Genomic DNA, 115,343 nt, shown 5'->3' on the forward strand with positions numbered 1-115,343 from the left:
GCCATCTTTGCCGATGTGATTGCCCCCTATGACCCGCTGCTCGGTGGCGATCTGCGCACCGCGCGGCTGCTGCCGCCGTCGATGGACCACTGGATGGGCACCGATGACCTTGCCCGCGATATCTTCAGCCGTGTCGTTCACGGCGCAAGGCTGACGCTGATGGTGGTGGCGCTGGTGGCGATCATCGCCACGCCGATCGGGCTGCTGGTCGGCACCGTGTCGGGCTATTTCGGCGGCTGGGTCGATGTCGTGCTGATGCGGATCACCGACATATTCCTGGCCTTTCCCCGGCTGATCCTGGCGCTGGCCTTTGTCGCCGCCCTCGGGCCGGGCATCGAGAACGCCATCATCGCCATCGCCATCACCTCCTGGCCGCCCTATGCCCGCCTGGCCCGCGCCGAGACGTTGACCATCCGCAATGCCGAGCATATCGACGCCATCCGCCTGCAGGGCGCTTCGTCATCGCGAATCATCTGGGGCCATGTCACGCCGCTGTGCCTGTCCTCGGTGATCATAAGGGTGACGCTCGACATGGCCGGCATCATCCTCACTGCCGCTGGTCTTGGCTTTCTTGGTCTGGGCGCGCAGCCGCCGCAGCCCGAATGGGGCGCGATGATTGCCGGCGGGCGCCGCTTCATCATCGATTACTGGTGGGTCGCCACCATGCCGGGTGCTGCAATTTTCCTGGTCTCGCTGGGCTTCAACCTGCTTGGTGATGGCTTGCGCGACGTGCTCGACCCGAAGGCCGTGAAATGAACCCGCTGTTGTCGGTCGAGAATCTGCGCATCTCCTTCCCCTCCCGGCAGGGACCGGTGGAAGTGGTGCGCGGTGTCAGTTTCAGCCTCGGCCGCGAGCGGCTGGGGATCGTCGGCGAGAGCGGCTCGGGCAAATCCCAGACCGGCCGCGCCATACTCGGCCTGACGCCGGTAACCGGCACGGCCACGGCCGACAGGCTGGAATTTGACGGCATCGATCTGCGCAATGCAACGCCGAAGAAATGGCGGACCCTGCGCGGCGCACGCATGTCGATGGTGATGCAGGATCCGAAATTCTCGCTCAACCCGGTCATGACCATCGGCAGGCAGCTGATGGAGGCGGTCAAGCTGCACGGCGGCAAGTCCGAGGCCCGCGACAAATCCATCGCCATGCTGGAGGCGGTGCAGATCCGCGATCCGGAACGGGTGATGGGCGCCTATCCGCATGAATTGTCCGGCGGCATGGGCCAGCGGGCGATGATCGCCATGATGCTGGTGACCGAACCTGACCTGCTGATTGCCGATGAACCGACCTCGGCGCTGGACGTGACCGTGCAGATCGAAGTTCTGCGCATTCTCGACAATCTCGTGTCCCGGCGCGGCATGGGCCTGATCTTCATCAGCCATGATCTCAAGCTGGTCTCGACCTTCTGCGACCGTGTGCTGGTGATGTATGCCGGGCAGGTGGTGGAAGAGCTCGATGCCGGCAAGATGAACGAGGCACAGCATCCCTATACACGCGGCTTGCTCAACTGCTTGCCAAAGATAGCCAGCAATGTCCGCCCCTTGCCGGTCCTGGCGCGGGAGGACGCATGGCTGGAGTAAGGACACGGATGCCGTTCATCGACATTGAAAACCTAGAGGTCACCTTCGGAAGCAGCGACCGTCTGGTGCATGCGCTCAGGGGCGTGTCGCTCGCTGTCGAGGAAGAGGAAAGCTTCGGCATTGTCGGGGAAAGCGGATCCGGCAAATCCACGGTGCTGCGTGCGATCTGCGGCCTGGCCCCGGTCACCGGCGGCACCATCGCAATCGATGGAGACCCGGTGTCGACGCCGCGCGACGCGGCCTTCTACCGCCGTGTCCAGATGGTGTTTCAGGACCCCTATGCCTCGCTGCACCCGCGTCACACGGTGGACAGGGTGTTGTCCGAGCCGCTCGCCATTCACGGCTTCGACCAGCGCGAGAAGCGTGTTGCCCGGGCGCTCGACGAGGTCGGGCTCGGATCGGGATTCCGGTTTCGCTACCCGCATCAATTGTCGGGCGGGCAGCGCCAGCGTGTCGCCATCGCGCGCGCCCTGATTCTCGAGCCGAAAATCATCCTGCTCGACGAGCCGACCTCGGCGCTCGACGCCTCGATCCAGGCTGAAGTGCTCAATCTGCTCGACCGGCTGCGCGATGAGCTCGGCCTGACCTATGTGCTCGTCAGCCATGATCTCGCGGTGGTGTCGCACATGTGCGACCGGCTGGTGGTGATGCAGAACGGCCAGGTGGTGGAGCAATTGACCCGCACCGATCTGCAGAATCATGCCACACGGGAAGACTACACACGCAACCTGCTGACAGCGAGCGAGGGTTTCACCCGCGATCCTGCCTTTCAGCGCTGATGGAGCCAGCCATGGCAGACATGCCATTTTTCGACGGCCACAATGATTTCCTGCTGCGCCTGTTGCGGGCGCCCGAGCGCCGCGAGGCGATGTGGCTTGAAGCCGGCGAGGAGGGGCATCTCGATCTGCCGCGGATGCAGAAGGCCGGTTTCGCCGGCGGGTTCTTCGCCATCTACATTCCCTCGCCGCATACGGATGATGAACCCGACTACCAGGCGATGATGGACGCGCCGCCCTATGATCTGCCGCTGCCGGACCTGATGAGTGCCGACCAGACCCAGGCCACCGCCCTGCAGATGGCTGCCCATTTGATGTGGATGGAACGGGCCTCGAAAGGCGCGCTCATGATCTGCCGCAGCGCAGCCGACCTGCGCGCCTGCATGGCAGACGGCACCATCGCCGCGATCATGCATATGGAGGGTGCTGAAGCCATCGGTCCCGATCTCGATGCACTCTACGCCTTCCACGCCATGGGCCTGCGCTCGCTCGGCCCGGTCTGGAGCCGCCCGACCGTGTTCGGCCACGGTGTACCGTTCCGCTTCCCGGGCGATCCCGACACCGGTCCGGGCCTCACCGACGCCGGCAAGGATCTGGTCAAGGCCTGCAACGAGCTCAGGATCATGATCGACCTGTCGCATCTCAACGAGAAAGGCTTCAATGATGTTGCCAACCTCTCGGATGCACCGCTGGTCGCCACCCATTCCAACGCCCATGCGGTCACCCCCTCGACCCGCAACCTGACCGGCCGGCAACTGGCCATGATCAAGGAAACCGGCGGCATGGTCGGCCTCAACTACGCCACCGTGTTCCTGCGCGACGACGGTCGCAAGGCCACCGATTGCGGCTGGGATCCAGTCATGCGCCACCTCGATCACCTGGTCGAAAAGCTCGGCGAAGACCATGTCGGCTTCGGCTCCGATTTCGACGGCGCCGAACTGCCGGATGTCATCGGCGATGTCACCGGGGTGCAGGCTTTGATCGAGCAGATGCGCGAGCGGCAGTATGGCGAGGCGCTGATTGAGAAGATTGCCCGTAAGAACTGGGTGGCGCTGCTGGAGCGGACCTGGGGTCACTGAATCAGCCTTTGCGTCCGTCCCCTCATCCGTCTCCGGTCGTTCACGGAACGCCCGTTGTCCCTTCTCCCCTGGTGGGACAAGGTGTCAGCGAAGCTGACGGATGAGGGGGCGCTTGCGGGGGCTCACACGTTCCGTCTCACGCCCGAAATCCGTGCCAGCACCGCATTCGCTGCATCCAGCACATTCGAGCCCGGGCCAAAAATCTCGGCCACGCCGGCTTCGCGCAGAAACGCGTAATCCTGTTCCGGGATGACGCCGCCGACGACGACCTGGATGTCGGCGCGGTCCTTGTCTTTCAGGCGGTTGATCAGTTCCGGCACCAGCGATTTGTGGCCCGCCGCCAGCGATGAGACACCGACCACGTCGACGCCGAGCGCAATCGCCTTGTCGGTGACTTCCGCCGGTGTCTCGAACATGTCGGTGAGATCGACCTTGAAGCCCATATCGGCGAATGCCGTGGCAATCACCTTGGCGCCGCGGTCGTGGCCGTCCTGTCCCATCTTGGCCACCAGCACATGCGGTGCCCGGCCCTTGTCTGTTGTGTAGTCGGTAATGCGCGACCGGATGGCCTGATATTCCGGATCGTCGTGATAGACGTCCTCGTAGACTCCGCCGATCACCTTGGTCACCGCATGGTGGCGGCCGCCGAAGCCGCGCTCCATCGCGTCGGAAATCTCGCCCAGCGAAGCCCGCGCCCGGGCCGCATCGACGGCGGCAGACAGCAGATTGCCCTTGCCCGATTTTGCCACCTGCTCCAGCGCTGCAATGGCGGCTTCGTGGGCCTTGGGATCGCGGCTGGCGCGCATCTTGTTCAGTCGCGCCACCTGGCCGGCGCGCACCTTGTCGGTGTCGATATTGAGAATGTCCACCTGCGGCTCGTCGGCCAGCCGGAAGCGATTGACCCCGACGATGACGTCCTCGCCCCGGTCGATCCGCGCCTGCCGCCGGGCTGCGGCTTCCTCGATGCGCATTTTCGGCAGGCCCTGTTCCACCGCCTTGGTCATGCCGCCAAGCGCCTCGACCTCGGCAATCAGCTCCCAGGCCTTTTCGGCCAGATCGGCGGTGAGTTTTTCAACGTAGTAAGAACCGCCAAGCGGATCGACGACATTGGTGATACCGGTCTCATGCGCCAGAATGAGCTGGGTGTTGCGCGCAATGCGGGCCGAGAATTCCGTCGGCAACGCGATTGCCTCATCAAACGAATTTGTGTGCAGCGACTGGGTGCCGCCAAGTACCGCGGCCATGGCTTCAAATGCGGTGCGGACCACATTGTTGTAGGGATCCTGCTCTGTCAGCGACACGCCCGATGTCTGGCAATGGGTGCGCAGCATCTTCGAGCGGTCCGACTTGGCGCCGAAGTCGGTCATGATTTTCGACCACATCGCCCGCGCCGCGCGCAGCTTCGCCGCTTCCATGAACACATTCATGCCGATGCAGAAGAAGAACGACAACCTGCCCGCAAAGGCATCGACATCGAGCCCCTTGCTCTGCGCTGCGCGGACATATTCCATGCCGTCAGCGAGCGTATAGGCCAGCTCCTGCGCCAGCGTCGCGCCGGCTTCCTGCATGTGGTAGCCGGAAATCGAGATCGAGTTGAACTTCGGCATTTCCTGCGAGGTGAACTCGATGATGTCGGCAACGATCCGCATCGAGGGTTCGGGCGAATAGATATAGGTGTTGCGGACCATGAACTCCTTGAGGATGTCGTTCTGCACCGTGCCGGTGAGTGCGGACCGCTCGACACCCTGTTCTTCGCCGGCGACGATGAACATCGCCAGCACCGGGATGATGGCGCCATTCATGGTCATCGACACGCTCATTTCGCCGAGCGGTATGCCGTCGAACAGGATCTTCATGTCCTCGACCGAATCGATCGCCACACCGGCCTTGCCGACATCGCCGGTGACCCGCGGATGATCGGAATCATAGCCCCGGTGGGTGGCGAGATCGAAGGCGACCGACAGGCCTTTCTGCCCGGCGGCGAGGTTCTTGCGGTAAAACGCGTTGGAGTCCTCGGCCGTCGAGAAACCCGCATATTGCCGGATCGTCCAGGGCTGGCCGGTATACATCGTGGCCCGCACACCGCGGGTGAACGGAGCGAAGCCCGGCAACTCGGACGCCGCGTGCTCGGGCAGGTCCTCTGCCGTGTAGAGCGGCTTCAGCGTGATGCCTTCCGGCGTCTCGGTGTTGAGGCTCTCGATCGGCTTGCCCTTGAGGTCCCCGGTGGCGAGATCGAGCCAGTCGCGGGTGGTCTTGGTCATTGTCCTGATCCTTTCACCTCCCCCTCGAGGGGAGGTCGGCGACTGGTGCGCGCAGCGCGACAGAGCCGGGTGGGGGTGGAAGAAATCTTGATCCGTGAACGACCCCCACCCGGATCGCCCGCGCTGTCGCCTTGCTGCCAGCTTGCCTCTCCGAACTCCCCTCAAGGGGGAGGTTCGAGATCAAGCAGCCGTCACTTGGCAAACTCCATGATGATCTCGTCGACGGCGAGGCTGTCGCCGGCTTTGACCGGGATGCGCGAGACCACGCCCTTGCGCTCGGCCTTGAGCACATTTTCCATCTTCATCGCCTCGACAATCGCCAGGGTCTGGCCTTCCTGCACCTCGTCGCCTTCATTGACGGCAATCGAGACGATCAGGCCGGGCATCGGGCAAAGCAGCAGGCTCGACGTATCGGGCGCGATCTTTTCCTTCATCAACCGGGCAAGCTCCGCCACTCGGGGAGAATACACCTGCACCCGGACATCGACGCCCAGTTGCCGCAAGCGCCATCCGGCGTCCGCCGGTTCGACCTTGATCGCGTGGCGGTCGCCGTCGATCTCGAAGATCGCCAGCCTGGCGCCCGGCGTCCAGTCGGTGGTCACCGCCAGCGGCTCGCGGCCGGGCAGGCGCACCAGGAAGACATCGTCGGTGTCGTCGATATGGCCGGTGATCTCCTGGCCGGCGATGCGGACCACCTTGTCCTCATGCGCCCGCTTTTCCGCCTGGCTGAAACGCGCGCCGGAAATCTGCGCATTGCGCGCGCCATGAATATGGCTGAGCAGCAGGGCTGCGATGGCGATGCGCTCGACAGTCGCATCATTCGGCGGTACCGGCCCGAAGCCGTCGGGATACTCCTCGGCGATAAAGCCGGTCGACAGCCGGCCCTCGCGCCAGCGCGGGTGCTGCATCAGCGCCGACAGGAACGGCAGATTGTGGCCGATGCCTTCGACCTCGAACCGGTCCAGCGCGTCGGCCATGGCGTCCACCGCCTCGAGCCGCGTCGGCGCGTGGGTGCAGAGCTTGGCCACCATCGGGTCGTAGAACATCGAGATCTCGGAGCCTTCGGTGACACCGGTGTCGTTGCGGATGGTGATGCCTTCCTCGCTGGTGCCTTCCTGCGGCGGCCGGTAGCGCGTCAGCCGGCCGATCGAGGGCAGAAAATTGCGGTAGGGGTCTTCAGCATAGAGACGGCTTTCGACCGCCCAGCCTGTGAGCTTCACATCGGCTTGCGAGAAGGCGAGCTTTTCGCCGGCAGCAACGCGGATCATCTGTTCGACCAGATCAACGCCAGTGATCAGCTCGGTCACCGGATGCTCGACCTGCAGCCGTGTGTTCATCTCGAGGAAATAGAATTTCCGGTTCTTGTCGACGATGAATTCCACCGTGCCGGCCGACTGGTAATCCACCGCCTTGGCCAGCGCCACTGATTGTTCGCCCATGGCCTTGCGGGTTTCGGCGTCGAGGAAAGGCGATGGCGCCTCTTCCACCACCTTCTGGTTCCGCCGCTGGATCGAGCATTCGCGTTCGCCCAGATAGATGACATTGCCGTGGCTGTCGCCGATCAGCTGGATCTCGATATGGCGGGGTTCCTCGATGAATTTCTCGATGAAGATGCGGTCGTCGCCAAACGAGCTCGCCGCTTCGGATTTCGAGCGGGAAAACCCTTCGCGCGCTTCGGCATCGTTCCAGGCAATCCGCATGCCCTTGCCGCCGCCGCCGGCCGACGCCTTGATCATCACCGGATAGCCGATTTCGGCGGCGATCTCGGCCGCGTGCGCCTCGTCGTCGATCAGGCCCATATGTCCGGGCACCGTCGACACGCCGGCTTCGGCGGCAATCTTCTTCGAGGTGATCTTGTCGCCCATCGCCTCGATGGCCTTGACCTTCGGGCCGATGAAGGCGATGCCCTCGGCTTCCAGCGCCTCGCAGAACGAGGCCCGCTCGGACAAGAACCCGTAGCCCGGATGCACGGCCTGCGCCCCGGTCTGTTTGCAGGCTGCAATGATTTTTTTCGGGATCAGATAGGACTGGTTGGCTGGCGGGGGGCCGATGTGCACGGCCTCGTCGGCCATCGCCACATGCACCGCATCGCGGTCGGCGTCGGAATAGACGGCCACCGTCGCAATGCCCATGGCGCGCGCCGACTTGATCACCCGGCAGGCAATTTCACCGCGATTGGCGATCAGGATCTTGGAAAACATGCACTTCTACCCCCGCTGATGGGCCTGCGGCCCATTGCTAACCGTCGTCATCCTTGGGCTTGACCCGAGGACCCATTGTTATGGTACCGAGAGGTACCTAATGCCTGCATCCCCGTCCGGCTCTGGATCCTCGGGTCAAGCCCGAGGATGACGAGGTGATTGAGGCTTTACTCACACCACCAGCACGTCTTCGAAGGCGGCCGGGTAATTTGCACGTCCGACGCGCTCGTCGATCTGCAGCATCGCCGTGTAGGACTGCGCATCGAACGGGTCCTCTGCGGCGACGATCTCGCGTCCGAACAGCCAGCTGATCCGGCCCGCATCAAGATTGCCGCGCTCGAACGGTTCGTCGCCGAACTTGTGCCACAGCGCGTGCAGAAACGCGGTATCGGCCAGCTTTTCCGTGGGTGTCCGGTCGGCCATGCGGCGCCGGCTGATGATCGCCGTCACGCCGCGCGGATTGGCGCGGCGGATGGTGAACTGGAACCCCGTGCCGGGCAGGCCGGACGGGATTCCGCGATGTTTTGTCATTTCCGGCAGTTTTGCCATCAGCTCTTGCCTTCCTGGGCATCGAGCTTGTCCTGGGTCCTGAGCTCGAAATCGCTGGCGTCATGGCGCTCGCGCAATTGCTCCGACGGATCACCGAAGCTGCGATTGACCATGCGGCCGCGCTTGACCGCGGGACGGGCGGCAATCTGGTCGGTCCAGCGCTTCAGATTGGTATAGCTCTCGGTTTCGAGATAGGTTGCGGCATCGCCATAGACATTGCCCTGCAGCAGCGTGCCGTACCAGGGCCAGATCGCCATGTCGGCAATCGAATACTCGCTTCCTGCCATGAATTCATTGTCGGCCAGCCGCTTGTCGAGCACGTCGAGCTGGCGCTTGACCTCCATGGCGAAGCGGTCGATGGCATATTCGATCTTCATCGGCGCATAGGCATAGAAATGCCCGAAGCCGCCACCCAGGAACGGGCCCGATCCCATCTGCCAGAACAGCCAGTTCAGCGCCTCGGTGCGGGCATGATGCTCCTTGGGCAGGAAGGCGCCGAATTTTTCGGCGAGATATAAGAGGATCGAGCCGCTTTCGAACAGGCGCGTCGGTTCCGGCGTCGAATGATCGACCATCGCCGGGATCTTCGAGTTGGGATTGACCTCGACAAAGCCGGAGCCGAACTGGTCGCCTTCGCCGATATTGATCAGCCAGGCATCATATTCCGCGCCCTTGTGTCCGGCAGCGAGCAGCTCCTCAAGCATCACCGTCACCTTGACACCATTCGGTGTCGCCAGCGAGTAGAGCTGCAGCGGATGCTTGCCCACCTGCAGCTCCTTGTCATGGGTGGGACCCGAGATCGGCCGGTTGATATTGGCAAACTGTCCACCATTGCCCTTTTTCCATTCCCAGACCCGGGCAGGCTGATATCCGGCGGGCAGGTTGTTTTCGGGCGGGAACTTGTTTTCGTCAGTCATCAAATCTGATCCTTGTTGGCGAGAATTGTCTCACCGGGGATATAGTCCCAAAGTCGGAAAATTGCAGTAGCTGATTGCCCACCTCCCCCTTGAGGGGAGGTCGGCGATTGGCGAGCAAAGCGCGACAGAGCCGGGTGGGGGTACCTTGGGATGCCACCTCATTCGCGACCCCCACCCGGATCAGCTGCGCCGTCCGCTTCGCTACCGCCTTGCTTCTCCGACCTCCCCTCAAGGGGGAGGTGGGCAGGCAGCCGAAACGGCCGGACAAAATCCACTTATGTTTGGCCGAATTCGTCACTCTGCGGCTTCCGCGGGCGGAGTTGCGCCGGGGGCTTTTCGGCCCTCGATCAGGCCGGTGATGCTGAGATCTTCGTCGATGGTTGGCCAATGGATGCCGAAGGGAGACAGCTCCACCTGGGCCAGATCTTCAGGTGTGGCTGCCAGCAGCCGAGGATACCACCACAGCGGCGTTGTGATGATGACGCCGTCGCCGAGGGTCACATGCAGATAGGATGCATCACACCGCACGCTCACCGGCTCCAGCCGCTCCAGATCAATTTCCAAAGTGTTCATGCCATTTCTCCAGAAACGCCATCCTGTTGTCTTCGGTCACCCGCAGCAAGGCCGCCAGTTCCTGATCGGTGCAGCGACGGTTGCGGGCGACCTCTACGCGATTGAGCCATATCTTAGCTTCTTTCCGGTCTTTTCGCACATGCACATGCGGCGGTTCGGCGTAATCGAGGCTGTAAAACAGAAATTTCCAGCCTTTCCACTCGAACACGGTCGGCACCGACTTGGCTCCTCACAACGGAATGTTGTCGTGCTTGCGCAAAGGCTGCGTCACCTTCTTGGTCTTTAGCATTTCAAACGCCCGCACCACGCGGCGGCGCGTCGAATGCGGCATGATCACCTCGTCGATGAAGCCGCGCTGGGCGGCAACGAAGGGGTTGGCGAAGCGGTCTTCGTAATCCGCCGTGCGCCGCGCGATCTTGTCGGGGTCGCCGAGTTCGGAGCGGTAGAGGATCTCGGTTGCGCCCTTGGCGCCCATCACCGCGATCTGCGCCGTCGGCCAGGCATAATTGACGTCGGCGCGGATGTGCTTGGATGCCATCACGTCATAGGCGCCGCCATAGGCCTTGCGGGTGATCACGGTCACCTTCGGCACGGTGGCCTCTGCATAGGCGAACAGCAGCTTGGCGCCATGCTTGATGATGCCGTTATATTCCTGGCTGACGCCCGGCAAGAAGCCCGGCACGTCGACCAGCGTCAGGATAGGAATGTTGAAGGCGTCGCAGAAACGCACGAAACGCGCGGCCTTCTTCGACGAATCGATGTCGAGGCAACCCGCCAGCACAATCGGCTGGTTGGCGACCACGCCGACGGTCGAGCCGTTGAGACGGATGAAACCGCACAAAATGTTCTTGGCGTGGTTACCCTGGATTTCGAAGAAGTCACCTTCGTCGCCGACCCGTGCAATGACTTCGCGCATGTCGTAAGGCTTGTTCGGATTGTCCGGGATCAGCGTATCGAGCGCATTCTCGATCCGGTCGGGCGCATCCGCCGTCGGGATCACCGGCGGGGTCTCGCGGCTCGACAGCGGCAGGAAATCAAACATCCGGCGGATCTCGATCAGCGCTTCGACATCATTGTCGTAGGCGCCATCGGCAACCGAGGATTTCTTGGTGTGGGTCGAGGCTCCACCGAGTTCTTCCGCGGTGACGATCTCGTTGGTCACGGTTTTCACCACGTCCGGGCCGGTCACGAACATGTAGCTCGTGTCTTTCACCATGAAGATGAAGTCGGTCATCGCCGGCGAATAGACAGCGCCGCCCGCGCAGGGTCCCATGATCACCGAGATCTGCGGGATCACGCCCGAGGCCTGCACGTTGCGCCAGAACACTTCGGCATAGCCGCCGAGCGAGGCCACGCCTTCCTGAATGCGGGCGCCGCCGGAATCATTCAATCCGATCAGCGGTGCGCCGTTCTGCACCGCCAGATCCATCACCTTGCAGATCTTCTCCGCGTGCGTCTCCGACAGCGATCCGCCGAACACGGTGAAATCCTGGGAAAACACATAGACCGGGCGGCCATTGATGGTGCCCCAGCCGGTGATAACCCCGTCGCCGGGAAACACCTGGGCTTCCATGCCGAAATCGGTACAGCGGTGGGTCTTGTACATGTCGTATTCTTCGAACGATCCCTCGTCGAGAAGCACGTCGAGCCGTTCGCGCGCCGTCAGCTTGCCCTTGGCGTGCTGCGCATCGATCCGGTGCTGGCCGCCGCCAAGCCGGGCCTGTTCGCGCCGGTGTTCGACCTCTTCGATAATTTCCCGCATCACAGGCCTCCTTTGTCGCACCACTTGCCCATGTTGCCGGAAACACGGCCACTGCCAATGCTGCTTTGGTCACATCGCACGCAGTGAACTCTGTTGGTCCCCGGGCGTTGAATGCATGGTGATAGCGCTTAAGACCGGATGGCAACAGGGTTGAAAAGGTAAGCATGTTGCACTAGCAATGTTTGCAACTGCATATTTGCAAAGTTGCGAACGCCCATGCGAGCACGGAAACTCTTTGTAGGCGGAAAGATCCGAGCCATCCGAGGCGAACACGGGCTGACCCAGGCCGGCTTTGCCCAGAAACTTGGCATCTCGACCAGCTATCTTAACCAGATCGAGAACAACCAGCGCCATGTCAGCGCATCGGTGCTCTTGGCGCTTGCCGAAGCCTTCTCGGTCGACATCACCACGCTGTCGGATCAGGACACCGACCGGCTGCTTGCCGATGTCGCCGAAGCACTTGCCGATCCGGTCTCGGGCGGGGCGCAGCCATCGCTCACCGACGTCAAGCTGGTGGTCCAGAACGCTCCGTCTTTTGCCCGCGCCTTCCTCTCGCTGCATCAGGCGATGCGCCGTTCCGGTGATCAGCTGGCCGAGCTCGACGAGACGCTGGAACGCTCCGGCGCGCTCACCGACCCCACGCCCTATGAAGAGGTCCGCGATTTCTTTCATTATGTCGACAACTACATCCACGAGCTCGATCTCGCCGGCGAGGCGCTGAGCCGGGATTTGGCCAAGAGCCGCGGCGTCAGCCTCAAGGCGCTGGCCGACCACATCGAGCGCCGCCATAGGGTGCGGGTGGTGATCGGTTCGGGCGGGGAGCCGGGGGAGGGGCGAAGGACGCCGACGCCGGCGGCCTGCGCCGTTTCGATCCGGTCTCCCGCGTGCTCTGGCTCAACCCACGCACGCCCGCCTCGACCCAGGCCTTCCAGGTGGCCTGCCAGATTGCGCTGATTGAGCACGATGCAGCGATGACCCGGATCATCGAGGAAGCCCGCTTCCGCTCAGCTGACGCCGCCGGTATCTGCCGCATCGGACTGGCCAATTATTTCGCAGGTGCAGCACTCCTGCCCTATGGCGCCTTCAGCGCCGCCGCGCGTGAATTGCGCCATGATCTGGTGCTCCTGGCTGACCGGTTCTCGACCAGCCTCGAGCAGGTGGCGCACCGGCTCTCGACCCTGCAGCGCCCCGGCCACAAGGGTGTGCCGTTCTTCTTTGCCCGCGTCGACAAGGCCGGCAACATCACCAAGCGTCACTCCGCCACCAAGCTGCAATTTGCCCGCTTCGGCTCGGCCTGTCCCTTGTGGAACGCCCACAGTGCCTTCGAGACGCCCAACCGCATCATCAGGCAATTGGCTGAAACACCCGACGGCGTGCGCTATCTCTGCCTTGCCACCGCCGTCTCCAAACCGTCGGGCGGCTGGCGCGATCCGGTGCAGTCCTATGCCCTGGCGCTTGGCTGCGAAGTGGCGCACGCCGGCGAGCTGGTCTATGCCGATGATCTCGATGTCGGCCGCGCCGAGGCTTTTGAGCCGATTGGCGTCTCCTGCCGGATCTGCGAACGCCGCAACTGCCACCAGCGCGCCGTGCCGCCGCTCAAGCGCCGGCTGATTGTCGATCCCAATACCCGCAGAACCGTGCCCTACGGTCTGGAGTGATCCGCGCCGCTGCGGCAGGGCAATGCGGCAAGACTTGCCGCAGGCATCGTCTCAGGCTAGGAATTTGCACCACCCGAAATGGGCGTCAATCGAAAGGCAGACCCGGTGACAGGCACGATCTATGTCCTCAACGGACCGAATCTCAATCTCCTGGGCAAGCGCCAGCCGGAAATCTACGGCAGCGAGACCCTCGCCGATGTCGAAGCCGCAGCCAAAGCCCAGGCCGGAGCCCATGGTCTGACGATCCGTTTTCTGCAGTCCAATGCCGAGCATCAGCTGATCGACTGGATCCATGAAGCCCGCGACAACGCCGCAGCCATCGTCATCAACCCTGCCGCCTATACCCATACCTCGGTGGCGATCCTCGATGCGCTCAACACCTTCGACGGCCCGGTGATCGAGGTGCATATCTCCAACGTGCACAAGCGCGAGGAATTCCGTCACCACTCCTTTGTCTCGCTGCGCGCCGATGGCGTCATCGCCGGTTGCGGAACCCAAGGCTACCTGCTGGCGATCGACCGCGTCGCCCGACTGATTGCCGCCGCCGACTGATCAGACTGGTACCGCAGCGCGAGCCTGAAGTAAGAATTCGTCTCTTTTTCTGGAGCACTCACTTGCGAATTTCGATGATCTCCGCGGCGCTGGTTGCCGCTCTGGTCGGATACGGCTCGACCATCGCGCTGGTGCTTGCCGCGGCTGCCGCCGTGGGGGCTGACGCCGGCCAGACCGCCTCCTGGGTGGCGGCGATCTGCTTTTCCAAGGCCATAGGCTCGGCGCTGCTGAGCAGCTGGAAGAGGGTACCGATCGTTCTGGCCTGGTCAACGCCGGGCGCGGCGCTGATTGCCGCATCCACCGGGGTCGATATCCACCAGGCGGTGGGCGCCTTCGTGTTTGCCGGCTTGCTGATTGCGCTCACCGCCGCCATCCGTCCGCTCAACCGTGCCGTCAACGCCATTCCCACCGGCGTTGCCTCCGGCATGCTGGCGGGTGTGCTCTTGCCCTTTGCCATGGCGGTGGCTCTCCACGCGGCCAGTGAGGCACTGCTGGTGCTCCCCTTGATTGCGGTGTTCCTGCTGGTCCGCCTGTTCAATCCGCTGCTGGCGGTGCTCGCTGCGCTGCTTGTCGGTTTTGTTCTGGCCTTCACCCTTGGCGGCGCCGTGCTTCCCCTGGAAACAGCAAGCTGGACCCTGCTCGGCTTCATCATGCCGGAATTCGATCCCGCCGTGCTGTTGGGTCTCGGCCTGCCGCTCTATCTGGTCACCATGGCATCGCAGAACCTGCCGGGCTTTGCCGTGCTGCGCGCCAATGGCTACGAGCCGCCGGTGACCGAAGCGCTTGGAGTGACAGGAATCCTGTCTGCATTCTTTGCGCTGTTTGGCGCTCACACCATCTCGATGGCGGCGATCACCGCAGCCATCTGCATCGGCGACGACGTCCATCCCGACCGCAATCAGCGCTGGAAAGTCGGGCTGGTCTATTCGGCCGTCTGGGTCGCGCTTGGCCTCTCCGGACCGGTCATTGTTCCGGCCATTCTGGCCATGCCGCCCGCCATCATCGCCGTGGTGGCCGGCCTGGCGCTGATCTCGCCGCTGATCGGCGCCATCGTTTCCGCTTTCGATGTGCCCGCGTCCCGCTTTGCCGCCGCGGCCACTTTCGCCGTCACCGCTTCGGGCGTTGCAGCCTTCGGCATCGGAGCCGCCTTCTGGGGATTGATGGCCGGTCTTGCCGTGCATTTGCTCGATCACTTGAAGCGTCCCTGACAAAGTCCGTTTGCGCCCAGCCATGCACTCCAAATTTGCGGGGTTTGACACGAGTCAAGGCGAGCGCGCCGGTTTGGGTGCATTCTGCCCTTTCAAATGAAGGGGAGCAGAATGATCAAAAGCAACACTGCACAGACTGCAAAGCCCAATGGCAAGACCGATATGGCAAGCGATGAACCGATGCCCGACAAGGCAGGTCTTGAGGACACGGCTACGACCGAGGTCGCGCCCGAAACGCCGCGCAAACTGACCGCCGCGGAAATCCGCAAGGACAAGGCGGCCATCGCGCAATTGTTCGAGCAGGGGGTGTATCCCTACAAGACCAGGATGCGCCGTCTGGCCTATGAGCACGAAAAATCGCTGCTGCAGGTGGAGCTGCTCAAGGCCCAGCGCTGGATCGAGGACACCGGCCAGAAGGTGGTGGTGTTGTTTGAAGGCCGTGATGCGGCTGGCAAGGGCGGCACCATCAAGCGCTTCATGGAACATCTCAACCCGCGCATGGCCCGTGTGGTCGCGCTGTCCAAGCCGACCGATCGCGAGCGCTCGCAATGGTATTTCCAGCGCTATGTCGAGCATCTGCCGGCATCGGGCGAAATGGTGCTGTTTGATCGCTCCTGGTACAACAGGGCCGGTGTCGAGCGGGTGATGGGATTTTGTTCCCCGGGCGAATATCTCGAATTCATGCGCGAGGCGCCGGAAATCGAGCGGATGCTGACCCGGTCGGGGATCCTGCTGTTCAAATACTGGTTCTCGGTCACGCAAGGCGAGCAGCTACGCCGCTTCGGCCAGCGCGAAAAAGATCCGCTCAAGCAGTGGAAGCTGTCGCCGATCGACAAGGCCTCGCTCGACAAGTGGGATGAATATACCGAAGCCAAGGAGGCGATGTTCTTCTACACCGACACCGCCGACGCGCCCTGGACCATTGTCAAATCCGACTGCAAGAAGCGCGCCCGGCTCAATTGCATGCGCCATTTCCTCTCCAGCCTGCCCTATCCCAACAAGGACAATCTGGTGGTGCATCATCCCGACCGGCTGATTGTCGGCACCAGCAGCCATGTGATTTCCAGCGATGATCATATCCTGGGCAAGGCGCTGCACCCCGATATCCGCAAGCTCAGGCCGGAGGGGGCATGAGCGGAAATCCGACCGGACGCGCATTCAATACATGTAATCTCTTGAATATAGAGCTTCGCTTATATATATGAGGGGAACAGGACGGGGAGGCGCGGTGCACCGCCGCAGCCTGCCCGCCAAAGCTTGTTCAAGAGGGACGCATGATGGAGACAGAATTCACGCCATGGATGTCGCTGGGCGGCGGAATCCTGATCGGCATCTCCGCGGTCTTGCTGATGGCATTCAATGGCCGTATCGCCGGAATGACCGGAATCATCTCCGGCATCGTTCCGCCGGTCTCGTCCGATTGGGCATGGCGTGTTGCCTTTCTGGCCGGCGCGATCCTCGCTCCGGTGCTGTTTCTGACCGCCGGCGGTGCGATCGATTATGCCGTTCCGGTGTCGCTGCCCCTGCTGGCGCTGGGCGGACTGATCGTCGGCGTCGGTGTCTATTATGGCGCCGGCTGCACGTCGGGCCATGGGGTCTGCGGCATGGCACGGCTGTCGCCGCGGTCCATCGTGGCCACCATCACCTTCATGATAGCGACCGGAGTGACGGTCTATGTCATTCGCCACATTGTGGAGATCTGAGAAATGCAGAAACTGATTTTTTCCGCTCTGGCCGGTGCCATTTTCGGTCTCGGCATCGCCATTTCCGGCATGGCCAATCCGGCCAAGGTGCTCAATTTCTTCGATGTCGCCGGCAGCTGGGATCCGAGCCTGATCTTTGTCATGGGTGGCGCGCTGATCACCACAGCGATCGGCTACCTGGTGGTGTTTGGCGCCCGCAAGACGCCGGTGTTTGACGCCGAATTCCATCTTCCGGTCAACAGGACCATCGATGCGCGGCTGGTCGGCGGATCCGCTTTGTTCGGAATAGGCTGGGGCATAGCCGGCTTCTGCCCGGGCGGCGCCATCCCGGCGCTCGGCTTTGGCGGAGCCTCCGTGATCGCCTTTACCGGCGCCATGGTCATCGGCATCGTGCTGGCCCGGTCTGTGGACGGGCTGCGCCACAAACCCGCCAGGGCGTTCTGAACGCTGCTTGCAATTGCGCCGCGTCACGCGGCAAGACAGACGGACGATAAGAACCAAGGAGAAGCTGCAATGTCGAATTATCCAGTGGACATGACGGTCACGCCCGACGTGAAAGCCTTTTTCGACCCCGACACCAACACCATCAGCTATGTGGTCAAGGATCCGGCGTCGACCTCCTGTGCGGTCGTCGATTCCGTGATGGACATCGACTATGCGGCGGGCCGGATCACCTATGGTCATGCCGACAAGATGATCAATTACATCAAGGACAACGGCCTCAAGCTCGAATGGATCATCGAGACCCATGTCCATGCCGACCATCTCTCCGCGGCACCCTATATCCAGCAGCAACTCGGCGGCAAGATCGGCATCGGTGACAAGATCATGGTGGTGCAGGACACCTTCGGCAAGATCTTCAATGAGGGCACCGAGTTTCAGCGCGACGGCTCGCAATTCGATGCCCTGTTCAAGGATGGCGACACCTACCAGATCGGTACGATGCAGGCATTCGCCATGTACACGCCGGGCCATACGCCCGCTTGCATGGTGCATGTGACGGGCAATGCAGCGTTTACCGGCGACACGCTGTTCATGCCCGATGGCGGTTCGGCCCGCGCCGATTTCCCCGGCGGTGACGCCGGCGTGCTCTATGATTCGATCCAGAAGGTATTGTCGCTGCCCGACGACATGCGCCTGTTCATGTGTCACGATTACGGCCCCAATGGTCGCGACATCCAGTGGGAAACCACGGTCGGCGACGAGAAGGCCCACAACATCCATGTTGGCGGCGGCAAGAGCCGTGAGGATTTCATCAAGTTCCGCACCGAGCGCGATGCGCAACTGGCGATGCCAAGGCTGATCATCCCGTCGCTGCAGGTCAATATGCGTGCCGGCGACATCCCGACCGACAAGGACGGGCGTGCGATGCTCAAGGTGCCTGTCAACGGACTTTGAGCGAAGCCGGTCCAGACCGGCAACCCTGACACCGTTCTGTTTCGGGGCCGCCCTGCGGCGGTCCCTGTTCGAACCGCGACCGCTGGCTGCCAGCAAGGAAATTCATCGTGGACAAGACCGTCATATTCGATCGCCTGGCGCGCTTCATGCCGGTCTTCGACTGGGGCCGAAGCTACAATAGGGATGCGCTGGGCAACGATCTTGTCGCCGCAGTGATCGTCACCATAATGCTGATCCCGCAGTCGCTGGCCTATGCGCTGCTTGCCGGTCTGCCGGCCGAGACCGGGATCTATGCCTCGATCGCCCCGATCGTCCTCTATGCCATCTTCGGTACAAGCCGGGCATTGGCGGTCGGGCCGGTGGCGGTGGTGTCATTGATGACGGCGGCGGCAATCGGCAATCTGGCCGAACCCGGTTCGGCTGAACTGCTTGTTGCTGCGGTCACGCTCGCCTTCCTGTCCGGCGTGTTCCTGATCCTGCTCGGCATCTTCCGGCTCGGCTTTCTCGCCAATTTCCTGTCGCATCCGGTCATTGCCGGTTTCATCACCGCGTCGGGCATTCTCATCGCCACCAGCCAGTTGCGCCACATCCTCGGGATTTCCTCCGGTGGCGCAAATCTGCCGGAACTGCTGCGGTCTCTGTATGAGCATCTGGGCGAGGTCAACTGGACCACCTTCGCCATCGGCGCCAGCGCCACCGCATTTCTGTTCTGGGTGCGCAAGGGGCTGAAGCCGGCATTGCTGGCGGCCGGGGTGAAGCCGAAACTGGCCGGCGTTTTGGCCAAGGCCGGGCCGGTGGCAGCCGTGGCCGTCACCATCTTTGTCACCTGGGTCTTCAACCTCAGCGAAACCGCAGGGGTGCGGGTTGTCGGCGACGTGCCGCAGGGCCTGCCGCCACTGACCATGCCGTCCTTCTCGCCCGATCTGTGGGGCACGCTGATCGGCTCGGCCGTGCTGATCTCGATCATCGGCTTTGTTGAATCGGTGTCGGTCGCCCAGACCCTGGCCGCGCGCAAACGCCAGCGCATTGTGCCCGACCAGGAGCTGATCGGTCTGGGCGCTGCCAATGTCGGCGCAGCCTTTACCGGCGGCTACCCGGTCACCGGCGGTTTTGCCCGTTCGGTGGTCAATTTTGATGCCGGCGCGGAAACCCCGGCCGCAGGCGCCTACACCGCAGTCGGCCTGATGCTAGCGGCGATGTTGCTGACGCCGTTGATCTACCATCTGCCCCAGGCCACTCTTGCTGCCACCATCATTGTCGCGGTGCTGTCGCTGGTGGATTTCTCGATCCTGAAAAAGACCTGGGTCTATTCCCGCGCCGATTTCATCGCCGTCAGCACCACCATTGTGCTGACGCTGGTCTTCGGCGTCGAGGTCGGTGTCACCGCCGGTGTGCTGATCTCGATCCTGATCCATCTCTACAAATCCTCCCGCCCGCACATGGCGGTGGTCGGTCGGGTGCCGGGCACCGAGCATTTCCGCAACGTCAAACGCCACAAGGTCGAGATCGACGAAACGGTGCTGACCCTGCGTGTCGACGAGAGCCTCTATTTCGCCAATGCGCGCTATCTTGAGGACAGCCTCTACGACATGGTTGCCGCCCGGCCGCAGCTCAGACACGTGATTTTGATGTGTCCGGCGGTCAACGAGATCGACATGAGCGCGCTGGAATCGCTCGAGGCGATCAATGAGCGGCTCAAGGCGCTCGGCGTCACATTCAACCTCAGCGAGGTCAAGGGTCCGGTAATGGACAGGCTTCGCCGCGGCGATTTTCTCAGCCATCTCAGCGGCAAGGTTTTTCTCAGCCAGCACCAGGCCGCCGTTGAACTCAACGGAGAAAATCCACAGCTGAAAGTTTCAAGTTCACAACCCCAAGAAAGGACGTCCCCATGAGCGTACGCATCGGCGATACCGCCCCGAATTTCAAAGCCGACACAACCAATGGACCGATCGATTTCCATGAGTGGATCGGTTCGTCGTGGGCATTCTTCTTCAGCCACCCGGCCGATTTCACCCCGGTCTGCACCACCGAGATGGGCCGCACATCGCAGCTCTCCGAACAGTTTGCCGCCCGCAACGTCAAGCCGATCGGCCTGTCGACCGACGGCGTCGAGGAGCACATGGCCTGGATCAAGGATGTCAACGACACCCAGCACACCACGCTGACCTTCCCGATCGTCGCCGACAAGGGCCTCAAGGTGGCTCAGCTTTATGACATGATCCATCCCAATGAGAGCACCACTGCTGCGGTGCGCTCGGTGTTCATCATTGATCCCGACAAGAAGGTCCGGCTGACGCTGACCTACCCGATGAATGTGGGTCGGAATTTTGACGAGATCCTGCGCGTCATCGATGCCTTGCAGCTGGCCGATGCCAAGAAGGTCGCGACCCCGGCTGACTGGCGTCCGGGCGGCAAGGTGATCATCCCGCCGTCGATCTCCAATGAGGATGCCAAGGGCATCTTCCCGCAGGGCTGGGAAGAAATCCGGCCCTATTTGCGCGTCACCGACGTCAACTGACGGATCTGACCTTGAGAAGCCGCCCGCTACCTTGCGGGCGGCTTTTCGCTGTCGGGGCGCCCTGAAGGCGGCTCATCCGCGATCGTTCAAAGCTGAACCGCGGCAATTTCCGCGTCGGCCTGTTGCGTTGCGATCTCGCCGGTTGCGGGTTCTGGCTCTTGCGATTGGCGGTATCCGCGGCACCGCACCGGATAGGTCATCTTGAAGACGGCAAAGTCATAGACGCCGGAGGGATCAAAACAGGTCACCCGGCCGACGCCGTCCGCCCAGAACAAATGCGGATCGGCCGAGACCGCGCCCTGTCCTGCAGCCCCGTGGAAGAGCTCGAAATGCAGATGCGGAATGCCGCCGCCAAGCAGACCGGTGGTGCCGAGGGTGCCGATCTGCTGACCGCGCGCCACAATCGTGCCCTCGGAGACAAGGCGATCGTCGAGATGCTTGTAAATGCTGATGGCGCGTTTGCCATTGGCGTCGGGCCCGTGATCGATCACCACGCGATCGCCATACATCGGCTCCGAATAGGAGCCCGTCACCAGCCCGCCGGCGACGGCGATGACCGGATCCCCGACCTTGCCGATGACATCGATGCCGATGTGCTTGGCCTCATGGGTGGTGAACAGGAATTCCTGCGAGATCGAGGGCGCATCCGCCGGCATCGCGACCCTGATCTTGGGATGCTGGGAAGGCTTGTAGACTGAGGCCCATCCATGCGTCTGCGGCACGCAGCCCGAGGCCAGCAGAGCTGAGATCAGCAATGCGAAAAACGCCAGATTGCGTTCGGGATGGTTCATGCGCGCGCCCGTGCCCCTGCACCGGCGCCGCAATACAGGCGCCGGCCACGATTCGCTCGTAGCATGAAGCGGGGCACCGTCTCAAGTTGGCATCGAGTTCTGCAGCTGTGTGTCCGACCCGATCCTGCCGGCGCCGGTTACACCACCAGGATCGGGGTGCGTGTCGGCACGCGGTCGTAAAGGTCGCAGATATCCTGGTTGAGCAGCCGCACGCAGCCCGATGACACGGCCTTGCCGATCGACAGATATTCGGGGCTGCCGTGCAGGCGGTACAATGTGTCCTCGCCGTTCTGGAAAATATAAAGGGCACGCGCGCCGAGCGGGTTGTCCAGGCCCGGAGGCATGCCGCCATTGGCGGCGGAATAGCGCTCGAGCTCAGGCTGACGGGCGATCATCTCGGTCGGCGGTGTCCATTTCGGCCATTTCTGCTTCCATTGCACAACCGCGCGACCCGACCAGGAAAACCCGTCGCGGCCGATGCCGACGCCGTAGCGCATGGCCCGGCCGTTTTCACGAACCAGATAGAGGAACCGGTCGGCGGTATCGACAACCAGGGTTCCCGGCCGCTCGCCGGTCGGATCGGCAACTTCCTGGCGCAGAAATGTCGGGTCGATTTCCTGATAGGGGATGGCAGGCAGCGGGAACGGTTCGTCCAGCTTGGGGCCGTACATGGTGTCGTAATAGCTCGACCTTCCGGTCAGCCCCGACTGCGGCGCGCCCGTCGACCGGAATCTCGGCCTTGTCTCTTCGTTGAATCGCGTGGTCGTGGTCCCGGTGCAGCCGGCAAGTGCTGCGGTTGCGCCCAGGCCCAGTCCGAGAAATCCGCGGCGCGAGGTGGCACGGAGGATGACCTGCGTTCCGCTGCCGTCGGGCATCGTCGCATCTTTGGTGTTCGGTCCGGTCATGTCGCGGATAGTCCTTCGGTGTCAGAGTATGGGTTGGTCATCAAAATCCGGCAGGAGGCAAGCCTCAGCCATCTTAACGCGCTCGAACACATTTGAGTTCCAATTGTGACCATCCAACGCCAGGCTTGTGGCGAACTTGCCACAGCGCGCTATGTTGGACTGACAATCCCGTGATGGCGCCCCGCCGATTGGGGATCAACCGACCTGTGCCCACGGTTCCAGCCCCGGAAAACGCGCCACGCCATCCACATCGAGACGCTCGACGGAAACCAGCCGCTTCAGGAAGGCGGCGCACCAGTGATCGACGTCATGATCCTGCAGGTGACTGTAGAGCGCGTCATGACGTTCGATGCGTTCGCCCAGCGGCATTTCTAGAGCCGTGCTGATTGCCTGAGCGATGTCCTGCGGGTCGTGCGGATTGACGATCAGCGCCTCGGGCATTTCCTCTGCGGCACCTGCAAATTGAGACAGCACCAGCACCCCGGGATCGGCGGCATCCTGGGCGGCGACATATTCCTTGGCGACAAGGTTCATGCCGTCAAACAACGGTGTGACCAGGCCGACCCGGGACAGGCGGAACAGCACCGCCAGCTCGTCGCGCGGCAGGGCCCGGTGGATATATTGCACCGGCGTCCAGTCGACCGTGCCGAAGCGTCCGTTGATATGGCCGGCAAGATGCTCCAGTTCGGTCCGGATCGCCTTGTAGGCATCGACATCGTCCCGCGTCGGCGGCGCGATCTGCAACAGCGACACCTTGCCGTGAAACGCGGCATGGGATTCGAGGAATTTCTGATAGCCGACAAGCCGCTGCGGCAGGCCCTTGGAATAGTCCAGCCGGTCAACGCCGATCAGCCTCGGCAGGGACGGCGCCGGCGTGTTGACCGCGCCTTCTGCCGCCAGGCGCCGGAACCCGTCCACATTGATCGAGATCGGGAAACAGCCCAGCGCCACCTCGCGCCCGGCAATCCCCATATTGCCATTGCTGCGCAGTTCACCCCGCAGCGTGTGCCGGAAGATGTTGATCATGTGGCCGAGATCACGCCGGGTCTGAAACCCGATCAGATCGTAATCGGCCAGCCATCGGGCCAGGTCGCGCCAGTCGGGAATGGCCTTGAAGGTCTGCAGGTCGGGAAGCGGGATATGCAGGAAGAAGCCGATCCGGCTCTTGACGCCGAGCGCCTTGAGTTCATGCGCCAGCGGGATCAGCTGGTAGTCGTGCACCCAGATCAGATCGTCGTCGCGCACGGTCTCCGCGATCAGCCGGGCCAGCCGCCCGGCAACCTCGCGATAGGCGGCGGCATAGCAGGGCTGAACGTCGATGAGATCGACCCGTCCATGCAGTGCCGGCCACAGCACGGAATTGGAGTAACCGAGATAGTAATCGCGATAGAGCTTGGGCTCCAGTTCGAACAGGCCGATGTCGAAGTCCTGACGGTGGTGAAAGATCAGCGACGGTGAAGGGGCGTCGGTCTGCTTGGGTGCACCGCCGATCCAGAGCCCGCCGTCCTTGGCCAGCGCGTCCTTGAGCGCCACCACCAGCCCGCCCGAGTCTCCTGACCCGTCCACCGAAGGTGCCCGGTTAGATATGATGACCAGCCGCCCCACCGTCAGCTCCTGGCCGTGCCGGACTGTGCCTTCAGCCAGCTCTTGAAGCTGTCCGGGCTCTGGGTTCGGTACTGCGCGCGGGTGGGGCCTTCGCCGATCTTGATGGAAATCCCGCCCTGCTCGTTGACCCAGGAAAATGCGCTCTCATCGGTGGCGTCATCGCCTGCAAACAGGATGTCGCGTCCGTCGAACTCCTCGAACTGCATGATGCGTTCGATCGCTCCGGCCTTGGAGATGCCTTTCGGCTTGACCTCGATTGCCATCTTGGCCGACTGGAGCTCGAATTCCTCGTCGCCATCGATCAGGCTCTTGAGAAAGTCGCGCACCTTGCATTCGAGCTCGGGGTGCTGGCGGTAATGCAGCACGATCCCGTATCTCTTGTCCTCGGCGAGCACCCGGGGATCGATGATGGCAAATTCCATCACTGCGTTCTTGATGTGCTCGAGCCGTGCCAGATCACAGCTCACGCCGGAGAGAAGCTGTGAGGCGTGGCGCATTTCAGCGCCGTGACCACCGGAGATGGTGCCGCAAAAACCTCCCAGATACTGGTCGAGATCAATGAGATTGCGTCCTGAAACGATTGCCACAGCGCCATTGTGACGCCGATGCAATTCATCAAGCAGAGATTTTTCGGGGGAGCCGACCCGAATCGAGTCCGGGGTAGGGGCGATATCGACAAGGGTTCCGTCAAAATCCAGGAAGAGTGCGGTGTCATCTGCCGGGATCGCAAGCAGCCCCAGATCTTCCGGCGATGTGGTCTCGGGTGCAAACCCGACAAGACAATAATAATCCAATCGTTGTTCCATGATCGAAAAGCTCGCGTTGACGTGCCTTTCAACTTTTTAGGGATGAAAATGTTCCGAAATATGGCAATTTTTTGTAGCCCGGGCTGCAGCCGGAACTGGACCGCCGGCCGGTAGCCTTGAGCCGTCAGGCGACGCCGTTGAGATCGGGCAGGATCAGCGATGGCGATAGGTCGCGATACTCATCGGGCATCCTGGCGCGGTTGATCCAGACAGTGCGAAATCCGAACTTCGTGGCCCCGGCCACGTCCCACCGGTTGGATGACTGGAACGACACCGCGTCGGGGTAAAGCCGGTAGGCGGTGGTGACCATGTCATAGACCGCCGGAGCGGTCTTGAAGGTCTGAAGCGGATCGACCGAGAAGACATCGTCGATGACGGTGTCGAGGGCTGCGTTGCTGACGGCTGATTCAAGCATCGGCACCGAGCCGTTGGACAGGATCGCCACTCGCGCGCCGGTAGCTTTCAGTGCCTTGAGGACGGCCGGGACTTCCGGATAGCAGTCGAGCTTGAAATAGGCGTCCATCAATTCCCCGCGCAGGCCCTTGTCGGCACTGGGAACTCGTTCGAAGGCGTGGTCGAGCGCTTCGCCGGTGAGCGTCCAGAAGTCACGCCATTCGCCCATCAGCGCGCGCGTCCAGGAATATTCGAGCTGCTTGGCGCGCCAGATTTCCGACAGCAATTGCCCGTCGGGCCCGATGGCTTCGGCGTGGCGGCGAACCGCCGCGTGCACGTCGAACAGGGTTCCATAGGCGTCAAAGACATATGCGGCGTAAGCCATCGATCCATCCTCGTGTTGTGGCGTGACGATGCCCCTGTTGCACTGCAACAGTCAAGCTGCGCTGCGGGAACGGGCGGGGAAATCCCGGCCTAAATGCCCGGCACGCCGGAAAACCGGTCTCGCGATGCCGCGTCAAAATCTGTCCTGAACCGGAGCAATTGCGCAAGGATCATGCGATTGACCTGATTCTGCGGCGCCACCGGCGGTGCATGGCTTGACGGCGATGGCGGGGCCGTCCGATTGTCGGTTGGTGAAATTCGGTATCCGCAGGAGGACAGCATGGCCGTCAATGCACAAGCCCGCACCAGGACCTGGACCTATGTCGACGGCGAATGGCTCGAAGGCAATCCGCCGCTGATCGGCCCTGTCAGCCACGCCATGTGGCTGGGCTCGACGGTGTTTGACGGCGCGCGCTGGTTTGACGGGGTGGCGCCGGATCTCGATCTGCATTGCCAGCGGGTCAACCGCTCGGCCAACGCGCTCGGACTGCAGGCCACCATGGAGGCGACAGCCATCGAGGCGCTGGCGCAGGAGGGGCTGAAGAAATTCGACGGCAAGACCGCTGTCTATATCAAGCCGATGTACTGGGCCGAGCATGGCGGCTACATGTCGGTGCCGGCCGATCCGGAATCGACCCGGTTCTGCCTGTGCCTGTTTGAAAGCCCGATGATCGCCTCTTCCGGGTTTTCCGTCAGCGTTTCGCCGTTCCGCCGCCCGAGCTATGAAACTGCGCCGACCAATGCCAAGGCCGGCTGCCTCTATCCCAACAATGGCCGCGCGGTGATGGAAGCCAAGTCCCGCGGCTTCGACAATGCACTGGTGCTCGACATGCTCGGCAATGTCGCCGAAACCGCGACCTCCAACATCTTCATGGTCAAGGACGGCGTGGTGTTCACGCCGGCGCCCAACGGCACCTTCCTCTCCGGCATCACCCGCTCACGGACGATGCGGCTATTGCGCGAATCCGGCACCGAGGTGATTGAGAAATCGCTCTCCGTCGCCGATTTCATGGATGCCGACGAGATTTTTTCGACCGGCAATCACTCCAAGGTGGTGCCGATCATCCGTATCGAGGACCGTGAATTGCAGGCCGGGCCAACCGCCCGCAATGCCCGCCAGCTCTACATGGACTGGGCCCACGGCTGAGCGACAGGACTGTTACGATGAACGACAGACGCAAACATTCCACCGGCTCGCCGTTCGAGACGGCGGCGGCCTATTCCCGCGCGGTGCGCCAGGGGCCTTTCGTGCATGTGTCGGGCACCACCGGCTATGACTACACGGCCATGGAAATGCCGACCCATGTTGCCGACCAGGCGCGCAATTGCTTCACCACGATCGCCGCCTCGCTGGCAGCCCTTGATGCCAGCCTGAGCGACATTGTCCGGGTGAGATATTACGTCACAAAGCCGGAATATTTCGAGACGGTCGCGCCGGTGTTGGCCGAGCATCTGGGCGGCATCGACCCGGCGGCGACGATGATCGTCTGCCAGTTGATCCGCCCGGAAATGCTGATCGAGATCGAGGTCACCGCGCAGGTGGGGTAGGGACCGCGGCGTTCGCTCAGAGCTTGCCGCCCATCTCGTCGTCGATGTGAATGCGGATGATCTCGTCAAACGAGCTCTCGGCCCTGAAGCCAAGCGCAAGTGCGCGCTCTGTGGCAAAGCCCCTGGGCCAGTTTGAAACGATGCGGATGATGTCCGGATCGGGTTCCTGCCGGATCAGCGCCACGGCCTTGTCCCCGGCGATCTGGCGAAGCGCCTCGATCTGCTCGGCGACGGTGGCCAGAATGCCCGGCATGGTCAATGCCCGCCGATGCCCGACCGGGCCGGTGTCCATGGTCGCTGCATGGGTCAGAAACCCGACCGCGGCGCGCGGGCTGGCATGCCAGTGGCTCACCGTGTCCGGCACAGGCAGGATTGCCTCCTTGCCGGCCAGCGGCTCCCGCAGGATGCCGGAGAAAAATCCCGATGCCGCCTTGTTGGGCAGGCCGGGACGGATGCAGATCGTCGGCAGCCGGATCGCCATGCCGTCGAAAAAGCCGCGGCGGGTATAATCCTGCAGCAGCAATTCGCAAATGGCCTTCTGGGTGCCGTAGCTGGTCATCGGCGCCCTGACGAAAATGTCATCGATCTCGTCGGGCATCGGGGAGCCGAAGACCGCGATCGAGGAGGCAAACACCAGGCGCGGACAATAGCCGTGCTGAAGGGAGATCTGCCGCACCGCATCGAACAGATAGCGGGTGCCGTCCAGGTTGATGCTGTAGCCCTTGTCGAAATCCTGCTCCGCCTCGCCCGACACGATGGCTGCCAGATGCACGATCACATCCGGCCGGTCAGCGAGCAGTTGCGGCGCCGTGCTCGGCTCCGAAATGTCCAGCGCCAGCCGGGTGACGGCGCCTTCGAACCCGGCAGGAACCTGCGGCTCGACGGCATCGACCAAGGTTAGCTTTTCGACCGACTGCGTGCCCAGCATGCCGCAACGTGAAATCGCACCAACAAATTTGCGTCCGACCATGCCGGCTGCCCCGATAATCAACACATGCATTGCAAGTTCCCTCCCGGTTGGCGGCGATCCTAGATGCATGCCCGGTGGCGCGCAAACAAACAGTGCATGAATAGTGCGGATCCGGCATCCATGCCATCAGCGGGCCCGCGTCACTCGAATGCTGATGCTCGGGTGACGGACGCAAAGGTCAGATCCAGGTTTTATGGCCATGTCTATCGTGTTCTCTTGAGGAAAATTCCCGTTATCCGCACACTTGTTCAGTGTAAATAAAATTTGAGACAGAAATATAAAATCTAATCTAAATAAAAATGCAATATTACTGTGAGTTTAGTTTGTATTGAATTGATAAACAAGGGAAATATGAAAGATGATACGTCATCAATTGTGAGATTTATTTTCCAGTGCGTGTTACAAATGCTTTCTCGCATGCGGTTCTGCATGCGGTGACACAACTTTGATTGGACACAAATATGCAGATTCCGAAATGGACACAGCCGGCCTTGTTGGGCGCATGCGCAGGCGCTGTTGCACTGGCTATCGTAGGATTCAACTGGGGCGGCTGGATGACCAGTACCTCTGCTGCAGACATGTCGAACGATGAATCCAAGGCTGCCGTCGCCATGGTCCTGACACCCTATTGCGTACAGAAATCTGAAAACGACCCGCTCGCGGCCGGCGTGCTGGCGGAACTCAAGGATGCCAACGGCTACAAGCGGCGCGGCATTGTCGAAAAAGCCGGCTGGGCGACTCCGCTGGGTGCCGACAAGCCGGATCGTGACCTTGCCGAGGCGTGTCAGATCGCACTGGACGACGCCTAAACACCTCACACCCCGACCGGATGCAAGTGGCATGCAACCTGTTGCAGCCCGGTCGGGGTGACTTCTGCCGCTACAAGGGCAGCGGCTGTCCGGCCTTGCAGCCCGGGCCGCGGATCTTGCCGCATCAGCAAATCCGCAGATTCTTCCGTCTAAGCACGCCTGCAACCTGCGGAGGCAATGATCCGCAGGTGGACAATTGCTTTGTGGCCTCGAATCCAGTTGATTGGCATTTGGACAGAGCGTGATTCTGCGCAGGATGACGCCGTCCCCGATCGCCATCTGAAAACGCTTTATGCAGATCTCGTGCTGCGGAAGCCGTGGAGACTGCACTCATGCCTCAAACCTTCCGGCCGGCCAGGGCGGCACTGTGGATGTGCGGATCGATCGTGTCGTTCTCGATGATGGCGGTGGCCGGTCGCTACGTGTCGGACATTCACAACACCTTCGAGATCATGACATTCCGCTCGCTTGTCGGCCTTGTCATCGTGCTGTCTCTGGCCTTCGCCAATCGCAGGCTGGCCGAGATCCGCCGCGACCGGCTGAAGCAGCATTTCTTCAGGAACCTGTTTCATTTCACCGGGCAGAATCTCTGGTTCTTTGCCCTGGCGTCGATTCCGCTGGCACAGGTGTTCGCCCTGGAATTCACCTCACCGATCTGGGTGATCGTGTTGAGCTTCCTGTTTCTCGGTGAACGTCTGACGGGCGCCAGAATGCTTGCCGCCCTGCTGGGATTTGTCGGCATTCTGGTGGTGGCAAGGCCGGATTTCGGTGCAATGGAACCCGGAACCGTCACGGCAGCCCTGTCGGCGATCTTCTTTGCTGCCACCATCATCATGACCAAGGCTCTGACCCGGCATGAGAGCATCGTCTCGATCCTGTTCTGGCTCACCGGATTTCAGCTTTGCTTCGGCCTTGCCGCACTGGTGATGCATGACTCAGTCACCTGGCCAACGATTACGACACTGCCCTGGCTTTTCGTGATTGGTGCGGCTGGTCTGCTGGCGCATTACTGCCTGACCACCGCCCTGTCGCTGGCACCTGCGAGCTTCCTGATGCCGATCGATTTCGCCCGGCTGCCGCTGGTCGTGGTCATCGGCATGGTGCTGTTTGACGAGCAGGCCGACGTGCTGGTGCTGCTTGGCGGCGGCATCATCCTGCTAGCCAACTGGATCAATCTGCGCGGCGGAAAGCGGCCGGCAAGTCTCCCCGCCGTCTGAACCGTCGCCGATCGTCATGATATAAGGGAAGTGGTGCCGCTTGCAGGACTCGAACCTGCGACCCCATCATTACGAATGATGTGCTCTACCACCTGAGCTAAAGCGGCGGACCGGTGGGTGGCTCAAGCCACCCGACCGGTTGAGGCGCAAATACCGTGATTGGGCCTCGAATTCAAGCGGCCATGCGCGAGCGCCGCGTTTTTTGGTCCCGGGCCGAGCCGCAGCAAGCCGAGGCACCGAAGCCCGGTCCGGGACGGACGCGGCTTTACAGCGCCAGGCGCTGGCGCGTGGACTTGTATTCGCTTTCGAGCCGGTCGACGAGATCGGCGACGGGGCCGACCTTCTTGACCGCACCGATGCCCTGGCCGCAGCCCCAGATTTCCTTCCAGGCTTTCGGCCCGGATGTTGCGCTGTCGAAATCCATCTTGGTCGGGTCGGCTTCGGGCAGATTGTCCGGATCCATTCCGGAGGCGGCAATCGAGGGCTTGAGATAATTGCCCGGAATGCCGGTGAAATAGTTGGAATAGACAATGTCCTTGGCGACGCTGTCGACGATCATCTGCTTGTATTCATCCACCGCGCGGGCTTCGTCCGTGGCAATGAAGGGCGAGCCGATATAGGCCATGTCGGCGCCCATTGCCTGGGCGGCAAGCACGGCGCCGCCGGTGGAGATTGCGCCAGAGAGCAGCAGCGGGCCGTCAAACCATTCGCGGATCTCCTGGATCAGCGCGAAGGGGGAGAGCGGACCGGCATGGCCACCGGCGCCGGCTGCAACGGCGATCAGGCCGTCGGCGCCTTTCTTGATGGCCGAGTGGGCATGGCGGTTGTTGATGATGTCATGCAGCACGATGCCGCCATAGGAATGGATCGCCGCATTGACCTCGGGCACCGCGCCGAGTGAGGAAATCACAACCGGCACCTTGTATTTGACGCACATGGTCAGATCGTGCTCGAGCCGTGTGTTGGAGCGGTGGACGATCTGGTTGACGGCAAAGGGGCCGCCGGGCGGTCCGGGTTCTTGGCGTTGTGGTCGGCAAGGCCTTCGGTGATTTCGGCCAGCCACTCATCGAGCTGGGCTTCGGGACGGGCATTGAGCGCGGGAAACGAGCCCATCACGCCGGCCTTGCACTGGGCCATGACCAGCGGCGGATGCGAAATGATGAACAGAGGCGCGGCAACCACGGGCAGCCGGAAATTGTCTTTGAGGATGGCGGGAAGTGTCATGGAGCCTCGCAAATTGCTGTGACGTTTACGCAAACGTCAATTTTCATAGCAGAGCCGGGCGGTGCTGAAAAGCCGCTTGCCAACGGCACCGGGTCCACAACTCGATGGTCCCCGAAGCCGCTGCGTGCTTGAGTTTTGCGGGGTTAGCGGATACGCACAAGAAAAATGGCACGCGTCGACCGCCGGCGACTGCCGGGCCTCGGCCAATTTTCAAGCCCCTGGCGATGGCCAGACCACGCGGCACGGAGACAGACCATTGAGCGGCATGGAATCGGCAATTCGCGAAGCATTGGACAAGGCGGGAATTCCTGGCGCACAGGCGCGCCAGCGGATTTACGAAGCCGCCCGTGCCGCACTTGATCGAAGCCTCGATCGTCAGGACATCACCGATGCGGCGCGGATTCACGAGCACCGGCAGCGGCTGGAAAGCCTGATCGCCGACATCGAGGCCGAATGGACGCCGCCGGGCGGCGATGCCGCTGCACCCCCGGTCTCCAATCCGCAACACCCGGCGCCTGACCCGGCCGAGGCGGCCTGGCCCGCCCCCGAACGCCCCGTATATGACACTTCCGAAGCGCTGGGACCGGAGCAGGACGGCATTGACCAGTACCGCCCGGGAAACGTCGCTGGACTGGCAGGTCAGACCCCGCCGGCAGCCGGGTCGCACGCCGCGGCCCCTGTTGTTTCGCCCGTGTCGCAAAAACCGCGGAGCGCGGCAGCACCCGGTGGTGAAGCAGCTCTGGATTTTGTCCCCGACGCAGGCAGCCATGCCGCCGCGGCCGAGCCGGTGGCCGTGCCGGATGCCGAGCGCCCGCCCCACATTGAGGCTCCTGCGCCGGCCGCTGCAAAGCCCGCCAGGAAGGTCAAGCTTCCCAAGGAACGCAAGCCGAAGCGCCGACGGGGCGCCTTCGCATCGATATTCTCTGCAGCGGTGATGCTGTCATTTCTGGGCATTGGTGTCTGGTGGCTGATCGAGGTTGGCGCGCTGAAGTCTGCGTCAGAGCGTGACACCGGCGTGCCCAACCCGCCGCCGTCCCTGAGCCGCGACGATTTTGCAGGCGGGCCACAGCAATTCAACCCCGGCGCCGGCTTTTCCGGCGAATGGGCCAATGTCTTCACACCCGGCCGCGACGGTGCGCCCCAGATCCGCGGCAATGCCAGCGCCGAGGTGATCGAGCAGGCCGATGGCAATGTGCTCAGGATCATCTCGGGCAGCGGTGATGCCAGTGGCGAGGTGCTGGTGCCGCTCGGAGCGGACGTGATGCAGGCCATGGCCGGGCGTCAGTCGGTGCTGGCGCTGACCGTGCGGTCGGCGTCTCCCGATACCACGCAGATCTATGTCAAATGCGAGTTTTCCGTTCTGGGCGATTGCGGTCGCCGTCGCTTCGACGTGACCTATGAGACCACGGATATCCTGTTCAGCCTGGATTACGACCGGGCGCTGGCCCCCAATGAGGGCGGCAATCTGGTGATCAACAGCGATATCTCCGGGGAAAGCAAGGGCATTGACCTCTTGGCGGTGCGGATCCGGCCGCTGAACTAGACGCCTGCGCACCCGTCCGCGGTTCGGCTGAATGGCCGCGTCACAACCATCCCGACCGCTGGCAAAGATTGCCGCCAGCGGTCGGGATTTAGACTTGGAGCCTATTCGCAGACCTGCAGCGGGCCGAACTGGATGCAGGTTCCGCTGCGTCCGAAACTCCGGCCGCTCACGCGCCTGCAAAGCTCGCGATTGTCGCGCCGGAACCGGTTGGACTGCCGGCACTGCCGTTCCAGATCTCGGCGGCTGGTGCGTCTGCCGCCCCGATCATCCCGCCCGCGGCCCCGGTCGTCGCGACCGCCCCTGTCATTCCGTCGGTTTCTTTCGTCCCGGAACTGGGCGAGGTTAATGAGGTCATCATCGAGCTCAACCCCGGTAGAGCCGGCAGCGGGTGAAGCCTGGACGTGGCTGACGCCAAGCTGGCTCGCGATATACACTGACCCGAAGGCGGCACCGGCGCCAAGAATAAATTTTCGTCGCGACAGGGCAGCCTGCGCGGTGGTTTTGCTTTCGGATGAAGCCATGAGCTTTTTCAGGAATGTGACGAGCATGATACGATGTCCTCTCCAGGTCAAAAGGGACACCAGAGGCCCCTTGGGAAACGAGGACGGGAGCATCCCGGTGCGCCGTATGTGCACAGCAGGATTACGCCGTCTTCAGCCTGTGATAACTCGGTGACGCGCATAAGGTTGCATGGCAACCGGCGCCATCGCGCCGGCCGCGTTCCCGCCACCAGCCGACAGCCCCTGATGAGCTTGGGCAGATAGAATCAGCTGCGGGACCGGACCGCACGGTTGGCGGTTCAGAAGCCCTTTTTCAGGGATCCGAGTATGCCTCGCACCAGCGCGCGACCGAGCGATGTGGCCGCTGATCGCGCCACCGATTTGATCACCGTCTCGGTGACCGTCTGGCGCCGGTAACCAGGCCGTTTCGTGCTCTTCCGCCGGCGCGGGGACTGGCTGCGGCCGCGGTCGTCCTCATCGTTTTCGTCGCCATAGCCGGGGAGAGTCCAGCGCCGGCTTTCGGGCCGTTCCTGTTCCTTTTCCTCCTCGCGCTTGCGCTCGTCTTCCTCCGCCTTGGCGGCTTCCTCGGCGCGCCGCTGCAGCATTTCAAAGGCACTGTCGCGGTCCAGATCAACATCATACTGTCCTGCCACCGGGCTGACCGCCATCACTTTCACCCGTTCGGGTTCGGTGATCGGGCCGAGCCGCGAGGACGGCGGCCTGACCAGGGTGCGCTCCACCATCGAGGGCACGCCCTTGGCGCCAAGCGTGGAGACAAGGGCTTCGCCGACGCCCAGTTGCGTGATCGCCTCGAAGCAATCAAAGGCCGGATTGGGCCGGAAGGTTTCGGCCGCCACCTTGACGGCCTTCTGCTCGCGCGGCGTATAGGCCCGGAGCGCATGCTGGATGCGGTTGCCGAGCTGGGAGAGAACGGTTTCGGGAACATCGAGCGGGTTCTGGGTGACGAAATAGACGCCGACGCCCTTGGACCGTATCAGCCGGACCACCTGCTCGACCCGGTCGATCAGGATCTTTGGCGCCTCGTCGAACAACAGATGTGCCTCGTCGAAAAAGAACACCAGCCGCGGCTTGTCGGAATCGCCGATTTCAGGCAGTTCCTCGAACAGTTCCGACAACAGCCACAGCAGGAAGGTGCCGTAAAGCCGCGGATTCATCATCAGCTTGTCGGCAGCCAGCACCGAGATCGCGCCGCGCCCGTCATTGGTGGTGCGCATGATGTCGGAAATTTTCAGCGCCGGTTCACCGAAGAAGTTTTCGGCCCCCTGCTGCTCCAGCACCAGCAATCCGCGCTGGATCGTCGACAGCGACTGCTTGGTGATGTTGCCATACATGGCCGAGAGGCTCTCGGTCTCGCTCGCCATATAGGCCAGCAGCGATCGCAGGTCCTTGAGGTCGAGAAGCGGCAATCCGTTTTCGTCAGCCAGCTTGAAGGCGATGTTGAGCACGCCCTCCTGCGCATCCGACATGTCCATCAGCCGCGCCAGCAGCAGCGGTCCCATCTCGGAGATCGTGGTGCGGACGCGGTGCCCTTTGTCCCCGAACAGATCCCAGAAGATCACCGGGAATTCCTGGAATTCGTACGGATCAAGCCCAATGGTCGTGGCGCGCTTTTCCAGGAAATCCTTGTATTCGCCGATCTGGGCAATGCCTGACAGGTCGCCTTTGACATCGGCGCAGAACACCGGCACGCCGGCATTGGAAAAGCTTTCGGCCAGGATCTGCAGGGTCACGGTCTTGCCGGTGCCGGTGGCGCCGGTGATCAGCCCGTGCCGGTTGGCATATTTGAGGTCGAGATATTCGCCCTTGTTGATGCTGTCGTCGGGGTTGCGGCTGGTGCCGACATAGAGCTTGCCGTCTTCGAGCATGGTGTCCTCGCGCTGTGCCATATCGGGCGGGTGGGCTTTTGCATGCGCCGCGCGCAGGCTTCACCGTCACTTATAGGCAAGCCATGCCGCCGGAACAATGGTTGATGCCGCCGTCGCCGGCTCCGTCCCCGCCAGCCTCGGAACAGCTTGATCGCCTATGCTTGCAAGGCTTGAAGCCAGGGGAATATCGGGCGCCATGGACCATGGGCCAACAACCGAGCCTGAAAACACCGGCCGGCCATCCGGCCCTGCCGGTGGGCGCAGCCATGTCCCGCGCTGTCGTGACTGGCGCATTCGGGGAGCCACATCATGAAGGTTGTCATCCTGGCCGGCGGCCTCGGCTCACGGCTGTCGGAAGAAACCCATCTCAAGCCGAAACCGATGGTGGAGATCGGCGGGCGGCCGATCCTGTGGCACATCATGAAGCTCTATCACGCCCATGGCTTGAGCGATTTCATCATCTGCTGCGGCTTTCGCGGCTATGTGATCAAGGAATATTTCGCCAATTATGCGCTGCACATGTCGGACATGACCTTCAACATGTCCGACAACACCGTGCATTTCCATCGCCAGAGCGCCGAGGACTGGCGGGTCACGCTGGTCGACACCGGCGAAACCACGCTCACCGGCGGCCGTCTCAAGCGGGTGGCCTCCTATCTCGAAGGCGAAGACAGCTTCTGCTTCACCTATGGCGACGGCCTGTCCGATGTCGACATTTCCGCAACGCTGACCTTTCACAAGGACCATGGCCGACTGGCCACGGTGACAGCGGTGCGCCCGCCGGCCCGGTTCGGGGCGCTCAAGCTCGATGGCGATTCGGTTCAGGGTTTCATCGAGAAACCCGAGGGCGAGGGCGGTTTCATCAATGGCGGCTTCTTCGTCCTGTCCACCCCGGTGCTCGATCGCATTGAGGGCGATCGCACGAGTTTCGAGGGCGAGCCCCTGGCCGCACTGGCCCGGGACGGCGAGCTGCGGGCCCATTTCCATCGCGGCTTCTGGCAACCCATGGACACCATGCGTGACAAGAACATGCTCGAGGCGCTGTGGAGCGAGGGGAAAGCGCCTTGGAAAAGCTGGTAGGCGGCGAAAAGCTGGTAGGCACGGACAAGCCAGCACGCCACGCTTTGCCTGATCCGGATTTCTGGCGCGGGCGCAAGGTGCTCCTGACCGGCCATACCGGCTTCAAGGGTGCCTGGCTGTTGCACTGGCTCGAGGCCATGGGCGCGGATGTCACCGGCTGCTCGCTGCCGCCGGAGCAGCCCGCGGCGCTGTTTCCGCTGCTGCATTCGGACAACCGCCTGGCCGGCGAGATTGCCGATATCCGGGATGCGCATGAATTGAACAATCTGGTCGAACGGGCACGGCCAGACATTGTATTCCACCTTGCCGCCCAGTCGCTGGTCCGGCGCGGCTATGCCGATCCGGGAAGCACATTCGCCACCAATGTGGCAGGCACCAACAATCTGTTGCAGGCGCTGGCTGAGGTGGGGACGGCACGCGCCATCGTCGTCACCACGACCGACAAGGTCTACCGCAATTCAGGCGACGGCCACCGCTTTCGCGAGACCGATCCGCTGGGCGGCCATGATCCCTATTCCGCCAGCAAGGCGGCTTGCGAGATGGTCGTGGCCGGCTGGCGCGGTCGCTTCGAGGCAGCCGGATGCGGCGTTGCCACGGCGCGGGCCGGCAATGTGATCGGCGGCGGCGACTGGGCCGAGGACCGGCTGTTTCCCGATGCGATACGGGCTTGGTCGAGGGGCGAGGCGATCGCTGTGCGCCGCCCGCTCGCCACCCGGCCCTGGCAACATGTGCTCGAGCCCCTGCGGGGCTATCTGGTGCTGGCCGAAAGGCTCGCATCCGGCGCGGCCCTCGCTCCGGCCTATAATTTCGGTCCCACGGAGGACAGCGCCACGGTGCGTGACGTGCTCGCTCTGGCGGCATCGCATTTCGACGGCGCCGGGATCGACTGGGCCGAGAGCCCGGACGGTCCGGCGGAGGCCGAGGCACTGGCGCTCGACCCATCGCTGGCAGCAAGCGATCTGGCCGTTTCCGGCCTCTGGGGGCTGGAGCAGACGGTATCGCTGACCGCGCGCTGGTATCGCGCTCTGCTGAATGGCGGGGCCGCACGAAACTTGTGCGAGGCCGATTGCAACGCCTATGTCGAAGCCGCGAGCGGGGCGGATCGATGAGCACGTCTCCCTTTGTCATCACGCCGCTCTTGCCCGGGGCGGGCGCTGCCACGGGTCCCGCGCTGGTCCGCCGCACGCCGCTGGTTGACGACCGCGGCGCCTTTGCCCGGATCTTTTGCGCCGAGGCTCTGGCTGAGATCGGTTGGCCCGGCCCTGTGGCCCAGATCAATCACAGCCGCACCGCCGGGCGCGGAACGGTGCGCGGGCTGCATTTCCAGCGTCCGCCCCATGCCGAAGCCAAGCTGGTCATCTGCATTCGCGGCGCGGTCCATGATGTGGCCGTCGATATCCGCGCCGGCAGTCCGACGCGCTATGCCCATGTGGCTGCCGAGCTGTCCGCCGAAACTGCAACAGCAATGTATGTGCCCGAAGGGTTTGCGCACGGGTTCCAGGCCCTCAGCGACGATATCGAGCTGATCTATGTTCATTCAGCACCCTACACCGCGGCCGCCGAATCAGGCCTTCGCCATGATGATCCGGGACTGGCGATTGCCTGGCCTTTGCCGGTTGCCGGGATCTCGGCACGAGACGCGTCGTTTCCGTTGATTACGGATGCGGAGCCGGGATCATGATGCGCTGTCGGCATTGCAATGGCGCCGATTTCATCCCGTTTCTCGACCTCGGGCTGGCGCCGCCATCCAATTCCTACCTCGATGCCGCCGCGCTCTCCCGCCCGGAAAAACGATATCCGCTTGTCATCCGCACCTGCACCGGATGCTGGTTGACCCAGACTGAGGATTTTGCCGACCGGGAGGAATTCTTTTCCGGCGACTATGCCTATTTCTCGTCATTTTCCCGCACCTGGCTTGATCATGCCAAAACCTATGTTGCGGAGATGCAAGATCGCTTCGGGCTTGGCGCACACAGCCTTGTCGCAGAGATCGCAGCCAATGACGGCTATCTGCTGCAATATGTCAAAGCTCACGGCATCCCCTGCTATGGCGTTGAACCGACGCACAACACCGCCGAAGCTGCGCGCGCCAGGGGCATCGAGATCGTCGAGGATTTCTTCGGAGCGAAGCTGGCCGAACGGCTGGCAGGCGAGGGCCGCCAGGCCGATCTGATCGCCGCCAACAATGTGCTGGCGCATGTGCCCGACATCAATGATTTCGTGGCGGGCTTTGCAGGATTGCTCAAGCCGGCGGGCGTGGCGACGTTCGAATTTCCGAATATTCTGGAAATGGTCCGCGGCAACCAGTTCGACACTGCCTATCACGAACATTATTCCTATCTGTCGCTGCTCTCGGTCGAGCGGATTTTTGCGGCAAACGGGCTCACGGTGTTTGATGTCGGCGTCACGCCGCATCATGGCGGCAGCCTCAGGGTCTATGCCTGCCGGTCCGACCATCGCGCCCATGCGGTAAGGCCGGCGGTCGCGGCGATGATCGGCGTTGAACGTGAGGCCGGGCTAGGCGGCTCGGCATTTTATGCCGGCTTCCAGGCAAGCGCTGAAGCCGCCCGCGATGCCTTTCGCAGCTTTCTCGCAGACGCACATGCCGCCGGACTGAAGGTGGCGGCCTATGGGGCTGCCGCCAAGGGCAATACGCTGTTGAATTTCGCCGGCAGCACCGCCGATGACATCGCCTTTGTCGTCGACCGGAATCCGGCAAAGCAGGGACGCTTCATGCCCGGCTCGCGGATTCCGATTGTCGACGAGGCGCATCTCCTCTCAGAGCAACCGGACAGGGTGGTGATACTGCCATGGAACATCGAGACCGAAATCAGGACCCAGCTTTCCTGTATCGGCGATTGGGGTGGGCAGTTCGTGACCGCGATTCCGAAGCTGGCGATCCGGAGCTGAGCGGGACGGGCATGGTTGAACGAAGCGGCAATGCCGAACCCGGCAAAGTCCTGCAGCCTCGCAACCGCCCTCTGATCCGCGCCGCAAAAGGCCTGTCTATCCCGAAAGCAGGCCGGTAATCACCGCGGCGACACGCGCTTGCGCCGCCTCATCCATGTCGTGATAGCTCGGCAGGTTGATGGCGCGCGAGGAGATGTCATGGGCCGTGGTATTGCCCGGACAGCTCTCGAACATCGGCAGCTCCGACAGCGGCCAGAAGAACACCCGCGCATCGATATCGGCCGCCTGAAAGGCGCTGATCAGCGTCTCGCGGGTGACGCCGGTGTCGCGGTCAAACACAACCGTCGGCATCCAGTAGCCGTTGACGGTGCCGTCCGGTTCGGCATTGAGCGAAAGCCCGTCCACGCCCGACAGCAGTGCACGGTAGAGCTCCATGATGCGGCGCTTGCCGGCGATAAGCTCGTCGATGCGCTCGACCTGGGCGCAGCCGATCGCGGCCGACACATTGGCCATCTTGAACTTGTAGCCGGTCACGGTCGGAAAGAACTGGCGCGGTTCGTTCGGATCGCGGCCATGATTGGAAAGCGTCGTCACCCGCGCAAATAGTGCTGCGTCATTGGTCACAAACATACCGCCTTCGCCGGTGGTCATGGTCTTGGTACCGTGAAACGAGAATGTGCCGAAAGCGCCCATCGATCCGGCACGCCGGCCCTGCCAGCTCGAGCCGATGGCTTCTGCCGCATCCTCGATCACCGCCACACCGTGGCGGGCGCCGATTTCCAAAAGCCGATCCATGTCGCACATCGATCCATAGAGGTGAACCGCGATGATCGCCTTTGTCCTGGGCGTGATCGCAGCCTCGACCAGCGCCGGATCAAGACACCAGGTGTCCTCGAGAATATCGACCAGCACCGCTGTCGCGCCCAGATGCACCACCGGTGCCACCGAGGCGATCCAGTTTGTGTCAGCCAGAATCACCTCATCTCCGGGTCCTATGCCAAGGGCCGCCAGGCCCAGATGCATCGCGCCGGTGCAGCTCGATGTGGCCACCGCATGGGCAATGCCGAGATGGCCGGCGAAATCTCGCTCAAGCCGGTGGATGTAATCGTAGCACTGCGCCCCCCAGCCGTTGCGCGCCGCATCGGTCGCATACTCGACCTCGAGTTCGGTGATCGATGGTTTGGTATAGGCGATGCGGTGGGTCATGGGCGGGTTCCGGCAATCAGGAGGCCCCGGTCTAGCCTTTCGAACCTGCGCGGAGATTGCGCCGGATTATTTTGAAAAACCGGTTGGCGGCGGGCCGGAAATTCTGGCAAGACAGGACGCTGAAACAGTCAAGGGGATCGAGATGCGCACAGTGTATGTCAACGGAGCCTATGTGCCCGAGAACGAGGCCAAGGTCTCCGTGTTTGACCGCGGTTTCCTGTTTGGCGACGGCATCTATGAAGTGGCAGCCGTGCTCGGCTCGAAGCTCATCGATTTCCCGGCACATATGGCGCGCCTGCACCGCTCCGCCGATGAACTCGGCATGCGCTTTACCGTCAGCGATGATGAATTGCTGGCAATCCATCGCGAGCTGGTCAGCCGCAACAATGTCGACGAAGGCATGGTCTATCTGCAGATGACCCGTGGCGCCATTGACCGCGATTTCCTGTTCGACACCGAAAAGCTGACGCCGACGCTGGTTCTGTTTACCCAGAGCCGGCCGTTGATCGACACGGCGACGGCCAAAAACGGCTTGAAAATCATCTCGATCCCGGATCTGCGCTGGGGTCGCTGCGACATCAAGACCGTGCAGTTGCTCTATCCCTCGCTGGGCAAGATGGAAGCCAAGTCCCGCGGCGCCGACGACGCGTGGATGGTCCGCGACGGGATGGTCACCGAGGGCACATCGAACAATGCCTTCATCGTCACCCGCGAAGGCTCGATCGTCACCCGGCCGCTGTCCAATTCGATCCTGCCCGGCATCACCCGCGCGGCCCTGATGACCTATGCCGCCAAGAGCGGCACCAAGATCGAGGAACGCGAATTCAGCATTGAGGAAGCCAGGGATGCGGCCGAGGCATTCATCACCTCGGCGTCCGTCTTTGTCGGCCCGGTGATCTCGATTGACGGCGTCGAACTCTCGGGCGGCAAACCCGGTCCGGTGACGCTTGCTCTGCGCAAAACCTATATCGAGGAAAGCCTCACGCGCGCGGTCTGAGCCGAGCAAGAGGAGAAACAACCGGGCGCCATGGCCCGGTTGTTGCGTCGGATCAGACCGACTTGATCGCGCCGCCGTCACAGCGGATCATCGACCCGTTGATGTAGCTTGCCCGTTCGCTCACCAGGAACGCGGCGGTGGACCCGAACTCTTCCACAGCGCCGTAGCGGCCGACCGGGATCTGGCTCTGCGCAGCCTGTGCCACATCTTCGATGCTCTTGCCCGAACGCTTGGCATTTGCAGCGTCGAGCTCTTTCAGGCGCGCAGTGTCGATGCGCCCGGGCAGAAGCATGTTGAAGGTCACGCCATCACCGGCTGTCTCATTGGCCATGGATTTCGACCAGCCCACCAGAGTTGCCCTGAGCGCATTGGACAGGCCAAGATTGGTGATCGGCTGGATCACGCCGGACGAGGCGACGCTCAGCACGCGTCCCCAGCCCTGCGCCCGCATGCCGGGCAGGAACCGGGCGGTGATGTCCATCACGCTCAGCACCATGATTTCGAACTGCCGGTGCACCACCGAAAGATCCGCATCGCTCATGGAGCCGGGAGGCGGGCCGCCGGTGTTGTTGACCAGGATGTCGAGCCCGCCGAATTCCTTGCCGACCGCCTCTTCCAGCAGGGCCGGTGTGGCCTTGTCGGAGAGGTCGGAGACGACAAACCGGGCGGTCCCCGCGCCGCGCGCATTGATCGCATCGACGGCGGCTCCCAGCCGGGCGGCATCGCGGCCGGTAATCATCACATTGGCGCCTTCCGCCGCGAGCGCCTCGGCGATGCCGAGCCCCAGCCCGCGTGACGAGGCCAGCACCAAGGCCCGTTTTCCTGTCAATCCAAGATCCATGTTCTCTTTCCCTGCTTGCCTGTTGCCTGCTAAAGGCTTGGGTTATATGTCCCCGCCGGGGCATGAAAGGTCAACCCGCCTCACATGCATTTGACGCGGCGATGAAGGAAACCGAACTCATGGACGAAATCACCATCCCCAGGCCTGATGACTGGCACCTGCATTTGCGTGACGGCGCCATGATGGAAGGCGTGCTGCCCTATTCGGCCCGCGATTTCGCACGTGCCATCATCATGCCCAACCTGATGCCGCCGGTGGTGACCAGCGCCGATGCGCAGGCCTATCGGGACCGCATCCTGGCTGCCTTGCCGAAGGGGATGGATTTCACCCCGCTGATGACGCTTTATCTGACCGAGGGCACCGATGCCGCCGATGTCGCAAGCGCCCATGCCTCGGGCCTTGTGACCGCCGTCAAGCTCTATCCTGCGGGCGCGACCACCAATTCCAGTTCCGGTGTGCGGGATCTCGACAAGGTCATGCCGGTGCTTGAGAAGATGGCTGAAATCGGCATGCCGCTGTGCATCCATGGCGAAGTGACGGATCCATCGGTCGATATATTTGACCGCGAGGCCGTCTTCATCGAAACCGTGCTTGATCCGCTGCGCCGCAGGCTTCCCGGCCTGAAAATCACGCTTGAACATGTGACCACGTCCAATGGTGTCGACTATGTGATGGCAGCGGACGCCAATCTCGCCGCCAGCATCACCACCCATCATCTGATGATCAACCGCAACGCCATCCTGGCCGGCGGCATCAAGCCGCATTACTATTGCCTGCCGGTGGCCAAGCGCGAGAGCCACCGTCTGGCGCTGCGCAAGGCTGCCACCTCGGGCGACAAGCGGTTCTTCCTCGGTACCGATTCGGCCCCGCATGTCGATCCGCTGAAGGAATGCGCCTGTGGCTGCGCCGGCATCTTCACCTCGATCAACACGCTGTCCTGCCTTGCCCATGTGTTCGAAGAGGACAATGCGCTCGACAAGCTGGCCGCATTTGCGAGTCTGAACGGCCCTGTCTGGTATTGCCTTCCGGTCAATCAGGAGATGGTTCGGCTGGTGCGGCGCGCGGCGCCGGTGGTCTGGCCGGACAAGATTGAAACCGGCGACGGGCCGGTCACGGTCTTCGATCCGCTTTTGCCCATCCACTGGGAAGTTGCCTAAAATGCTTTCATCGGCTTCACTGAACTGATATTTGCAGCGCCAGCATCGACCGGAGACCTGCCGGTGGACAGTGGCGCTCATGAACTGGGATGATACCGATGTTTTCCAATACATTTCCCGACAAGGCCAAGATCGCTGACCTCGTCGCCCGTCAATTGCTGGAAATCGGCGCGGTGCATTTCAATGCAACCGAGCCCTACACGCTCGCCTCAGGGATGAAGAGCCCGGTCTATATCGATTGCCGCAAGCTGATTTCCTATCCGCGCATCCGCTCGGCGGTGATGGATTTCGCCGCGGCGACGGTCCTGTCGGAAGCGGGTTTTGAACAGTTCGACTGCATCGCCGGCGGCGAGACGGCCGGCATTCCCTTCGCGGCCTTCCTGGCCGAGCGCCTGGGGCTGCCGATGATCTATGTCCGCAAGAAGCCCAAGGGTCATGGCCGCAATGCCCAGATCGAGGGCGAATTGCGGGAGGGCTCGCGGGTGCTGGTGATCGAGGATCTGACCACGGCCGGCGGTTCGATGTTCACCTTCATCGACGCCATCCGCGAGGCCGGCTGCACTGTCGATCATGGCATTGCGCTGTTCTATTATGGAATTTTCGCCGAAGCCGAGCAGCGCTTTGACGCCGGCAAGGTCAAGCTGCATTACCTGGCCACCTGGCGCGACGTGCTTGCCGCGGCGACGCAACAGCAGGCCTTCGACGAGGCGACGCTGGCCTCGGTCGGCGCCTTTCTCGATGCGCCGCTCGACTGGTCGGGCAAGCATGGCGGCGTTTCGGAATTGCCGGGACAGTGACTGGAACAGACCGCACGGACCGGTCAGGGGAGTGAATCGATGATCATTTGCTGTGGTGAGGCTCTCATCGACATGCTGCCGCGGACCACGACTGCAGGCGAAAACGCGTTCTCGCCCTATGCCGGCGGCGCGGTGTTCAACACGGCGCTGGCGCTTGGCCGTCTCGGTCTGGAAACCGGCTTTTTCACCGGGCTTTCGAGCGACATGTTCGGCGATATCCTGCGCGAAGCGCTGACCGCAAGCGGTGTTGATCACAGCCCTTGCGTGACGCTGGACCTGCACACGACGCTGGCCTTCGTGCGGCTCGTCAACGGCCAGGCAAGCTATGCATTCTTCGACGAGAACACGGCCGGCCGGATGATCACCGAAGCGCATCTGCCGACATTTGGCGACGATGTGGAAGCCCTGCATTTCGGCGCGATCAGCCTGATTCCCGATCCGTGCGGCTCCACCTATGAAAGTCTGATGCGGCGCGAGCATGAATCGCGGGTGATTTCGCTCGATCCCAATATCCGTCCCGGCTTCATCACCGATCCCGAAAAACACCGTGCCCGGATCGACCGGATGATGGCAATGAGCGACATCGTCAAGATGTCGGATGAGGACCTCGAATGGTTCGGCCAGCCCGACATGGAAACCGCAGCCCGTGCCTGGCTGGCGCAGGGTCCGAGCCTGGTGGTCTTCACCCGCGGTCCCGACGGCGCCATCGGCTTTACCAATGACCATACGGTCGAAGTTGATGGGGTGCCTGTCACCGTCGCCGATACGGTGGGCGCCGGCGACACCTTCAATGCCGGCATTCTGGCGTCATTGAAGCGGGACAAACTGCTGACCAAACAGGCGATCAAAACGCTGCCCGCCGAGGCCATCAAAAACGCGCTCAGCCTCGGTGCCAAGGCCGCCGCCGTCACGGTCTCGCGGCCAGGCGCCAATCCGCCCTGGGCCAGCGAAATCGGCTTCTGACCTGACTATTCGCGCATCTTGCGGATGGTCTCCGCCAGCATCAGCGTCGAGGCGTCATGGCCTTCGCCGGCGCTCTCGCCCTTGACCACTGGCAGCAGCCCTGTCGCCAGTTCCTTGCCCAGTTCCACACCCCACTGGTCGAACGCGTTGATGCCGAAGATCTGTGCCTCGACAAACACCCGGTGCTCATAAAGTGCGATCAGCCTGCCCAGCGAATAGGGCGTGAGCTGGTCATGCACCAGCGTGATCGAAGGCCGGTTGCCCGGAAACGTCTTGTGCGGTGCAAGCCGGTCGGCCTCGGTTTCCGACACACCGCCGGCGATCAGCTGGCTGCGGGCTTCCTCGCGCGTCCGGCCGCGCATCAGCGCTTCCGATTGCGCCAGGCAATTGGCGATCAGCAATTCGTGCTGGTGCCTGAGCTGCGGCTCATGGCCATTGGCGGCAATCATGAACTCCACCGGAATGACGTCGGTGCCCTGATGCAGAAGCTGGAAAAACGCGTGCTGGCCATTGGTGCCGGGCTCGCCCCAGACCGTTGGTCCGGAAGCCGTCTCCAGCGGTTCGCCGTCAATGCCCACGGACTTGCCGTTTGATTCCATGTCGAGCTGTTGCAGATAGGCCGGAAAGCGTGACAGCCGCTGCTCATAGGGAATGATTGCCCGGCTGGGATACTGGCAGGCGAGCCGGTGCCAGACGCCGAGCACGCCCAGAAGCATAGGCAGGTTCTCGCCCAAAGGCGCGGTCTTGAAATGCTGGTCCATGGTCCGGGCGCCGGCCAGAAAGGCGGTGAAATCATCACGGCCGATGGCAAGCATCAGCGGCAGGCCGATGGCCGACCACAGCGAATAGCGGCCGCCGACCCAATCCCAGAAACCGAAAACCCGGGTCTCATCGAGACCGAATTTGGCCACCTTGTCGAGCGCCGTGGAAACCGCGGCGAAATGATGCGCTACGGCGCTTTCACCGAGCTTTTCGACAATGAACTGCCTCGCGGTGGCGGCATTGGTCATGGTCTCTACGGTGGTGAAGGTCTTGGAGGCGACGATGACCAGCGTGGTTTCCGGGTCGAGGCCGGCCAGCGTGTCGGCGATATGGGCGCCGTCGACATTGGAGACGAAATGCACGGGCGGTCCGTCGTGACAGGGCGAAAGCGCCAGCGTCGCCATCACCGGGCCGAGATCGGAGCCGCCGATGCCGATATTGACCACATCGGTGAAGGCCTTGCCGGTCGCGCCGCAGATCTTTCCGCTGCGAACCCCGTCGGTGAAATCCCCCATCGCGCGGAGCACCGCGTGGACCTGGGGTACGACGTTCTCGCCGTCGACCCGGATGTCCTCGTCCGCACCGGCGCGCAAGGCGGTGTGCAGCACGGCGCGGCCTTCGGTCAGGTTGATCGCCTCGCCCGCAAACATCCGGTCGCGCTGGGCTTCGACATCCGCTGCACGGGCGAGGTCGCCCAGCAATGCCAGCGTGGTGTCATCGACGGCACATTTGGAAAAATCCATCCGCAGATCATCAAGCCCGACGGTATATCTACGGGCGCGATCCGGATCGGCCGAAAAGACGGCCCGCATATCCGTGACAGCGCCGCTGTCGCGATGGGACTTGAGGTGAGACAGAGCCAGGGAAATGTTTCGCGTCACAGAAAGGACCTCCAGTTGGATCGCCCACCTATGCGGCGAGGCCCGCTGAAAATCAAGTTTCCAGCGGGCCTCGCGAGGTCTTTTCAGGTTCCCGGCGATGCGAAGGCGATGCCTCGGCAATCGCGCACCGACCTAGTCGCGCAGCTCGCGGCGCAGGATCTTGCCGACATTGGTCTTCGGCAACTCGTCCTTGAACACCACGACCTTGGGCCGCTTGTAATTTGTCAGCCCGGTGGCGCAATGAGCTTTGACATCGGCTTCGGTAAGGCTTGCATCCTTGCGCACGATGAACAGCTTCACCGCCTCGCCGGAATGTTCATCCGGCACGGCGATCGCCGCAGCCTCGAGAATGCCGGGATGCGAGACCGCGAATTCCTCGATTTCATTGGGATAGACATTGAAACCCGAGACCAGGATCATGTCCTTCTTGCGGTCGACGATCTTGGTGAAGCCGGCCTCGTCCATGATGCCCATGTCTCCGGACCGGAAATAGCCGTCGGCAGTCATGACCTTTTCGGTCTCGTCGGGGCGGTTCCAGTAGCCGGCCATCACCTGCGGGCCCTTGATGCAGATCTCGCCGACCTCTCCGAGCGTGACGGCTTTGCCGTCCTCGTCGCGGATATCGATATAGGTCGACGGAAGAGGCAGACCAATTGTGCCGGAGAACCGGTCCGCGTCAAAGCGGTTGGCAGTGGCGACCGGCGAGGTTTCGGACAAGCCGTAGCCTTCCGCAATCACGCAGCCGGTCAATTCCTGCCAGCGATCGGCAACGGGACGCTGCACCGCCATTCCGCCGCCAAGCGTCAGCTGCAGCGATTTGAAATCGAGTTTCTGAAAATCGTCATTGTTGAGCAGCGCGTTGAACAGCGTGTTGAGGCCGGGAAACACGTTGAACTCGTATTTGCCCAGTTCCTTGACGAAGCCCGGAATGTCCCGCGGATTGGGGATCAGGATGTTGTGTGCGCCTTGCGCCATGCCCATCAGCGCATTCACCGTCAGCGCGAAGATGTGATAGAGCGGCAAGGCGCAGACAAAGACCAGAGTGTCCGGTTTCGGCTTCTTGATGAAGGCGGCAGGCAGCCACAGGTCGTTTTGCGCTGCATTCGACAGAACGTTGGAATGCAGAAGCGTCGCGCCCTTCGACACGCCCGTGGTGCCGCCGGTATATTGCAGGAAAGCCACGTCAGTGGGTTTTGAATCGGCGGGTCTGAACTGTTTTCCCTGGCCCGCCTGCAGTGCCGCCTTGAAGCCGACATGGCCGGGAAGTGACCAGGCCGGAACCAGTTTCTTGACCTTGCGAACAACGAAATTGACCAGGTGCCCCTTCAGCCCGAGCAGATCGCCCATCGTCGCCACGCAGACATGCTTGACGCCGGTGCGCGCGATCACCTGCTGCAGGGTGATGGCGAAGTTTTCAAGGATGATGATCGCCTTGGCGCCGGAATCCTTGAGCTGGTGCTCGAGTTCGCGCGGGGTGTAGAGCGGATTGACATTGACCACCGTATAGCCGGCGCGCAGCACCGCTGCCATCGCCACCGGCATCTGCAGCACATTGGGCATCATCAAGGCAACCCGGTCGCCCTTTTCAAGCCCGAGCGATTGCAGCCAGGCGCCCAGCGATGTCGAGAGCTTTTCCATCTGCGAATAGGTGATGGTCTTGCCCATGCAGCTATAGGCTGGACGGTCGGCGAAGCGCTTGAAGGAATCCTCGATCAGCGCGGCGACCGACGCATGGGCCAGCGGCGTGATATCGGCAGGCGTGTTGGGCGGATAGGATGGAAGCCAAATACGGTCGGCGGCAGCAGTGTTTGTCATGTCTCTCACTCCCTCATCTGGTGGATGCGCGTCCTTATGGCTCGCTATAGGGCCCCCACCCTGCATCCGTCTTGACTGAAAGATTTAGAGTGGTGCTGCGTTGGTTGCAATGCCTTCCCTTGACGTAAACGTCACTATTTTGCGGAATATTCCACGGGTTGAATGCAAAACCATGCGGTTTCGAAACGATCGGCCGCCCCGGAGGCGTGTTTGCGGTCCGTTTCGCCGCCCAAATTCCCCAGGGCCGCCGTTTCCCTCCGCGGCTCACTGAGGCAAGCCCCCATGGCCAGCCTTGTGGTTCAGCCCTTGACCGCGTCGACGCCGTGCCCGACGATCTTTTCATCAATCTCGCCGATTGCATCCTTGTCCTTGCCGGTATAGGGCAGCTCCTTCAGAATCGTGCGGATGATGTTGATGCGGGCGCGGCGTTTGTCATTGGCCCGCACCACCGTCCAGGGTGCATGGTCGGAATGGGTCTCGCGCAGCATGAGGTCGCGCATTTCGGTGTAATCTTCCCACTTGTTCAGGCTGGCAATGTCCATAGGCGACAGCTTCCACGCCTTGAGCCTGTTGTGGCGGCGGTCGTGGAACCGCTTGAGCTGCATTTCGCGTCCGATATTGAGCCAGAACTTGAACAGGTGGATGCCGGCCTTCACCGGCATGCGTTCGAAATGCGGGGTTTCCTCGAGAAAATGCGCGTGTTCCGCGGGCGTGCAGAACCCCATCACCGGTTCAACGCCGGCCCGATTGTACCAGGAGCGGTCGAACATCACGAATTCGCCGGAGGTGGGGAAGTGGTCGACATAGCGCTGGTAATACCATTGCCCGCGCTCGGTCTCGGTCGGCTTGGGCAGCGCCACGATGCGCGCCGAGCGCGGATTCATATAGGCCCGTGTCGCCCCGATCGATCCGCCCTTGCCGGCGGCATCCCGGCCCTCGAACACCGAGATCACCCGGTTGCCGGTCTCGCCGAGCCAGGTCTGCACCTTGACCAGCTCGACCTGCAGCGCTTCCAGCGTGTCCTCATAGTCGTGCCGTTTCAGCTTCTTGTCATAGGGATAATTGTCCGAGGAGAACGCGTTGTCCTCGACCCAGTCGGGAAGCTTCGGATCGTCGATGTCGAAAACCCGCGTCTTGCCGTCAATCTCAAGCTCGACAGCCCGGCTGGTTTTATCGGTGCCCATCATCTGTTCCTCTGGATATTGTCGTCATGCACATAACGCGCGGAGTGGCGAAAATCGGTCAACCCGGATGGGTCATGTCTTCAGGACGGACAATACGGTCGTAATCCTCGGCTGTCACGAGGCCGGTCTTGAGAGCCTCTTCCCGCAGGGTGGTTCCGTTGGTGTGGGCCGATTTGGCGATCTTGGCCGCATTGTCATAGCCGATGGTCGGCGCCAGCGCGGTAACAAGCATCAGCGACCGGTCGAGCGCCGCCTTGATGTTGTCCTCGCGGGCTTCGATGCCGGTGACGCAATTGTCGGTGAAGGAGACCGAGGCGTCCGCCAGCAATTGCACCGATTGCAGGAAATTATAGGCCATCACCGGATTGTAGACATTGAGCTCGAAATGGCCCTGGCTGCCGGCGAAGGTCAGCGCCGCATTGTTGCCGAACACCTGCACGCAGACCTGCGTCATTGCCTCGCACTGGGTCGGATTGACCTTGCCCGGCATGATCGAGGAGCCGGGCTCGTTTTCCGGCAGCGACAATTCACCCAGTCCCGACCGGGGGCCTGATCCCAGAAAGCGGATGTCGTTGGCAATCTTGAACAAGGCTGCGGCTGCCGCATTGATTGCGCCATGCGAAAACACCATCGCATCATGCGCCGCCAGCGCCTCGAACTTGTTGGGTGCGGTCACGAACGGGAGGCCGGTGATGCTGGCAATGCGCTCGGCCACCTTTTCGGCAAAGCCGACCGGCGCATTCAGCCCGGTGCCGACCGCGGTGCCGCCCTGGGCCAGTTCCTGCAGGCCGGGCAGTGTCGTCTCGATGCGCCTGATCGAGGACGTCACCTGCGCGGCATAGCCGCCGAATTCCTGACCCAGTGTCAGCGGCGTCGCATCCTGCGTATGGGTCCGGCCGATCTTGATGATCCCGGAGAATGATTTTGCCTTTGCCTCGAGCGCCGTGTGCAGGTGCTTGAGGGCCGGCAGCAGCACGTGAACGATCTGCTCGGCGCAGGCGATGTGCATCGCTGTCGGATAGGTGTCGTTGGAGGACTGGCTCATATTGACGTGGTCATTGGGGTGGACCGGCTTCTTCGAGCCCATCTCGCCGCCCATCATCTCGATGGCGCGGTTGGAGATCACCTCATTGGCATTCATGTTCGACTGGGTGCCCGACCCGGTCTGCCAGACCACCAGCGGGAAATGCGCGTCGAGCTTGCCGTCGATCACCTCCTGGGCGGCGCCGACTATTGCCGCGCCGAGCTTCGGATCCAGCCGTTCGAGATCCATGTTGGCTTCCGCCGCGGCGCGCTTGACGATGCCGAGCGCCCGCACGATCGACAGCGGCTGCTTCTCCCAGCCGATCTTGAAATTGCCAAGCGAGCGTTGCGCCTGAGCGCCCCAATATTTGTCGGATGACACTTCGATCGGGCCAAAGCTGTCGGTTTCTGTGCGCGTGTTGGACATCATCATTACCCTGGTTTGGTCAATCTTGGGCGCAAGCCCTCATGCATGAAAGGCCACATCGTCATTGTGATTTCAAGCAGTGCAGGTAAACAAGTGGACGAATCGGCCATTTTGAACTGCGGGAGCCCATGGCACATGGTTGACACCAGGCGGGACGCGACGAACGAAACTGGGACGGCCACCAGGCTGAGCGCCCGGGTCAGGGAGCTTGGGCGGCCTCTGGCCGTCGGGTCGGTGATCGCGGTTGCCGCGGTTCCCGCCGGACTGGAGCCCTGGCAGGCGATTATCGGCTATGGCGTCTTCGCCGCCGGCCTTCTGGTCTGGCCCACGGGCAGGGCGGCAAGGCAGTTGCAGGCTGCCGGCCAGGCCAAGACTGCTTCATTGACCGATTTTGCCGTGGTCGAAGCGCTGGATCTGCCGACCATCGTCTTTGATGCCGACACACAGGTTGTGCGCCAGAACGCCGCCGCCCGCACGCTTGTCGGCGCCTATCCCGACCGCGCATCGCTGTCGGCGCGCATCCGCTCGCCGGCGATCCTCGATCTGGTTGCCCGGGTGGTGAACCGCAGGGTGCCCGAAAGCGTCGAACACGCCGAGCGGGTGCCGTCCGAACGCTGGCATGAAGTCAGGGTCGCCCCTGTTGCCGGTGATCGGGATAGCGGCGGCGGGCTTTTCGTGCTGACCTTTCGCGACCTCACCGAAGCCCGGCGGATGGATCGGATGCGGACCGATTTTGTCGCCAATGCCAGTCATGAACTCAGAACGCCGCTCGCCTCGCTGATGGGGTTCATCGAGACCATGCAGGGTCCGGCACGCGATGACGAAGCCGCGCGGATCCGTTTCTTCGCGATCATGCTGGATCAGGCGCAGCGCATGGCCCGCCTGATCGATGATCTGCTGTCGCTGTCACGGCTGGAGATGCGCGCCCATGTGGCGCCCGAAGGCCAGGTCGATCTCGGCCGCACCGTCACCCATGTGGTCGACAGCCTGCGGCCGATGGCAAACGAGCTCGGCGTCGAGATCGAACTGAGCTTGCCGGATCATACCGTGATGATCAGCGGCGACGTGGACGAACTGATCCAGGTGTTTTCCAACCTGGTCGAGAATGCCTGCAAATACGGCCAGACCGGCAAGCGCGTCGAGGTGACTGTCACCGACATGGACAAGGAAGGCCCGCAGGTCACCATTCAGGATTTCGGCCCGGGAATAGCCAAGGAACATGTGCCCCGTCTCACCGAGCGGTTCTACCGGGTCGATGTCGAGACCAGCAGGACCAAGAAGGGCACCGGCCTGGGCCTGGCGATCGTCAAGCATATTCTCACACGGCACCGCGCCCGGCTCATCATCCGCTCCACACCGGGCGAAGGATCGACCTTCTGTGTCAAATTCAACCCGGCCGACCAGGGGGAAGCGGTCGCATCCAAGGAAATATACAAGTAAAATCAAGCAGGTAGATTGTCATAAAACGGTGATGCAAGTGTCATAAAACGGAATCCCGGAGGGCCTAGAAAGGGCCAGCCTTAGATGGCTGACAAACGGCTCCAGCAAAGAGCCTCGCCACTTTTACCCACGACGGGAGATTCTTATGAACGCACTCAAATTCGCCGCTGCCGCACTTGTAGCCTCCACGGCTTTCGCCGGCGCCGCTGTCGCCCGCGACCAGATCCAGATCGCCGGTTCCTCCACTGTCCTGCCTTACGCTTCGATCGTTGCCGAAGCCTTCGGTGAAAATTTCAGCTTCCCGACACCGGTTGTCGAATCCGGCGGTTCGGGCGCAGGCCGCAAGAAGCTCTGCGAAGGCGTTGGCGAAAACACCATCGACATTGCCAATTCGTCTTCGCGCATCAAGCAGTCCGATATCGATCTCTGCGCCTCCAACGGTGTGACCGATATCCAGGAAGTCCGCATCGGTTATGACGGCATCGTCTTCGCCTCCGACATCAACGGCGCCGGCTTCGCTTTCACTCCGGCCGATTGGTACAACGCTCTCGCCGCCAAGGTGATGAAGGACGGCGCACTGGTCGACAACACCGCCAAGACATGGGCTGACGTCAATCCCGACCTGCCGGCCCAGGACATCCTTGCCTTCATCCCGGGCACCAAGCACGGCACCCGCGAAGTCTTCGACGTCAAGGTTCTCGAAGCCGGCTGCGAAGCAACCGGTGCCGAAGAAGCCTTCAAGGCCGCAGGCGACGAAAAGGCCAAGGGCTGCACCGCGCTGCGCACCGACGGCGCATCGGTCGATATCGATGGCGACTACACCGAAACCCTGTCGCGCATCGACGCCAACAAGAACGCCATCGGTGTGTTCGGTCTGTCGTTTTATGAAAACAACACCGACAAGCTTCAGGTTGCCACCATGTCGGGCGTCAACCCTTCGACCGAAACCATTGCCTCGGGCGAGTATCCGGTTTCACGGCCGCTCTATTTCTACGTCAAGAACGCGCATCTCGACGTGATCCCCGGCCTGCAGGAATATATCGAATTCTTCCTGTCTGACGAGATTGCCGGTCCCGACGGCCCGCTGGCTGCCTATGGACTGGTCTCCGATCCTGAACTGGCCAAGACCCAGGAAATGATCCAGAATCGCACCCCGATGGCTGCGCTCAACTGATCCCTATGACGCCTAAAGGGGCGGCGCGTCCAGCGCCGCCCTTTCCTCGCAAACAGGGCAGCCTGACATGACATCCAGTGTTCTCGTTCTCATCGTGCTCGGATTGGCGATCATCGCCTATTTTGCCGGCCGGCAGCGCGCGCTGAGCCTGGCCAAACGCGATGGCGCGAAGCTCCATTCGCTGCCCGTCTATTACGGCCAGTCTGTCGCCCTGTTTCTGGCCGTGCCCGCGCTTTTCCTGCTCGGCGCATGGTTGTTCTTGCAGCCGGTTCTCATCGAAAGCAGCATCAGCGGCAAGATTCCCGACAGCGCCATCCCCGATGGCGGCGCCAAGAGCCTGGTCATGGTCGATGTGCGCCGCATCGCCGGCGGCCTGAGCGATCTCGTGACCCAGGGCGAATTGTCGGAAGACGATCTCACTTTGATGCGCGCCGATGCCACCGATATTCGCGCACGTCTCGCCACCGTCGGCGTGGCGCTGGGCTCCGATGTCTCGCCGGCCGTCTTTGAAGTGGCCAAGGAGTATCGCGACATCGAGCTCACCGCCGATTTGGTGCGCAACACTGCGGTTCTGGTCGTGGCGCTCGGCTTTGGCTACTGGGCCTGGGCCCGGATCCAGCCGAAATTGCGGGCACGCAATATCAGCGAGACCTTCGTCAAGGCGCTGCTGATGGGCTCATCGCTGGTCGCCATCCTGACCACGGTCGGCATCGTTGGCTCGCTGCTGTTTGAATCCATCTCGTTTTTCAAAATGTATCCGGCCGAGGATTTCTTCTTGTCGACGACCTGGAACCCGCAGTTCCGCGGCGGGTCAGACCTTGGCTTCCTGCCGCTGCTCTGGGGCACGCTCTATGTCTCGTTTATCGCCCTGGTGTTTGCTGTTCCGATCGGCCTGATGATCGCGATCTACCTGGCCGAATATGCCGGCCCTTCGCTGCGCAGTTTCGCCAAGCCCGCCATCGAGGTGCTGGCCGGGATCCCCACCATCGTGTACGGCCTGTTTGCGCTGATCACGGTGGGACCGTTCCTGCGTGACTGGATATCCCAGCCGCTGGGCCTGGGGACCTCGTCCTCGTCGGTGATGACGGCCGGTCTGGTGATGGGCATCATGCTGATTCCGTTCATCTCGTCGCTATCGGACGACATCATCAACGCCGTGCCGCAGGCGATGCGCGACGGCTCCTACGGTCTGGGCGCGACAAAGTCGGAAACCATCAAGCAGGTGATCCTGCCCGCGGCACTTCCGGGAATTGTCGGCGCCTTCCTTCTCGCTGCCAGCCGTGCCATCGGTGAAACCATGATCGTCGTCATGGGGGCAGGCGCCTCGGCCCGCCTCGATCTCAATCCCTTCGAGGCCATGACCACGATCACCGTCAAGATCGTCAGCCAGCTCACCGGCGATACCGAATTTGCAAGCCCGGAAACGCTGGTCGCCTTTGCGCTCGGCCTGACCCTGTTTGTCTTCACCCTCTGCCTGAACATTCTGGCGCTGTACATCGTGCGCACATACCGGGAGCAGTACGAATGACCGAAGTCACAGCCAATACGCAGGCGGCACTCCGCGGCGGCAAAGGCGGATCGCTGCTCGAAGTCGGGGCGCGGACCCGCAAACGCCACCGCACGGAACGCCGTTTCCGGCTGATGGGTCTGGCGGCTGTCGTGTTCGGCCTGCTGGCGCTGGTCGGCCTGATGACGTCGATCCTCTCGAACGGCCTGTCGTCGTTCCGCCAGACCTATGTGACCATGGATGTCTATCTCGACCCGGCCAAGCTCGACAAGAAGGGCAATCTTGATCCGGCGGATCTGCAGAAGATTACCACATTCACCATCCAGCCGCTGATCCAGGCATCGCTCAAGACGATGATGGACGAGCGCGGCATTGCGGTGGAAGGGGTTGATGCCAAAGAAGCCTTCGCGCTGATTTCCAAGGAGGCGCCTGCACAATTGCGCCATTTCGTTCTGGCTGACCCGACGCAGATCGGCAAGACGGTGTCCTTCAACATGCTCGCGTCAGGCCGCATCGATGGCTACTACAAGGGCCGCGTAAGCATGGAATCGGCGGCGCTTGACCGCAATATCTCGCCCGCGCAACTGCAGCTGGCCGACGAGCTCAAACAGGCCGGCATTCTGGAATCGCGCTTCAACTGGTCTTTCTTCACCGCACCCGATGCCTCCGACACGCGGCCGGAAGCAGCCGGTCTGGGCGTTGCCATTCTCGGCTCGGCCTATATGATGCTGATCGTGCTGGTGCTGGCATTGCCGATCGGCGTCGCCGCCTCGATCTATCTTGAGGAATTCGCGCCTCAAAACCGCTGGACCGACCTGATCGAGGTCAATATTGCCAATCTGGCTGCGGTTCCCTCCATTGTCTTCGGCATTCTCGGCCTGGCGATCTTCATCAATTTTGTCGGCCTGCCACAGTCCGCACCGATTGTTGGCGGTCTTGTGCTGACGCTGATGACGCTGCCGACCATCATCATCGCCACCCGCGCCGCGCTCAAGGCGGTGCCGCCCTCGATCAACGATGCCGCGCTTGGCATCGGCGCATCGAAAATGCAGGCAATCTTTCACCACGTCCTGCCGCTCGCAGCACCTGGCATTCTCACCGGCACGATCCTCGGGCTTGCTCAGGCGCTGGGTGAAACAGCACCTCTGCTCTTGATCGGCATGGTGGCCTTCGTGCGCGAATATCCAGGCGCGCCGCCGGAAGGCTTCTTTGATCCCGCATCGGCGCTTCCGGTCCAGGTCTACAACTGGACCCAGCGCGGCGATCCGGCCTTTGTCGAGCGGGCATCGGGCGCCATCATTGTGCTGCTGGTGTTTCTCCTGATCATGAACGCCATAGCCATTCTGCTGCGCCGCCGCTTTGAACGCCGCTGGTAGATGCCAAAGATGCAATCGCACAAACGACCAAGCCCTGAGTATACTGAAATTGTTGAAGGGAAGACGGAGATGAACATCATGTCGGAAGCGGCTACGGAAAGAGCGGTCACCGCAGCGGTTGACCAGTTCGAGATCAAGATGCGCGGCACCGATGTCTGCGTCTACTACGGTGAGAAACAGGCGCTGTTCGACGTCAATCTCGAGGTCCGCAAGAACAGCGTGACCGCGCTGATCGGCCCGTCGGGCTGCGGCAAGTCGACATTCCTGCGCTGCCTCAACCGGATGAACGACACCATCGACATCTGCCGCATCACCGGCGAGATCACATTCGATGGCGAGAACATCTATGCCCCGATGATCGATGTCGTCGAACTGCGCGCCCGCGTCGGCATGGTGTTTCAAAAGCCCAATCCGTTCCCCAAATCGATCTATGAAAATGTCGTCTATGGTCCGCGCATTCATGGCCAGGTCACCACCCGCGCCGAGATGGACGAGATCGTCGAGCGCAGCCTGATCAAGGCCGGCCTGTTCAACGAGGTCAAGGACCGCCTGCATGAGCCGGGAACCGGCCTGTCGGGCGGCCAGCAGCAGCGGCTTTGCATCGCCCGCGCCATCGCCGTCAGCCCCGAAGTGATCCTGATGGACGAGCCCTGCTCGGCGCTCGACCCGATCGCCACGGCCAAGGTCGAGGAGCTGATCGATGAATTGCGCGAAAACTACACCATCGTCATCGTCACCCATTCCATGCAGCAGGCAGCCCGTGTGTCGCAACGCACGGCCATGTTCCACCTCGGCAAACTTGTCGAGGAAGGCCCGACCGACAAGATGTTCACCAATCCGGACACCAAGCTGACCCAGGATTACATCACCGGCCGCTTCGGCTAAGGCGACTGCCGCGCATGTCACGAATACAGGATTGAAGGATCACACAATGCCCGAAGCTCACACCGTCACAGCCTATGATGACGAACTCCGCTTCCTTGTGCGCCGCTTGTCGGAAATGGGCGGCATCGCCGAGCGCATGGTCGCAGACGCAGTCGCGGCGCTGGTCAATGCCGACACGGCGTCGGCGCAACGGGTCATCTCCGAAGACCTGCTGCTGGATGAGGGGGAGCGCGAGATCTACGACAAGGCAGTCCTGATCATCGCCAAGCGCCAGCCGATGGCGTCGGATCTGCGCGAAATCATCGGCTCGATCCGCATCGCCTCCGATCTCGAGCGCGTCGGCGATCTCGGCAAGAACATCGCCAAGCGGGTGATCGCGGTCCACACCATGGCGCAGCCGCGCAAGCTGGTGCGCGGGCTCGAGCACCTGGCCGAACTGGCGCTGACCCAGCTCAAGGAAGTGCTTGATGCCTTTGCCACCCGCTCGCCGGAACTTGCGCACAGCATCCGCGAGCGTGACGAGGAAATCGACGCCATCTACACTTCGCTGTTTCGCGAATTGCTGACCTACATGATGGAAGATCCGCGCAACATCACCGCCTGCACCCATCTGCTGTTCTGCGCCAAGAACATCGAGCGGATCGGCGATCACGCCACCAACATTGCCGAAACGGTCTATTATGTTGCCACCGGCGAGCAGCTGTCCGCTGACCGTCCCAAGGACGATGACACCGCCAGCATGATCGCGCCCGGTCCGGGCGCGTCGTGATACTGCGGGGAGTAAGCTGATCATGGCCATGAGCCCACGCATTACCGTTGTCGAGGACGAGGAAGCACTCTCGGTGCTGCTTCGCTACAATCTGGAATCCGAAGGGTATGAGGTTGATACCGTCTTGCGCGGTGACGAAGCTGAAATCCGGCTGCAGGAACGGGTGCCGGATCTCCTGATCCTGGACTGGATGCTGCCGGGGATTTCCGGCATCGAACTGTGCCGGCGTTTGCGCGCCCGGCCTGAAACCGAACGCCTGCCGATCATCATGCTGACCGCCCGCGGCGAGGAAAGCGAACGGGTCCGCGGACTTGCAACCGGCGCCGACGATTTCGTCGTCAAGCCGTTCTCCACCCCCGAATTGCTGGCCCGGGTCCGGGCCATGCTGCGCCGGGCGCGGCCCGAAAGCATCTCGACGCAGCTCAAGGTCGGTGACATCGAGCTGGACCGCGAAACCCACCGGGTGCGCCGTCGCGGCCGTGACGTCAAGCTGGGGCCGACCGAGTTCAAGCTTCTGGAATATCTGATGAGCTCGCCGGGCCGGGTCTATTCGCGGGCGCAACTGCTCGATGGCGTCTGGGGCCATGATGTCTATGTCGACGAACGCACGGTCGATGTCCATGTCGGCCGGTTGCGCAAGGCGGTCAATCTGTCGGGCATGCGCGACACCATCCGCACCGTGCGCGGCGCCGGCTATTCGATCGAGGCCTGACGCAAGGCGTCAGCCGATGATGGTATCACCAGCGCGGCCGGCATCTTGCGCCAGCCGTGATCTCCGCGTCAGCGGGTCTGATCGCTGGCGTCACCGGTCCCCAAACGTACAAAGCCCGGATCGATGCGATCCGGGCTTTGCAAATCCTCGATACAGCGCGGTTCAGCGGGCGCGCTTGCGCTCGCTGGAAGGCTGGAACGCCAGCTTGGCGTGGTAGCCGCAATAGGGCGACGCTTCACCGGAATCATTGCCGCAAAAGTGAAAGCCGTCCTGCAACGGATCGCCGAGCGGCCATTTGCAGGTCCGCTCGGAAAGTTCGATCAGCGTCAGGCGACGCGAGATCGGCACCACGACATCGTCGATCGGCCGTGTGTCGACATCTTCCACGGCGACGACGTCAAGCTCTTCCTTCAGGGCCGCGCCACCGCTTGAGCGGCTGACGGTGCGGGTTGTCTGTGTGGCCGTGCGTCCGGCGTAATTCGGTGCGCGCGGTGCTGCGGTTGTGCGCTTGGTGCGCACTGCCGACTGACCACCGCTTTTGGCCCGGCCGGGAAGGTTGAGGCGGTGCACCTTGCCGATCACCGCATTGCGGCTGACGCCGCCAAGCTGTGCCGCGATCTGACTGGCGCTCAGCCCGTCTGCCCAGAGTTTCTTGAGTCTCTCAACCCGTTCATCAGTCCAGTTCATGCCTTGGTCTCCGTATATCCCGTGTTCCGGGATGGCAGAATCCCTCACCGCAGCTCCGGATGTCCGGAGCTCATACGCTCGGTTGCTGTGAGGTGAATAGGGTCCGCCGCGAACGTCTAATTCATGTTTTCAACTTAGTGGTCGCATGACTTTATGACAAGAGTCAGGCGAATCATGGTGATTCCTTTTTGCGGTTTTCCCCAACTTACCGAAAAAGCAAGTCCCCCGGCCTTGCCACGCTTCTCAAGCCGCCGCGCAATCGGCCCGGGCCATGGTATGATGCAGAACGCGGCGGGTGTTGCGGGGGCGGAGCCCCGGCTCATTGACAGTCCAGACCGAAATGTAAATAGTGCCCACGCCGCCCCGGAATGGGCGGCATTTTTGGTTTTCCGGCACTGGGTGACTGGGCGGAACGCAACAACCTCCGCCAAGCGTCGGTCAAAGCACCGATGCCCGGTGTCCAATGGGAGATGAGCGCCATGGCTGATGTCAAGCCGCTTTATGATACGTACAACCGGGTTCCGCTGGTGTTCGAACGCGGGCATGGCGTCTGGCTGGAGACAGATACCGGTGAGCGCTATCTCGATTTTGCCGCAGGCATCGCCGTCAATTCGCTCGGCCATACTCACCCGCATCTTGTCGAAGCGCTGAAGGCGCAGGCCGACAAGCTGTGGCATCTCTCCAATGTCCACGAAATTCCTGGCCAGACCCGCATGGCCGAACGGCTCACCCGGGTGACCTTCGCCGACAAGGTGTTCTTCACCAATTCAGGCGCGGAAGCACTCGAATGCGCCATCAAGACCGCGCGCCGACATTTCTATGTCAACGGCCAGCCGGAGCGCTACCGCATCATCACCATGGAAGGCGCGTTTCATGGTCGCACACTGGCAACCATCGCCGCCGGCGGCCAGGCCAAGTATCTTGAGGGCTTCGGCCCGAAGGTCGAGGGTTTCGATCAGGTGCCGTTTGATGATCTCGACGCCGTCAAGGCGGCCGTCACCGAACACACCGCAGCCATTCTTGTCGAGCCGGTGCAGGGCGAGGGCGGTGTCCGCCCGCTGTCGAGCGAGACCCTGCGGGCGCTGCGCGAGCTCTGCGACGAACAGGGGATCCTGCTGGTTCTGGACGAGGTCCAGTCCGGTGTCGGACGCACCGGCAAGCTGTTCGCCCATGAATGGGCCGGGATCGAGCCCGACATCATGGCGATTGCCAAGGGCATCGGCGGCGGTTTCCCGTTCGGCGCCTGCCTGGCCACCGCCGAGGCCGCCGACGGCATGACCTTTGGCACCCATGGCACCACCTATGGCGGCAATCCGCTCGCCATGGCGGTCGGCAACGCCGTGCTCGATGTCATCCTCGACGAGGGTTTTCTCCCGCATGTCAACGACATTGCGCTGCTGTTGCGGCAGGGACTGGCCTCGCTCAAGGACCGCTATCCGGATCTGATCAAGGACGTGCGCGGAACAGGCCTGCTGCTCGGCATCCAGTGCGCCAAATCCAATGCCGATCTGGTGATGGCCATGCGCAACGAAAACCTGCTCGGCGTGCCCGCCGGCGACAATGTCGTCCGCTTGCTGCCGCCCCTGATCGTGACCGCCGAAGAGGCCCGAGAAGCCCTTTCCAGAATAGAGGCGGCGCTCGACATGCTGTCTCACAAATCCCCTTAACCGGACTGGATCCCATGACGCAGACCAAATCCGACGGAACCCGCCACTTTCTTGACCTCTCCGCTGTCAGCGCGGCCGATCTGCGCGCCATGCTTGATGCGGCGCGCGCCGCCAAGGCAGACGCTGAGAGCGATCGCCCGCTCGCCGGCAAGATGCTGGCGATGATCTTCGAAAAGCCCTCGACCCGCACCCGGGTGTCGTTCGATGTCGGCATGCGCCAGCTCGGCGGCGAGACCCTGTTTCTCTCGGGCACAGAGATGCAGCTGGGCCGCGCCGAGACCATTGCCGACACCGCCAAGGTGCTGTCGCGCTATGTCGACATGATCATGATCCGCACGCTTGACCATTCGCGCATGCTGGAACTGGCCGAGCACGCCACCGTACCGGTGATCAACGCGCTGACCGATGACACCCATCCCTGCCAGATCATGGCCGATATTCTCACCTTCGAGGAGCATCGCGGCCCGGTGAAAGGCAAGACCCTGGCCTGGACCGGTGACGGCAACAATGTGCTTCATTCGCTGATCGAGGGCGCCGGCCAGTTCGGCTACCGGATGCAGATTGCCACACCGGCAGGTTCCGAGCCCGATGCACGATATGTCGACTATGCCCGCAAGCTCGGTGCCGAGATCGACCTTAGCGCCGATCCGGAGCGTGCCATCAAGGGCGCCGACTGCGTCATCACCGACACCTGGGTGTCGATGAACCAGGAACACAAGGCCCGCGGCCACAATGTCTTCCTGCCCTATCAGGTCAATGAGAGCCTGATGGCGAAAGCCAATCCGGACGCTTTGTTCATGCATTGCCTGCCGGCCCATCGTGGCGAGGAGGTCACCGACGGGGTGATGGATGGACCGCAATCGGTGGTGTTTGACGAAGCCGAAAACCGGCTTCATGCGCAAAAGGCGGTGATGCGCTGGTGCATGGGCGTCCTTTAGCCCTCTGGCGCTTTTGCCGGACAGTACCTATATGCGCCGTTTGTAATGTGAACGCGGATCATGCCTGGACAATCAGGGCAGGACGCAACACGCTCAACAATCGGGAATGATGATGGAAACCGATATCCAAACCCTCGGCGAGCCTGGCTTCGCCGGAGACGACAGTGTTCTGCCCTTCGATGTGGACGGTCTGGATGTGCGCGGACGCACCGTGCAGCTTGGACCGATGATCGATGCAATCCTTGCGCGGCATTCCTATCCGGAGCCCGTGGCGCGGCTGCTTGCCGAAGCCATCGCGCTGACGGTGCTGCTCGGGACCTCGCTCAAATTCGAGGGCAAGCTGATTGTCCAGACCAAGGGCGATGGCCCCGTGGATCTTCTCGTGGCGGACTTCACCACGCCGGGAAACCTGCGAGCCTACGCCCGTTTTGACGAAGAGCGCCTTGCCGCAGCCCAGGCCGCGGGGATGACCAGCCCTGCCGAGTTGCTCGGCACCGGGGTGCTCGCCTTCACCATCGACCAGGGCGAGTACATGCAGCGCTATCAGGGCATTGTCGAAATGAAGGGCGAAACGCTGGAAGCCATGGCGGAGACCTATTTCCGCCAGTCCGAGCAGATCCCGACGCTCGTGCGGCTGGCCGTGGGGGAACTGTTTGACCGCGACAGCGACGGCAACCCGCGCCAGAGCTGGCGCGCCGGCGGCATCGTCGTGCAGTTCCTGCCGCAGTCACCCGAGCGGATGCGCCAGCCCGACCTTCCCGGCGGCGATGCGCCCGAGGGCATTGAGGAACCGTTCCACAATGATGATGACGGCTGGGCCGAGGCCAAGGCGCTTGTCGGCACCGTGCAGCCCGGTGAACTGACCGATCCGGAAGTCGGCGCCGAACGCCTGCTCTACCGGCTGTTTCATGAACGCGGCGCCAAGGTCTATCCGCCTGTTAAGGTGTTCGACCGGTGCAGCTGCTCGCGCGAGCGGCTGGGCGAGGTTCTCAGCGGCTTTTCCGCCGAGGAAATCTCCGACAGCGTTGAGGATGGCGAAATCACGGTGCAGTGCGAGTTCTGCTCGACAGCCTACAAGTTCGATCCGGCCGAGTTTGGCGGGTGAGCCAGCTTTGCCCTAACATGACAAAACTTTAATTTGCCATGTTGGGGCATTGCGTTACCTGTTGAACGATAACGGAGGAGATCCATGCTCGACAGGCCCCTGTCCGAAAGGACAGAGACGCGCGCGACCCTGCCAGCTGGTGGGGATGCGAAGAAAGCCGGGTCAGCCCGTTTCCGGTTCTTGCGGCCTGTGGCGCAATTTGCGCTGATGGCGCTGGTTCTCGCCGGCGGGTGGGTGGTCATGGAGCGCATGGCCGCATCCAGGCCGGAGCGGACGCCGCGCGCGTTCACGCCTCTGGTCTACACCGTCGACACCATGCCCGCCGCGCGCGCTGACAATCGCCCCGAGATCCGGCTTTACGGCCAGGTCGATGCCGGCCGCGATGTCGAACTGCGCACCGCAGTCAGCGGCGACGTGGTCGAGATCCATCCTGATCTGGTCGCCGGCCGCCGCGTCGCCAAGGGCACGGTGTTGCTGCGTGTTGATGCCTTTGCCTATGAAGGCGCCTTGCTCGAAGCCCGCACCAATCTTGCCTCCGTCCGCGCGGCCATCGCCGAGATCGACGCGCGGCTGGCTGCGGAGCGCGAGCAGCTGGAGGCGGCCGACGCGCAGCTGGAGCTGGGCCGCGCCGATCTCGAACGGGCCTTGTCGCTGGCCGATTCCGGCGCCCTGACCGACAAGGAAGTCGATGCGCGGCGGCTTATCCTGTCACAGCGCGAACAGGCTTCTGGCCAGCGCCGCAGCAATATCCTGATCGCCGAGGCGCAGCGCACCCAGCAGGAGGCAAATGCCGAGCGGCTGGAATGGAAAGTCCGCGAAGCGGAGCGCAAGCTGGCGGAAACCGCGCTGATTGCGCCGTTTGACGGCATCATTTCCGAAGAATCCGTCGAGACCGGCCGGTCAGTGAATGCCAACGAGGCCCTGGTTTCGATCTATGATGACACAGCGCTTGATGTGCGGTTTACCCTGACCAATGCCCAATATGGCCGCATGGCGACCGATGCCGACCCGTTGATCGGCCGCAAGGTCGAGGTCAACTGGAGTGTCGGCGGCACCGATTACACCTGGCCGGCCGTGATCGACCGCATCGGTGCGCGGGTTGCGGCCGAGCGCGGCGGCGTCGAGGTGTTTGCCCGCATCTCCCAGGTCGACAATCCCGTCAAACTGCGTCCGGGTGCCTTTGTCTCGCTGGTGGTGCCCGATCGCATCTGGCCGCAAACCTTCCGGCTGCCCGAAACCGCGCTGCGCAATTCCGACCACGTCTTCATCGTCAAGGACGGCAAGCTGCAGCGCCGCGACGTCCGGCTGATTGCCTGGGACGGCGAGGATGCCATTGTCGATGGCGAGCTCGAGGACGGCGACACCGTGCTGGTCACGCGCCTGACCGAGGCCACCGAGGGCGTGCGCGTGCGTGAACCCTCCGCAGGCAGCCCGCCGGTGCAAGCCGCGCCGTCGCCCGAGGCGGACACGGACAGCGGCCAATGAGCGCCGGCGGCACCTCCGGCCGCGGGCGGGCTGGCGGTCGCGGCTTGGTCAGCACGTTCATCCGGCACCCCAATGCGGCCAATCTGCTGATGGTGCTGATGATCCTGTTCGGCGCTTTCTCGATTGCCCGCATCAACACGCAGTTTTTCCCCACCATCGACAGGCCGACCATCAGCATCGGCGTCGCCTGGTCTGGCGCCAGCGCCGAGGATGTCGAGACCAACATCCTGGCCCTGATCGAGCCGGAAGTGCGCTATGTCTCCGGCGTTGACCGGATGACCTCCACTGCCGCCGAGGGCTCCGCCACGGTGCGGCTCGAGTTCACCGAATCCACCGACATGACCCAGGCGATGACCGACGTCGAAACAGCGGTCAAGGCGGTGGGCAATCTGCCCGAGGATTCCGAGGAGCCGACGATATCAAGGTCGGTGTTCTTCGACAGTGTCGCCAAGCTTGCCGTGTTTGGCGCCGCCGACGAGGTGGTCAAGCGCACCTGGGCCAAGCGCATCCGCGATGACCTGATTGATCGCGGCATCGACAAGATCAATTTCACCGGCCTGCGCAGCGCCGAGATCCGCATCGAGGTGCCGGAGATCGAACTCCGGCGGCTGGACATGAAGATCTCCGATGTCTCGACCGCGATTGCCGCCAACAGCCGTGACCTCCCCTCGGGAACGGTGGAAGGCGCCGTCGACCGTCAGTTGCGGACCCTGGCGGATGCCCAGGGCGCGCGCGAACTCGCCGATGTCGAGGTCAAATCCTTCACCGGCGGCGAAAAGGTGCTGCTCGGCGACATCGCCACCATCACCGACGGTTTCGATGCCGACGACACCCGCGGCCTGGCGGGTGGATCGCCGGCGATCGAGCTCGATGTCCGGCGTGCGCCCACCGCCGACACGCTCAAGACCGCGGCGATCCTGTCGGGCTATATCGAGGAGATCACGCCGCAACTGCCGCCCGGCGTCGAGCTGGCTACCTATGAGGTTGCCTCCGACGCGCTCGCCGCGCGGATCTGGCTGCTGGTCAAGAACGGGCTCGGCGGGTTGCTGGTGGTGGTGGCGATCCTGTTCGTCTTCCTCAATGCCCGCATTGCCTTCTGGGTCGCCGCCGGCATTCCGGTGGCGATGCTCGCAACGATCGGCTTCATGTATGCCTCCGGCCAGACCATCAACATGATGTCGCTGTTCTCGCTGATCATGATGCTCGGCATCATTGTCGATGACGCCATTGTCGTGGGCGAACACACCGCGACCCGGCTGGAGCTGGGCGACGATCCGCAAACGGCGGCGGAGAACGGCGTCAGCATGATGTTCACCCCGGTGATCGCGGCGATGTCGACAACGCTGGCCGCCTTTGCCCCGATCCTGCTGATCGGCGACACCATCGGCCAGATGATGGCGGTGCTGCCGATGGTGGTGATCGCAGTTCTGGTCGCAAGCCTGCTTGAGTGCTTTCTGATCCTGCCAGGGCATCTGGCCAATTCGCTGGCTGGGCGCAAAGCGCCGGGCTGGTCCTGGTGGCGCCAGTTCCTGATTGCGCTGGTGCTGATGGTGTTCCTCATCGGCGTCTCCGGGCGTCTGGCCGTCGATCTGGCGCTGGGAGCGAGCGATTCCGGCCTGCGATCTGCGGCGCGTGACTATGCCGGCTTGCCCGCGGCTGCGCGCATGGCCATTGTGGTGACGGTGTCGCTGGCCCTGGCGACCTTGATGGAATGGGGTCTGCTGGCCCTGCGGCGGCGGAAAGCCGACAAGAATGGCCGCGTCGAGGCTGCCGGTGAGAGCCGTTTCCGCCGCGCCTTCGACGCCGGCTTTGACCGGTTCCGCACCGGGCCCTTCTCGCGTCTGGTTCAACTGGCCTGGGACTGGCGTTACGTCACGCTCTCCATCGCGCTGGTCATGGTGATGGTTCTCGCCATCGGCCTGGTCCGCTCGGGACGTGTCGAATTCGTGTTCTTTCCGTCACCGGAAGCCGAAAATATCAACGGCACGCTGATCTTCAATGCCGGCTTGCCTGAAGACACGGCACTCAAGGCAATCGCCGCGCATGAACAGGCCCTGCGCCGGGCCGACATCGCACTGGCCGGAGACGGGCCGTCCTCGATACGTGCGGTTTTCACCACCTTCGGGGCGTCAAGCCGCAGCGGCAGCGCCACGGCCCGCATCCAGGTGCAGCTCACCACCTCGGAAGAGCGCGACGTGCGCACCCCGGACATTGTCAATGCCTGGCGCAAGGCAGCTCCGGACGTGGCCGGCGTGAGCCGGTTCACCGTTGCGCAATCGCGCGGCGGACCTCCGGGCAGAGACATCGAGGTGCGGCTGCAGGGGGATCGGGTGGCGGCGCTCAAAACCGCGGCGGCCGATGTGGTTGCGCTGTTGTCGGGCATCAACGGCATCACCGGGCTTGATGACAATCTTCCCCGGGGCAAGCCGGAGCTTGTCATGGAACTGACCCCGCAGGGTGCAGCGCTCGGCTTTTCGATCGAGGATGTCGGCCGGCAGATCCGCAATGCCTTTGACGGGGCGGTGCCGTTCCGCTTCCCGCGCGGCAGTGACGAGGTCACCGTGCGTCTCGTTCAGGTGCCGGCGTCGCCCGGTGCGCAGGCGCTGCGCGACTTTGAACTCCAAAGCCCCGGCGGCACCTTCGTGCCGTTGTCGGAAGTAGTCGAGATGACCGACCGACAGGGGTTCTCCGCGATCCAGCGCCGCGACGGCAAAAGCACCATCTCGGTCACCGGCGACATTGACACGGCGGTGACCACCACCGGCGCGGTGGTGGAGCAACTGACGGCCAGCGGCAGCCTTGACCTGGTGGCGGCGCGCCACGGCGTCAGCTATTCCTTCGGCGGACGCTCGGAGGAGCAGGAAAACGCATTCGCCGATCTCAGGATCGGCGTCGCCGTGGCGCTCAGCGTCATCTATATCATTCTGGCCTGGGTATTCGCGAGCTACTGGCGGCCGATCGCGGTCTTGCTGATCATCCCCTTTGGCGTCGTCGGCGCGATCTTCGGCCACTGGGTGCTGGGCTATCAGCTCACCATCCTGTCCTTTATCGGCCTGCTCGGGCTGGCGGGCATTCTGGTCAATGATTCCATCATCCTGGTCGACCGGCTGGAGGAGCGCCGCGCGTCGGGCGACAGCCTTGCCGAAGCCGCCGTCGGCGCCAGCCGCGACCGCTTGCGCGCGGTGCTGTTGACTTCACTGACCACCATCGGCGGGCTGTTGCCGCTGCTTTACGAGACCAGCCTGCAGGCCCAGTTCCTGCTGCCGATGGCCATCACCATCGTCTTCGGCCTCGCCATGACCACGCTTCTGGTGTTGTTCCTGGTGCCGGCACTGGTCGGCATCGGGGATGATTTTGCCCGCGCTCTGTCGTTCCTTTATGGCCGCCGTCCGGCAGCGGGCCGCGCCTGACCCGGATCAGGACCGCCAGAACCGCGGCAGAAACAGCACCAGAACGGTGAACAGTTCCAGCCGGCCGAGCAACATGCCGCCGGCAAGCAGCCATTTCTGCAGATCGCTCAGGGATTTGAAATTGCCGGATGGGCCGATGATTTCGCCCAGCCCCGGACCGACATTGGACAAGGCGGTTCCCGCTCCCGACAGCGCCGTCGTCGTGTCCAGCCCGCTCAACCTGAGCAAGATCGCCAGCAGGATGAAGGAGGCCATGAACAGGAAGAAGAAGCTCATCACCGAAGCGATGACCCGCTGCTCGATCGGCTTGCCGTTGAAGCGGGCGCGGAACACCCCGTGGGGATACATCACTTGCGAAATATGCTGGCGGATCGCCTCGAGCAGCACCTGGAAGCGGAAGATCTTGATGCCGCAGGAGGTCGAGCCGGCGCAGCCGCCGACAAACATGATGATGAAGAAGAACGCCACCGCATGCGGCCCCCAGAGGCCGTAATCCGTGGAGGAATATCCGGTTCCGGTGACAATCGAGACCACGTTGAAGGCGGAGTGCCGCAATCCCTCGACCCCGATATGGTTCTCGCTGAAATGGGCCATCATCCAGCCGGCGATCACCGCGCCGGCGAGAAAGCCCATGAAGCCCTTGACCTGGTCATCGACAAGGAAGGGCCGGAACCGTCCCTGCAGCATCTGCACATAGAGAATGAAGGGAATCGAGCCCAGCACCATGAACACGATCGCAATCCACTCGACAGCCGGATTGTTGAAATAGCCGATGGAGGCATCCTTGGTGGAAAAACCGCCCGTCGCCACCGTGGTCATGGCATGGATCACCGCGTCGTCGGCGGCCATGCCGACCGCCATATAGGCGACAGCGCAGATTCCGGTCATGGCGATGAACACCAGCGTGATCGATGTCGAGATCTGGGTGGCGCGCGGCAGGATTTTCTCGGCCGTGTCGAAGGCCTCGGCCTTGAACAGCTGCATGCCGCCGATCTGCAGCATCGGCAGCACGGCGATCGCCATCACGATGATCCCGAGACCGCCGAGCCATTGCAGCAGTCCGCGCCAGAACAGCAGGCCCGGCGGGGTGCTGTCGAGACCGGTGATCACCGTGGCCCCGGTGGTGGTCAGCCCGGACATGGATTCAAAGAAGGCGTCGGTGTAGCTCGGCACGATGCCCGACCACAAAAACGGCAGCGCGCCGAAGGTGACCAGCATCAGCCAGGAAAACACCGTCATCAGCATGGCCTGCCGGGTCGAAAGCCCCTTTGGCGCGCCACGGCTGGCGACAAACAGGCCGAGCCCGAACAGCATGGTGACCATGGCCGCGCTGACAAAGATGATCCAGTCGTCATTGTCTGCCGCCAGATCGACCAGCGCCGGCAGCAGCATCGCCGCACCCAGGGCCGCGACGAGCACGCCGGTGACCAGCATGACAGGCCGAAGATCGGAAAGAGCCGTCAATTCAGCGTTCTTGCCATGCCGGGCAGGTCCAGCGAGAAGGCCGGAATCTCGACATCGAACAGCTCACCTTCGGCCGATTGCATCTGGTAGGAGCCGACCATGACCCCCGAAGGCGCATCCAGCGGGCAACCGGAGGAATATTCATAGGTGTCGCCGGGGCCGAGCACCGGCTGTTCGCCGACCACACCGGGGCCGCGGACATCGTCGACAATGCCGTATTCGTCGGTGATCCGCCAATGCCGGCTGCGAAGCTGGACGACCTTGTCGGAATGGTTTGCGATCACGACGCGGTAACCCCATACATAGCGGCCATCCTCGGGGTCCGACTGGTCCTCGAGATAATACGGCTCCACGGTCACTTCGATCTCACGGGTCAGCGCGCGGTACATCTGCCACTCCTTGCCACACTCATCGTACAGCGGATTGCCTGCGTCAAGCATTTCGGCATGCGCCAGGCGCCTGAATCCCCGTTTGTGTTGACCTGATTGTGATGAAGCTTGCCTTTGGCCGTGCGTGACGCCTGAGGCCGTTCGCGCTATCACGTGCTCCACGACAAGGAGAGCCCGGCATGATGGACGGAACCGCACGCAAATTGATCCAGCCCGGCCTCGACCGGGTCGGCAGATGGCTGGCCAGCCGGGGTGTCAGCGCCGACCATGTGACGCTGTTTGCCTGCCTGCTTGGCCTCGCCGCGGCCGGGCTGATCGCGTCGGGATATCTCGGCGCGGCGCTGGTGCTGATCCTTGTCAGCCGGATCTGTGACGGGCTGGATGGATCCGTGGCGCGGGCCTCGCGGAAGACCGATTTTGGCGGCTATCTGGATATCACCCTGGATTTTGCGTTTTACGGCGTCATTCCGCTGGGATTTGTCATCCTTGACCCGGCAGCCAACGGCCTGGCCGGGGCAGCGCTGATCTTTTCATTCTATGTCAATGGCGCGAGCTTTCTGGCCTATGCGGTCGTGGCTGAAAAACGCGGCCTCAGCACCACCGCGCGCGGGGTGAAATCGATCTATTTCACCACCGGTCTCGCCGAAGCCAGCGAGACCATCTTCGTGTTCGTGCTGTTCTGCCTGTGGCCGGCCTGGTTTGCACCGGTGGCCTGGGTGTTTGCCGCCATCTGCCTCTACACCGCGCTGTCGCGGATCATCCAGGCGAGGGCAGAGTTTCCCAATGAGCCGTCACAGTCCTGAGAGCGCGTGATCGAAATCCTCGATCAGATCATCCGCATCCTCGATCCCCACCGAAAGCCGCAACACGCCGGGCCCGATGCCGAGTTCGGCGCGCGCCTCTTCCACCAGGTTCTTGTGTGTGGTGGTCGCCGGATGCGTGATCAGGCTTTTCGTGTCTCCGAGATTGTTGGAGAGCTTGACCACCTCAAGCTTGTTCTGCATCGCAAATGCAGCGGCCTTGCCGCCCTTGAGCTCGATTGCCACCAGGGTTGATCCGCCCTTCATCTGCTTGGCACAGATATCGGCCTGGGGATGGTCGGCGCGTCCGGGATAGATCACCCGCGCAATCGCCGGATGGTCGGCCAGGAAATCAGCCACCTTCGTCGCATTCTCGGTCTGCTGCCGCACCCTGAGCGGCAATGTTTCCAGGCCCTTGAGCAGGGTCCAGGCATTGAACGGCGACAGCGACGGACCGGTGTGCCGGAAGAAGTCGTGCAGATGCTCGTCGATCCAGTCCTTGTCCGACAGGATCACGCCGCCGAGACACCGGCCCTGGCCGTCAATGTGCTTGGTCGCCGAATAGGCCACCACATGGGCGCCCAGTTCCAGCGGCTTCTGCATCAGCGGGGTGGCAAAGACATTGTCGACCACAAGCTTGGCGCCGATCTGGTTGGCGAGCTTTGCCACGCCGGCAATATCGACCACCTCAAGCGTAGGATTGGTCGGGCTTTCGAGGAAGAACACCTTGGTGTTGGGCCGGATCGCGGCTTCGAAATTGGCCAGATCGCGGCCATCCACCAGGGTGGATTCAATGCCGTATTGCGGCAGCAGTGTCTCCACCACCCAGCGGCAGGAGCCGAACAGCGCGCGGGCCGAAACCACGTGGTCGCCTGCCTTGAGCTGGCACAGCAATGCCGCCGAAATCGCCGCCATGCCCGACGCGGTGGCGCGCGCATCTTCGGCGCCTTCCATCAGGCACATGCGCTTTTCGAACATGTCATTGGTCGGGTTTGCGTAGCGGGAATAGACGAATCCCGGGTCCTCGCCCTTGAATCGCGCTTCCGCCGCCTCGGCGCTGTCATAGACAAAGCCCTGCGTCAGAAAGATTGCTTCGGATGTCTCGCCAAATCCTGAACGGCTGGTGCCGCCATGCACAAGTTGGGTGGCGGGGCGGAATTGTCGGGTGCTTGTCATGATCTTCGTCCAACATACAAAAAAACCGGCTTGCGAAGTCGCCAGCCGGTTTTGCAACCCGACCATTTTAGCGACTTGTTTAACGTGGCTGCAAGCCGGTCGGCCAAATCACCACGGGATAAACCTGCTTTTAGGGGCTTCCGGCGCTTGCGTCAATCGCTTCGCCTTGCCATCAAGGCATCTTACAAACTGGAGCGGGCAGACAGTGGCAGCTGGCATTCTTTCAGACCGCGCAATTCAGGCGCTCTTTGACGCTGGAAAACTCTCCTCCGGCCGCGCTCTTGATGCCGACCAGATCCAGCCCGCCAGCCTCGACCTTCGGCTTGGCGCCCGCGCATACCGGGTGCGCGCCAGCTTCCTGCCGGGCCCGTCTGCCCGCGTAGAAGACAAGCTGCAGCGGCTGAGCATGCACGAGATCGACCTTTCCGAGGGCGCCGTGCTCGAGACCGGTTGCGTCTACATGGTCCAGCTTCTCGAAAGCCTGGCGCTGCCGCCGGAGATTTCGGCTTCCGCCAATCCAAAGAGCTCGACCGGCCGGCTCGATATCTTCACTCGGGTGATGACGGATTACGGCCAGGAGTTCGACAAGATCGCGCCGGGCTACACTGGCCCGCTGTGGCTGGAAGTCAGCCCGCGCACCTTCCCGATCGTGGCGCGCACCGGCTCGCGGCTGTCGCAGATCCGGTTTCGCCAAGGCCACGCGGTGCTTGACGAGGACGAGCTGTCGAGGCTGCACAGCGCCGAAACGCTGGTTGCCTCCGACACACCCAATGTGTCGGGCGGCGGCATCGCGCTGTCGATCGACCTGATGGGGCAGGGGCCTGATCGTCTGATCGGCTATCGCGGCAAGCACCACACCGCCGTCATCGATGTCGACAAGCGCGCAGCCCATGATGTTTTCGATTTCTGGGAGCCGCTGCACAATCGTGGCTCGGCCGACCTGATCCTCGATCCCGATGAATTCTACATTCTGGTCAGCCGGGAATCGGTGCATGTGCCGCCGCTCTATGCGGCGGAAATGACCCCGTTCGATCCGCTGGTCGGCGAGTTCCGTGTGCATTATGCCGGCTTCTTCGATCCCGGGTTCGGTCATTCCGACGCCGGCGGCGCCGGCAGCCGCGCGGTGCTTGAAGTGCGCAGCCACGAAGTGCCCTTCATTCTCGAGCACGGCCAGATCGTCGGCCGGCTGATCTATGAGCGCATGCTGGAGCGCCCGGGCGCGCTCTACGGATCCGGTCTGGGCTCGAATTATCAGGCGCAGGGCCTGAAACTGTCGAAACATTTTCGCGCCTGAGATCTCGCGGTCGTTGTTTGCGGCAAGTTGCCGTCAGTTGACGCGTGACCCGGTCTCGGCGCGCAAGGCCGCCAGCTCCTTACGGATCGCCTTGAGTTCCCTCAGCATCGCGCTCTGGTCCGACGCCATGGCCTCACGGTCAGCCGTGGCCTCGGCTTCATGCTCTTCCTGCATGGCCGACACGATGATGCCGATGAACAGGTTGAGCACGGTGAACGTGGTGCAGGCGATGAACGGGATGAAGAAGGCCCACGCCATCGGGTGAACTTCCATCACCGGCCTGACGATCCCCATCGACCAGCTCTCCAGCGTCATCACCTGGAACAGCGAATAGGCCGAGGCCGGGATCGAGCCGAACCAATCGGGAAAACTGTCTCCGTACAGCTTGGTCGCCATCACCGAGAAGACATAGAACACCAGCGTCAGCAGCAGCATGATCGATCCCATGCCCGGCAAGGCCCCGACAAGCCCGCCCACGACCCGTTTCAGCGATGGCACCATGCTGATGAGCCTGAGCACCCGGAGAATGCGCAGCGCCCTGAGCACCGACAGCGCGCCGGTTGCCGGCACCAGTGCCACCCCGACCACCAGAAAGTCGAACACCCGCCAGGGATCGCGGAAGAAATCGAGCCGCCAGACCGCAAGCCGCGCTGCCACTTCCAGCACGAAGATGCCGAGGATGGTCCGGTCGAGCAGGCTCAGCAGTCCGCCGAACCGTTCCACCGCCTCGGGCACTGTCTCCAGCCCGAGCGTGATCGCATTGAGGATGATCAGCGCGGTGATCGCGAATTCGAAACGCCGGGATGTGAGCAGGGCTTTGAGCTGGGACATGGGGCAATCTGGGTTGGAGCGGGGCGCTCCTCATATGTGGTTGGCCCGGCAGCCAGTCAAGCGGTCATCGCCGATCAATGCAGCTTGACACGGCAGGAGTTCAGCGCCAAAAATCGCCCGGCTTTCGCGGGTGTAGCTCAATGGCAGAGCAGAAGCTTCCCAAGCTTACGACGAGGGTTCGATTCCCTTCACCCGCTCCACGCCGCCCGCAGCATCCGCCGATGGCGCGACTGCGGCCCATTCCGGACTGACGGGGTGCGGGGTCTTTTCCCAAAGATGCGTATTGGTCGCCAACTGCTTGAGCGCCCGCCAGCCGGCATAGGACATCAGCAGCCAATAGGCCGGCGTCAGCAACAGCCAGCGCCGCTTCAGCCGTGTTCGCTCATGCCCGGTAAAGCCGCGCCATCCCGTGGCGATGAAGGTCAGGTAACTGCCGCCGATATTGGCAATGTCGGTCCACATCAAAACATGGTGCAGTGTCGAGACATGCGGCTGTCCGCCCGAGGCGAGCCAGGCCATGGTCAGCGCGATGAAGACGAACATCAGCGGATGGGCCAGCGCGGACACCAGCATGCCGGCAATCATCAGCTGGAACACCACGAAGCCGCAGGCGCCGAGGCTGCGGCAGGTCTTAACCGGGTGCCGCATCGCCACCAGCCAGGTTTGCGCCCAACCCTTGAACCATCTGGTCCGCTGCCGGGTCCAGACATCGAGCGACACCGGCGCGGATTCCACCGTGGCGCTGTGCAGCGTTCCGGTGCGGTAGCCATTGGCGTAAAGCCGCATGCCCAAATCGGCATCCTCGGTGACATTGTGGGGATCCCAGCCGCCAACCTCTTCCAGCGCCGAGCGGCGGAAATGGTTGGACGTGCCGCCCAGCGGGATCGGCATGCCGGTGCGGGCCAGGAACGGCACCAGAATGCGAAACAGGCCGCTATATTCGAGGGCGAACAGCCCGGCGGTCCAGCTCGAGCGCAGATTGGCAATCGCCAGAGGGGCCTGCAGGCAGCCCAGCTTTGGGCCTCCGTTGCAGAAGGCGTTCCAGGCCTCGTGCAATTGTCCCGGCGCAGGCTTGTCCTCGGCGTCATAGACCGCCACCAGCGAGCCGCGCGCGCCCTGCAGCGCGTATTGCAGCGCCTTCGGCTTGGTCCGCGGCCCGAAATTCGGGATCCGGACAATCTCGCTGTCGGGACCGAGATGCTGCGCCAGCAGGGCGGCAATGGTGGCCTCGTCTTCGGCTTCGCAGACATATTTGATGTCGAGGCGGCTCTGGGCCAGCGCAGCGCCGAAATCCGGGAAACGATGGCCGGGGCCATCCCGGCTTCGTTGCGCAGCGCGATCAGGATGGTGTAGATCGGCAGCCCGCCGTCGGAATTCGCGGCCGGCGGCCGCTGCCGCGCCGGGCGCCACAGCGATGACACCAGAGCCGCCAGCCGCAGCAGGATGCCGCCGCCGAAAAACAGGGTCAGCGCCACGTGCAGGGCGGTAAAGGCCATGAATGGCCAGAGCAGAAACCCGGCCATGCCGTAAAACAGCACCGTTGCCAGCATGAAGCCCTGAGGCCCGGTCATGACCCGCCGCGCGCTGGCATTGCGATCATCCTGGTCGAGCTGGAAGGTGGTTCTGCGCACCCGCTCGTCAGCACCGGCCTGCCACACCGCCTCGCGGATGGTGGCGGGCGAGGAGACCGCCAGGCTCTGGCGCAACGCCGGGTGCCTTTCAAGTCGCGCCTTGTGGGCTGCCAGATGACGGGCTTCCGGGATGATCACCGTGACCTGGCCCTGCTCGCGCGACAGGCGAAGCGGTCCATTGCGCCGCAACAACGCATCCATGGACGGGAGCCCGACCACTTCCGCGGGATCGATATGCCCGAGATAAACAAGGCCGATTTCCTCGGCCAGCCAGCGGTAGTAGAGCTCCGGTTCGATCAGGCCTTCGGCCAGCAGCTCGGCTTCGATGGTGGTGGCGTTGCTGCGCGCGGCCCGGGCGGCTGCATCGACATGGGGTTTGCCGATCCCACACCCCAGGAAAAACCGTGCTTCGTCGTCAGGCAGGCGAGAATTGCGGGATGGTTTTTCAGCCCTGCGGTCGGTGTTGGCGGCCCGGGGCAATTGCGGTCGAAATCTGCCAGGGATACTGAGATCGATGGTTTTGCTTGGGGCCATGACTCTGATAAACACATGACGGTTGCGATAGGATACTAAATCTATGGTAGTGAATGCGCGAATGATTGCACCCCTAAAAAACAAGGGGATTTCGCGCATTTTATGCGTTTTGGCGGCTTTTTTGGCCCTTGCCATGCCGCCAGCTCAGGCGAGGGACATCCTCGTGCCCAATTACATGGACCCGCGCGAGCGCATCCCGATGCCGGATCTGAAGGCCTATGGGCGCATTCGCTTTGCCACCACGGTGGATTTTCCGCCCTTCAGCTTTCTCGACCAGACCGGCCGCATCGCCGGTTTCCACGTCGATCTCGCCCGCGCCATCTGCGATGAGCTGGGTGTGCTGCCGCAATGCCAGATACAGGGCCTGCCGTGGTCCGAGCTTGAAAGCGCGCTCAAGACAGGCCAGGCCGAGGCGTTGATTTCAGGCCTTGCGATCACCGCCGAAAGCCGCGCCACGCACCGTTTCACGCGAACCTACCTGGCCCTGCCCGCGCGGTTTGCCTTGCGCAAGGATGCTGCACCGGGCGGCGAAAATGCCCAGGCGCTTGCCGCGCGGCGGGTCGGGGTGATGGATGGCACCGCGCATGAGGCTATGCTGCGGGACTGGTTTCCGGAGATCCGCACGGTCACGTTTTCCCGTTCGGAATGGATGTTCGATGCGCTCAAGGGGGGCAGGTCGACGCCGTCTTCGGCGACGGGCTGCAATTGTCGTTCTGGCTGTCGAGCAAGGCCGCAGACGGGTGCTGCGCCTTTTTCGACGGCCCCTATTTTTCCCAGGCGCATCTGGGCGAAGGCCTGGCCATTGCTGTGGCCCCGCGCAATGCAGCGCTGGCCACGGCGTTTGATCATGCGCTGGCCAGCCTCAACCGCAATGGCCGCTTCACCGAGCTTTATCTGCGCTGGTTTCCCAACGGGCTTTACTGATCCGCCTTGGGCGCGGGCCTTGGCCTGGGCGCGAACCTGAACGGCAGGGCCAGGGCCCAGCCGAGATTGGCCGTGCGGCCGTCGCGCCATTCCGAAAGACCGATCTCGATGCCGGTATTGCCGCGGCGCGGCGCCCGGGTATAGGTCGAAAACATCCGGTCCCAGATGGCCAGATTAAAGCCGTAATTCGAGTCGGTCTCGCGCGGGTCGGTGGAGTGGTGGATCCGGTGCATGTCGGGTGTCACGATGACAAGCCGCAACACCGCGTCCACTGCCTTGGGCAGCTTTATATTGGCGTGGTTGAACATGGCTGCGCCATTGAGCACGATCTCGAAGACCAGCACCGCCACCGGCGGCGCGCCAAGCGCGATGATGACGGCGGCCTTCCAGACCATCGACAGCACGATTTCCAGCGGATGAAATCTGAGTGCCGTGGTCAGGTCGAAACCGGTGTCGGCATGGTGTATGCGGTGAATGCGCCACAACAAGGGCCATTTGTGGCTGACCAGATGTTCGAGCCAGACCGAGAAATCGAGCACCACGAAGGCCAGAATTCCGGCCAGCCAAAGCGGCAGGCCGAGCAGCGGGAACAGGCCGAGCCCTTGTGACTGCGCCCACAGGGCGGTGCCCACGGCGGCCAGCGGAAACACGATCCGGAGTGCCACGGAGGAGAGCAGCACCATGGCCAGATTGGTGATCCAGCGGCGGGATTTCAGCGCGCCGCGCATTTCCTCGCGCTCAAGCCTTGGCGCCAGCAGCTCGATGACGGCCAGCGTGATGAAAATCGTCGAAAAGGCGAGCAGCCGGATTACCGGTTCGGACAGTCCCAGCAGCGTCATGTCGTGTCTCCGTCTTGTGGACCGGCACTTTCGTGCCACAGCCTGCTGCTGCTGGCGACACACGATCTGGTGAGCGGTTTCCCGGCGTTTTGGCGCGGGCTGCGTGTCAGGCGCTGCGGAACCGTGCGATCGCGCCGCGTTCGATAGCCGCGCAGGTCAGTTTGTCGAGGCCCAGCCGGTCGCGCACCATCTGCAGCAGCCTGATTTCCTCCTGCTGGATATTGTAGTCGGCCGAAGCGATCTCCACGGCCAGGGCGTAAGCCGTGTCGTAGAATTTGTGCGGAACCGCGTCGCGCAGAACCTCGAGAATGATGTCGAGCCCTTCAGGACCCTTGAGGATTTCGGCGGCGGCGCGGGTCACATCGATCAGCCGTTCCTCGTCAAAGCCGTCAAACACCGGCAGGAAAGTGACGAGGCGGCCGATGCGGGCCAGTTCGGCGTCGTTCATCGCCTTGTCGACGGCAGACATGGTGACCATCAGATAGATCAGGGCGTCATGGGTGGTAACACGTTCGGTCATCGGCAATCTCTCTGTTCAATGTTGGTCTTAGATAAGAAGTGCGCCTGCGCTGCACAAGCTGCCGCTCACGGATTTGGCCAATCGGCCGCACCCCCGCGCTATTGGCTTGCCCAGATGATACGGGCCATCCAGTCGATCTCGCTGAGGTCGAAACTGCGGTTGGGATGGTCGGGATTGAGCGAGACAAGCTCGATCGATTTCGCGCTTTGCCGGTTGAGCACCTTGGCCATCACCTCTCCGTCGCGCGAGCGCACGACCACCCGGTCGCCGCGCCGGATCTGGGCGCCGGGTTCGACAACCAGGATATCGCCATCGCGATAAAGCGGCATCATGCTGTCGCCCTGGACCTCCAGCGCATAGACGCCGGGCCGGTTGGAAGGGGCTGCGGGAAACTCCACCACATCCCAGCCCTGGCCCGCGGGGAAGCCGCCATCGTCGAAGAATCCGCCGGACCCTGCCTGCGCGAAGCCGAGCAGCGGAATGGAGCCGGTTTGCGGCGGGAATGCGCCGTCGGGAAAGCCGGTGTCGGCCACCGGTTGATCGCCCTGCACCAGCTTCATGAATTCATCGAGCGAGGCGCCGGTCGCGCCAAGAACCTTGGAAAGCGATTCCGTGGAGGGCCAGCGGTCGCGGCCGTCGGCGCCGCACCGCTTGGATTTGTTGAACGCCGTGGGATCCAGTCCCGCACGCCGCGCCAGCCCCGAGGCGGTGAGCCCGTGGCGTTCGGCGAGCGCGTCAAGCGCTGACCAGATGCGATCATGCGAGAGCATGGCGAGGTTCCCGCTGGTTCAAGACAGGCCCCGGGCCGCACGATCGCGGCCAGGGCGTATCCTTTTTACATGATCGGCAACCGTCAAGTAAAGTGACATAGGAAAAATATCCTTGCGCCCGGATGGGCCAATGCCGGAAGCATGATTCAGTGCGGATGATAGGGGGCACGGCCGGTGGTCAGCGCCTCGTCGAGCAGCTCGATGCGGTCCTGACCCCAGAACGCCTCGCCATTGTACACATAGGTCGGCACGCCGACGGCATCAGCGGCAATGGCGTCCTTTGAGTTGCGCTCCCGGATCGCGGCAATCTGGTCGGTCTTGGCATCCTTCAGCGCTGGCATGGCATCAAGGCCGACCTGCGAGAGATAGGAGGTCAGCGTTGCCTCGTCGGCGATGTCGTCGTCATGGGCCCAGACGCCGGACAGGACCTTGTGCATGAAATAGCGCGGGTCGTGCCCGTCCTCGACCAGCGCGATGATCACCCTGTCGGCGAGCGCTGCGTCCACCGGCCAGTGTTTAGGCGCGGTCTTGATCGGCAATCCGCGCCAGGCGGCAAGCCGCTGCAGCTCGACCAGCCGCTGGCGCTGGCGCACCGGCGGACGCTGGCCCGGGGGCACCGCGCCGGAAACGTCCCACAGGGCGAACAGGTTGACCGGTTTGTAATTGAGTGTGACCTTGTGGCGCTCGGCCACTTCGCAGATCTTGTTGTGGCCAAGATAGGTAAACGGCGAGGCGCAGTAGAAATAGTAATCGATGGCTGGCATTGATTGGTCCTCCCTTTGTGCCGACAGTGCCCAATCGGCTGTCGGGCGGCAAGGGCCTTTCGTGCTGTTTGACGGGCTTGTTGTGGATTGCAGCACTCGCCGGCTGAGCCCGTGAGACACCGGGCTGCCGTGGTGCTCCAAGCACCGGTTTGAGGGAGATCGTGCCGATGACACTGGACATCACCACCACAGTCGAGGCCAACCGGCTGGCCTGGAATGCCTCCGCAATCCGTCACCGCCAGAGCCGGGAATGGAGTCGCCAGCTGGCGGGCTTTGCCCAGGCATCGTTTTCGACGCTTGATCCGGTCATCACCCGGGTTCTGGAGGGGAACGGTGTCCGGGATGCGCGCGCGGTGCAGATCGGCTGCAACAACGGGCGCGAAACTCTGTCGATGCTGGCGCTGGGCGCGTCCACCGTAACCGGCATCGACCAGTCCGACGCTTTCCTCGCCCAGGCCGAGGAGCTGCGCCGGGTGTCACCGCAGGGCGGCAAGGCCGGCTTTGTCTGCGCCAATGTCTATGGCCTGCCGGACGGTCTCGCCGGGCAGTTCGATCTGGCGCTGATCACCATCGGGGTGCTCAACTGGATGCCCGATCTCTCCCGGTTCCTCAATATCGTTGCCTCGCTGCTTGTGCCGGGCGGCCGTCTTGTGATCTATGAAACCCATCCGGTTCTCGACATGTTCGAGCCGTCGGGCAGCGATCCGCATAGCCCGAAATATTCCTATTTCCGGACCGACCCCTTCGTCAGCGATGATGAGATTGTCTATGACGGATCGGCAACCGGCAAGGCGCCGCCGTCCTATTGGCAGTTTCACACCATGGGGGCCATTGTCACCGGCTGCGTTCAGGCCGGGCTGCAGATCCGCGAGTTGACCGAATACCCGCATTGCAACCGCGAGGTGGACTACGAAATCTATGCCGGCAGGCCGGCGCAGCTGCCCTTGTGCTACACGCTGGTTGCAGCGAAAACCTGACCAAAAAAAACGGGCCCGAAGGCCCGTTTGATCATTCGGTAATCAGCGGCCCGCCTATGCGGCGGCCTTGGTTTCGCCGTAGGGATTGAAGCGTTCGTAGAAGGTCTCGCCATTCTCGGCCATCTCGACCAGAAGCTTCGGCGCGCGGAACTGGCGTCCATATTTGCGCGCCAGCACCTTGCACATGTCGACAAAGGCCTTGGCGCCCATGCTGTCGATATAGCTCAGCGCACCACCGGTATAGGGCGCGAAGCCGAAGCCCAGAATGGTGCCCAGATCCGCTTCGCGCGGATCGGTGACGATGCCTTCTTCCACCGTGCGCGCGGCCTCCAGCGCGATCACCGCAAGGTAGCGGTTCTTCAGCTCCTCAACATCCACCTTGGCCGGGTCGAGCTGCGGATAGAGCGTCTTGAGGCCGGGCCAGAGATGCTTCTTGGCGGGCTTGGCCGGATAGTCGTAAAACCCCTTGCCGTTCTTGCGGCCCAGGCGGCCTTCCTTCTCGACCATCCGTTCGACCAGCGCCAGATGGCGCGGATCGACCGCCTTTTCGCCCAGATCGGCGACTGCGGCGCGAAGGATCTTCAGTGAAAGATCGATCGCCACCTCGTCATTGAGCGACAGCGGTCCGACCGGCATGCCGGCCATCTTCGCCGCATTCTCGATCATTGCCGGCGGCACGCCCTCGGCCAGCATGTTGTAGCTCTCGTTCATGTAACGCAGCACGCAGCGATTGACGAAGAAGCCGCGGGTGTCGTTGACCACGATCGGGGTCTTCTTGATCGCGGCGACATAGTCGAGCGCCACGGCCAGCGCCTTGTCCGAGGTCTTGCGGCCGAGAATGATCTCAACCAGCAGCATCTTGTCGACAGGCGAGAAGAAGTGGATGCCGATGAAGTTCTTCGGACGTTTCGAGTTCTTGGCAAGCCCGGTGATCGGCAGCGTCGAGGTGTTCGAGGCATGGACCGTTGTCGGCCGGATCTGCTCTTCGATGGACTCGGTCACCGCCTTCTTGACGTCACGGTCCTCGAACACGGCCTCGATCACCAGGTCCGCATCGGCGAGATCAGCGTGATCGGCCGACGTGGTGATCAGCGACAGAAGCTTCTCGCCTTCTTCCTTGGTGGTCTTGCCCTTCTGGACACCCTTCTTGACCAGATCCTCGGAATAGGCCTTGCCCTTGGCCGCGGCTTCCAGATCGCGATCGATCAGCACCACCGGGATGCCGGCCTTGGCCGTGACATAGGCAATGCCCGCGCCCATGAAGCCGGCGCCGACAACGCCGATCTTGCGGAACTTGGTCGGCTTGATGCCTTCGGGACGGCGAGCGCCCTTGTTGATCTCCTGCAGCGAGACAAACAGCGAGCGGATCATCGCCTGGGCTTCAGGTGTCTGCAGGATGTGGCTGAAATAGCGCTGCTCGATCCTGAGGCCCGTGTCGAAAGGAACCTGCAGGCCTTCGAACACGCTCTGCAGGATCGCCTTGGCAGCGGGGTAATTGTCCTGGGTCTCGCGCCGCAGGATGGCGGACGCTGCAGGCCAGAGCTGCGCGCCCTGGGCCGACCAGATCTGGCCGCCGGGCAGCTTGAAGCCCTTGACGTCCCATGGCGCAACCGGCGACAGGCCACCCTTGATCATCGCCTTGGCGGCGGCAACCAGCTTCTTCGGTTCAACCACGTCGTGGATCAGGCCCATGGCCTTGGCGCGCGCCGGTGTCAGCGACTGACCTGTGGTCATCATCTGCAACGCGTCCTGCGCATTGGTCAGGCGCGGCACCCGCTGGGTGCCGCCGGCGCCCGGAAAGATGCCGACCTTGACCTCGGGCAGCGCCATCTTGACCGAGGGCGAATCCGCGGCGACCCGGCCGTGACAGGCCAGCGACAGCTCGAAAGCGCCGCCCATGCACACGCCGTTGATGGCCGAGACCCACGGCTTGCCGCAGGTTTCGATCTTGCGGAACAGCCAGCTCATCCGGCCGACCTGATCAAACAGCATCTGCTGGGCTTTTTCCGGGTTGTTGCGCTTTTCTTCCGCCATGCCGGCCAGCATGGTCTTCATCATGGTGAGGTCAGCGCCGCCGGAAAAGGAAGACTTGCCGGAGGTGAAGACCACGCCCTTGACGGCGTCGTCTGCGACAAAGCGGTCGACCAGACCGTCAAGCTGTTCCAGCGCCTCTTGCGTGAACACGTTCATCGACCGGCTGGCCATATCCCAGGTGACCAGCGCGATGCCGTCATTGTCGACGTCTACGGTGTAAATTTCATTGCTCATAATAGCTCTCCAATCAGACGCGTTCGATGATCGTCGCGGTGCCCATGCCGGCGCCGATGCACAGCGTGACAAGAGCGGTGTTGAGATCACGGCGCTCGAGTTCATCCAGCACGGTGCCCAGAATCATCGCGCCGGTGGCGCCGAGCGGATGGCCCATGGCAATGGCGCCGCCATTGACGTTGATCTTGTCGGACGGAATGTCGAAGGCCTGCTGGAAGCGCAGCACCACGGCGGCGAAGGCCTCGTTGAGCTCGAACAGGTCGATGTCCTCGATCTTCATCTTGGCGCGCTTCAGGAGCTTTTCGGTGACATCGACAGGGCCGGTCAGCATCAGCGCCGGATCGGAACCGATATTGGCGAAGGCGCGGATCTTTGCGCGCGGTTGCAGGCCCATCGACTTGCCGCCCTTCTTCGAGCCGAGCAGCACCAGGCTGGCGCCATCGACGATGCCCGACGAGTTGCCGGCATGATGGACATGGTTGATGGCTTCGATTTCCGGATGCGCCTGGATGGCGACGGCGCCGAAGCCGCCCATCTCGGCCATCATGCCGAACGAGGCGTTGAGGCTGGCGAGCGCCTGCATGTCGGTGCCCGGCCGCATGTGCTCGTCACGGGCAAGAATGGTCAGGCCGTTGATGTCCTTGACCGGCACCACCGACTTGTCGAAATAGCCGTTCTCCCAGGAATGCGCCGAGCGCTTCTGGCTTTCCATGGCATAGGCGTCGACATCGTCGCGCGAAAAACCGTATTTGGTGGCGATCAGGTCGGCGGAAATGCCCTGCGGCATGAAATAGGCCGGGATATTGACCGAAGGATCCATGAACCAGGCGCCGCCCTGGGCGCCGATGCCGATGCGCGACATCGATTCCACGCCGCCGGCGATGATGATGTCGTCGGCGCCATAGGCAATCTTGCCGGAGGCGAGATTGATGGCGTCGAGGCCGGAGGCGCAGAAGCGGTTGATCTGGATGCCGGGCGCTTCGGTGGCATAGCCGGCTTCAAAGGTGGCCGCACGCGCGATATCGCCGCCGGCTTCGCCGATCGCATCGACACAGCCCATGATGATGTCGTCAACCGTGCTGGTGTCGAGTCCGTTGCGGTCGCGCAGGGCTTCGAGCATGTGCGATGCCAGCCGCACGGTGGGAACCTCATGCAGGCTTCCGTCTTTCTTGCCGCGGCCCCGCGGGGTGCGGACGTGATCATAGACAAATACATCAACCATTGCGGTGATCTCCAGGTTTTGGTTCGGGTCAGGCAGTTGCCGTTGCGGGATCGATCCCGCTCGGCATCAACTCTTCTGGGCGTTTGTAGCCGGGCAGGGCGGCGATACGGTCGAGCCAGGCGGCAATATTGGGATAGGATTGCGGATCCATGCCGATCTGATCGGGCCAGAACAGATAGCCGCACAGCGAAAGGTCGGCGATTGTCGGGTGGCCGCCGGCCACGAAATCGCGGTTTCCGAGATGCGCTTCGAGCACCTTCCAGGCACTGACGGCGCGGGCCTGCAGGAACTGCGTCACCGGGTCATCGGGCTTTTTCTGGAAGTGGCTCATGAATCGCGCGGTCGCGGTGTAGCTGGTCAGCTTGTGGTTGTCCCACAGCAGCCAGCGCAGGATTTCACGGCGCTCGTCCTCATTGGCCGGGCCGAAGCGGTCGAATTCCCGCGACAGGTAATCGAGGATGGTGCCGGACTGGCTAAGCACCACGTCGCCATCCACCTTGTGGTGGGTCAGCACCGGCACTTCGCCCATGATGTTGAGCGCCCGGTAATCCGCCGACCGGGTCTGGCCGGAGAAAAAGCCACGCGCCGCGGTGTCCAGCCGGCGCCGCACAGTTCCAGCATCAAGGCAGCCTTGTAGGCATTGCCGCTCTCCAAAAAGCAATCAAGCGTAAAATCGGTCATCGGATTACAGGCTCCTTGCGATCAGCAGTTTCATGATTTCGTTGGTGCCGCCGTAAATTCGCTGCACCCGGGCATCGCGGAACATCCGCGCCACCGGAAATTCATTCATGTAGCCATAGCCGCCATGCAGCTGCACGCATTCATCGACCACCTTGCACTGCAGATCCGAGACCAGATACTTGGCCATCGATGCGGTGGTCGAGGTCAGCTGACCCTTGAGATGCTCGCCGATACAGTGATTGACGAACACCCGCGCCATCGTGGCTTCCGATTTCAGTTCCGCCAGCTTGAACTGGGTATTCTGGAACTCGATGATCGCCTTGCCGAAGGCGCGGCGTTCCTTGACGTAGTCGATGGTGATAGCCAGCGCCCGCTCGATCATCGAGATGCCCTGATTGGCAATCAGCAGCCGCTCCTGCGGCAGTTCGGTCATCAGCTGGGCAAAGCCCTGGCCTTCCTCGGTGCCAAGCATGTTGGCCGTCGGTATCCGCACATGATCGAAAAACAGCTCCGATGTGTCGTTACTCTTGAGCCCGACCTTGTCGAGATTGCGGCCGCGGCGAAAACCCTCGACCTCGTCGGTCTCGACCACCATCAGCGACACGCCCTTCGCGCCCTTGCTGGCGTCGGTCTTGGTCACCACGATGATCAGATTGGCGTGCTGGCCATTGGTGATGAAAGTTTTTGAGCCGTTGATGACGTAGTGATTGCCATCCTTCTTCGCCGTCGTCTTGATGCCCTGCAGGTCCGATCCCGCGCCGGGCTCGGTCATAGCAATGGCGCCGATCAACTCGCCCGAGGCCATCTTCGGCAGCCAGGCCTTCTTCTGCTCTTCCGAGCCGAAGTGCAGGATATAGGGCGCGACGATGGCGTTGTGCAGCGCAATTCCGAAACCGTCGGTGCCGGTGCGTCCAAGCGCTTCGGCGATCACCGCCTCATGGGCATAGGTGCCGCCCGAGCCGCCATATTCTTCCGGCATCGCCGCGCAGAGCAAACCGGCCGCACCGGCGCCTTCCCAGGCGCTGCGGTCGACCATTTCCTGTTTCTCGTAGCGGTCGTAATGCGGCGCGACCTCGGCTTCGAGCCAGCGATAGGCCATGTCTTCCAGCATCGCGACATCGTCTTCCATCCAGTCCGGACGGGGTACGCCAAGCACTTCCGATGGCAAAGTCGCCATGTCTTCCTCCCGAAGCTCGAGGCGGGCGCATGAACGCGCCCGCCGGCAGTCTCAATTCAAGCCGCTGACCGGGTTTAAAGGCCTCCTCGGCCAGTTCCATCATGGTCTCGCAGCCGGTTTCGATGCGTGTCTTGCGCAAACTCGTTTCCGGCATGATGCGTTCCATGTAGAACTTGCCGACCAGCAGCTTGGAGGCGAGGAATTCTTCCTTGCCATCAGCGCCGGCGGCGCGTTTTTCCACTGCGGCCTTGGCCATCAGCGCCCACATGTAGCCCAGCGCCACAAGCCCGAAGAGATGCATGTAGTCGGTCGAGGCGGCACCGGCATTGTCGGGCTTGGCCATGGCGTTCTGCATCAGCCACATGGTCGAGGCCTGCAGATCGTTGAGACCCTTCTTCACGCCCTTGGTGTAGAGCGCCAGCTCGTCATTGCCGCGATTTTCCTCGCAGAAATCGCCGACTTCCTTGAAAAAGGCCATCACCGCGCGGCCGCCATTGAGGCCGAGCTTGCGGCCGACCAGATCCAGCGCCTGGATGCCGTTGGCGCCTTCATAGATCATCGCAATGCGGGCATCGCGGACATACTGGCTCATGCCCCATTCCTCGATGTAGCCGTGGCCGCCGAACATCTGCTGCGCCATCACCGCATGGTCAAAGCCCTTGTCGGTGAGCACGCCCTTGACCACCGGGGTGACCAGGGTGAGCAGGTCGTCGGCTTGCTGAACATCGGCCTCGACATCGGACTTGTGCGCGACGTCGGATTTCAGTGCCGTCCACAGCATGAAGGCGCGGCCGGCCTCGTTGAAAGCGCGGATGGTCATCAGGGTGCGGCGCACGTCGGGATGCACGATGATCGGATCGGCCTTCCTGTCGGGATATTTGGCGCCCGACAGCGACCGGCCCTGCAAACGCTCGCGCGCATATGCGACCGCATTCTGATAGGCGATTTCGCCCATCGCCTGGCCCTGCAGGCCGACACCGAGACGGGCCTCGTTCATCATCACGAACATCGCCTTGAGACCGGCATTTTCAGTGCCGATCAGATAGCCGGTGGCGTCGTCATAATTCATCACGCAGGTGGCGTTGCCGTGGATGCCCATCTTTTCTTCGAGCGAGCCGCAGGTCACAGGATTGCGGTCACCCAGCGAGCCGTCGTCGCCGACCATGAATTTCGGCACGATGAACAGCGAGATGCCCTTCACGCCTTCCGGAGCGCCCTCGATGCGGGCCAGGACCAGATGGATGATGTTGTCCGCCATGTCGTGTTCGCCGGCAGAGATGAAGATCTTCTGGCCGGAAATCTTGTAGCTGCCGTCGTCCTGCGGCACGGCCTTGGTGCGCAGCAGTCCCAGATCGGTGCCGCAATGCGGCTCGGTCAGATTCATGGTGCCGGTCCAGGTCCCGTCGATCATGTTCGGCAGGAATTTTGTTTTCAGCTCGTCGGATCCGTGTTCGGCAATCGCGGCGATGGCGCCCTGGGTCAGGCCCGGATACATCAGCAGCGACAGGTTGGCCGAGATCATGTATTCGGAAACGGCGGTGTGCAGCGTGTAGGGCAGGCCCTGGCCGCCAAATTCGGCTGGTGCTGCAAGCCCGAGCCAGCCGCCTTCGCAATATTGCTTGTAGGCCTGCTTGAAGCCTTTCGGCGTCGTGACCGTCGCGTCGTCATGACGGGTGCAGCCTTCCTGGTCGCCAATCTGGTTGAGCGGCAGCATCACCTCTTCGGCAATCCGCGCGCCCTCGTGCAGGATGGCCTCGACAAGGTCGGGGGTTGCATCGGCAAAGCCGGGCAGATTCATGTAGCGCTCGTAGCCAAGCACATCATTGAGAATGAAAAGCGTGTCGTCGACTGGTGCCTTGAAGACTGGCATGGATCCTCATCCCTTGTACGGTCGTCGCATCAGGCACGATAGCCCGGCGATCCTCACGGACTCACTTACTAAATTTTGACGTTCGCGTAAACGTAAAAAATTGGCCATTTCGGGTATGATGCGACATCGTGACCCGAAAAACGGCCAAAAACCAGCATTTTTCGCAGATTTTATTTGAAAAAATCGAAATAAACCGGAAACAATTTTTGATGAAAGGCCGGGCGAAGCAAATCCCGGACCGATGCCGGCAGCCGCATAAACACAAAAACCCGCCTCGAGGGCGGCCTGGCGGCGCGGTGGGCGACAGTGTCTATTCGGAGTCGGCCAGCATGCCGCGAACCATCGCGATGGTGCGTTCGAGCTCTTCGATGGCGGTATGGATGCTGTCGCGCTGGCCTTCCAGCACCCGCATCTGTTCCTCACCCTTGGTCAGCGCCACCTTGAGCTGCGCGACATTCTTGCCCCGCGGATCATACAGGTCGATCATCCGCTTGACCTCGGTCAGCGAGAACCCGACCCGCTTGCCGAGCAGGATCAGCTTGAGCCGCGCCCTGTCGCGTTTCGTGAACAGCCGGGTGACGCCAACGCGCGCCGGCTTGAGCAGGCCCTTGTCTTCGTAAAAACGCAATGTGCGGAGGGTGACGCCGAACTCCTCGGCGAGATCGCCGATTTTATAGACCGCGTCATCCTGGTCCATGCTGCTGTCCGTCATATCGTTCATGTTCGACCGAGGCTGCCATTGCAATTGTTGCGCCCGAAGGAGCACAGCGGTTTGACATTATAAGGCCCAAACCGTCAAGTCGCGCCACTTTAAAGCTCAAATAGCCAAGAAAAGTAACCTTGGTTAACGGGTTGTTTACCACGTTTCGCGGAATGTGCGCTGGACGAGCAGTAAGCCCGGATTCTTTGTATCTTGTTTTTACCGGTCTGAAGTCTGGCTCTCCCGGGTGCAGGTCTTCACCGGCACAGGGACGAGCAACAAGGGCTGGCTGCGGATGGGGGTGGAGCTGCAGGCTCCCGACAACAACGCGAAGCGGAAACGACAATGAACGGATCGCGATCTTATTCAAGCCAAGCCGGAGCAGCTGAATCCTCACTGGATGCGCTCAATCGCACTATTGAGGGACTGGAAGCGCGCATCGAGGAAATCCTCGGTCGCAGCGGCAAGCCTGCTGCAGGCCGGTCCGCGTCTCCGGCATTGCAGCAACCGGGTCTGGGAGCTGATCTGCTCGACGGCATCCGTGCCCGTCAAAGAGTGCTTGAAGGCGCGCGTCGTGCACCCGCCGAGCCTTTTGCCGCGCAAGCGCCCATGAAACCCGCCGCACCCGAAACACAAGTCCGGCGCGCCGAGCCCAAGGCCTCGATGCCGCGCTCCAATGCTGCGGACAATCAAGCTGCGTCCCGCCAGGAAGCCCAGCCCGATCTCAGCCAGGCCCTGATCAGGGAAATGGCCGCCCTGCGCCAGGAAATGCGCGAACTGCGCGCCGAAGCGCGCGACCAGTCGCTGCCCAAGGAACTGCGCCGCGACCTGGCCAGCATTTCCGCCTCGATCGATGCGCTGGGATCGCAGGACGGCGGCGCGGATTCGCTGCGGCTCGAACTGGATTCCATGCGGTCGATGGTTGACCGGCTGGCGCGGGAAGACAGCGTCCGTTCGCTCGAAACCCGCTGGCAGTCGATGGAGGAACAGGTCTCCAGTCTGGATATGGGCGCGCTGCGCGAGGAACTGGTCAATCTGGCCTACCGTGTCGATGACATTCGCGAAGTCCTGTCCACCCTGCCGGCCACTGCGCAGGCCCAGGCGATCGAGGACAAGATCTCCGAGCTCTCCCAGTCGATCGAGACCATGTCGCGTCAGTCGGTCAGCGCAAGCGTCGACTTCCCCGAGCAGTTCGACCTGCTCGCCGCGCGTCTGGACGAAATCACCCGCGGCATAGCCGCGATGCCGGCTCCTGTGACGCCGCCGATCGATCCCGCTCCGTTTGAGCGCCTGGAGGCCCGGCTGGCTGCGGTGGCGCAGAAAATCGACGAACTGGCCCCGGCCCAGGAGGAATCGGGTATCGGCGAGCGCATCGAACATCTTGCCAACCGTGTCGCGCAACTGGCCGATGAAGAGGCGGTCGCGCGGCTTGACGCCCGTATCGAACGCTTGCAGGCCCTGGTCGAGGAAGGCGTTCGCGAAGACCGGATGCCGGAACTGACCGATCATCTGAGCGACATCTCCGGCAGGATTGCCTCGCTGGATGCCCGCGGTGTCGATGAATCGCTGATCTCCCGGCTCGACCAGCTGGCGCAGCAGATCGAAAGCATATCGGTCCCGGCGCAGGTCTCCGGCGGCGTGCCGGATGCCGTGATCGGCCGCCTGGAAGCACTGATCGGCCGGGCCGAACAGACCGCATCGCGCAATGTCGATCCTCTCCCCGGCCTGGAAACGCTTGATGCCAAGCTGTCCGACATCGCGTCGATGCTGCAGCAGGCAGAAACCAACTCCGCCGGCATCTCCATGCAGCCGCTCAGCGGCCTTGAAAATGTCGAGGCGCAGCTTGCCGAAATTTCCGCAAGGCTCGACCGCCCGGCAGCCGAACCGGCGACGATGACCATTCCCGGCATCGAGAACCTGGAAGCCAGGCTTGCCGATATTGCCGAGCGTCTGGACATGTCCAGCAACGCCCAGTCCGGTCCCAGCGACGAGGCTATGCGGGGTCTTGAGGACCAGATTGCAAACCTGTCGCGGCTGATTTCCTCGTCTCCCGTCGGTGGATCCGAGGCGCTGGAAGAACGCTTCGCCTCCATTGAAGAGCATATGGCGACGAGCGATGAATTCGTGATCGAAGCAGCACGCCAGGCAGCCGAAGCGGCGCTGGTTGCCTATTCCGGTCAGTTGAGCAACACCACATCGCCGGAGTCGATCGCCAATATCGAAGTCATCACCGCTCTCGCCGATGATCTCAGGGCTCTCGAAAATCTCAGCCGCAAGACCGATGACCGCACCATTCGCGCCTTCGAGGCGGTGCAGGAAACCTTGCTGAAGATCGCCGGCCGGCTCGAGCGCCTCGATGCCGAGCCGTCATCGCGCGCCGCAAGCGGATCCGGCGACCCGCACCATGGTGTTGCCGATGCGCCGCGGTCGGGCAACCGGACAGCGATGCCCAGGGCGTCGACGGCCGAGCTTGATGATGCAATGGATGCCGCTGCGTCGGAGCACCATGACGATGCGGATCTGGACCAGCACCGTCCCGGTCAGCCGGCCCGGTCGCCGTCCGAGGCAGCCGCTCTTGCCGCGGCCTTTGCGACAAGCCACGAGGCCGAGGAAGCCGACGAGACCGAGGCTTTGTCGCAGGCCGGTTCAAATGGTGACAAGTCATTCCTTTCGGGCCTGGCAGCGCGCATCCGTCCCGGCAAGGAAACGCCGAAGACATCGGCCGAGCCGCAGTTTACCGAAGATGATTCCCCGCCGCTCGATCCCTCCATGGAAATGGATCAGGCGATCGCCAACATGCCGCTCGAACCCGGTTCCGGCGCGCCCGACATCAACCGGATTCTGCAGAAGGTCCGCCAGGCCCAGGCAGCCGAGCGTCAACGCGGCGGCAAGCCGGCGGAAGACGGCTCGGAAAAGACCGAATTCCTGGCCTCGGCCCGCCGCGCGGCAATGGCCGCTGCGGCTGAAGTCGAGACCATCGGCAAGACCCGCAAGATCGGCGGCGGCGGCGGACTGCTGGAAGTGCTCAAGTCGCGCCGACGTCCAATCATGATGGCTGCCGGAGCGGTCCTGCTCGCGATCATGTCATTCCCGCTGGTCTCAGGCCTGGTGACCGGTGACAATGACGAGACCGCTGCCATCGAACCGGTGCTTGTCGAGCCTGCTTCCATCGAGGGGCAAGCGGTCGAGCCAGATCCCGCCGCCTCGATCAATGCCGCTGCGGAAAGCGAAGAAGGCATCAGCCTGAGGCCCTTGCCCGAGGTTCGCGTGGTCGAGCCGGTCGATGAGCAGCAGACCGCCGAAGCGCCCTCGGCCACGCCGGACATCGGACCGATCGCCACATCGCCGCAACAGACGGCTGCAATTGCGCCCGTTGAAGAGCCCGCGCCGGCGGTCGACACCTTGCTCGCCGCAGACCTGGAAGCATTGCCTGCCGGTGCCGCAAACAGCGCGCTCAAGGCAGCCGCCGCTGCCAGCAACCCGCTGGCCTTCTACGAAATCGGCGCCCGATTCACCGAAGGCCGCGGCGTACCGGTCGATCTCAAGACGGCAGCCAGCTGGTACCAGCGCGCCGCCGATCTCGGACACGCACCGTCGCAGTACCGGATCGCCAATTTCTACGAGAAGGGAAGCGGTCTCGACCGTGATCTCGATGCCGCGAAAAAATGGTATCAGATGGCAGCCGAGCAGGGCAACGCGAGCGCCATGCACAATCTCGCCGTGCTCTATGCCACGGCCGGCCCGGCACCCGATTTTGACAATGCTTCGGAATGGTTTGCCCGCGCTGCCGAAGTCGGTGTCCGTGACAGCCAGGTCAATCTGGCCATCCTCTATGCCCGCGGCGACGGGGTGACCCGGGATCTCGAACAGTCCTACAAATGGTTCGCCATTGCAGCCAATGACGGCGACAAGGATGCCGCGGTCAAGCGGGACGAAGTCTTCAACGCGCTGCGGCCCGAACAGGTCGAGGCAGCCCGTGCCGCTGTCGCCAACTGGACCGCACAGCCGGTCGAGCCCGAAGTCAACGGCGTTGAAACGCCGACATCATGGGGTGTTGCAGCCAACGAGACCGCATCCGTTGACATGAGCAAGGCCATTCGCAACATCCAGGCCATCCTCAACAACAACGGCTTTGATGCCGGCGCGCCCGACGGCGTGATGGGCAAGAAGACCACCGCGGCGATCAAGGCTTTCCAGGCTTCGGTCGGCATGGAGGTCACCGGCGAAATCGACGACAGGCTGGTCAAGGAATTGCTTGAGCGCAACGTCTAGGCCCGGCAGGTTTGTGCCGGGTGGGGCCGCAATGATGTGATCAGGAATTGCCGTGTCGCTGCGGCAATTTGAGTGTGCTGCAGACCAAAATGCCGGATGCGTGAACCGCATCCGTTTCAAGATGCTACCGGCAGATTTGACTTGCGTGATCGAAACGCGCAATACGGCTTTGCCGGGCACAGCTTGGCCTAACCCTTTCCTGCCATTGACGCCCGGGGGCGCAAGGTGAGCATCTACCTTCCGATCGCTGAATTGTCGGTCAATGTCTTCGTCATTCTCGGGATGGGCGCGGCAGTCGGGTTCCTGTCCGGCATGTTCGGCGTCGGCGGCGGATTCCTGATCACGCCGCTTCTGATCTTCTACAATATTCCCCCTGCCGTCGCTGTTGCCACCGGCGCCAATCAGGTGGTCGCGTCCTCGGTCTCGGGCGCGCTGGCGCATTTCCGGCGCGGCACGCTCGACATCAAGCTCGGGCTTGTGCTTCTTGCCGGGGGTCTTGCCGGCGCGACGGTCGGCATACAGATCTTCTCCATGCTGCGCCGGCTCGGTCAGCTCGACCTGATCATTTCGCTGCTCTATGTCGTCTTTCTGGGCTCCATCGGCGGCCTGATGCTGTGGGAGAGCGTCAATTCTATGCGCCGCGCCTCCAAGAACCAGGCCGTCTCGTCGCGCAAGCCCGGGCAGCACAATTGGGTGCACCGGCTGCCGTTCAAGATGCGGTTCAAGCGCTCGAAGCTCTATCTCAGTGCCATTCCGGTCATCCTGCTCGGCTTTGCGATCGGCATCCTGACCTCGGTCATGGGGGTCGGCGGCGGCTTCATCATGGTTCCGGCGATGATCTACCTGCTCAGGATTCCGACCAATGTGGTGATCGGGACATCGCTGTTCCAGATCATCTTCGTCACAGCCTTCACCACCATCGTCCAGGCCGCCACCAACTTTTCGGTCGACATCGTGCTGGCCTGGCTGTTGATGACCGCCGGCGTCATCGGCGCGCAATATGGTGTCCGCGTCGGCCAGAAGATGCGTGGCGAGCAATTGCGTGCCGGCCTCGCGCTGCTGGTTCTGGGCGTCGGTATCCGGCTCGGCTTCGGACTGATCCTGCCGCCGGACGAAGTCTATTCCGTGGTCAGCGGGAGCTTCGGGTTCTGATGCGCACGGCTGTCTTGACGTTTCTTGGAGTTCTGACCGCCGCGGGTCCGGCCATGGCCCAACTGGCCGATCACACGGTCACGATCAACGACAAGTATTCCGAGCGGATCGACATCGGCATTTCGACCAATGAAATCGCCATCACCTCGGATTTTTCCGGAGCCGACATCACGGTCTTCGGCGCCATCGACGGCGCCGACGAATTGCTGTTGGCCACCTTCGCCTATGATATCGTGGTGGCGCTGGAAGGTCCGCGCAAGTCGAGCACGGTGCGCCGCAAGGAACGCGTTGCCGGGATCTGGATGAACCGCCATTCGATCCGCTTCGAGCCGATCCCGGCCTCCTATTCGATGTCGAGCACCCGACCCTGGCAAACATCGCCAATCTGATGGAACTCGCCTCGCGCGACATCGGCATCAACAATATTCGTCTGGTTCCGACCGGCGGCGTCGGCGATGGCTCGCGCCTGACCGAGTTTCGCGAGGCATTGCGCCGCATCAAGCAGGCCAGCGGGCTCTATCAGCGCGCCCCGACCGGAGTCCAGTTCATTTCCAAGTCGCTGTTCCGCGCCACCGTGCGGCTTCCGGCCAACATTCCCGTCGGCCAGCACAAGGTCCGCGCGGTCTTGTACAAGAACAACCAGTTCGTGATGGAAAAGGTGATCCCGCTGCGCGTGGTCAAAACCGGCCTGGAGCAGTTCATCTACAATCTGGCGCATGGCTATCCGCTCGGCTACGGCATTCTCGCCGTGCTGCTTGCCGGCGTGACCGGATGGCTGGGAAGCATCATTTTCCGCAGGGATTGAACCTGCGGCCACACTGCCGGGAATTTTCCTCATGCAACAGCAAGCTGACAATCGGACAATCGCCACGGCCTGGTTCCTGGCCGGTCTCGGCGCCGTGCCATTCGTGGCGATGGCCCTGGCAGCGGCGGTGTCGCCGGGCTTTGCAGCCGCGCATCTGGGCGGCGAAACCGCCTTTATGGGCTATGGCGCGGTGATCCTGTCCTTCATGGGCGGTGTGCGCTGGGGTGCGGCACTGTCGCCGACGACCGGACCGGGTGCCGAGCGGATGATCCTCAGCGTGGCGCCGTCACTTGCGGCCTGGCTGGCGCTGCTAATCGATCGGCCCTGGTCGCTGCTCCTGCTTCTGGCGGGATTCGTGCTTCAGGGCCTCTGGGACGTCGCAAGTGCCCGCAACGGCAGTCTGCCCGCATGGTTCGGGCGGTTGCGTCTGACCATCAGCGCGATCGTGGCGGCATCCATCCTGCTCGTTCTTCTCACGTGACCGGTTGGCACCCGTGCGCGGTCAGCCATTGATGCGGTTGAAGGCGACGGAATAGATCCGGTCGCGGCCAATCAGATGGGCGATCAGTTCGCTCTGGGCAAACAGGCCGCGCATCGCCGGGTGGCGCAATTCCAGCCCGCCGGTGGTTGACCCGAATGCGGGCATCAGCAGCCGTTTGCCGTCGCTGGCAAAACATGGCCGGCGCACACCCTTGCCGCGCCGCACCACGCGGGCGGAGGGATGCAGATGCCCGGCAATTTCGCCATCGGCGATGCCGTATCTGGGCTCGTGACGAAACACCAGGGTTTCAACGTGGAGTTCGCTGCACCAGCCGCCTTCGAGTCCGGTTGGCCGGTCCGGGTCGTGATTGCCCTCGATCCAGCTCCACTCACGCCCCCGTTGCAGCGCCAGCAGCTGCTCCCGGTAACAATCGGGCAAGTGCTGCGAGCCGGTCCGGTCATGAAAGCTGTCGCCGAGACTGATCACCAGCCGCGGCGCGTAGCGGGCAATCGCCTCGCCGAGCCGGGCCAGGGTGGCGGCGGTGTCATAGGGCGGCAGCAACATGCCGCGGCGGGCAAAGGCGGCGCCCTTTTCCAGATGCAGATCGGACACCACCAGCACACCGCTGTCAGGCAGCCACAGCACGCCGGCGCGGTCGCAGCACACGGCGGTACCGTTGACGTCGAGGTCGATCGCCGTTGGTCCGGCGGGCACGGGCCCGATAGTTAACGCCGCAATCGCGCCGTGCATGGCAGTTTCCTTCAATCAGGGCAGGGACCCGAGACTCTGCGCCTCGGCAAGCAGATCTTCCGCGGCTTCGGCCAAAATGCTCTCATGCGCTTCGCCGGTGACCGGCTCACGGCCGATTTCCAGCATGATCGGGACCGCCAGCGGCGAGATGCGGTCAAGCGCCCGGTGCCGGATATGGCCCTTGATTCGCTTGAGCATAATACCGAGCCGGTGAATATCCAAAAGCCCCTGTGCCGCATCCGCGCGGGTTGCCTGCAGCAGGACATGGTCGGGTTCGTGGCTTCTGAGCACGTCATAGATCAGGTCGGCAGAAACCGTGACCTGGCGGCCGGTCTTCTCCTTGCCGGGGTGACGCCGTTCGATCAGCCCGGAGATCACCGCGCAGGCGCGGAAGGTGCGCTTGAGCAGCCAGGATTCATTCAGCCAGGCATCCAGATCATCACCGAGCATGTCCTCGTCAAACAAGTCTCCGAGATCCAGCCGTCCGTCGGCAATCATCGCGCCCATGTCTTCCAACCCCCAGATGGCCAGCGAATAGTCGGTCGCGACAAATCCCAGCGGTTGCGCCCGCATCCGCTCCAGCCGCCGGGTCAGCAACATGCCCAGCGTCTGGTGCGCGACCCGGCCTTCAAAGGGATAAAACACCATGTAGTGCCGCTCGGCCCGCGGAAAGGTCTCGATCAGCAGGCTGTCCCTGGCCGGCAGCAACGAGACCTGCTGCTGCATCCGCAGCCAGTCCGACACCTGGTCAGGCAGCGCGCCCCATTGGTCCGGATCGGCAATCATCGCCCGCACGCCATCGGCCAGGTAGGTCGACAGCGGAAACTTGCCTCCGGCATAGGCGGGCACTTTCGGATCCTGGTCCCAGGCCTTGGAGACCATGCATTCGTTCTCGCGGATGCCTTCAAATCTGAGAATTTTTCCCGAAAACAGGAATGTGTCGCCCGGTGCCAGGGTTTCGAGAAAATACTCCTCGACCTTGCCCAGCGGCGGGCCGCCGCGCCCGGTCAGTGCCCCGTTCTTGCGGCTGGTCATCCGCACATTGAGCATCGGCGCCTCGATAATGGTACCGATATTGAGCCGGTATTGCTGCGCCACCTGCGGATTGGAGATCCGCCACAGCCCGTCTGCGCGCTTGCGGATCCGGGCGTAGCGGTCATAGCTTTTGAGCGCATAGCCACCGGTGGCGACGAATTCGATCACCTTGTCGAAGGTATCGCGGTCAAGCCAGGCATAGGGTGAGGCACCGGTCACTTCCGCATAGAGCTCGTCCGCATCAAACGGCGCGGCGGCAGCCATGCCGAGCACATGCTGTGCGAGCACGTCCAGCCCGCCATCGCCGCCGGGCGGTGTGTCCTGGGCGCCGACATAATTGGCATCGATCGCGGCCTGGCATTCCAGCACCTCGAACCGGTTGGCCGGTGTCAGGATCGCCCGGCTCGGTTCGTCCATGCGGTGGTTCGACCGCCCGATGCGCTGCGCCAGACGGCTGGCACCCTTGGGCGCGCCGACATGGATGACCAGATCGACATCGCCCCAGTCAATGCCGAGATCGAGCGTGGAGGTGGCGACCACGGCGCGCAGCTCGTTGCGTCCCATCGCCGCTTCCACCCGCCGCCGCTGCGCCGCATCGAGCGAACCGTGATGCAGCGCGATCGGCAGGCTGTCGTCATTGATCCGCCAGAGCTCCTGGAACAGCAGTTCCGCCTGGCTGCGGGTGTTGACGAAGATCAGCGTGGTGCGGTGGTCCTTGATGGTCTGGTAGACATCGGGAATCGCGTAGCGCGCCGAATGTCCGGACCAGGGGATACGGTCGGCGGTTTCGAGAATGGTGATCAGCGGACTGGCGCCGCCGGCAACGGTGATGCGGCCGGCCAGTTCGTCTGTTTCCCGCGATTGCGGCACCAGCCAGCGCTGCAGCGCTTCCGGATCTGCCACGGTTGCCGACAACCCGATGGTGCGCAGGCCGGGCGCCAGCTTGCGCAGACGCGCCAGCGCCAACGACAGCAGATGCCCGCGCTTCGACGCAATCAGCGAATGCAGCTCGTCGAAGATCACATAGCGCAAACCGGCAAACAGCCGCTCGGCATGCTGGTTGGCAATCAGCAGCGAGACCTGCTCCGGCGTGGTCAGCAGGATGTCGGGCGGATCGCTGCGCTGCCGGGCGCGCTTGGATTGCGGGGTGTCGCCGGTCCGGGTTTCTATCCGCACCGGCAGGCCCATCTCCTCGACCGGGCGGGCCAGATTGCGTTCGATGTCGACCGCTAGTGCTTTCAGGGGTGAGATGTAGAGCGTGTGCAGCGACCGGAAGCCGGCTGCACCCGGCTTGGGTTTGCCGCGCGTGGTCAGTTCGGTCAGGCTCGGCAGGAATCCGGCCAGCGTCTTGCCGGCGCCGGTGGGCGCGATCAGCAGCATCGAGCGTCCGGATGCGGTCTCTGCCAGCAGTTCCAGCTGATGCGCACGCGGCTGCCAGCCACGGCTGGAGAACCAGCCGAGGAACGGCTCGGGCAGATCAAAACCCGGAGTGTCAGTGGGTGGCGCGGAATCGGCTTTCACATGGGTCAATGTAGTGCAGGCCTGGCGACAGTCCAAGCTTGGGCATGACGATCAGCCCAAATGACCAGGAGACAGCCTTGTTGACAGCTTTTCCGAATCATGGATAAATTATATCCATGAATAAGGATGATGATATGAAGCTCAGTGACGGCGTCGAGCAAGCCATACACAGCGTGACCATGCTGGCTGGACTGGAAACAGATGCCGTGCTCTCGGCGGCCAGTCTTGCCGAGTTTCACGGAGTGTCGACAAGTTATCTGCTCAAGCACCTGCAAGCCCTTTCCGGCGCCGGCATTCTGGCGACCGTGCCCGGACCGAAAGGCGGCTACCGGCTGGCCCGCCCGCCGCACTCCATCAGTCTGCTCGACATCGTGCTTGCCGTTGAAGGACCGAGGCCGGCCTTTCGCTGCAACGAGATCCGGCAGCGCGGGCCAAATCCCTTGCCTGGCCGCTACTTCACCGCGCCCTGTGGCATCAATGCGGCCATGCTCAGGGCCGAGAAGGCCTACCGCCGTGAGCTCGCCGGCGTCACAGTGGCCGGCCTCATCACCGACCTCGCAGAAATGGACGACGGCGGAATCGTATCCCGTGGCTGCGCCTTCCTCGAGCTTCATCAACGCAAACCGGCCCGCTGAGGCCAGCATCACCGAAAAGGAGACAATGATGCACCCACGTCTTGATTTTCACAAAGCCGCGCCTGAGGCCCTCAAGGCGGTTCTGCAACTCGAGACCTATGTCCAGAATTCCGGTCTCGACCGCCGCTTCATCCATCTGATCAAGCTGCGCGCATCGCAGATCAATGGCTGTGCCTACTGCGTCGACATGCACGTCAAGGAATCCCGTCATGATGGGCTGAGCGAGCAATGGATCAACCTGATGTCCGTCTGGAGAGAAGCAGGTGTCTACGACGCGCGCGAGCGGGCATTGCTTGGCTGGGTCGACGCTGTCACCAATGTCGCGCAAACCGGTATTCCGGACGCCGACTTCGAAGCGCTCAGGGCACATTTCAGCGATGAGGACATCATGAAGATCACTGTGACGATCGGCATGATCAATACCTGGAACAGGCTCGCTGTCGGTTTCCGCAGCCCGCATCCCATCGATCAACCGGCCGAGGCTGCCTGAGAGTTGCGGTCACGACCACCGCGCCGCCGTTTCACCATCAGTTGATGGCGATGGTCTGCGGCGCGGTTTGCGGCACAACGGTCACTTTGTCCCCGGTCGTGGCGCGCATGTCCGGCCGCTTGCGCGCCACGGCCAGCAGACCTGAAATCGTGTTGGCGCCATCGCGGCGGATCGGCTCGCGCGACACGCTCAGCACATCGAAGCCATGGCGCTCCAGCACGCGCAGGAGATAGTTTTCGCCATGGCAGTAGCGCAGCGATGCCTGCAGCAGCCAGTCACAGTCATCTGCGCCCGCTTCCAGCGACAGCGCCAGAAGGCCGTTGTCAGCCGTCAGCTTTGCGGCCACCGCCATTACCGGATCAAGATCGCCGAAATAGGCAAAGACATCGGCAGCGGCGACCAGATCGGCCGGCGCAGCACCCTGGCGCCGCGCGGCCGTGATGCCATAAAGGATGTCGGCCTGGCCGAGATGATCGTAAACGCCCTTGTCCGTGGCCTTGGCCAGCATGCCCTGCGACAGGTCATAGCCTTCCAGCCAGGACGTCATGTGCCGGATCCGCTCGCCGAACAGGCCGGTGCCGCAGCCCAGATCGATGGTCTTTGCAAACAGGGTGTGTTCCCCGGCGGCCTCGCTGATCAGCGCAGCCAGCCGTTGCGGGACACGGTAGTCCAGATTGTTGACCAGCGCCGTGTCGAAGCGGGCCGAATAATCGTCAAACAGCGCCTCGACATATTCGGATGGCGGAATCGACGGCGCTTCGGCCTGGCCGGTGAGCGACAGCTTCAGCCCTGCGCCGAAGATATCGACCGGTGACAGCGCCAGCACCTTGCGCCAGGCTTCCGCAGCGCCTGCGAGATTGCCGGATTTCTCGCGATAATCGCCAAGCCCGTGCCAACCGGCGGCCCAGGCGGGCGTCAGTTCAAGCGCCTGCGCCTGCAGGTCGGCTGCCGCAGTGTAATCGCCGCCTTCAGCATACAGACGCGCATACTGGGCGCGGCGATCGGCAGTCAGATCGCCCGAGGAAAGCTGGTGTGATGTCATGTGTGAACCGAAAAGGAACTGTGGCCGCAGCCTATGCGTTGGGACCTGATAAAACGCAAGCCCTTTCGAATGCGGTAGATCCGCCCTAGTTGATAATCATGGCAATGAAACCCGAAGACCTGCTGATCCCCCGCCGCGAAGGGCTCTATTGCCCGCCGGGCGATTTCTTCATCGATCCGGTGCGCGGCGTCGACCGGGCGCTGATCACCCATGGCCATGCTGACCATGCCCGCGCCGGTCATGGCCACGTGCTGGCAACCCCGCAAACGCTTGACATCATGGCAATCCGCTACGGCGCCGATCATGCCGGGCAAACCCAGGGCGCGGAGTTCGGTGAAACGGTCCGCATCAACGATGTGACGGTCAGTTTTCACCCCGCCGGTCATGTTCTGGGCTCGGCCCAGATAGCGGTCGAGTGCAACGGACTGCGCATCGTTGCCTCCGGCGATTACAAGCCGCGACCGGACCCGACCTGTACCACATTCGAACCGGTGGCTTGCGATGTCTTCATCACCGAGGCGACCTTCGCGCTGCCGGTGTTTCGCCATCCCGATGCTGCGCATGAAATCAGCCGCCTGTTGCGCTCGGTCAGCCGCAACCCCGAGCGCGCGCATCTGATCGGAGTCTATTCGCTGGGCAAGGCGCAGCGGGTGATCCGGCTGATCCGTGACGCCGGCTATCATCAGCCGCTCTATATTCACGGCGCGCTGAAGAAACTGTGCGACTATTATGAGAGCCAGGGCACCGCGCTGGGCGATCTGCGCCCGGCCACGGTGGAAACCGGCGCCAAGGGTGATTTTGCCGGTGCCATCGTGCTCGGACCGCCCTCGGCCTTTGGCGACAAATGGGCCCGCCGCTTTCCCGATCCGCTGGTCAGCTTCGCCTCGGGCTGGATGCAGGTCCGCGCCCGCGCCCGGCAGCGCGGGGTCGAACTGCCGCTGGTGATTTCCGATCATGCCGACTGGGATGAACTGGCCGAAACCATAAATACCGTCGCGCCGGGCGAGGTCTGGGTCACCCATGGCCGCGAGGAAGCGCTGGTGCGCTGGTGCGAGATGCAGGGCATCGCCGCCAAGCCCCTGCATCTGGTCGGCTATGAAGATGAGGGGGACTGATCCGTGAACCGATTTGCCGATCTCCTCGACATGCTGGCTTTCACGCCCTCGCGCAATGCAAAGCTGTCGCTGTTGCAGGACTATTTCCGCACCGTTCCGGACCCCGAGCGTGGTTACGCGCTTGCCGCCATCGCCCGCGATCTGGACATTCCGGCGGTCAAGCCGGCGCAATTGCGCGAGCTGATATCCGCCCGCATGGACCCCGAACTGTTCGGCTATTCCTATGATTATGTCGGCGATCTGGCCGAAACCATCGCGCTCGCCTGGCCCCAGCGGGGCGCAGCGCTTGCCGGCCGCAACGACGCGCCGGGGCTGACCGAGGTGGTCGAGACCCTGGTCAAATCCTCGCGCCGCGAAGGTCCCGCCCTGGTCGAGGGCTGGCTCGACCGGCTCGACCCGCCCGGGCGTTACGGCCTGCTCAAACTGGTCACGGGCGGTTTTCGCATGGGGCTTTCCGGCCGGTTGATCAAGCAGGCGCTCGCCGCATTTGGTAATGTCAACGTCAACGAGATCGAGGAGCTCTGGCACGGGCTGACGCCGCCCTATGCGGAGCTGTTTGCCTGGCTCGAGGGCTCCGGCGACAAACCGGTCAATGCCAGCGCTGCCCCGTTCCGCCCGGTGATGCTGTCGCATGCCATCGATACAAAGGAATTCGACAAGCTAGATCCGGCGGATTTCGTGGCCGAATGGAAATGGGACGGCATCCGCGTGCAGGCCACGTCCGAGCGTGGCATCAGCCGACTTTACACCCGCACCGGCGACGACATTTCTGCAGCCTTCCCGGACCTGGTCGACGCGATTTCCTTTGAGGGCGCGCTGGATGGCGAATTGCTGGTGGCCCGGCCTTCAGACGGCGGCATCGAGACCGGCAGTTTCTCTGATCTGCAGCAGCGCCTCAACCGCAAGACCGTGAGCGCCAGGCAATTGCGCGACCATCCGGCCTTCTTTCGCGCCTATGACGTGCTTCAGGCTGGTGAAGAGGACCTGCGCGCAAAGCCGTTTTTTGAGCGGCGGGTCCGGCTGGAATCCTTCGTCGCCGACCTCGATCTGACGCGGTTCGACTGTTCCGAACTCCTCGAATTTGCCGATTGGCAGGACCTTGCCGCACGCCGTGCCGATCCGCCCTTTGCGGTGATCGAGGGCGTGATGATCAAGCGCAAGGCCGCACCCTATCTTCCCGGACGGCCCAAGGGCGAATGGTTCAAGTGGAAACGCGATCCGTTCCTGATCGATGCGGTGCTGATGTATGCCCAGCGCGGCCACGGCAAGCGTTCGGGCTTTTATTCCGATTATACTTTCGGGGTCTGGCGCGAGCCGGGGGAGCTGGTCCCTGTCGGCAAGGCCTATTTCGGTTTCACCGATGACGAGCTGATCGAGATCGACAAATATGTCCGCAACAACACCATCGAGCGGTTCGGCCCGGTGCGTTCGGTCCGCGCCGGCGTGGACAAGGGGCTCGTGTTCGAAATTGCCTTCGAGGGCATCGCCCGCTCCAGCCGCCACAAATCCGGCGTCGCCATGCGTTTCCCGCGCATCAGCCGCCTGCGCTGGGACAAGCCCCCGGCGGAAGCGGACCGGCTGGAAACACTTGAGCGGATGATCGACAGCGCTGCATGACACACTTGCCCGGCGCCGCCTGCATGACTATGTGAAGGGCAACGCAACACGGGAACAACCGGCATGAGCAATGGTCTGACACGCTTTCTGGGCGATACGCCTGGCCGCACCGCACTCAAATTGCTGGTCGCGTCCTTCGTCGTCGGCGTGATCATGGCCGCGTTCAACTGGTATCCGGTCGACCTTCTCTACATGGCCCGTGATTTCCTGGTCAATCTCTGGGAAACCGGCTTTGCGGCGCTGGGGCGCTTCGGCAGCTATTTCCTGCTTGGCGCCGGCGTTGTCATCCCCATCTTCATCGTGATGCGGCTGCTCAGCCTGCGCAGGTGATCTCAGGCGAATTCCGACGCCGCTTCGAAGGTGAAGAGATGCCGCCGCGCAACCGCGTCGATGTCACGGCTGTAGCCGCCGCCCAGAACCGAGGCGACCGGAATGCCGCGTTGCCGGAAAAACGAAAACACCCGCCGGTCGCGATCCTTCAAGCCCTGATCGCTCAGCGACAGCCGCCCCAGACGGTCGTCCTGGTGCGGGTCGACACCGGCATTGTAAAACACCAGGTCCGGCGCAAAACCGTCTAAGCTTTGCAGCAACAGCCAGTCGAGCGATTCCAGATAGGCCTCGTCGCGCACGCCGTCGGGCAGGGCGACATCGATGCTGGAGGCCTGCTTGCGCACTGGATAGTTTTTTCGCTGTGCATCGATACGGTGCGGATCGACGGCATGCCGGCACAGATTTCGGCGGTGCCGTCGCCCTGGTGAACATCGAGATCGATCACCAGAACGCGTTCGACCTCCCGGTCCGCGAGCAGCAGCAGTGCAGCCACGGCGACATCGTTGAAGGTGCAGAACCCGGCCCCCTGGGCCCGCCTGGCATGGTGGCTGCCGCCGGCGGTATTGCAGGCGATGCCATGGCTGAGCGCCAGCCGCGCCGCCATCACCGTGCCGGCCGTTGCCAGCTGTGCTCTTATGCTCACCCGTTCATCGACCGGAAACCCGATCTCGCGCTCGATGAGGGCGGGCACGGTGCAGGCCAGCACCTGGTCCACATAGCTGCGGTGGTGGGCAAGCATCAGCCATCCGGCGGCGGCGGGCGCAGGCGCATGAAATGTTGCCGCCGACCCCAGCCCGGATTGCCTGATCAACTGCATGAGCCGCGTGTATTTTCCCATCGGAAACCGGTGGCCGGGATCAAATCCGGCATCATAGGCAGGGGCGTGGATGATCGGCAGAGATGACATGGGCGGTTTATGCCCGGACCGATTGCGGTCGTCCATCAAAAGCTGTGCGCCGATGGTCTCGGGAGACCGCCTCAGGCCGGCTTGGCTGGCCTGTGCCGTGTGTTTCTCTCAGCCATGGCGCGGCCAGCCATTCTCACCTGGTCGCGGCCATTGTCCTTGGCCTCGTAGAGACCGATATCGGCCATGTGCAGCAGCAGGTCGAGCTCCTCGCCGGTCCCTTCAGCAAGCCCGATGCTGACGGTGATCGGATGGGTTGAGGGAATGTCGGCATGGCTCTGGAGATCGATGGATGCGCGCAGCGCCTCGGCAAAAGCCAGTGCCGCCGCACTGCGTGTATTGGGCAGGAAAATGCCGAACTCTTCCCCGCCCAACCGGCCGACCAGCGCGTGTTCCGGCGTGCTCAATTGCATCAGACCGGCAATTGCCTGGATCACCTGGTCGCCGGCCCGGTGACCATAGCCGTCATTGACGTCCTTGAAATGATCTATGTCGAGCAGCAGGACGGACACCGGACGTGCCGGGGTGGCCTGCCGGGCGAGGGGCTCCGCAGCGGCAAAGAAGCCGCGCCGGTTGAGCAGGCCGCTCAGTGAATCGGTGACCGATTGCTGATTGAGTTCGGCAAACAGGTCTGCGGCAATGCGCAGCATGAACAGGATTGCAAGCACCAGCAGACTGAAGAGGCCTGCCGCCTTGATCGAAACAGCCCAGAACGAAGTCTGCTCGATGGCGCCGATTTGCGGGGCACCTTCCACGAAGAACGAAAGGATGGGGCGTCCCGCCACCAGAATTGCCGCAGCGGCGATGGCAGCAAGAATGCCCAGGTCGATCCGGTCCCGTGTCCGGGCTTTCAATATTGCCTGCATGCCGAACATCAGCAGCACCGCAATTCCGATACTGATGGAAAGGCCGCGCCCGAATGCGTTCTGATGCACGAAATTGATCCAGCAGGCGATGAGGTCGGCCACGACGAGGATCAGGATCAGCAGCCGCGTCGGCGCCTGGCCGGTGTAGCGAAGACAGAGCCCCCTGGTGACAAGCAGCACGCAGACCGGAACGAAGATATTGACGCCGTCCGTCAGCTTGAAGACCGGGTTGAAATAATTCAGGAATTCGAAGGTGAAGCCGAGGCTGCCGATGAAAAAGGCCAGCGCCCAGTTGGCGATATGCATCTTGTGGGGCTGCTGTCTCCAGATCAGGAAGAATGTCAGGGAGAACAGAGTGCCGACGACAGGATTTATGGTCGATAAGATGTATGACGAATCCATGCGAATGCCTTTCAGCCTTTCGGCAGGGTCGACCCAATACGCCATGGAGGTTAAAAAAAGCGCAACCGGCTCGATTGCCCGGAAAGTTGCCATCAATCGGGATGGGTGGCAAAGGCTCTCATCCCACCTCTTTACACGCGGCCTGAACTCGAACAGGAAAGAGCAGTCCTTCCCTGCTGGATCTGCCACGTGACCCATTTGCCCCTGACGCCTGATGTGCTTCCGCCTCCCGGGCGTATCTTCGATGTCAACAACCGCATGGTGCTGGCGATCGCGGTGCCGATGACGCTGGCGTTTCTGACCACGCCGCTCTTGGGCCTTGTCGACACGGCGGTGGTCGGGCGGTTGGGCGACGCGGCGCTGCTCGGCGGGCTGGCGATTGCGGCAATCCTGTTTGATTTTGTCTTCACCACCTTCAACTTCCTGCGCTCCTCGACCACGGGTCTGGTGGCACAAGCCATGGGCCGGGATGACCCGACGGAAGAGCAGGCGGTGTTCTGGCGTTCGCTGATGATCGCGGTTGTTGCCGGAATCGCTGTCATCGCCGCCATTCCGCTGCTTCTGGCCGGCGGGCTGGCCTTCATGGGAGCGCAGGGCGCGGTGGCGGCCGCCGCCTCGACCTATCTGGCGATCCGGGCGCTGTCGGCCCCGGCGGCACTCGCCAATTATGCCATCCTTGGCTATGTGCTCGGCCGCGGCATGGGCGGCACCGGCCTTTTCCTGCAGACGGTGATCAACGGCACCAATGTGCTGCTTTCGATCTGGCTTGGTTTGAAGCTGGGTTACGGCCTTGAGGGGGTCGCGCTGGCGACGGTGATCGCCGAGATGGTGGGCTGCGCCGCGGGGCTGTTGATCATCCGTCGCAAATTTGACCGGGTGCACGCCCCCTCCTGGAAACGCATCATCGACCGGGCTTCGATCCTGAAGCTGATGGCGCTCAACAACGACATCATGATCCGTTCCTTTGCGCTGATCGCCGCCTTCGCCTGGTTTACCCGGCTGGGCACCGGGTTTGGCGAGACCACGCTGGCCGCGAACGCCATTCTGATGAATTTCTTCATGATCGCGGGCTATTATCTTGACGGCTTCGCCACCGCCGCCGAGCAACTGGCAGGCCGCGCCGTCGGCGCACGCTACCGCCCGGCCTTCGAGAAGGCTGTCCGGCTGACCGTAATCTGGGGATTTGCCCTGGCCGGGTTCACAACCATCTTGCTTCTGCTGTTTGGCGGCTGGGTCATCAATCTGATGACGACGCTCGAGTCCGTGCGCATCGAAGCCGGGACCTACATGGTCTGGGCGGCGCTGACCGCCTTGTCCGGCGTGCTCGCCTTCGAGATGGACGGCGTCTTCATCGGCGCCACTTGGTCGCGCGACATGCGCAACATGATGCTGCTGTCGCTGGCGCTGTTTATCGCGCTGTCGCTCGGTCTCACCCAGATCTGGGGCAATCAGGGGCTGTGGATTTCGCTCAACATCTTTCTGGCGGCCCGCGGCTTCACCTTGCTGGCGATCCTGCCGCGCCGCATGGACCGGGCATTCGGTGCGGCCTGATCCTATTCGGGAATGGCCAGGGCGGCGTAATCGGCGGTTCTTGTGTCGCGCAGATCCGAAATCCGGGCCAGGTTCTCACGGTCGCACAGGCGCGACAGGTCGCGCACGATCCGGCCCGGAAGCAAGGGCCCGCCATAGATGAACCCGGTATAGAGCTGCACCAGATCCGCGCCGGCGCGCATTTTTTCCGCCGCCGTCTCGGCACTGTCGATGCCGCCGACACCGATCAGCGGCATGTCTGCGCCAAGCCTTTGCCGCATCTTGGCGAGCACGATGGTCGAGCGCGCAAACACCGGCCGTCCCGACAACCCGCCGGCTTCGCCGCTCTTTGGATCGGCGCTGAGCCCGGTGCGCGACAGCGTGGTGTTGGACACGATCACACCGTCGAGCCTGTGTGCCAGGCATTCCGCGGCAATGTCGTCGAGATCGGGCTCGGTCAGATCCGGCGCGATCTTCAGAAACACCGGTACGCGCTTTGATTTGGCGTCGCGCTCGGCCAGAACCCGGCTCAACAGTTCCGCCAGAGCGTCGCGGCTCTGCAAATTGCGCAGGCCCGGCGTGTTGGGAGAGGACACATTGACGGTGAAATAATCCGCCAGCCCGGCAAAGCGCGAAATGCCGGCGACATAATCGCCGACCCGGTCTGCGGTGTCCTTGTTGGCGCCGATATTGATCCCGAGAATGCCTTCGCGGCGGCGGCCCGAAATCCGGGCATGGGCCTCGGCGTGGCCCTGGTTGTTGAAGCCCAGCCGGTTGATCACTGCATGGTCCTTCACCAGCCGGAAGATCCGCGGCTTCGGATTGCCCGATTGCGGCTTCGGTGTCAGCGTGCCGACTTCGACAAAGCCGAAACCGAGGCGCGACAGCTCGGAAGGCACCTCCGCGTTCTTGTCATAGCCTGCGGCCATTCCGAGCGGATTGGGAAAGGCGAGCCCCGCCAATGTGACCGCGAGGCGCGGATCGCTGCTGCGGCAAGCCGGCACCAGCCCGCTCTTGAGTGCGGTGATCGACAGCCAGTGCGCTGTTTCCGGGTCGAGTGTGAACAGCGCGCTGCGCGCAATCCCGTCAATCAGGCTCTTCATGCCTCCATGTCCGGAAACTGATGCGCGCCGTCTGCTCCCAGTGGAAGCGGCTTGACCCATTTGACCACGGACATCGGCATCTCCGCGTAAAGATGCGGGAACAGGGCGCCGCCGCGGGAGGTTTCAAACACCAGCTTGTCGCCGAGCGCGCCGGCATCGACCGCCACCAGCAACAGGTCATCCTGTCCGGCAAAATGCTTCTGTGCAGTCTCGATTGCCTGGTCGCGGGTGGAGAAATGGATGAAGCCGTCAGCCAGATCCACCGGCGCGCCGGTGAACCGGCCTTCGGCTTCGGCAAGGCGCCAGGGGGCTTGGGGAGTGATCTTGTATATTGTCGTGTGCATGATGGCGTGTCTCGCTTTCCTGCCGCCGGGCGCTTCGGTGCGGTCCATTGGCGGCCTTTCAGGAACCATTCTCGATTTTGTCTTCATTGCGTGTCATCACATATACAAACAGGAGTGTGCCGTCATGACCCGTTTTGCATTGTTTTCAGCTTCCGCCCTCACCTTGATCCTGTCCGGGCAGGCTTTTGCCGAGGAACCACTGGCAAGCCGCTTTACCATGGAAAAGACCGAAAACGGCTTTGTCCGCATGGACACCGCCACCGGCGAGATGTCGATCTGCACCGAAAGATCTGGCCAGCTCGTCTGCAGGCTTGCCACTGATGAGCGCCGCGCCTTCGAAGAAAGTCTGACCGAGCTTTCAGCGCGGGTGACCGCGCTTGAAACCCGGCTTGATTCGCTTGAGTCGGCCGGGGAGACGGAAATCCCGGATGAGGCGGAACTCGACAGGGCCATCGGCGCCATGGAGAAGATGATGCGCCGCTTCTTCGGCATGATCGAGGAACTGCAACGCGACTTTGACGGCAAGCCGATCGTTCCACCCGAACCCATCCCCGACAGAACCTGAACCCGCGCTACCGGTGCGTTATCGTCAACCGCACCGGCCGTGGCAGCAGATCTGGCGCTTCCCGGCATCTGTCCGATCGTGACCGCGCCGGATTGCCGCCCTTGCGCGAAGCATTGCTGCGCCGCTAGACTGCGCGTGGGAAACCGGGCCCCGTGTCCGGTTCGTCGCGGACACGCGATCAGGGGGCAGAGCGCATGGCGCAATTGACACTTATCATAGCCGACGATCATCCTTTGTTTCGCGGGGCCATGCGCCAGGCGCTGGAAGGAATGGGCGCCAGTATCGATATTCTGGAGGCCGGCGATCTTGAAAGCGCTCGCAAGAAAGCCGGCGATCATCCGGAAGCCGATCTCATTCTTCTCGACCTGACCATGCCCGGCGTGTCCGGTCTGTCCGGGCTGATTGCGTTTCGCGCTGAGTTTGCCAGCCTGCCGGTGGTGGTGGTCTCGGCTTCCGACGATCCGCCGACCATGCGCCGGGCGCTAGAGCTGGGCGCATCCGGCTTCATCCCGAAATCCGCCAGCATCGATGAGATTCGCCAGGGCGTGCAGACCGTTCTTGACGGTGGCATCTGGACGCCGCCGGGGGTCGATCTGGGGTCCGAGCACGATCCGGAAATCGCCAGCCTGATTGCCCGCATCCAGACTCTGACCCCGCAACAGGGCAGGGTGCTGGGAATGCTGGCCGAGGGACTGCTCAACAAGCAGATCGCCTATGAACTCAGCGTCTCGGAGGCCACCATCAAGGCTCATGTCTCCGCCGTGCTGCAGAAACTCGGCGTCGACAGCCGCACCCAGGCCGTCATTCAGCTTTCCAAGATCGGCGCCGAAGTCCTCACCCAGAACGATTGAGCGTAAAAGCGCTGCGACCGGTCAAACCGCCGCCCTGCGCCGGGTCACCGTGACCTGGTTGAGAAATGCGCGAAGTGCCGCCGGCTTGATCGGCTTGTTCTGGACCGAGATCCGGTCGACCGCCGCGGTGGAGCGGACTTCCGGGGTGCGGTCTGCCGTGACCAGGAGCGCCGGGATATCCATTCTCCACAATTTGCGCAGCGCGATGATGGTCTCGATGCCGGTGCCGTCGTCGAGATGGTAATCGGCAAAAATGACGTCCGGGGCGTCCTCTGTTTCTGCAATGGTCAGGCTTTCGGTCAGCGAGCCGCAGGCCAGCACCGTGCAGCCCCATCCGCCCAGAAGCAGGGTCATGCCCTCGAGGATCTTCGGCTCATTGTCGATGCACAGCACCCGAAGTCCCTTCAGATTGGTGCCCGGCAGATCCGCGCCGGCGCGTTTGGGCTGAGCCTGGATGCGCTTGATATTGGTTTCAAGCGGCAGTTCGACGCGAAATTCGGTGCCCTTTCCGGCCTGCGAGGCAATATCGACCGGATGCTTGAGCACCCGTGCGATGCGGTCGACGATGGAGAGCCCCAATCCCAGGCCGGAGGCTGTGCGCGCGCCCTCCTCAAGCCGCGCAAATTCACGGAACACGGTCCGGAACTTGCTTGAAGGGATGCCGATGCCGGTGTCGATCACCTGGATGAGGACCTTGTCGCCGCGCCGCCTAACGCCGACCAGCACCCGGCCTTCGCGGGTGTATTTGATCGCATTCGACACCAGGTTCTGCACCAGCCGGCGCAAAAGATTGGGATCGGAGCGCACATAGACGCTGGTCGGCATCACCGTGAATTTGAGGTTGCGCTCGCGCGCCACCGGCGCGAAGTCGGTGACCACCCGCTGCAGCAGATCATTGAGCGGGAAGCTTGCCAGTTGCGGCTTCATCGCGCCGGTGTCGAGCCGGGAAATATCCAGCACCGCGCCGAGAATCGCTTCCACGGATTCGAGCGAGGAATCGATGTTCTGCACCAGCCTCTGGTTGGCGGAATTGCCAAGCCGCTCGACCAGGGTGGACGAATAGAGCCGGGCGGCATTGAGCGGCTGCAAAATGTCATGGCCGGCAGCGGCAAGAAACCGTGTCTTTCCGATATTGGCTTCCTCGGCGGTCAATTGCGCTTTCTCGAGCTCGCGGTTGACCCGGGTCAGCTCGGCGGTCCGGTGCGTCACCCGCTGCTCAAGCGTTTCATTGGCCTGTTTGAGCGCCATGTCGGCGGCCACCCGCTCGGTGATGTCGGCATAGGTGGTGACGATGCCGCTGTCGGGCATCGGGTTTGAGCGGATCTCGACAATCCGCTTGTCCGCGCCGATGGTCAGCGCGAAGGCGGTGTCCATGATCAGAAACCGGTCCAGCGCTTCCTGTTTCTCGCTTTCCTTGATGTCGCCGCGATCAGCCAGGATCGAGATGATGCTTTCCAGTGAGAACCCGACCTGGCCGACATTTTCGGGCAGTTCCAGCAATGACCGGAAGCGCTTGTTCCACACCGTCAGCCGGTTGTTGCTGTCAAACACCGTAATGCCCTGGTTCATCTGCCCAAGTGCAGTCTGCAACAGGTCGCGATTGTATTGCAGCGCTTCGGAAGCCTCGTCGAGCAGGCGTGCCGTGTCGCCGGGAATATCGTCGGCCCGCTCGAACAGCAATGACAAGACCAACCGCGCCGATGCCGAGCCAATGGCGCTGCCGAGCAACTGTTCGGCAAAGCGCAGCATGCCCATGTCCGCCGGGTCATCGGGCTTGATCCACCGCCCGATCGCCCGCTCATGCGAGTGAAACGACCGTTCGGTCCGTTCATGGCCGAGATAGCGGCTGATGGTCTGTTTCAGGTCGGCCACCGTAACCTTGGTCTTCCAGCTGCGGCCCGACGTGGCCAGCCTGCGGCTCTGCGGGATGAACACCGCGGACTGGATACGCTCGATGGATTTGGGACGCCGCGACAGCGAGCCGACGACGTAAAGCAGGCAATTGACCGCCAGGCTCAGCACCACCGCATTGAACAGCGGATCCGAGCCCGGACCGGTAAAGGTGGAGGTGCCGGGAATGACGAAATCGAGAATGGCGGCGGCGACATGGCTGTTGTCCGGTCCGCCCAGGCTCGGCACCATCAGGATATAGGCCCAGATGGCAATGCCGCTGGACAGGCCGGCAACCGCGCCGCGGGCATTGGCCTGGCGCCAGAACAGTCCGCCGAAAAAGGCCGGCGCCAGCTGGGCGATTGCCGCGAAGGACAACAATCCGATCGAGGCCAGTCCGGCATTGATGTCGGCGGCGCGGTAATAGGCGAAGCCGAGCAGAAGGATCCCGACAATCGCGGTGCGCCGGATGATCAGGATCAGGCGCGAAAAGTCGCCGCTCTGGCCACGCCTGTCGCGGCGCCTGAGCACCACCGGAACGATGATGTCGTTCGACACCATGATGGCCACGGCCACAGAGGCGACGATGACCATCGCGGTTGCTGCCGAAAAGCCGCCGATGAAGGTCAGGAGCGCGACCACCGGCATGTCGTTGGCCATCGGCAGGGCCAGCACGAACAGATCGCTGGCCCCGCCGGGCCCGAATTGCAGCACCCCGGCGATGGCCACCGGCAAAACGAAGATGTTGATCGCCACGAGGTAGAGCGGCAGCAGCCAGCCGGCCAGCCGCAACTCGCCGGGCGTCCGGTTTTCCACCACCGCGACGTGGAACTGGCGCGGCAGCAGCACGATGGCAAATGCCGAAAGCACGATCAGCAGGGCCCAGCGCAGCGGCGGCGTTTCATAGCTCAGCGCGGCCATCACATCGGCCTGCGCCGTGGCGGCGCGCAACAGATCCCAGGGGCCGTCATAGAGCATGAAGACCACCGACAGCCCCACCAGCGTGAAGGCCAGCAGCTTGACCAGCGATTCCATTGCAATCGCCAGAATCAGGCCGTCCTGGTGCTCGGTGGCATCGGTATGCCGGGTGCCGAAGATCGCCGCAAAGGCCGCCAGCACCAGTGTCACGAAAAAGGAAATGTCGGACAGGAAGAAGGTTTCGGTGACCCGGTGCAATTGCTCCACATCGACCATCACCGCCACCGAAGAGGAGACCGCCTTGAGCTGCAGCGCGATATAGGGAATGGTTCCGATCACGGCGATAAGCGCCACCAGCGCCGCCACAAGCGGGCTCTTGCCGTAGCGCGCCGCCATGAAGTCGGCGATCGATGTCAGCTTTTCAGCCTTGGCCAGATTGACGATGCGCCGCAGGATCGGCATGCCCAGCGTGAACATCAGGATCGGGCCGATATAGATTGCGGTGAATTCAAGCCCGCGCGAGGCGGCCAGCCCGACGCCGCCGAAATAGGTCCAGGACGTGCAGTAGATTGCCAGACTGAGAGAATAGATAATCGGACGGCCAGCCATCCGTCTGCGTCTCTGCCGGGCTGAACGGTCGCCATAGGTGGCAATGGCAAACAGCATCAGCAGATAGAAAAGAGCTGATCCAAACACCAGCCAGCCGGGCATCATGGTTTCTCGCTCTCCACCGCTCCACAATCGGGCAGCATAGTCTGTATAGGCGGCCAAACAAGACAGCCTTTTGAATGAGATAAAGTGTCTTGTGCGACTTATGCCCATGTATTGGGCATGTGCCCGTTCCTTATTGGGCCATTTATGTTAAAAGCTACGCAAACCGGACTGGCTTTGCGCGCGGGTCGAGCGGTTCATTGCAAGAGGGGCAACGCGCGCTTAACGGAGTAATTGACTATGTTGAACGAGTTCAAGGCATTTATCGCCAAGGGCAATGTCATGGATCTGGCCGTCGGTGTCATCATCGGCGGTGCTTTCGGCCTGATCGTCTCATCCCTGGTGGATGACATCATCATGCCAATCGTCGGCGCCATTTTCGGCGGCATCGATTTTTCCAATTTCTTCATCCCGCTTGCGAGCGGTGTGACGGCAACCACGCTGGAAGCTGCGAAGGAACAGGGCGCTGTGCTGGCCTACGGCAATTTCCTCACGGTTCTGATCAATTTCCTGATCCTGGCCTGGATCATCTTCCTGATGGTCAGGGCGGTCAATTCGCTGCGCAAGGAAGAAGAGGTCGCTCCGGCCGCACCTGCTGCGCCGCCTGCTGACATCGCGCTTCTCAGCGAAATCCGTGATCTCTTGAAGAAGTAAGCCTTCGTTTCTGCG

At 62.7% G+C, this 115,343-nt stretch carries 96 protein-coding genes, 2 tRNA genes, 6 pseudogenes and 1 riboswitch (1 of these 105 only partly in view); of the genes and pseudogenes, 57 read left to right on the forward strand and 47 right to left on the reverse strand.

All coding sequences use genetic code 11. From position 1 onward, the window contains the following. The 4 genes in view from OEG82_RS04615 to OEG82_RS04630 are tightly spaced (at most 11 nt apart) and all read left to right on the forward strand, a layout consistent with a single transcriptional unit that may run on beyond the window. On the forward strand, nt 1–756 hold the 3' portion of the coding sequence (locus tag OEG82_RS04615) for an ABC transporter permease (protein WP_267611280.1). Its footprint begins 168 nt before the window's first position; the window shows 756 of its 924 coding nt (coding positions 169–924); the start codon falls outside the window, past its left edge; the stop codon is at nt 754–756. After that, complete coding sequence (locus OEG82_RS04620; RefSeq protein ID WP_267611281.1) at nt 753–1,580, forward strand: ABC transporter ATP-binding protein; 828 nt, start codon at nt 753–755, stop codon at nt 1,578–1,580. Before OEG82_RS04615 ends, OEG82_RS04620 begins: the two co-directional genes overlap by 4 nt. After that, entirely contained in the window at nt 1,568–2,359 is a 792-nt protein-coding gene (locus OEG82_RS04625; RefSeq protein WP_425497541.1) for an ABC transporter ATP-binding protein, read from the forward strand. Before OEG82_RS04620 ends, OEG82_RS04625 begins: the two co-directional genes overlap by 13 nt. Before the next feature lie 11 nt (nt 2,360–2,370). Next, entirely contained in the window at nt 2,371–3,435 is a 1,065-nt protein-coding gene (locus OEG82_RS04630; protein WP_267611282.1) for a dipeptidase, read from the forward strand. A 122-nt stretch (nt 3,436–3,557) separates the two neighbouring features. On the opposite strand, the gene scpA is transcribed toward OEG82_RS04630, so the two are convergent. From scpA to OEG82_RS04665, 7 genes are all read right to left on the reverse strand, one after another. After that, nucleotides 3,558–5,696, reverse strand: coding sequence for a methylmalonyl-CoA mutase (gene scpA, locus OEG82_RS04635; RefSeq protein ID WP_267611283.1), 2,139 nt, complete (start codon nt 5,694–5,696; stop codon nt 3,558–3,560). A 191-nt stretch (nt 5,697–5,887) separates the two neighbouring features. Beyond that, nucleotides 5,888–7,897 (reverse strand): acetyl-CoA carboxylase biotin carboxylase subunit, encoded by a 2,010-nt coding sequence (locus tag OEG82_RS04640; protein WP_267611284.1) that lies wholly within the window; start codon nt 7,895–7,897, stop codon nt 5,888–5,890. A gap of 171 nt (nt 7,898–8,068) precedes the next feature. Beyond that, nucleotides 8,069–8,446 (reverse strand): hypothetical protein, encoded by a 378-nt coding sequence (locus OEG82_RS04645; protein ID WP_267611285.1) that lies wholly within the window; start codon nt 8,444–8,446, stop codon nt 8,069–8,071. After that, entirely contained in the window at nt 8,446–9,363 is a 918-nt protein-coding gene (gene yghU, locus OEG82_RS04650; protein ID WP_267611286.1) for a glutathione-dependent disulfide-bond oxidoreductase, read from the reverse strand. The genes OEG82_RS04645 and yghU overlap by 1 nt, the downstream gene beginning before the upstream one ends. A 294-nt stretch (nt 9,364–9,657) precedes the next feature. Beyond that, nucleotides 9,658–9,936, reverse strand: coding sequence for a DUF2442 domain-containing protein (locus OEG82_RS04655; protein WP_267611287.1), 279 nt, complete (start codon nt 9,934–9,936; stop codon nt 9,658–9,660). Beyond that, nucleotides 9,917–10,153 (reverse strand): DUF4160 domain-containing protein, encoded by a 237-nt coding sequence (locus OEG82_RS04660; protein ID WP_267611288.1) that lies wholly within the window; start codon nt 10,151–10,153, stop codon nt 9,917–9,919. The genes OEG82_RS04655 and OEG82_RS04660 overlap by 20 nt, the downstream gene beginning before the upstream one ends. 12 nt (nt 10,154–10,165) lie before the next feature. Further along, nucleotides 10,166–11,698 carry an acyl-CoA carboxylase subunit beta gene (locus tag OEG82_RS04665; RefSeq protein ID WP_267611289.1) on the reverse strand — a complete coding sequence of 511 codons (1,533 nt, stop codon included), beginning with the start codon at nt 11,696–11,698 and terminating at the stop codon, nt 10,166–10,168. 216 nt (nt 11,699–11,914) lie between these two features. Here OEG82_RS04665 and OEG82_RS04670 point away from each other — a divergent pair. From OEG82_RS04670 to OEG82_RS04710, 9 genes and pseudogenes are all read left to right on the forward strand, one after another. Then, a pseudogene (locus tag OEG82_RS04670) lies at nt 11,915–13,356 on the forward strand (helix-turn-helix domain-containing protein). Nucleotides 13,357–13,461: 105 nt separating this feature from the next. Further along, a complete protein-coding gene (gene aroQ, locus OEG82_RS04675) occupies nt 13,462–13,908 on the forward strand; it encodes a type II 3-dehydroquinate dehydratase (protein ID WP_267611290.1) in 447 nt (148 codons plus the stop codon). A gap of 62 nt (nt 13,909–13,970) precedes the next feature. Beyond that, nucleotides 13,971–15,116 (forward strand): benzoate/H(+) symporter BenE family transporter, encoded by a 1,146-nt coding sequence (locus tag OEG82_RS04680; protein WP_267611291.1) that lies wholly within the window; start codon nt 13,971–13,973, stop codon nt 15,114–15,116. Between the two features lie 162 nt (nt 15,117–15,278). Further along, nucleotides 15,279–16,250, forward strand: coding sequence for a polyphosphate kinase 2 (ppk2, locus tag OEG82_RS04685; RefSeq protein ID WP_425497629.1), 972 nt, complete (start codon nt 15,279–15,281; stop codon nt 16,248–16,250). A gap of 140 nt (nt 16,251–16,390) precedes the next feature. After that, nucleotides 16,391–16,819 (forward strand): YeeE/YedE family protein, encoded by a 429-nt coding sequence (locus tag OEG82_RS04690; RefSeq protein ID WP_267611293.1) that lies wholly within the window; start codon nt 16,391–16,393, stop codon nt 16,817–16,819. A 3-nt stretch (nt 16,820–16,822) separates the two neighbouring features. Further along, complete coding sequence (locus OEG82_RS04695; RefSeq protein WP_267611294.1) at nt 16,823–17,263, forward strand: DUF6691 family protein; 441 nt, start codon at nt 16,823–16,825, stop codon at nt 17,261–17,263. A 69-nt stretch (nt 17,264–17,332) separates the two neighbouring features. Then, on the forward strand, nt 17,333–18,217 hold the full coding sequence (locus OEG82_RS04700; RefSeq protein WP_267611295.1) for an MBL fold metallo-hydrolase: 885 nt from the start codon (nt 17,333–17,335) through the stop codon (nt 18,215–18,217). Between the two features lie 146 nt (nt 18,218–18,363). After that, nucleotides 18,364–20,109, forward strand: coding sequence for a SulP family inorganic anion transporter (locus OEG82_RS04705; protein WP_267614866.1), 1,746 nt, complete (start codon nt 18,364–18,366; stop codon nt 20,107–20,109). Next, a complete protein-coding gene (locus OEG82_RS04710) occupies nt 20,106–20,735 on the forward strand; it encodes a peroxiredoxin (protein ID WP_267611296.1) in 630 nt (209 codons plus the stop codon). Before OEG82_RS04705 ends, OEG82_RS04710 begins: the two co-directional genes overlap by 4 nt. Before the next feature lie 86 nt (nt 20,736–20,821). On the opposite strand, the gene OEG82_RS04715 is transcribed toward OEG82_RS04710, so the two are convergent. The 5 genes from OEG82_RS04715 to OEG82_RS04735 all read right to left on the reverse strand — a co-directional run bounded on the left by OEG82_RS04715 (nt 20,822) and on the right by OEG82_RS04735 (nt 25,620). After that, the gene (locus OEG82_RS04715; RefSeq protein WP_267611297.1) at nt 20,822–21,526 is read right to left on the reverse strand and encodes a M23 family metallopeptidase; all 705 of its coding nucleotides are present in this window, start codon (nt 21,524–21,526) and stop codon (nt 20,822–20,824) included. Nucleotides 21,527–21,663: 137 nt separating this feature from the next. Beyond that, nucleotides 21,664–22,431 (reverse strand): L,D-transpeptidase, encoded by a 768-nt coding sequence (locus OEG82_RS04720; RefSeq protein ID WP_425497543.1) that lies wholly within the window; start codon nt 22,429–22,431, stop codon nt 21,664–21,666. Nucleotides 22,432–22,626: 195 nt separating this feature from the next. Continuing rightward, a complete protein-coding gene (locus tag OEG82_RS04725) occupies nt 22,627–24,036 on the reverse strand; it encodes an alpha,alpha-trehalose-phosphate synthase (UDP-forming) (protein WP_267611298.1) in 1,410 nt (469 codons plus the stop codon). Nucleotides 24,037–24,038: 2 nt separating this feature from the next. Continuing rightward, nucleotides 24,039–24,842 (reverse strand): trehalose-phosphatase, encoded by an 804-nt coding sequence (gene otsB, locus OEG82_RS04730; protein ID WP_267611299.1) that lies wholly within the window; start codon nt 24,840–24,842, stop codon nt 24,039–24,041. A 124-nt stretch (nt 24,843–24,966) separates the two neighbouring features. Continuing rightward, nucleotides 24,967–25,620 (reverse strand): haloacid dehalogenase type II, encoded by a 654-nt coding sequence (locus OEG82_RS04735; RefSeq protein ID WP_267611300.1) that lies wholly within the window; start codon nt 25,618–25,620, stop codon nt 24,967–24,969. Between the two features lie 279 nt (nt 25,621–25,899). Between OEG82_RS04735 and OEG82_RS04740 the strand changes: the two genes are divergently transcribed. Together OEG82_RS04740 and OEG82_RS04745 are read left to right on the forward strand one after the other, a co-directional pair. Next, a complete protein-coding gene (locus OEG82_RS04740; RefSeq protein ID WP_267611301.1) occupies nt 25,900–26,766 on the forward strand; it encodes a branched-chain amino acid aminotransferase in 867 nt (288 codons plus the stop codon). Nucleotides 26,767–26,783: 17 nt separating this feature from the next. Further along, a complete protein-coding gene (locus OEG82_RS04745) occupies nt 26,784–27,167 on the forward strand; it encodes a RidA family protein (RefSeq protein ID WP_267611302.1) in 384 nt (127 codons plus the stop codon). A gap of 16 nt (nt 27,168–27,183) precedes the next feature. Here OEG82_RS04745 and denD read toward each other — a convergent pair whose 3' ends face one another. Further along, the gene (gene denD / locus OEG82_RS04750; RefSeq protein ID WP_267611303.1) at nt 27,184–28,167 is read right to left on the reverse strand and encodes a D-erythronate dehydrogenase; all 984 of its coding nucleotides are present in this window, start codon (nt 28,165–28,167) and stop codon (nt 27,184–27,186) included. Nucleotides 28,168–28,598: 431 nt separating this feature from the next. On the opposite strand from denD, the gene OEG82_RS04755 reads away from it, so the two are divergent. Next, nucleotides 28,599–28,946: a hypothetical protein gene (locus OEG82_RS04755; protein WP_267611304.1), complete on the forward strand. Its 348-nt coding sequence runs from the start codon at nt 28,599–28,601 to the stop codon at nt 28,944–28,946. Nucleotides 28,947–29,278: 332 nt separating this feature from the next. After that, complete coding sequence (locus tag OEG82_RS04760) at nt 29,279–30,163, forward strand: DMT family transporter (protein ID WP_267611305.1); 885 nt, start codon at nt 29,279–29,281, stop codon at nt 30,161–30,163. A 31-nt stretch (nt 30,164–30,194) separates the two neighbouring features. On the opposite strand, the gene OEG82_RS04765 is transcribed toward OEG82_RS04760, so the two are convergent. Next, nucleotides 30,195–30,270 (reverse strand) — tRNA-Thr (locus tag OEG82_RS04765). A 158-nt stretch (nt 30,271–30,428) separates the two neighbouring features. Continuing rightward, nucleotides 30,429–31,387: pseudogene (locus tag OEG82_RS04770) on the reverse strand (NAD(P)H-dependent flavin oxidoreductase). Between the two features lie 256 nt (nt 31,388–31,643). On the opposite strand from OEG82_RS04770, the gene OEG82_RS04775 reads away from it, so the two are divergent. Continuing rightward, nucleotides 31,644–32,930: a hypothetical protein gene (locus OEG82_RS04775; RefSeq protein WP_267611306.1), complete on the forward strand. Its 1,287-nt coding sequence runs from the start codon at nt 31,644–31,646 to the stop codon at nt 32,928–32,930. Between the two features lie 101 nt (nt 32,931–33,031). Here OEG82_RS04775 and OEG82_RS04780 read toward each other — a convergent pair whose 3' ends face one another. Further along, on the reverse strand, nt 33,032–33,478 hold the full coding sequence (locus OEG82_RS04780) for a hypothetical protein (protein ID WP_267611307.1): 447 nt from the start codon (nt 33,476–33,478) through the stop codon (nt 33,032–33,034). A gap of 251 nt (nt 33,479–33,729) precedes the next feature. Then, on the reverse strand, nt 33,730–35,316 hold the full coding sequence (locus OEG82_RS04785) for a helicase HerA-like C-terminal domain-containing protein (protein ID WP_267614868.1): 1,587 nt from the start codon (nt 35,314–35,316) through the stop codon (nt 33,730–33,732). A 309-nt stretch (nt 35,317–35,625) separates the two neighbouring features. On the opposite strand from OEG82_RS04785, the gene rfbF reads away from it, so the two are divergent. The 4 genes from rfbF to OEG82_RS04805 are packed head-to-tail and all read left to right on the forward strand — an operon-like array spanning nt 35,626 to nt 39,306. After that, nucleotides 35,626–36,396, forward strand: coding sequence for a glucose-1-phosphate cytidylyltransferase (gene rfbF / locus OEG82_RS04790; protein ID WP_267611308.1), 771 nt, complete (start codon nt 35,626–35,628; stop codon nt 36,394–36,396). Next, nucleotides 36,381–37,505, forward strand: a complete 1,125-nt coding sequence (rfbG, locus tag OEG82_RS04795) for a CDP-glucose 4,6-dehydratase (protein WP_267611309.1) — start codon at nt 36,381–36,383, stop codon at nt 37,503–37,505. Before rfbF ends, rfbG begins: the two co-directional genes overlap by 16 nt. Beyond that, nucleotides 37,502–38,077, forward strand: a complete 576-nt coding sequence (locus tag OEG82_RS04800; RefSeq protein ID WP_267611310.1) for a dTDP-4-dehydrorhamnose 3,5-epimerase family protein — start codon at nt 37,502–37,504, stop codon at nt 38,075–38,077. Before rfbG ends, OEG82_RS04800 begins: the two co-directional genes overlap by 4 nt. Then, nucleotides 38,074–39,306 (forward strand): class I SAM-dependent methyltransferase, encoded by a 1,233-nt coding sequence (locus tag OEG82_RS04805; protein ID WP_324288932.1) that lies wholly within the window; start codon nt 38,074–38,076, stop codon nt 39,304–39,306. The genes OEG82_RS04800 and OEG82_RS04805 overlap by 4 nt, the downstream gene beginning before the upstream one ends. A gap of 96 nt (nt 39,307–39,402) precedes the next feature. Here OEG82_RS04805 and OEG82_RS04810 read toward each other — a convergent pair whose 3' ends face one another. Next, the gene (locus OEG82_RS04810) at nt 39,403–40,512 is read right to left on the reverse strand and encodes a DegT/DnrJ/EryC1/StrS family aminotransferase (RefSeq protein ID WP_267611311.1); all 1,110 of its coding nucleotides are present in this window, start codon (nt 40,510–40,512) and stop codon (nt 39,403–39,405) included. 142 nt (nt 40,513–40,654) lie between these two features. Between OEG82_RS04810 and OEG82_RS04815 the strand changes: the two genes are divergently transcribed. Continuing rightward, a complete protein-coding gene (locus OEG82_RS04815; protein ID WP_267611312.1) occupies nt 40,655–41,509 on the forward strand; it encodes a D-amino-acid transaminase in 855 nt (284 codons plus the stop codon). A gap of 52 nt (nt 41,510–41,561) precedes the next feature. On the opposite strand, the gene OEG82_RS04820 is transcribed toward OEG82_RS04815, so the two are convergent. Then, complete coding sequence (locus OEG82_RS04820; RefSeq protein ID WP_267611313.1) at nt 41,562–42,350, reverse strand: SDR family oxidoreductase; 789 nt, start codon at nt 42,348–42,350, stop codon at nt 41,562–41,564. Between the two features lie 119 nt (nt 42,351–42,469). On the opposite strand from OEG82_RS04820, the gene pyrC reads away from it, so the two are divergent. The 3 genes from pyrC (at nt 42,470) to OEG82_RS04835 (ending at nt 45,267) form a co-directional block, all read left to right on the forward strand. Beyond that, on the forward strand, nt 42,470–43,507 hold the full coding sequence (pyrC, locus tag OEG82_RS04825) for a dihydroorotase (RefSeq protein ID WP_267611314.1): 1,038 nt from the start codon (nt 42,470–42,472) through the stop codon (nt 43,505–43,507). Between the two features lie 98 nt (nt 43,508–43,605). Further along, nucleotides 43,606–44,304: an orotate phosphoribosyltransferase gene (locus tag OEG82_RS04830; RefSeq protein WP_267611315.1), complete on the forward strand. Its 699-nt coding sequence runs from the start codon at nt 43,606–43,608 to the stop codon at nt 44,302–44,304. Nucleotides 44,305–44,343: 39 nt separating this feature from the next. Further along, nucleotides 44,344–45,267: a carbohydrate kinase family protein gene (locus OEG82_RS04835; RefSeq protein WP_267611316.1), complete on the forward strand. Its 924-nt coding sequence runs from the start codon at nt 44,344–44,346 to the stop codon at nt 45,265–45,267. 5 nt (nt 45,268–45,272) lie between these two features. Here OEG82_RS04835 and pgi read toward each other — a convergent pair whose 3' ends face one another. From pgi to fumC, 4 genes are all read right to left on the reverse strand, one after another. Beyond that, nucleotides 45,273–46,841, reverse strand: coding sequence for a glucose-6-phosphate isomerase (pgi, locus tag OEG82_RS04840; RefSeq protein WP_425497630.1), 1,569 nt, complete (start codon nt 46,839–46,841; stop codon nt 45,273–45,275). Between the two features lie 201 nt (nt 46,842–47,042). After that, nucleotides 47,043–48,725: a long-chain fatty acid--CoA ligase gene (locus tag OEG82_RS04845; protein WP_267611317.1), complete on the reverse strand. Its 1,683-nt coding sequence runs from the start codon at nt 48,723–48,725 to the stop codon at nt 47,043–47,045. Between the two features lie 299 nt (nt 48,726–49,024). Next, entirely contained in the window at nt 49,025–49,909 is an 885-nt protein-coding gene (gene ppk2, locus OEG82_RS04850; protein WP_267611318.1) for a polyphosphate kinase 2, read from the reverse strand. A gap of 58 nt (nt 49,910–49,967) precedes the next feature. Then, entirely contained in the window at nt 49,968–51,365 is a 1,398-nt protein-coding gene (fumC, locus tag OEG82_RS04855) for a class II fumarate hydratase (RefSeq protein WP_267611319.1), read from the reverse strand. Nucleotides 51,366–51,494: 129 nt separating this feature from the next. Here fumC and phoR point away from each other — a divergent pair, with 129 nt between their 5' ends. The 7 genes from phoR (at nt 51,495) to phoB (ending at nt 59,222) form a co-directional block, all read left to right on the forward strand. Beyond that, the gene (gene phoR, locus OEG82_RS04860; protein ID WP_267611320.1) at nt 51,495–52,799 is read left to right on the forward strand and encodes a phosphate regulon sensor histidine kinase PhoR; all 1,305 of its coding nucleotides are present in this window, start codon (nt 51,495–51,497) and stop codon (nt 52,797–52,799) included. A gap of 145 nt (nt 52,800–52,944) precedes the next feature. Beyond that, nucleotides 52,945–53,973, forward strand: a complete 1,029-nt coding sequence (locus tag OEG82_RS04865; RefSeq protein WP_267611321.1) for a substrate-binding domain-containing protein — start codon at nt 52,945–52,947, stop codon at nt 53,971–53,973. 67 nt (nt 53,974–54,040) lie between these two features. Beyond that, nucleotides 54,041–55,501 carry a phosphate ABC transporter permease subunit PstC gene (pstC, locus tag OEG82_RS04870; protein WP_267611322.1) on the forward strand — a complete coding sequence of 487 codons (1,461 nt, stop codon included), beginning with the start codon at nt 54,041–54,043 and terminating at the stop codon, nt 55,499–55,501. Further along, nucleotides 55,498–56,856: a phosphate ABC transporter permease PstA gene (gene pstA, locus OEG82_RS04875; protein ID WP_267611323.1), complete on the forward strand. Its 1,359-nt coding sequence runs from the start codon at nt 55,498–55,500 to the stop codon at nt 56,854–56,856. Before pstC ends, pstA begins: the two co-directional genes overlap by 4 nt. Nucleotides 56,857–56,925: 69 nt before the next feature. After that, complete coding sequence (pstB, locus tag OEG82_RS04880; protein ID WP_267611324.1) at nt 56,926–57,741, forward strand: phosphate ABC transporter ATP-binding protein PstB; 816 nt, start codon at nt 56,926–56,928, stop codon at nt 57,739–57,741. Nucleotides 57,742–57,787: 46 nt separating this feature from the next. Further along, nucleotides 57,788–58,510: a phosphate signaling complex protein PhoU gene (gene phoU / locus OEG82_RS04885; RefSeq protein ID WP_267611325.1), complete on the forward strand. Its 723-nt coding sequence runs from the start codon at nt 57,788–57,790 to the stop codon at nt 58,508–58,510. Between the two features lie 28 nt (nt 58,511–58,538). Beyond that, on the forward strand, nt 58,539–59,222 hold the full coding sequence (gene phoB, locus OEG82_RS04890; RefSeq protein ID WP_267614871.1) for a phosphate regulon transcriptional regulator PhoB: 684 nt from the start codon (nt 58,539–58,541) through the stop codon (nt 59,220–59,222). A 162-nt stretch (nt 59,223–59,384) separates the two neighbouring features. Here the strand turns inward: phoB and OEG82_RS04895 are convergent, their stop codons facing one another. After that, the gene (locus OEG82_RS04895; RefSeq protein WP_267611326.1) at nt 59,385–59,909 is read right to left on the reverse strand and encodes a GcrA family cell cycle regulator; all 525 of its coding nucleotides are present in this window, start codon (nt 59,907–59,909) and stop codon (nt 59,385–59,387) included. Nucleotides 59,910–60,388: 479 nt separating this feature from the next. Between OEG82_RS04895 and OEG82_RS04900 the strand changes: the two genes are divergently transcribed. The 5 genes from OEG82_RS04900 (at nt 60,389) to OEG82_RS04920 (ending at nt 68,514) form a co-directional block, all read left to right on the forward strand. Next, complete coding sequence (locus OEG82_RS04900) at nt 60,389–61,576, forward strand: aspartate aminotransferase family protein (RefSeq protein WP_267611327.1); 1,188 nt, start codon at nt 60,389–60,391, stop codon at nt 61,574–61,576. Nucleotides 61,577–61,590: 14 nt separating this feature from the next. Next, nucleotides 61,591–62,514, forward strand: a complete 924-nt coding sequence (gene argF / locus OEG82_RS04905) for an ornithine carbamoyltransferase (RefSeq protein WP_267611328.1) — start codon at nt 61,591–61,593, stop codon at nt 62,512–62,514. A 112-nt stretch (nt 62,515–62,626) separates the two neighbouring features. Beyond that, on the forward strand, nt 62,627–63,619 hold the full coding sequence (locus OEG82_RS04910) for an Hsp33 family molecular chaperone (protein ID WP_425497545.1): 993 nt from the start codon (nt 62,627–62,629) through the stop codon (nt 63,617–63,619). 84 nt (nt 63,620–63,703) lie between these two features. Continuing rightward, on the forward strand, nt 63,704–65,104 hold the full coding sequence (locus tag OEG82_RS04915; protein WP_267611330.1) for an efflux RND transporter periplasmic adaptor subunit: 1,401 nt from the start codon (nt 63,704–63,706) through the stop codon (nt 65,102–65,104). Next, on the forward strand, nt 65,101–68,514 hold the full coding sequence (locus OEG82_RS04920; protein WP_267611331.1) for an efflux RND transporter permease subunit: 3,414 nt from the start codon (nt 65,101–65,103) through the stop codon (nt 68,512–68,514). The genes OEG82_RS04915 and OEG82_RS04920 overlap by 4 nt, the downstream gene beginning before the upstream one ends. Before the next feature lie 6 nt (nt 68,515–68,520). Here OEG82_RS04920 and OEG82_RS04925 read toward each other — a convergent pair whose 3' ends face one another. Together OEG82_RS04925 and apaG are read right to left on the reverse strand one after the other, a co-directional pair. Further along, the gene (locus OEG82_RS04925) at nt 68,521–69,978 is read right to left on the reverse strand and encodes a TrkH family potassium uptake protein (RefSeq protein WP_267611332.1); all 1,458 of its coding nucleotides are present in this window, start codon (nt 69,976–69,978) and stop codon (nt 68,521–68,523) included. Continuing rightward, on the reverse strand, nt 69,975–70,367 hold the full coding sequence (gene apaG / locus OEG82_RS04930) for a Co2+/Mg2+ efflux protein ApaG (protein WP_267611333.1): 393 nt from the start codon (nt 70,365–70,367) through the stop codon (nt 69,975–69,977). Before apaG ends, OEG82_RS04925 begins: the two co-directional genes overlap by 4 nt. 179 nt (nt 70,368–70,546) lie before the next feature. On the opposite strand from apaG, the gene OEG82_RS04935 reads away from it, so the two are divergent. After that, nucleotides 70,547–71,170, forward strand: coding sequence for a CDP-alcohol phosphatidyltransferase family protein (locus tag OEG82_RS04935; protein WP_267611334.1), 624 nt, complete (start codon nt 70,547–70,549; stop codon nt 71,168–71,170). Here the strand turns inward: OEG82_RS04935 and OEG82_RS04940 are convergent. Continuing rightward, on the reverse strand, nt 71,159–72,343 hold the full coding sequence (locus OEG82_RS04940) for an O-succinylhomoserine sulfhydrylase (protein ID WP_267611335.1): 1,185 nt from the start codon (nt 72,341–72,343) through the stop codon (nt 71,159–71,161). The genes OEG82_RS04935 and OEG82_RS04940 overlap by 12 nt on opposite strands. A gap of 46 nt (nt 72,344–72,389) precedes the next feature. Next, nucleotides 72,390–72,468: riboswitch (SAM riboswitch) on the reverse strand. 80 nt (nt 72,469–72,548) lie between these two features. Here OEG82_RS04940 and OEG82_RS04945 point away from each other — a divergent pair. Continuing rightward, entirely contained in the window at nt 72,549–73,637 is a 1,089-nt protein-coding gene (locus OEG82_RS04945) for a 2'-deoxycytidine 5'-triphosphate deaminase (protein WP_267611336.1), read from the forward strand. A 33-nt stretch (nt 73,638–73,670) separates the two neighbouring features. Here the strand turns inward: OEG82_RS04945 and OEG82_RS04950 are convergent, their stop codons facing one another. After that, nucleotides 73,671–74,468 carry an ion transporter gene (locus tag OEG82_RS04950; RefSeq protein ID WP_267611337.1) on the reverse strand — a complete coding sequence of 266 codons (798 nt, stop codon included), beginning with the start codon at nt 74,466–74,468 and terminating at the stop codon, nt 73,671–73,673. 126 nt (nt 74,469–74,594) lie between these two features. Here OEG82_RS04950 and OEG82_RS04955 point away from each other — a divergent pair. Beyond that, nucleotides 74,595–74,668: transfer RNA gene (locus OEG82_RS04955), tRNA-Gly, on the forward strand. On the opposite strand, the gene OEG82_RS04960 is transcribed toward OEG82_RS04955, so the two are convergent. Continuing rightward, nucleotides 74,634–75,878: a glycosyltransferase family 2 protein gene (locus OEG82_RS04960; RefSeq protein ID WP_267611338.1), complete on the reverse strand. Its 1,245-nt coding sequence runs from the start codon at nt 75,876–75,878 to the stop codon at nt 74,634–74,636. The genes OEG82_RS04955 and OEG82_RS04960 overlap by 35 nt on opposite strands. 65 nt (nt 75,879–75,943) lie before the next feature. Between OEG82_RS04960 and OEG82_RS04965 the strand changes: the two genes are divergently transcribed. Further along, nucleotides 75,944–76,672, forward strand: a complete 729-nt coding sequence (locus tag OEG82_RS04965) for a hypothetical protein (RefSeq protein ID WP_267611339.1) — start codon at nt 75,944–75,946, stop codon at nt 76,670–76,672. A gap of 124 nt (nt 76,673–76,796) precedes the next feature. Further along, nucleotides 76,797–77,557, forward strand: a pseudogene (locus OEG82_RS04970) (transporter substrate-binding domain-containing protein). Here OEG82_RS04970 and OEG82_RS04975 read toward each other — a convergent pair. From OEG82_RS04975 to OEG82_RS04990, 4 genes are all read right to left on the reverse strand, one after another. Beyond that, nucleotides 77,551–78,396 (reverse strand): sterol desaturase family protein, encoded by an 846-nt coding sequence (locus tag OEG82_RS04975; RefSeq protein WP_267611340.1) that lies wholly within the window; start codon nt 78,394–78,396, stop codon nt 77,551–77,553. The pseudogene OEG82_RS04970 and the gene OEG82_RS04975 overlap by 7 nt on opposite strands. A 106-nt stretch (nt 78,397–78,502) precedes the next feature. After that, a complete protein-coding gene (locus OEG82_RS04980; protein WP_267611341.1) occupies nt 78,503–78,916 on the reverse strand; it encodes a tellurite resistance TerB family protein in 414 nt (137 codons plus the stop codon). Nucleotides 78,917–79,014: 98 nt separating this feature from the next. Further along, the gene (locus OEG82_RS04985; protein ID WP_267611342.1) at nt 79,015–79,686 is read right to left on the reverse strand and encodes a helix-turn-helix transcriptional regulator; all 672 of its coding nucleotides are present in this window, start codon (nt 79,684–79,686) and stop codon (nt 79,015–79,017) included. A 146-nt stretch (nt 79,687–79,832) separates the two neighbouring features. Then, nucleotides 79,833–80,450: a 2-hydroxychromene-2-carboxylate isomerase gene (locus OEG82_RS04990; RefSeq protein WP_267611343.1), complete on the reverse strand. Its 618-nt coding sequence runs from the start codon at nt 80,448–80,450 to the stop codon at nt 79,833–79,835. 167 nt (nt 80,451–80,617) lie between these two features. Between OEG82_RS04990 and OEG82_RS04995 the strand changes: the two genes are divergently transcribed. Next, complete coding sequence (locus OEG82_RS04995; RefSeq protein ID WP_267611344.1) at nt 80,618–81,427, forward strand: class I SAM-dependent methyltransferase; 810 nt, start codon at nt 80,618–80,620, stop codon at nt 81,425–81,427. Nucleotides 81,428–81,481: 54 nt separating this feature from the next. Here the strand turns inward: OEG82_RS04995 and OEG82_RS05000 are convergent, their stop codons facing one another. From OEG82_RS05000 to OEG82_RS05025, 6 genes and pseudogenes are all read right to left on the reverse strand, one after another. Beyond that, a complete protein-coding gene (locus tag OEG82_RS05000; RefSeq protein WP_267611345.1) occupies nt 81,482–83,695 on the reverse strand; it encodes a 3-hydroxyacyl-CoA dehydrogenase NAD-binding domain-containing protein in 2,214 nt (737 codons plus the stop codon). Between the two features lie 13 nt (nt 83,696–83,708). Continuing rightward, nucleotides 83,709–84,917: an acetyl-CoA C-acetyltransferase gene (locus OEG82_RS05005; RefSeq protein ID WP_267611346.1), complete on the reverse strand. Its 1,209-nt coding sequence runs from the start codon at nt 84,915–84,917 to the stop codon at nt 83,709–83,711. Nucleotides 84,918–84,945: 28 nt separating this feature from the next. After that, a complete protein-coding gene (locus OEG82_RS05010; RefSeq protein ID WP_267611347.1) occupies nt 84,946–85,527 on the reverse strand; it encodes a glutathione S-transferase family protein in 582 nt (193 codons plus the stop codon). A gap of 75 nt (nt 85,528–85,602) precedes the next feature. Continuing rightward, nucleotides 85,603–86,775 (reverse strand): acyl-CoA dehydrogenase family protein, encoded by a 1,173-nt coding sequence (locus tag OEG82_RS05015; RefSeq protein WP_267611348.1) that lies wholly within the window; start codon nt 86,773–86,775, stop codon nt 85,603–85,605. Between the two features lie 76 nt (nt 86,776–86,851). Beyond that, nucleotides 86,852–88,645: pseudogene (locus tag OEG82_RS05020) on the reverse strand (acyl-CoA dehydrogenase C-terminal domain-containing protein); the annotation flags it as partial. A gap of 310 nt (nt 88,646–88,955) precedes the next feature. Beyond that, the gene (locus OEG82_RS05025; RefSeq protein ID WP_267611349.1) at nt 88,956–89,342 is read right to left on the reverse strand and encodes a MerR family transcriptional regulator; all 387 of its coding nucleotides are present in this window, start codon (nt 89,340–89,342) and stop codon (nt 88,956–88,958) included. Between the two features lie 612 nt (nt 89,343–89,954). Between OEG82_RS05025 and OEG82_RS05030 the strand changes: the two genes are divergently transcribed. The 4 genes and pseudogenes from OEG82_RS05030 (at nt 89,955) to OEG82_RS05045 (ending at nt 96,055) form a co-directional block, all read left to right on the forward strand. Continuing rightward, the gene (locus OEG82_RS05030) at nt 89,955–93,617 is read left to right on the forward strand and encodes a peptidoglycan-binding protein (protein ID WP_267611350.1); all 3,663 of its coding nucleotides are present in this window, start codon (nt 89,955–89,957) and stop codon (nt 93,615–93,617) included. A gap of 225 nt (nt 93,618–93,842) precedes the next feature. After that, the gene (locus tag OEG82_RS05035) at nt 93,843–94,769 is read left to right on the forward strand and encodes a sulfite exporter TauE/SafE family protein (RefSeq protein ID WP_267611351.1); all 927 of its coding nucleotides are present in this window, start codon (nt 93,843–93,845) and stop codon (nt 94,767–94,769) included. Next, nucleotides 94,769–95,574, forward strand: a pseudogene (locus OEG82_RS05040) (TIGR02186 family protein). Before OEG82_RS05035 ends, OEG82_RS05040 begins: the two are co-directional and overlap by 1 nt. A 31-nt stretch (nt 95,575–95,605) precedes the next feature. Beyond that, nucleotides 95,606–96,055: a DUF3429 domain-containing protein gene (locus OEG82_RS05045; protein ID WP_267611352.1), complete on the forward strand. Its 450-nt coding sequence runs from the start codon at nt 95,606–95,608 to the stop codon at nt 96,053–96,055. A 21-nt stretch (nt 96,056–96,076) separates the two neighbouring features. On the opposite strand, the gene pdeM is transcribed toward OEG82_RS05045, so the two are convergent. Both pdeM and OEG82_RS05055 read right to left on the reverse strand, forming a co-directional pair. Next, nucleotides 96,077–96,805 carry a ligase-associated DNA damage response endonuclease PdeM gene (gene pdeM, locus OEG82_RS05050; protein ID WP_267611353.1) on the reverse strand — a complete coding sequence of 243 codons (729 nt, stop codon included), beginning with the start codon at nt 96,803–96,805 and terminating at the stop codon, nt 96,077–96,079. 15 nt (nt 96,806–96,820) lie between these two features. After that, nucleotides 96,821–99,361 carry a ligase-associated DNA damage response DEXH box helicase gene (locus OEG82_RS05055; RefSeq protein ID WP_425497631.1) on the reverse strand — a complete coding sequence of 847 codons (2,541 nt, stop codon included), beginning with the start codon at nt 99,359–99,361 and terminating at the stop codon, nt 96,821–96,823. 134 nt (nt 99,362–99,495) lie between these two features. Between OEG82_RS05055 and OEG82_RS05060 the strand changes: the two genes are divergently transcribed. Continuing rightward, complete coding sequence (locus OEG82_RS05060; protein ID WP_267611354.1) at nt 99,496–99,996, forward strand: Rrf2 family transcriptional regulator; 501 nt, start codon at nt 99,496–99,498, stop codon at nt 99,994–99,996. A 28-nt stretch (nt 99,997–100,024) separates the two neighbouring features. Then, the gene (locus OEG82_RS05065) at nt 100,025–100,486 is read left to right on the forward strand and encodes a carboxymuconolactone decarboxylase family protein (protein ID WP_267611355.1); all 462 of its coding nucleotides are present in this window, start codon (nt 100,025–100,027) and stop codon (nt 100,484–100,486) included. 37 nt (nt 100,487–100,523) lie between these two features. Here OEG82_RS05065 and OEG82_RS05070 read toward each other — a convergent pair whose 3' ends face one another. Continuing rightward, nucleotides 100,524–101,528: a methyltransferase gene (locus tag OEG82_RS05070; RefSeq protein ID WP_267611356.1), complete on the reverse strand. Its 1,005-nt coding sequence runs from the start codon at nt 101,526–101,528 to the stop codon at nt 100,524–100,526. Nucleotides 101,529–101,632: 104 nt separating this feature from the next. Here OEG82_RS05070 and OEG82_RS05075 point away from each other — a divergent pair, with 104 nt between their 5' ends. From OEG82_RS05075 to OEG82_RS05085, 3 genes are all read left to right on the forward strand, one after another. Continuing rightward, nucleotides 101,633–102,643, forward strand: a complete 1,011-nt coding sequence (locus OEG82_RS05075; protein ID WP_267614874.1) for a ligase-associated DNA damage response exonuclease — start codon at nt 101,633–101,635, stop codon at nt 102,641–102,643. Nucleotides 102,644–102,646: 3 nt separating this feature from the next. After that, nucleotides 102,647–104,260, forward strand: a complete 1,614-nt coding sequence (locus tag OEG82_RS05080) for a cisplatin damage response ATP-dependent DNA ligase (RefSeq protein WP_267611357.1) — start codon at nt 102,647–102,649, stop codon at nt 104,258–104,260. A 63-nt stretch (nt 104,261–104,323) separates the two neighbouring features. After that, nucleotides 104,324–104,590, forward strand: coding sequence for a DUF6460 domain-containing protein (locus tag OEG82_RS05085; protein ID WP_267611358.1), 267 nt, complete (start codon nt 104,324–104,326; stop codon nt 104,588–104,590). A gap of 2 nt (nt 104,591–104,592) precedes the next feature. Here OEG82_RS05085 and OEG82_RS05090 read toward each other — a convergent pair. Together OEG82_RS05090 and OEG82_RS05095 are read right to left on the reverse strand one after the other, a co-directional pair. Continuing rightward, a pseudogene (locus tag OEG82_RS05090) lies at nt 104,593–105,497 on the reverse strand (histone deacetylase family protein). A gap of 71 nt (nt 105,498–105,568) precedes the next feature. After that, nucleotides 105,569–106,762 carry a GGDEF domain-containing protein gene (locus OEG82_RS05095; RefSeq protein WP_267611359.1) on the reverse strand — a complete coding sequence of 398 codons (1,194 nt, stop codon included), beginning with the start codon at nt 106,760–106,762 and terminating at the stop codon, nt 105,569–105,571. 258 nt (nt 106,763–107,020) lie between these two features. Between OEG82_RS05095 and OEG82_RS05100 the strand changes: the two genes are divergently transcribed. After that, the gene (locus tag OEG82_RS05100) at nt 107,021–108,313 is read left to right on the forward strand and encodes an MATE family efflux transporter (protein ID WP_267614876.1); all 1,293 of its coding nucleotides are present in this window, start codon (nt 107,021–107,023) and stop codon (nt 108,311–108,313) included. A gap of 2 nt (nt 108,314–108,315) precedes the next feature. Here the strand turns inward: OEG82_RS05100 and OEG82_RS05105 are convergent, their stop codons facing one another. Then, nucleotides 108,316–109,395 (reverse strand): quinone-dependent dihydroorotate dehydrogenase, encoded by a 1,080-nt coding sequence (locus tag OEG82_RS05105; RefSeq protein ID WP_267611360.1) that lies wholly within the window; start codon nt 109,393–109,395, stop codon nt 108,316–108,318. Further along, nucleotides 109,392–109,739 (reverse strand): DUF952 domain-containing protein, encoded by a 348-nt coding sequence (locus OEG82_RS05110; protein ID WP_267611361.1) that lies wholly within the window; start codon nt 109,737–109,739, stop codon nt 109,392–109,394. Before OEG82_RS05110 ends, OEG82_RS05105 begins: the two co-directional genes overlap by 4 nt. Nucleotides 109,740–109,863: 124 nt before the next feature. Between OEG82_RS05110 and OEG82_RS05115 the strand changes: the two genes are divergently transcribed. Together OEG82_RS05115 and OEG82_RS05120 are read left to right on the forward strand one after the other, a co-directional pair. Next, the gene (locus tag OEG82_RS05115) at nt 109,864–110,304 is read left to right on the forward strand and encodes a hypothetical protein (RefSeq protein ID WP_267611362.1); all 441 of its coding nucleotides are present in this window, start codon (nt 109,864–109,866) and stop codon (nt 110,302–110,304) included. A gap of 194 nt (nt 110,305–110,498) precedes the next feature. Beyond that, on the forward strand, nt 110,499–111,155 hold the full coding sequence (locus OEG82_RS05120) for a response regulator (RefSeq protein ID WP_267611363.1): 657 nt from the start codon (nt 110,499–110,501) through the stop codon (nt 111,153–111,155). 21 nt (nt 111,156–111,176) lie between these two features. On the opposite strand, the gene OEG82_RS05125 is transcribed toward OEG82_RS05120, so the two are convergent. Continuing rightward, entirely contained in the window at nt 111,177–114,677 is a 3,501-nt protein-coding gene (locus OEG82_RS05125; RefSeq protein ID WP_267611364.1) for a PAS domain-containing hybrid sensor histidine kinase/response regulator, read from the reverse strand. Nucleotides 114,678–114,914: 237 nt separating this feature from the next. Here OEG82_RS05125 and mscL point away from each other — a divergent pair, with 237 nt between their 5' ends. Continuing rightward, the gene (mscL, locus tag OEG82_RS05130; protein ID WP_267611365.1) at nt 114,915–115,328 is read left to right on the forward strand and encodes a large conductance mechanosensitive channel protein MscL; all 414 of its coding nucleotides are present in this window, start codon (nt 114,915–114,917) and stop codon (nt 115,326–115,328) included. Nucleotides 115,329–115,343: the final 15 nt, after the last annotated feature.

It is taken from the genome of Hoeflea ulvae, from assembly GCF_026619435.1.
Lineage (GTDB): Bacteria > Pseudomonadota > Alphaproteobacteria > Rhizobiales > Rhizobiaceae > Hoeflea > Hoeflea ulvae.

Coding starts and splice junctions, on each gene's coding strand:
- OEG82_RS05085 (WP_267611358.1), top strand. CDS start 104,324: ATGAGCAATGGTCTGACACGCTTTCTGGGCGATACGCCTGGCCGCACC.
- OEG82_RS05120 (WP_267611363.1), top strand. CDS start 110,499: ATGGCGCAATTGACACTTATCATAGCCGACGATCATCCTTTGTTTCGC.
- OEG82_RS05015 (WP_267611348.1), bottom strand. CDS start 86,775: ATGGCGACTTTGCCATCGGAAGTGCTTGGCGTACCCCGTCCGGACTGG.
- OEG82_RS04760 (WP_267611305.1), top strand. CDS start 29,279: ATGCCTCAAACCTTCCGGCCGGCCAGGGCGGCACTGTGGATGTGCGGA.
- OEG82_RS04995 (WP_267611344.1), top strand. CDS start 80,618: ATGACACTGGACATCACCACCACAGTCGAGGCCAACCGGCTGGCCTGG.
- OEG82_RS04835 (WP_267611316.1), top strand. CDS start 44,344: ATGATCATTTGCTGTGGTGAGGCTCTCATCGACATGCTGCCGCGGACC.
- OEG82_RS04940 (WP_267611335.1), bottom strand. CDS start 72,343: ATGACAAGCACCCGACAATTCCGCCCCGCCACCCAACTTGTGCATGGC.
- OEG82_RS04830 (WP_267611315.1), top strand. CDS start 43,606: ATGTTTTCCAATACATTTCCCGACAAGGCCAAGATCGCTGACCTCGTC.
- OEG82_RS05095 (WP_267611359.1), bottom strand. CDS start 106,762: ATGGATTCGTCATACATCTTATCGACCATAAATCCTGTCGTCGGCACT.
- OEG82_RS04920 (WP_267611331.1), top strand. CDS start 65,101: ATGAGCGCCGGCGGCACCTCCGGCCGCGGGCGGGCTGGCGGTCGCGGC.
- otsB (WP_267611299.1), bottom strand. CDS start 24,842: ATGGAACAACGATTGGATTATTATTGTCTTGTCGGGTTTGCACCCGAG.
- OEG82_RS04710 (WP_267611296.1), top strand. CDS start 20,106: ATGAGCGTACGCATCGGCGATACCGCCCCGAATTTCAAAGCCGACACA.
- OEG82_RS04805 (WP_324288932.1), top strand. CDS start 38,074: ATGATGCGCTGTCGGCATTGCAATGGCGCCGATTTCATCCCGTTTCTC.
- pstB (WP_267611324.1), top strand. CDS start 56,926: ATGAACATCATGTCGGAAGCGGCTACGGAAAGAGCGGTCACCGCAGCG.
- OEG82_RS04625 (WP_425497541.1), top strand. CDS start 1,568: ATGGCTGGAGTAAGGACACGGATGCCGTTCATCGACATTGAAAACCTA.
- OEG82_RS04900 (WP_267611327.1), top strand. CDS start 60,389: ATGGCTGATGTCAAGCCGCTTTATGATACGTACAACCGGGTTCCGCTG.
- OEG82_RS04720 (WP_425497543.1), bottom strand. CDS start 22,431: ATGACCGGACCGAACACCAAAGATGCGACGATGCCCGACGGCAGCGGA.
- OEG82_RS05075 (WP_267614874.1), top strand. CDS start 101,633: ATGAAACCCGAAGACCTGCTGATCCCCCGCCGCGAAGGGCTCTATTGC.
- OEG82_RS05125 (WP_267611364.1), bottom strand. CDS start 114,677: ATGATGCCCGGCTGGCTGGTGTTTGGATCAGCTCTTTTCTATCTGCTG.
- pyrC (WP_267611314.1), top strand. CDS start 42,470: ATGGACGAAATCACCATCCCCAGGCCTGATGACTGGCACCTGCATTTG.
- OEG82_RS05025 (WP_267611349.1), bottom strand. CDS start 89,342: ATGGACCAGGATGACGCGGTCTATAAAATCGGCGATCTCGCCGAGGAG.
- OEG82_RS04735 (WP_267611300.1), bottom strand. CDS start 25,620: ATGGCTTACGCCGCATATGTCTTTGACGCCTATGGAACCCTGTTCGAC.
- OEG82_RS04700 (WP_267611295.1), top strand. CDS start 17,333: ATGTCGAATTATCCAGTGGACATGACGGTCACGCCCGACGTGAAAGCC.
- OEG82_RS04985 (WP_267611342.1), bottom strand. CDS start 79,686: ATGCTCTCGCATGATCGCATCTGGTCAGCGCTTGACGCGCTCGCCGAA.
- OEG82_RS05070 (WP_267611356.1), bottom strand. CDS start 101,528: ATGACATCACACCAGCTTTCCTCGGGCGATCTGACTGCCGATCGCCGC.
- mscL (WP_267611365.1), top strand. CDS start 114,915: ATGTTGAACGAGTTCAAGGCATTTATCGCCAAGGGCAATGTCATGGAT.
- OEG82_RS04740 (WP_267611301.1), top strand. CDS start 25,900: ATGGCCGTCAATGCACAAGCCCGCACCAGGACCTGGACCTATGTCGAC.
- OEG82_RS04665 (WP_267611289.1), bottom strand. CDS start 11,698: ATGCGGGAAATTATCGAAGAGGTCGAACACCGGCGCGAACAGGCCCGG.
- OEG82_RS05030 (WP_267611350.1), top strand. CDS start 89,955: ATGAAACCCGCCGCACCCGAAACACAAGTCCGGCGCGCCGAGCCCAAG.
- OEG82_RS04755 (WP_267611304.1), top strand. CDS start 28,599: ATGCAGATTCCGAAATGGACACAGCCGGCCTTGTTGGGCGCATGCGCA.
- OEG82_RS05100 (WP_267614876.1), top strand. CDS start 107,021: ATGGTGCTGGCGATCGCGGTGCCGATGACGCTGGCGTTTCTGACCACG.
- OEG82_RS04640 (WP_267611284.1), bottom strand. CDS start 7,897: ATGTTTTCCAAGATCCTGATCGCCAATCGCGGTGAAATTGCCTGCCGG.
- pgi (WP_425497630.1), bottom strand. CDS start 46,841: ATGCGGGCCGTCTTTTCGGCCGATCCGGATCGCGCCCGTAGATATACC.
- OEG82_RS04800 (WP_267611310.1), top strand. CDS start 37,502: ATGAGCACGTCTCCCTTTGTCATCACGCCGCTCTTGCCCGGGGCGGGC.
- ppk2 (WP_425497629.1), top strand. CDS start 15,279: ATGGCAAGCGATGAACCGATGCCCGACAAGGCAGGTCTTGAGGACACG.
- OEG82_RS04895 (WP_267611326.1), bottom strand. CDS start 59,909: ATGAACTGGACTGATGAACGGGTTGAGAGACTCAAGAAACTCTGGGCA.
- OEG82_RS04845 (WP_267611317.1), bottom strand. CDS start 48,725: ATGACAAACACTGCTGCCGCCGACCGTATTTGGCTTCCATCCTATCCG.
- OEG82_RS04990 (WP_267611343.1), bottom strand. CDS start 80,450: ATGCCAGCCATCGATTACTATTTCTACTGCGCCTCGCCGTTTACCTAT.
- OEG82_RS05110 (WP_267611361.1), bottom strand. CDS start 109,739: ATGCACACGACAATATACAAGATCACTCCCCAAGCCCCCTGGCGCCTT.
- OEG82_RS04815 (WP_267611312.1), top strand. CDS start 40,655: ATGCGCACAGTGTATGTCAACGGAGCCTATGTGCCCGAGAACGAGGCC.
- OEG82_RS04715 (WP_267611297.1), bottom strand. CDS start 21,526: ATGAACCATCCCGAACGCAATCTGGCGTTTTTCGCATTGCTGATCTCA.
- OEG82_RS04810 (WP_267611311.1), bottom strand. CDS start 40,512: ATGACCCACCGCATCGCCTATACCAAACCATCGATCACCGAACTCGAG.
- OEG82_RS04910 (WP_425497545.1), top strand. CDS start 62,627: ATGGAAACCGATATCCAAACCCTCGGCGAGCCTGGCTTCGCCGGAGAC.
- OEG82_RS04865 (WP_267611321.1), top strand. CDS start 52,945: ATGAACGCACTCAAATTCGCCGCTGCCGCACTTGTAGCCTCCACGGCT.
- OEG82_RS04915 (WP_267611330.1), top strand. CDS start 63,704: ATGCTCGACAGGCCCCTGTCCGAAAGGACAGAGACGCGCGCGACCCTG.
- yghU (WP_267611286.1), bottom strand. CDS start 9,363: ATGACTGACGAAAACAAGTTCCCGCCCGAAAACAACCTGCCCGCCGGA.
- OEG82_RS05105 (WP_267611360.1), bottom strand. CDS start 109,395: ATGAAGAGCCTGATTGACGGGATTGCGCGCAGCGCGCTGTTCACACTC.
- phoB (WP_267614871.1), top strand. CDS start 58,539: ATGAGCCCACGCATTACCGTTGTCGAGGACGAGGAAGCACTCTCGGTG.
- fumC (WP_267611319.1), bottom strand. CDS start 51,365: ATGATGATGTCCAACACGCGCACAGAAACCGACAGCTTTGGCCCGATC.
- phoR (WP_267611320.1), top strand. CDS start 51,495: ATGGTTGACACCAGGCGGGACGCGACGAACGAAACTGGGACGGCCACC.
- OEG82_RS05065 (WP_267611355.1), top strand. CDS start 100,025: ATGCACCCACGTCTTGATTTTCACAAAGCCGCGCCTGAGGCCCTCAAG.
- OEG82_RS05000 (WP_267611345.1), bottom strand. CDS start 83,695: ATGAGCAATGAAATTTACACCGTAGACGTCGACAATGACGGCATCGCG.
- OEG82_RS04780 (WP_267611307.1), bottom strand. CDS start 33,478: ATGCTCGTCACATTCCTGAAAAAGCTCATGGCTTCATCCGAAAGCAAA.
- OEG82_RS04975 (WP_267611340.1), bottom strand. CDS start 78,396: ATGACGCTGCTGGGACTGTCCGAACCGGTAATCCGGCTGCTCGCCTTT.
- OEG82_RS04785 (WP_267614868.1), bottom strand. CDS start 35,316: ATGCTCGAAGACGGCAAGCTCTATGTCGGCACCAGCCGCAACCCCGAC.
- pdeM (WP_267611353.1), bottom strand. CDS start 96,805: ATGCACGGCGCGATTGCGGCGTTAACTATCGGGCCCGTGCCCGCCGGA.
- pstA (WP_267611323.1), top strand. CDS start 55,498: ATGACCGAAGTCACAGCCAATACGCAGGCGGCACTCCGCGGCGGCAAA.
- OEG82_RS05045 (WP_267611352.1), top strand. CDS start 95,606: ATGCAACAGCAAGCTGACAATCGGACAATCGCCACGGCCTGGTTCCTG.
- OEG82_RS04655 (WP_267611287.1), bottom strand. CDS start 9,936: ATGAACACTTTGGAAATTGATCTGGAGCGGCTGGAGCCGGTGAGCGTG.
- OEG82_RS04695 (WP_267611294.1), top strand. CDS start 16,823: ATGCAGAAACTGATTTTTTCCGCTCTGGCCGGTGCCATTTTCGGTCTC.
- rfbF (WP_267611308.1), top strand. CDS start 35,626: ATGAAGGTTGTCATCCTGGCCGGCGGCCTCGGCTCACGGCTGTCGGAA.
- OEG82_RS05060 (WP_267611354.1), top strand. CDS start 99,496: ATGAAGCTCAGTGACGGCGTCGAGCAAGCCATACACAGCGTGACCATG.
- OEG82_RS04820 (WP_267611313.1), bottom strand. CDS start 42,350: ATGGATCTTGGATTGACAGGAAAACGGGCCTTGGTGCTGGCCTCGTCA.
- apaG (WP_267611333.1), bottom strand. CDS start 70,367: ATGTACCGCGCGCTGACCCGTGAGATCGAAGTGACCGTGGAGCCGTAT.
- OEG82_RS04645 (WP_267611285.1), bottom strand. CDS start 8,446: ATGGCAAAACTGCCGGAAATGACAAAACATCGCGGAATCCCGTCCGGC.
- OEG82_RS05005 (WP_267611346.1), bottom strand. CDS start 84,917: ATGGTTGATGTATTTGTCTATGATCACGTCCGCACCCCGCGGGGCCGC.
- OEG82_RS04620 (WP_267611281.1), top strand. CDS start 753: ATGAACCCGCTGTTGTCGGTCGAGAATCTGCGCATCTCCTTCCCCTCC.
- pstC (WP_267611322.1), top strand. CDS start 54,041: ATGACATCCAGTGTTCTCGTTCTCATCGTGCTCGGATTGGCGATCATC.
- denD (WP_267611303.1), bottom strand. CDS start 28,167: ATGCATGTGTTGATTATCGGGGCAGCCGGCATGGTCGGACGCAAATTT.
- OEG82_RS04745 (WP_267611302.1), top strand. CDS start 26,784: ATGAACGACAGACGCAAACATTCCACCGGCTCGCCGTTCGAGACGGCG.
- scpA (WP_267611283.1), bottom strand. CDS start 5,696: ATGACCAAGACCACCCGCGACTGGCTCGATCTCGCCACCGGGGACCTC.
- OEG82_RS04705 (WP_267614866.1), top strand. CDS start 18,364: ATGCCGGTCTTCGACTGGGGCCGAAGCTACAATAGGGATGCGCTGGGC.
- OEG82_RS05115 (WP_267611362.1), top strand. CDS start 109,864: ATGACCCGTTTTGCATTGTTTTCAGCTTCCGCCCTCACCTTGATCCTG.
- OEG82_RS04935 (WP_267611334.1), top strand. CDS start 70,547: ATGATGGACGGAACCGCACGCAAATTGATCCAGCCCGGCCTCGACCGG.
- phoU (WP_267611325.1), top strand. CDS start 57,788: ATGCCCGAAGCTCACACCGTCACAGCCTATGATGACGAACTCCGCTTC.
- argF (WP_267611328.1), top strand. CDS start 61,591: ATGACGCAGACCAAATCCGACGGAACCCGCCACTTTCTTGACCTCTCC.
- OEG82_RS04950 (WP_267611337.1), bottom strand. CDS start 74,468: ATGTCCCAGCTCAAAGCCCTGCTCACATCCCGGCGTTTCGAATTCGCG.
- ppk2 (WP_267611318.1), bottom strand. CDS start 49,909: ATGGGCACCGATAAAACCAGCCGGGCTGTCGAGCTTGAGATTGACGGC.
- OEG82_RS04690 (WP_267611293.1), top strand. CDS start 16,391: ATGATGGAGACAGAATTCACGCCATGGATGTCGCTGGGCGGCGGAATC.
- OEG82_RS04630 (WP_267611282.1), top strand. CDS start 2,371: ATGGCAGACATGCCATTTTTCGACGGCCACAATGATTTCCTGCTGCGC.
- OEG82_RS04980 (WP_267611341.1), bottom strand. CDS start 78,916: ATGACCGAACGTGTTACCACCCATGACGCCCTGATCTATCTGATGGTC.